Genomic DNA, 113,105 nt, shown 5'->3' on the forward strand with positions numbered 1-113,105 from the left:
TGGCCGCAGAGACCAGCGAGAAGCGACTGTTTACTAAAAACACAGGTCCGTGCGAAGCTGTAAGGCGATGTATACGGACTGACGCCTGCCCGGTGCTGGAACGTTAAGGGGACCGGTTAGTTCACTCTTCGGGGTGGGCGAGGCTGAGAACTTAAGCGCCAGTAAACGGCGGTGGTAACTATAACCATCCTAAGGTAGCGAAATTCCTTGTCGGGTAAGTTCCGACCTGCACGAATGGCGTAACGACTTCTTGACTGTCTCAACCATAGGCCCGGTGAAATTGCATTACGAGTAAAGATGCTCGTTTCGCGCAGCAGGACGGAAAGACCCCGGGACCTTTACTATAGCTTGATATTGGTGTTCGGTTCGGCTTGTGTAGGATAGGTGGGAGACTGTGAAGCCCGTACGCCAGTATGGGTGGAGTCGTTGTTGAAATACCACTCTGGTCGTGCTGGATGTCTAACCTGGGTCCGTGATCCGGATCAGGGACAGTGTCTGGTGGGTAGTTTAACTGGGGCGGTTGCCTCCTAAAGGGTAACGGAGGCGCCCAAAGGTTCCCTCAGCCTGGTTGGTAATCAGGTGTTGAGTGTAAGTGCACAAGGGAGCTTGACTGTGAGACTGACGGGTCGAGCAGGGACGAAAGTCGGGACTAGTGATCCGGCGGTGGCTTGTGGAAGCGCCGTCGCTCAACGGATAAAAGGTACCCCGGGGATAACAGGCTGATCTTCCCCAAGAGTCCATATCGACGGGATGGTTTGGCACCTCGATGTCGGCTCGTCGCATCCTGGGGCTGGAGTCGGTCCCAAGGGTTGGGCTGTTCGCCCATTAAAGCGGTACGCGAGCTGGGTTTAGAACGTCGTGAGACAGTTCGGTCCCTATCCGCTGTGCGCGTAGGAGTCTTGAGAAGGGCTGTCCCTAGTACGAGAGGACCGGGACGGACGGACCTCTGGTGTGCCAGTTGTTCTGCCAAGGGCATGGCTGGTTGGCTACGTTCGGAAAGGATAACCGCTGAAAGCATCTAAGCGGGAAGCCTGCTTCGAGATGAGGACTCCCTCCCCCTTTGAGGGGTTAAGGCTCCCAGTAGACGACTGGGTTGATAGGCCAGATATGGAAGACCGGTAACGGTTGGAGTTGACTGGTACTAATAGGCCGAGGGCTTGTCCGCAGTTGCTCGCGTCCACTGTGTAGGTTCTGAGGTAACGACCAGAACCGGTAACCAATTTTTTTGGTTGTGAACTTCATAAGTGTTTCGGTGGCCTTGGCGAAGGGGAAACGCCCGGTTACATTTCGAACCCGGAAGCTAAGCCTTTCAGCGCCGATGGTACTGCATGGGGGACCGTGTGGGAGAGTAGGACGCCGCCGAACAATCATTGATGAGAAGCCCCGTTGGGAAACCAACGGGGCTTCTCTGCGTTTCAGGGGCAGCCCCCGTGCGCTGGGCGTTGGCTTCTGCGGGTAAGGTCAGGGGGCAAAGCTGGCACATTCTCACGGGAGGCCCCGGTGGAGGTCCAGGAGACGCGCGTCCAGACAGACCGCGTCCTCACGATCCCCAACATCCTCAGCATGGCGAGGCTCGTTGGGGTGCCCGTCTTTCTCTGGCTCATCCTCTGGCCGGAGTTCGGGGGCCCCAACCGCGACCTGTGGGCCCTCGCAGTGCTCGCCCTGAGCGGTGTCAGCGACTACCTGGACGGTAAGCTCGCGCGGCGCTGGAACCAGATCAGCAGCCTCGGCCGGATCCTCGACCCAGCGGCTGACCGGTTGTACATCCTCTCGACGCTGGTGGGTCTTACCTGGCGTGACATCCTGCCTCTGTGGCTCACGGTGCTCTTGCTCGCCCGTGAGCTGCTGCTGCTGGTGATGGTCTGGCTCCTGGACCGTCACGGCTACGCGCCTCCTCAGGTGAACTTCCTGGGCAAGGCGGCCACCTTCAACTTGATGTACGCCTTTCCGTTGCTGCTTCTCAGTGATGGAAGTGGATGGCTGTCCTCGCTCGCTGCTATTTTCGGATGGGCGTTCGCTGGATGGGGTACAACGCTGTACTGGTGGGCAGGAATCCTCTACGTGGTTCAGGTCCGCCGGATTCTCAAGGCGGACGCCGCGGCCGACTGAGCTAGCCTCCTGGCAGCGTTGCAGAGGCCGGGTGCCCGTATGCGATCCGTGGCCATCTGACCAGGCTTGGTCGGCATGACCGTCGTCTCTTCGAGGAGGACGTTTCCGACATGAAAGCCGTCGTGATGGCTGGTGGCGAAGGCACTCGGCTTCGCCCTATGACCGCGAGCATGCCCAAACCGCTCCTGCCCGTGGCCAACAGGCCGATCATGGAGCATGTACTGAGGCTGCTCAAGCGGCACGGGCTCAGCGAGACCGTGGTAACCGTGCAGTTCCTCGCTTCCCTCGTCAAGAATTACTTCGGTGATGGCGAGGAGCTCGGCATGGAGCTGACCTACGCCAATGAGGAGAAGCCACTCGGCACCGCCGGCAGCGTCAAGAACGCCGAAGAAGCCCTCAAGGACGACGCCTTCCTGGTCATCTCCGGGGACGCACTCACGGACTTTGATCTCACCGAGCTGATCAACTTTCACCGTGAGCGTGGAGCGCTGGTCACGGTCTGTCTGACACGGGTGCCGAACCCGCTCGAATTCGGAATCACCATCGTCGACGAGGAAGGCCGAGTCGAGCGCTTCCTCGAGAAACCGACCTGGGGCCAAGTCTTCTCCGACACAGTCAACACCGGAATCTATGTGATGGAGCCGGAAGTCTTCGACTACGTGGAGCCCGACGTACCCGTCGACTGGTCCGGTGATGTCTTCCCGCAGCTCATGAAGGAAGGCAAACCGATCTACGGCTATATCGCCGAAGGGTACTGGGAAGACGTCGGCACCCATGAGAGCTATGTGAAGGCCCAGGCGGATGTCCTCGAGGGCAAGGTCGATGTTGATATCGACGGCTTCGAGATCTCCCCAGGCGTCTGGGTGGCCGAGGGAGCCGAGGTGCACCCGGACGCGGAGCTTCGTGGACCGCTCTACATCGGTGACTACGCCAAAGTGGAGAGCGGCGCCGAGCTGCGGGAACACACCGTCATCGGTTCGAATGTCGTCGTCAAGAGCGGCGCCTTTCTGCATAAGGCGGTTGTGCACGACAACGTCTACATCGGACAGCAGAGTAATCTGCGTGGCTGTGTGGTCGGCAAGAACACCGACATCATGCGCGCTGCCCGCATCGAGGACGGGGCGGTCATCGGTGATGAGTGTCTGGTGGGCGAGGAATCGATTATCCAGGGCAACGTGCGCGTCTATCCCTTCAAGACAATTGAGGCCGGCGCCTTCGTCAATACCTCGGTCATCTGGGAATCCCGGGGCCAGGCCCATCTCTTCGGTGCCCGTGGTGTCTCCGGCATCCTGAATGTGGAGATTACGCCCGAGCTCGCCGTACGGCTCGCGGGCGCCTATGCCACCACCCTGAAGAAGGGGTCCACGGTCACCACGGCGCGCGACCACTCCCGTGGTGCGCGAGCGCTGAAACGAGCCATGATCTCCGCCCTGCAGGCCAGCGCCATCGACGTCCGCGACCTGGAGAACGCGCCTCTGCCGGTCGCCCGCCAGCAGACCGCCAGAGGCAGTGCGGGTGGGATCATGATCCGGACCACCCCAGGGGTGCCGGACTCACTGGACATCATGTTCTTCGATGAGCGTGGCGCGGACCTGTCCCAGGCCGGCCAGCGCAAACTGGACCGGGTCTACGCCCGCCAGGAGTATCGCCGAGCCTTCCCCGGTGAGATCGGCGATCTGCGCTTCCCCGCCAGCGTCTTCGACTCGTATGCGGGCTCCCTCCTGCGCGCCGTGGACACCAGCGGCGTTGCCGAGTCCGGGCTCAAGGTCGTGGTGGACGCCGCGCACGGCAGCGCCGGTCTGGTGCTGCCGAGCCTGCTGGGACGCCTCGGTGTGGAGGCCCTCACGATCAACCCGGGGCTCGATGAGGCGCGGCCCACGGAGACAGCGGAAGCCCGCCGCTCCGGGCTGGTCCGGCTCGGTGAGATGGTCGCTTCGGCCCGTGCGGCGTTCGGCGTCCGCTTTGACCCGGTCGGTGAACGGCTGTCCCTGGTGGATGAGCGTGGCAGGATCATCGAGGACCAGCGGGCGCTCCTCGTCATGCTTGACCTCGTCGCCGCGGAGCGCCGCAGCGGGCGGGTCGCGCTGCCGGTGACGACGACCCGCATCGCGGAGCAGGTGGCCGCGTACCACGGCACGCAGGTGGAGTGGACCACCACCTCGCCGGACGATCTCACCAGGGTGGGCCGCGATGACGCCACGATCTTCGGTGGTGATGGACGGGGCGGCTTCATCATCCCGGAGTTCAGCTCTGTTTTCGATGGCAGCGCCGCGTTTGTCCGCCTCATCGGGCTCGTCGCCCGCACTCAGCTCACCCTCAGCCAGATCAGCGCACGTATCCCACGCGCTCATGTGCTGCGCCGTGACCTGGCCACGCCCTGGGCTGTCAAGGGACTGGTGATGCGGCATGTCGTGGAAGCTGCCGGGGACCGGTCTGTGGACACCACCGACGGAGTGCGGGTGGTCGAGTCCGATGGTCGTTGGGTCATGGTCCTCCCCGACCCGGCGGAGGCGGTGACACACCTGTGGGCGGAGGGGCCGGATGACGACTCCGCGCAGGCGCTGCTGGATGAGTGGTCCGCCGTGGTTGACAGCGCGGGACACTGACGGCACCGTCATGACGGTAACCGGATGGCGTAGGGGAATTGACTCGATCCGGCATACCGGTGGGCCCATTCGGCGGTGAAGCTCTGGACATGCGACGATGTGCGGCATGTCGCAGCAGCACCCCGAACGGAGTACCGCATCGCGGCCTGCGCGACCCGATGCCTCCATGTCGCTGCTGACCAACGTGATGGACCACAGCCTCGACGACGGCTACGCGGAAGCGGCCGCGCGTCGAGGCGCCGAGGGCCGCTCGGGATTGCCCCGCACACTGCGGGCCAAGCTTGGGCTCGCCCTCGGCCTGGTCCTGGCCGCTCTGGTGGTCACCCTGGGAGCGGCGCAGGCACGCTTCGCCGCGCCGACCGTCGCCAAGGAGCGCCAGGAGCTGATCGACCGTATTGAGGACGGGACCCAGGACGCCGACGCGCTGCAAAAGCGTATGGACTCTCTTCGGGAGGCCGTCGCCGCCAAACAGCGCGAGGCCCTGCAGAACCACGGCGGGGACACCGGCGAGCTGGTCGGACTGCTGGCCGGGGCCACCCCCGTCGAGGGGCCGGGTGTCAAGCTGGTCGTCGACGACGCCAAGGGCACCAGGGGGGACACCGGCGATCCCCGGGGGAGCAGTGGCTTCTCCGATACGGGCCGGCTGCTCGACCGCGATTTGCAGCGGGTCGTGAACGGGCTGTGGGAATCGGGCGCGGAGGCGATCTCGGTCAATGGCCAGCGGCTGACGGCGCTCTCCGCCATCCGCGCGGCGGGCGACGCCATACTCGTCGACAACAAGCCCCTCGTGCCGCCGTACACCGTGCTCGCGATCGGTGATGGGCAACGGCTCAGCAGCAGATTCCAGGACAGCGCCGACGGTGTGTATCTGCATGTACTCCAGGAGAGCTACGGCATCCGTACCAGCATCGCCGTACAGGGGAAGGTGCGGCTGTCTGCCGCGCCGAGCCTGATCGTACGAACGGCAGAGCCCGTGAACACAGGAAAGGGCAGCACATCGTGATCGCCGTACTGGGCCTGATCGTGGGAGTCGTGGCCGGACTTGTTCTCCGGCCCGTGGTGCCAACGGTCGTGGAGCCCTATCTGCCCATCGCCGTGGTCGCGGCGCTCGACGCGGTCTTCGGTGGACTGCGGGCGATGCTGGACGGCATCTTCGACGACAAGGTCTTCGTCGTGTCGTTCTTGTCCAATGTCGTGGTCGCCGCGCTGATCGTGTTCCTGGGCGACAAGCTGGGGGTCGGTGCCCAGCTGTCCACCGGCGTGGTGGTCGTCCTGGGCATCCGTATCTTCTCCAACGCGGCCGCGATCCGGCGGCACATCTTCCGGGCGTGAGATCCATGAGCGACGACGAGAAGAATCCGGACGAGCGCCGCGGCACCCGGCACGAGTCCGAGGACCCCGCACCGCTGGAATCGGCGGAATCGGCAGGACCGGGGAAAGCGACGGAACCGGGGAAGGCGACGGAACCGGGGGAGGGGACGGAACCGGAGAAGGGGACGGAACCCGAGGAGCCGCCGTCGGTGAGCGCCGGGCGGACCGCAGAGACCGCGGACGAGAGCGCGGTGCCGGGCAGTCAGAGTGCCCCCGGCGAAGAGGGGAAGCCAGCCGGGCCGGAGCAGCCGCAGCTGACCGGCAGGCAGCGGCTCGCAGCCGGGCTGTGGCCGCCCCGGGTGAACCGGAAGCAACTCGTCGCAGCGTTGCTGCTGTTCGTTCTGGGGCTGGGCCTGGCCATCCAGGTACGCTCGACCAGCGAGGGCAGCCCCCTGCGCGGTGCACGGCAGGAGGATCTCGTACGGATCCTGGGCGAGCTGGAGGACCGCACCAAGCGGCTGGAGGACGAGAAGCAGCGGCTCGAAGGTCAGCGTTCAGAGCTGGAGAACAGCTCGGACCAGGCCGAGGAGGCCCGCAAGCAGACCCGGGAGCGGGAGCGGCAGCTCGGAGTCCTCGCGGGCACGATCGGGGCCACCGGGCCCGGGATCCATCTCGAAATCAGCGACCCGGCGGGTGCCGTGGAGGCGAAAAGGCTGCTGGACGCCATCCAGGAGCTCCGTGCGGCAGGTGCGGAAGCCATCCAGATCAACGATGTGCGGGTGGTGGCCGATACGTACTTCTCCGATGCGGAAGGCGGGGTCCGCATCGATGGCAGCAAGGTAGCCCCGCCCTACCGCTTCGACGTCATCGGCAAACCGCAGGATCTGGAACCAGCGCTGAACATTCCAGGGGGAATCGTGCAGACCCTGCGTAAGGATCAAGCCACTGTGTCCATCAGTCGTTCGGAGAAGATCATCGTGGATGCCTTGCGGCCTGCGAAGCGGCCTGACTACGCTCAGTTGTCATCCCGGTGAGGGTGCCTGTGAGCTTTCCGGGGGGTCGGGGGGCTTGTGGGGTGCTGCGTGGTGGAAACTGTCTGATGGCCATGGACGTTGTCAGGATGTCCGAATCGGCCTGTGTGAGCATCAAGGGTCTGTCCTGCCCCACGGGCGGGTCTGTTTCGTGCGAGGGGAATCGCCCGTGAGTTTTTTTGCGAAATTGTTCGGCAAGCGCCGGGACGCCGGTGATGGCGCCGCGCGTCACGCCGCCCGGCATGGTGGGTCTGCGGGTGAGGCGTCGACGGAGAGCTCTGAGCGCCCGCTGTTCCGCGATGAGGTGACTGCCTCGGGCGGCGACAATTCGGGTGGGCACGGCGCGGCTTCTGTTGACCCGGGTACGGCAGGGCGCATAGGTTTCGAAGAACCATCAACCTCAAGTGAGGGTGGAGGGTTCGCCTTGCCGGTCTGTACGAGGTGCGGGAACCGAGCCGCTGAGGCGAGCCGGTTCTGTTCTAACTGCGGTGCGCCCCTGCGCGGTGGGGCTCCGACCGCTGAGCGGGCCTCGGAGACGACCTCCACGATCTCCATCTCCGGCCTGGAGGCCTACGACGCCGAGGCGACGGGGCAGACGCCCATGCTGTCCCCCGAGGCCCTGGCGGCCGTCGAGGCGCTGCCCATGGGGTCGGCGCTGCTGGTGGTCCGCCGAGGCCCGAACTCCGGCAGCCGATTCCTGCTGGATGGCGAGCTCACCACGGTGGGACGGCATCCGCAGAGCGACATCTTCCTTGACGACGTGACCGTCTCACGCCGTCATGTGGAGTTCCGGCGTGGCCCGGACGGCCGCTTCACCGTTTCGGACGTGGGCAGCTTGAACGGCACGTATGTCAATCGTGAGCCGATCGACTCGGTCGTGCTGAATAACGGCGACGAGGTCCAGATCGGCAAGTTCCGACTGGTCTTCTTCGCGAGCCAGCGGAGCATCTGACCCCCGCAGGGAAGGTTCATGCTTCACACACCGTCGGGCGGTGCCGGAAGCGGCACCGCCACCGCGGAGAGCGGCCCCATGAGCATCGGGGCCGTGCTCAATCTGCTGCGTGACGAATTTCCCGAGATCACCATTTCCAAGATCCGGTTCCTGGAGTCGGAAGGCCTGATCGAGCCCCAGCGCACCCCCTCCGGGTATCGCAAGTTCAGCGCGGGCGACGTCGAGCGGCTGAGCTATGTGCTGCGGATGCAGCGCGACCACTACCTTCCGCTGAAGGTCATCCGTGAGCAGCTGGACGCGCTGGACCGCGGCGAGCAGGTGCCGCTGCCAGGGCAGGCCCCGCCGTGTGACCTGCCGGACAGCGCCCCGGGGCCGGCCGAGGCCGTCAGCTCGGCACGGATGGGCCGTGCCGAGCTGCTCGCCGCCGCGGAGGTGGAGGACCGGCAGCTCGCCGAGTGGGAGTCATACGGCCTGATCGGTCCCGTGGCCGAGGACGGCTACGAGGCGGAGGCCGTGGAGGTCGCACGGCTTATCGCCGATCTGGGCCGGTTCGGTCTGGAACCGCGTCACCTGCGTGCCGTAAAGGCGGCCGCGGAACGTGAGGCGGGCCTGGTCGAGCAGATCGTGGCCCCCCTGCGTCGGCACCGGAATCCCAAGACGCGGGCCCATGCCGAGGCGACGGCCCGGGAGCTGGCAGGGCTGTCGGTGCGGCTGCACGCAGCGCTTGTGAGGACGGCGCTGCGGGTACGCGCACACTGAGAAGATGCCTGTTGGGAGGAGCCCGACTACCCAAACAGGTGGCGCACGTCCTAGGGTTGCTGTGTGAACGAGCTCGACGTCGTGGGTGTCCGGGTCGAAATGCCCTCTAACCAGCCGATCGTGCTCCTGCGTGAAGTGGGAGGCGACCGTTACCTCCCCATTTGGATCGGCCCCGGGGAGGCGACCGCCATTGCCTTCGCCCAGCAGGGCATGACCCCGGCCCGTCCGCTGACCCATGACCTCTTCAAGGACGTCCTCGAGGCGGTTGGACAGGAACTCACCGCGGTCCGCATCACGGATCTCCGTGAGGGGGTGTTCTACGCCGAGCTGGTCTTCGCCAGCGGAGTCGAGGTCAGTGCCCGCCCATCCGACGCGATAGCGCTCGCACTGCGGACTGGAACGCCCATCTACGGCAGCGACGGGGTGCTGGACGACGCGGGGATCGCGATCCCGGATGAGCAGGAGGACGAGGTGGAGAAGTTCCGCGAGTTCCTGGATCAGATCTCGCCCGAGGATTTCGGTACAAGCAGCCAGTAAGCCCGCAGGGCCCGCGACCATCCCGCGTCCATTCCCGGGCTGCGGGCACGCGAAACCACCCGTAGGGTGATTATCACCCGGCGTGCCGAGTGTGGCGATCGTTGACGCACCCCAAGTGACTGCCTACCGTCATTGAGGCAGGTCCCGGGACGTGTACTCACGGGACGTGAAGGGACGGAGGGTCGGCGTGAGAAGCACCGGCGACGGCAGGGCTGGCTTGGAGGGGAGCCGCACCTATCCGCTGTACGGGGCCCCGGCGCAGCCCGCTGCCAAGCCCGCCCCGGTGCCCGAGGCCCAACCCCGGGAACAGTTCGGCTACCGCGGTCCCACGGCCTGTGCCGCGGCGGGTATCACCTACCGGCAGCTGGACTACTGGGCGCGTACGGGCCTGGTGGAACCGAGCATCAGGTCGGCCTACGGCTCCGGCACCCAGCGGCTGTACAGCTTCCGGGACGTTGTCGTCCTCAAGATCGTCAAACGGCTGCTGGACACAGGGGTGTCCTTGCAGAACATCCGGGCCGCCGTCCGGCATCTGCGTGCCCGTGGCCTTGGCGACCTCACCCGGATGACGCTGATGAGTGACGGTGCGACGGTCTATGAGTGCTCCTCCCCGGATGAGGTGGTCGACCTTCTGCAGGGGGGCCAGGGCATCTTCGGTATCGCCGTGGGGGTGGTCTGGCGGGATGTGGAGAGCGCGCTGTCCCAGCTGCACGCCGAGCGCGTGGACACCGGCGAGACGCTGATCGGGAACAATCCGGCCGATGAACTGGCCCGACGCCGTAACCGGGCGGGCTGACCGGCGCGGCGCCGACAGAGGGCCGATGTCAGACCCATAGGGCAGCATCGACGGTGTGAGAGGCGCACCGACGATCCTGCATCTCGACATGGACGCGTTCTTCGCCGCCGTGGAACAGGCGGCGAAGCCCAGTCTGCGCGGGAAGCCAGTGATCGTCGGAGGAATCGGTCCACGTGGTGTGGTCGCGACGGCCTCGTATGAGGCACGCCGGTTCGGAGTGCACTCGGCGATGCCGACCGCACAGGCCCGAAGACGCTGCCCCAACGCTGCCTACCTCACCCCGCGCTTCGCCGTCTACCGGGAGGTCAGCGAGACCGTAATGGGGCTGCTCGCCGGGCTGTCACCGCTGGTCGAGCCGCTCAGCCTGGACGAGGCGTTCGTCGATCTGGAGGCGGGCGGCACACCGGCCACCTCGGTCGACGCACGGCGGACAGGGGAAGGACTGCGCAGCGCGATCCGGGCCGCCACGGGGCTGAGCGGCTCGGTGGGGCTGGCCGGGACCAAGATGCTCGCGAAGATCGCTTCCGAGCGTGCCAAACCGGACGGGCTCGTGGTCATCGAGCCGGGTGCGGAGCTGGAACTGCTCGCCCCCCTCCCGGTGCGTACGCTGCCTGGCGTCGGACCGGCCACCGCCGAGACCCTGCGGCGGGCCGGGATCACCACCGTGGGGGAGACCGCGGCGGCGGGGGAGGCGGAGCTGCTGCGGCTGCTCGGCAAGGCGCATGGGGCCTCGGTGTATGCCATGGCCAGGGGTATCGACGACCGGCCGGTGGTGGCGGAGCGGGAGTCGAAATCGGTCTCCGTCGAGGACACCTACGAGGTGGACGTCACCGACCGCACCCGGGTCCAGCTGGAGATCGGCCGGCTGGCGGAGCGCTGTGCGCAGCGGCTGCGGGCGTCCGGGCGCTCGGGACGCACCGTCGTGATCAAGGTCCGGCGCTACGACTTCGCCACGCTCACGCGTTCCGAGACGCTGCGCGGCCCCACCGACGACCCCTCGGTCGTCCGGGAGGCCGCCGCACGTCTGATCGAGACGGTGGACACCACGGAGGGCGTACGGCTGCTGGGAGTGGGCGTGAGCGGGCTGGCCGACTTCACCCAGGAGGACCTCTTCGCCCAGGCCACAGCCGAGCCGACCAGGGGTGATCAGGAGCTGTCCGACAGCGAGCCCCGCGCGGCGGACAGGGAGCACGGCGCCGGGCTGGTAGCCGCGCGGGGGCGGCCACAGCGGTGGCTGCCAGGGGCGGATGTGCGGCACACGGTGTACGGGCCGGGATGGGTCCAGGGCAGCGGAGTCGGCCGGGTCACCGTGCGTTTTGAGCAGCCGGGCTCAGCGCCTGGCAGAGTACGCACCTTTCCGGTAGACGACCCCGAGCTCGCCCCGGCCGAGCCGCTGCCACTGGTGCCCGGCCCTGCCACGGCGGCATCGGCGGCCGGTCAGTCATCCTCGGACCCGGCGATACGGCCGAATCCCTGGTCGGATTCCGGGCGTGCCGGATCGCCGCCGCTGGGCAAGTCCAGTCCGTAATGGTGATAAAGCTGGAGCTCCTGCTCGGGAGAGAGATGGCGGCCCACGCCGAAGTCCGGAGCGTCCTTGATAAGTGCCCGCTCGAACGGGACACGCAGCGTGTCGTCAACGACCTCGCTGGGTTCCAGGGGGACGAAGGCGTCACGGCTGAAGAATCCGGTGCGCACGGCAGCCCACTCCGGCTCTCCGGTGGCATCGTCGAGATACACCTCGTCAACTGTGCCGATCTTGGTTCCGTCCCGGTCAAAAGCCTTGTGCCCGATCAGGCTCCGTGGATCGATATCGGTCTGCACGGCCCCTCCAACTGGTAGCCATTGCTCCGTAAGAGTCCCTAAGGACAACGAAATGACACTTTTATCCTGCTGGCCAGTCGAGTACCTGGCCAGAGCCCCTGCGAACCCGTCGCTGGTAGGCTCGGAAATGGCTGTTGACCCCATGCGGGAGAGTCCTCCGGCGGCAGCGCCGGAGGCGCCGAAGGAGCAAACCCTCCCCGGAATCTCTCAGGCTCACGTACCGCACGGACGAGGTCACTCTGGAAAGCAGGGCGGGCAACGGACGGCACAGTGCCAAAGCCCCTCCTCACCGACGGTGAAAGCCGGACCGCGACCAGCGGGCCGGTGAAACTCTCAGGTTGAGATGACAGAGGGGGAGGCCGTCCGGGCACCCGCGCCAAGGTGCCCCTCGCAGGTCGCACAGACCAGGAGGCCTCCGCAGATGACCACAGACCGCATCTCCCTCGCCGAGCTTGAGCAGGGCACACCCTTTGAGCGCCGCCACATCGGCCCCGATGCCGAGGACCAGGCCAAGATGCTCGCCCAGGTCGGCTATGGCTCGCTGGATGAGCTGACCGCCGCCGCCGTGCCCGATGTGATCAAGAGCACCGAGGCCCTGGGGCTGCCGGGCGCGCGCAGCGAGGCTGCTGTCCTCGCCGAGCTACGCGGCCTCGCCGAGCGTAACCAGGTACTGGACTCCATGATCGGCTTGGGCTACTACGGCACCTTCACTCCGCCGGTCATCCTCCGCAATGTCATGGAGAACCCGGCCTGGTACACGGCGTACACCCCCTACCAGCCGGAGATCTCCCAGGGCCGCCTGGAGGCGCTGCTCAACTTCCAGACCGTCGTCGCCGATCTGACCGGCCTGCCGACGTCGGGTGCCTCGCTGCTGGACGAGGGCACCGCCGCCGCTGAGGCGATGGCGCTCTCCCGGCGCGTCGGCAAGGTCAAGAAGGGCGTCTTCCTGGTGGACGCCGACTGTCTGCCGCAGACCATCGCTGTCATTCAGACCCGCGCGGAGCCGGCCGGCGTCGAGGTCGTGGTCGCGGATCTGACCAACGGCATCCCGGCCGACGTCGCCGAGCAGGGCGTCTTCGGTGTGCTGCTGCAGTACCCGGGCGCTTCCGGGGCTGTGCGCGACCCGCGTGCCGTAATCGAGCAGGCGCACGAGATGGGCGCGATCGTCACCGTCGCCGCCGATCTGCTCTCCCTGACGCTGCTCACCTCGCCCGGTGAGCTGGGTGCCGATATCGCGGTGGGCTCCAGCCAGCGCTTCGGTGTGCCGATGGGCTTCGGCGGCCCGCATGCCGGCTTTATGGCCGTGCGTGAGCAGTTCGCCCGCAGTCTGCCCGGCCGCCTGGTGGGCGTATCCGTCGACGCCGACGGCAACAAGGCCTACCGTCTCGCGCTGCAGACCCGGGAGCAGCACATCCGCCGGGAGAAGGCCACCAGCAATATCTGTACCGCCCAGGTACTGCTCGCCGTGATGGCGGGCATGTACGCCGTCTACCACGGCCCGGACGGGCTGGCCGCCATCGCCCGTCGTACGCACCGATACGCCGCGCTGCTCGCCGAAGGGCTCAAGGCCGGTGGCGTCGAGGTCGTGCACGGCGTCTTCTTCGACACCGTCACCGCCCGGGTGCCGGGCCGCGCCGCCGAGGTGGTGGCCGCCGCCCGCGAGGCGGGTGTCAACCTGCGGCTGACCGACGCCGACCAGGTCGGAATCGCCTGCGATGAGACCACCGGACGCGACCAGCTCCTGGCCGTATGGGCCGCCTTCGGCGTGAGCTCCGATGTCCCCGGCATAGCGGAGCTGGACGCGGCGACCGGCGACGCGCTGCCCGAGTCGCTGCTGCGCGATGACGAGTACCTCGCCCACCCGGTCTTCCACCAGCACCGCTCCGAGACCGCCATGCTGCGCTATCTGCGCAAGCTCGCGGACCGGGACTACGCGCTGGACCGCGGCATGATCCCGCTGGGCTCATGCACCATGAAGCTCAACGCGACCACCGAGATGGAGCCGGTCACCTGGTCTCAGTTCGGGGCACTGCACCCCTTCGCACCGGTCGACCAGGCCGACGGCTACCTCACTCTCATCCGTGAGCTCGAGGACCGGCTCGCCGAGGTCACCGGCTACGACAAGGTGTCCATCCAGCCCAATGCCGGCTCCCAGGGCGAGCTCGCCGGTCTGCTGGCCGTGCGCGCCTACCACCGGGCCAACGGCGACCCGCAGCGCACCGTCTGCCTCATCCCGTCCTCCGCGCACGGCACCAATGCCGCAAGCGCGGTGATGGCGGGGATGAAGGTAGTCGTGATCAAGACCGGCGAGAGCGGCGATGTCGACGCGGAGGATCTGCGCGCCAAGATCGAGAAGTACGGCGAGGAGCTGGCCGTACTGATGGTCACCTACCCCTCCACCCATGGAGTCTTTGAGGAGGACATCACCGGCATCTGCGCGGCCGTGCACGACGCGGGCGGCCAGGTGTACGTGGACGGCGCCAACCTCAACGCGCTGGTGGGTCTGGCGAAGCCCGGTAAGTTCGGCGCGGATGTCTCCCACCTCAATCTGCACAAGACGTTCTGTATCCCGCACGGTGGCGGTGGCCCCGGCGTCGGCCCGGTCGGGGTGCGCGCTCACCTCGCCCCCTATCTGCCGAACCATCCGCTGCAGCCCGCGGCGGGTCCGGCGACCGGCATCGGGCCGATCTCCGCCGCACCGTGGGGATCGGCCGGGATCCTGCCGATCTCCTGGGCGTATGTGCGACTGATGGGAGCCGAGGGGCTGCGCCGTGCCACCCAGGTCGCGGTGCTCAGCGCCAACTACATCGCCAAGCGTCTTGAACCGCACTATCCGGTGCTCTACACCGGTCCGGGCGGCCTGGTCGCGCATGAGTGCATCATCGATGTCCGGCCGCTGACCAAGGTGACCGGCGTCAGCATCGACGACGTCGCCAAACGGCTGATCGACTACGGCTTCCACGCCCCGACGATGTCATTCCCGGTGGCCGGGACGCTGATGATCGAGCCGACGGAGAGCGAGGACCTCGCGGAGCTGGACCGCTTCTGTGAGGCGATGATCGCGATCCGCGCCGAGATCGAGAAGGTGGGCACGGGGGAGTGGAGCACGGAGAACAACCCGCTGCGCGGTGCCCCGCACACGGCGGCCCAGCTCGCTGGTGAGTGGGACCGTCCGTACAGCCGTGCGGAAGCGGCCTTCCCGGCTGGGGCTGCCGCCGCCTCGGACAAGTACTGGCCTCCGGTGCGGCGGATCGATGGTGCCTACGGCGACCGGAACCTCGTCTGCTCCTGCCCTCCGCTGGAGGAGTACGACGGCTGACCCGTGTCCCTGACATGTGAACTGCGAAAGGGCCCCCGGCGGTGCGCCGCTGGGGGCCCGGTTCTTTCCGGTCAAGGAGCCGCTGCGTGCTTGCGTCAGGCGGCGGTGGCGATCTGATCGGCGCCGAGCGGCCGGTGCGGGGCGATGATCTGCCCGTCCGGCAGCAGCTCACCGGTGTCCTCGAAGAGGAGAACGCCATTGCACAGCAGGCTCCACCCCTGCTCGGGGTGGTGCGCCACAAGATGGGCGGCCTCCCGGTCGGCGGAGTCGGCTGATGGGCAGGGTGGCTGATGCTGGCACATGATGGAGTTCTTTCGCTGCGTTGCGGTGTGTGTCCTGCGGCTTGAGTCGGTATTCATGGCCGCGCCCCCGTTTCGCTCTGTGTGTTGGTCCCCAGTGTCGTCCTGCGGAGGTCATTCCGCAGGCATTTCAAGACAGCGCTCCTCTTTAGAGCATGACGCGTCACCCGCGTGAGCGGTTGCCCACACAAGAACCATCTTTTCGGGTGGTAGGGGGGTCAGTTAGGACTAGTCCGCTCGGGGTGGACAGCAGAGCGCCCCGCGACCGGTGCGGTCGCGGGGCACGCTCACGCTCCTCCGAGGGGCCGTCAGGCCGGGGTGCGCAGCAGTGGGGCGGTTACCCGGTGGATCAGCAGCGGCAGCAGTCCATCCACCCGGTGCTGCCGGTCGGGAGCGATACCGGGGGGCGCCGGGGACAGCGGGACGAGGAGGTCTGCCGGAGCCAGGACGCCCGCAGCGGCATCGGCCTCGGTGTCTGCGTGCAGCCACAGCGTCAGCATGTAGAGCTCTGGTACGGACAGCAGCCGGGGCTGATATGAGGCGGTCAGCGACTCGGCGCGGCGCAGCGCGTTCTCGGTGGACGCGACATACGGGCCTTCACCGAACTGGGAGAAGACCCAGCCGTCCGCGGTGCACGTCGTCTCGGCCGTACCCACCGCGGCGCCCGAGCCGCGCAGCAGGAAGCGCCAGCCGGTCAGCCGGGTGCGGGGCGATGGCCCGGACCCGGCTATAGCGGTCAGGACATGTACGGGCAGCGGGAGTTCAGGCTTCAGGGTGCCGCGAGCGGCACGCAACGCGGGTGGAATGCGGGCACCACGGACCGCGGTGGGGGAACCGAGGGCCGCAAGAACACTGCGCAGGGCGGGCGCGGGAGCCGGGGGAGCGTGCAAGGGCATAGTGGGTCGCCTCTCACTTGGGAGACACGGTGGTGCGCGGCGGGGCGCGGACGACGCTGTCGGCGAACCGGAACCGCGCGGGGCGGGCCGGGAAGGCGTGAGGGAACCAGCACCGATGGGGCGTCACGTCACGGCCTCATGCACAGAGTTTATACGACACATGTTCAAGGAGTGTTTCCTCTAGCTGTCTTGCGTATTTCTGGCAAGGCTGTATTCAGACGGATTTTCAATCCGATATCTACGCTTCTGTGTAAGCGGCGGAGCCGTTGGCCTCGGAATGGAATACGTGCACGGTCGGCTGAATCTGGCCGGTGTTATCACGAGGAAATTGCGTGAGGCCCTGGACGCTGCCTTATGCCGCCGGAATGTGCCTGCACAGAGCCGTCCCGGACCACCTTACCCCGGGTGCCCGGGAGTTATCGATCACAACGCGGGGCATCATCCGGGCACGTCCAACCGAGGAGGGACCCATCGATGGGGGAGAAGGTCGCGGCCGACAGATTCGACCTGACGGATCGCCGGCGCTACCGGGACAAGCTCCACCAGTGCCTCCAAGGGCTGGACCGGCTGCTCGCACAGCGGCGCTTCGACCGCCCACGGAACCTCATGGGGCTGGAGATAGAGCTGAATCTCGCCGATGCCGACGGAATGCCCCGGATGATGAACGCGCAAGTGCTGGAGCGCATCGCCAGCCGGGATTTCCAGACGGAGCTGGGCCAGTTCAATCTCGAGGTGAATATCCTGCCGCACCAGCTGGCCGGGCGAGTCTTCGACCAGCTGGCCGAGGAGCTGCAGACCGGCCTGGCCTACGCCGACCGAAAGGCCCGGGAGGTCGCCGCACGGATCGTGATGATCGGTATTCTGCCCACCCTCACCAGCGATGATCTGGTCTCCGCGAACCTCTCGGCGGCGGACCGCTACACCCTCCTCAACGACCAGATCATGGCCGCACGGGGCGAGGAGGTCATGCTCGATATAGCGGGGGTGGAGCGGCTGACCTATGTCTCCGGGTCCATCGCCCCGGAGGCCGCGTGCACCTCGGTGCAACTGCATCTCCAGGTGACACCGGGGCGCTTCGCCGATGTGTGGAACGCCGCGCAGGCCGCCGCCGCAGTGCAGGTCGCCGTGGGCGCCAATTCCCCGTTCCTCTTCGGCCGCGAGCTGTGGCGGGAGTCCCGGGCACCGCTGTTCCTCCAGTCCACCGATACCCGTCCACCTGAGTTCAGCGCACAGGGCGTGCGGCCGCGGACCTGGTTCGGAGAGCGGTGGATCGAGTCGGCGTACGACCTTTTCCTTGAGAATGTGCGCTATTTCCCCGCGCTGCTGCCGATATGCGATGAGGAGGACCCGCTACGGATCATCGATGACGGTGGCATCCCGTCCCTGGCCGAACTCGTGCTGCACAACGGCACTGTCTACCGCTGGAACCGGCCTGTCTACGGCATCGCCGACGGGGTACCGCATCTGCGGGTGGAGAACAGGGTGCTGCCGGCCGGGCCGACGGTGACGGATGTGCTCGCCAACACCGCCCTCTACTACGGGCTCGTGCGCGCGTTCGCCGATGAACAGCGCCCGCTGTGGACGCGGATGCCCTTCGCCGCGGCGAAGGAGAACTTCGACGCCGCCTGCCGCCACGGCATCGACGCACGGCTCCACTGGCCGCGGGCAGGGTGGGCCGGCGGCCTGACGACCGTTCCGGTGGACCGGCTGGTACGGGAGGAGCTGCTGCCGCTGGCCGCCGCCGGGCTCGACGCCTGGGGAGTGGAGCCCGCTGACCGTGACCGCTATCTCGGAGTCATCGACGAGCGCTGCCGCCGCCGCACCAACGGGGCCGCATGGCAGGCGGCCGCCTACCACCGGGCACGGGAGGGCGGTCTGGACCGGGAGAAGGCGCTGGCCGCAGCGGTCCGCCGGTACTGTGAGCTGATACGCACCGGAGAGCCGGTGCACAGCTGGCCACCAGGGCCCTAGCCGTCGCTGAACTGGAGGCAGGCGTGCGGTCACAGCCACGCGAAACGACGCTCTCCCTGCCCGAGGACGGCCTGTCGCGACAGCACCTGCACCACGAGACCCTGCTGGTGCTGGCCCTCTCGCTGGGCGCCAGCGCGGTTTCGGCGCTGATCAGTTTTGCCGGGTCACTGACCAAGCCGGGAGGTCTGAAGGACCAGGCCGCGACCCTCAACAGATCACTGGCCCCGGACCGCCCCTGGCTCGACTTGTCCTGGCAGCTCTTCGGGATCACCACCGCGCTGGTGCCGGTTCTGCTCGTCGCCCATCTGCTGACGCGCGAGCGGCCGGGTGGCCGGACCGGGATGCGCGCGATCGGCTTCGATCTGCGGCGGCCCCGCTTCGACCTGGGCTGGGGTGTGCTGGTCGCGGCGGGGATCGGCGGCAGTGGGCTGCTTCTCTATCTGGGCGCGCGGATGGCCGGGTTCAATCTCACCGTGGTCCCCGAGTCGCTGCCGGAGGTGTGGTGGAAAATCCCGGTGCTGATCCTGTCGGCGATGCAGAACTCCGTCGTCGAGGAGGTCATCGTCGTCGGCTATCTGCTGCGCAGACTGGATCAGCTGGGCTGGAGCCCGATGGCGGCACTCGCCGCGAGTTCGGTGCTGCGCGGCTCGTACCACCTGTACCAGGGGATCGGTGGCCTGGTCGGCAATATGGCCATGGGCGTGATCTTCGTCTGGCTGTACCGGCGCTGGGGGCGGCTCGGTCCGCTGGTCGCGGCGCACGCGATGATCGACATCGTGGCCTTCACCGGCTACGCGCTGCTGGCGCGCAAGGTGGGCTGGCTGCCCACGGCCTGATCCGCCCCCGGTGCGGTACGTCAGAGCCCGGTGAGCAGTTCCCCGTCGATGACGGTGACGGCGGTGCCGGTCAGCAGTGTGCGGTCCTCGCGCAGCATGGTGCGTACCAGCCCCGTACGTGCTGACACCTGCAGGCCCGTCAGCTCGGCACGGTTCAGCCGGGCGGACCAGAAGGGCGCGAGGGCCGTGTGTGCGCTGCCGGTGACCGGATCCTCATTGACGCCGACGGCCGGGAAGAAGCCGCGGGATACGAAGTCATAGTCGCCGGCGGGGTCGTCGGCGCGTGCGGTGACGACGAAGCCGCGTCCGCCGAGCCGGGCCAGCGCGGGGAAGTCGGGGGCCAGTGAGCGGACGGTCTTCTCATCGCCCACCTCGACCAGATAATCGCCGACCTGAGGACCCGTGTAGTGGGTGGACAGAGCCTGCACGCCCAGCGCCGTGGCCGCCTCCTCGGGCAGCGGCGCCGGGGTCAGCGGAGCGGTCGGGAAGTCCAGGGTGATCGACCCGTCCGCAGCGGTATCGGCGCTGAGGACACCGCTGCGGGTGGCGAACCGGACGGTGCCGGATGCCCGGCCGGAGGTGTGCAGGACATGGGCGGTGGCGAGGGTCGCGTGACCGCACAGACTCACTTCGGCAGCCGGGGCGAACCAGCGCAGTGCCCAGTCTGCTTCGGAACCCGGGGCCAGCGGGTGGGCGTAGGCGGTCTCGGAGAGGTTGACCTCGGCGGCGAGCCGCTGGAGCTGCTCATCCTCGGGGAAGGGCCCGGAGTCCAGCAGCACCACGGCGGCCGGGTTCCCGGCGAAGGGACGGTCGGTAAAGGCGTCAACGATACAGATCTTCATGACCGCTGAGCGTAGAAGTCCACCGACGGCGCGGGCCAAGGCCAATTCGCGGGAACTGGACCGGGATTGGTTTGCCGACAGGAGGCCCGGCGCGGCGATGAATCGTCACCGGGGGTGACGGCGGAAGGCCAGGCGTCTCCGGAGCACTGCCCGTGGTGGCCGACGGTGTCGCGCCGGGCTGGTCCCCGGCGGCGGCCACGGCCATGGTGGGCGCCTGGGAACGGGCGGGGGCGCGCGGCCGCCCACGGGCCGAGGGAGTTGACTCTTCGCGGCGCTGGCCGCCGATCCTGGCTGCCGGGCGGCCGAGGTGCTGGACCGCGCGGGTGTCGGCCGGGACGCGCCGGCCGCACGGCTGCTGGACAGGGGCCCGTGTCAGGGGTGAAAGGGTCGACACTCATGATGCCGATGGGCATGATGACCGGGTGCCTGCCTCGAACACCGTCACCTCCGTGCGCTCCGGCCGGAGCGTTGGCCTCAGCCTCGCGCTCTTCTCGGCCTTCGCCTTCGGCGGCTCCGGCGTAGCCGCGAAGCCACTGATCGAGGCGGGTCTTGACCCACTGCACGTGACCTGGCTACGGGTCGCTGGAGCCGCCCTCGTGATGCTCCCGCTCGCCTGGCACCACCGCGGGCTGCTGCGGGAACGCCCCGCGCTGCTGGCCGGGTTCGGGCTCTTCGCGGTCGCTGGCGTACAGGCGTGCTACTTCGCGGCGATCTCCCGTATCCCGGTCGGTGTCGCGCTGCTTATCGAATATCTGGCACCCGCACTGGTGCTGGGCTGGGTGCGCTGTGTGCAACGGCGGCCGGTAACCCGGGCGGCGGGCGTGGGTGTGGTGCTCGCTGTGGGTGGTCTGACCTGCGTCGTCGAGATCTGGACCGGGCTGAGCTTCGATCTCCTCGGACTGCTGCTCGCCCTTGGCGCCGCCTGTTGCCAGGTCGGCTACTTCATCCTGTCCGACCACGGCAGCGGCGACCCGGACGGCCGCCCGGCGCCGGACCCGATCGGTGTCATCACCTATGGGCTGCTGTTCGGCGCCGGGGTGCTTACGATCATCGCCCGCCCCTGGGGCATGGAGTGGCCGGTGCTCGGCGGCAAGGCCGCGATGGACGGAACCCCGGTGCCTGCCGCGCTGCTGCTGGGGTGGATCGTGCTGATCGCGACGGTGACCGCCTATCTGACCGGAGTGGTGGCGGTCCGCCGTCTGTCCCCGCAAGTGGCGGGGGTTGTCGCCTGTCTTGAAGCGGTCATCGCCACGGTGCTCGCCTGGGTGCTGCTCGGCGAGTACCTTTCGGCCGCACAGGTCCTCGGTGGCGCTGTCGTTCTCGCCGGTGCCTTTGTCGCGCAGAGCTCGACGCCCAGGGCCGCCCCTCCAGAGCCGGTGGCGCTGGGCGGAGCGGCCGAGCCCGTAGCCGAGTTGCCCGCGGAGGTCCAGGCCTCGTAGGGTGCCGGTCGTGCCTTTGACTGTGCTTCCGCCGCCCGCCGCGTAAGGCGGGCAAGCCGAGGAAGACCGCGCCGGAGTCCCATGTCGGACCGCCCGCGCAGGTCGTAGCTGCCCGCATACGGGATCACGCGACCCTTCCATGTCTTCCGCGGGAGCACCTCCATGCAGTACCACCCTTCCCCGACCCCGCCTGTGGGCCGGGGGCTGATCTTCGTCATCATCGCCGCGACCACCTGGGGCACCGCCGGTGCGGCCGCCGCGCTGCTCTTCGACACCAGCGGGCTCGGCCCCATCGCACTGACCTTCTGGCGAGTGGCCGGCGGACTCGCCCTGCTGCTGGCCGTACGGGCGCTGCGCCGACGGCCTGCCGCGGCACCGGTTGGCGAGCCACGCCGTCGCCGCATCACCCGGATCGCCCTCACGGGCCTCGGCTTCACGGTCTTCCAGGTCGCCTACTTCGCCGCCGTGGAGGCCACCGGACTGGCGGTCGCCACGGTGATCACCCTCGGCGCGGCGCCGGTGCTCGTCGCGCTGGGCGCCCGGGTGTGGATGGCCGAGCGGCTCGGCCGGGGCGGAGCGCTCGCGGTCGTGTGCACCCTCATAGGGCTGTGCGTGCTGGTGCTCGGCGGCGCCGACGGCTCCGGCACGGTGCGTCCGCTGGGTGTGGCCTACGCGCTGCTCTCCGCTCTGGGCTACTGCGCCATGACCCTCTACATCCGGCACCTGGGACGTACCGGCGGTGCGGGCGATCCCTTCGCCACCAGTGTCTCCGCCTTCGCGGTCGCGGCGGTGCTCTTGCTGCCGCTCGCCGGAGTGGAGGGGATGTGGCCGCAGGCGGAGGGGCTGGGCCGCTCGCTGTGGCTGATGGCCTACATCGCGGCCGTCCCGACCGCCCTCGCCTACGGGCTGTATTTCGCCGGGCTCGCCGTGGTGCGGGCCGCCACCGCCTCGCTGATCGTGCTGATCGAGCCGGTTACGGCCGCGCTGATCGCGGTGACCCTGCTCGGCGAGCACCTCACCGTCCCCACCGTCGTCGGAACCGCGGTGCTGCTGGCGGCGGTGACGGCGCTCGTACTGGCCGAGGCCCGGTCAGCGGCGGGCGTAAGCCGTGAGGTAGCCCGGAACCGGGACCGAGACATCGAGGTCGTCGGCCGGGACCGGGGCGCCGTAGGACGTGGCGACTGGGAGGACACCGCTCCAGTGCGGGAGTGACAGGTCCTCGGGATCGTCGTTCGGGCCGCCGTCGCGGACCTTGGCGGAGACCTCGTGCAGGTCGAGCACGAGGACCGCGGTGGCGGCCAGCTCCTTGGCGTTGGCCGGGCGGACGTCCGCCGCCCGGCCCGGCACCACATGGTCGACCAGGGCGTCAAGTACACGGGCCTTCTCGCTCTGGTCGGTCAGTGGCCGGGCGGTGCCGTGGACGACCACCGAGCGGTAGTTGAGGGAGTGGTGCATCGCCGAGCGGGCCAGCACCAGCCCGTCGACATGGGTGACGGTCACACACACCGGCAGCCCCGGACCGGCCTGTCCGGCGGCGCGCAGCGGCCGGGAGCCGGTCGAGCCGTGCACATAGAGCCGCTCGCCGATACGGGCGTAGAGGGTGGGCAGGACAACGGGTGCGCCGTCGCGGACGAAGCCCAGATGGCACAGATAGCCCTCGTCAAGTATCGCGTGCACCAACTCCTTGTCGTACGCGGCACGTTCGCGCGCCCGGGTGGGGACGGTGCGCTCGGTCGGCGCGTAGGAGTCCGCGGTGACGGCCATGGTGCTCTCCTCTGGTGGTTTATTATGCACTAGTGCATAATCTGGTTTGTGCTAGGAGAGTATCGGATTGCCGGGCGGCGCGCAGCTGAGATCGCCGCAAGCGTGGAGCGAGGGGTGGGCTCCGGTGAGCTGCCGCCGGGACAAGTCCTGCCTCCCATGCGGGAGCTGGCCGCTCAGCTCGGGGTGAACCCCAACACCGTCGCCGCCGCCTACCGCACCCTGCGGGAGCGGGGCGTCATCGAGACCGCCGGGCGCCGGGGAAGCCGGGTGCGTGCCAGGCCCGCCAGTACGCCACGGGAAGCGATCCGGGTCGAGGCGCCCGAGGGGGTGCGCGACATCTCGCAGGGCAACCCCGACCTGGCCCTGCTGCCCGCCCTCGGCGCCGCCCTCGCCGCGGCCGCCGCGCGCTATGCCCAGCGGCCCTCGCTGTACGGTGACCCCGCCGTCAGCGCGGAGCTGGTCCGTATGGCGCGCGAGGCCTTCGCCGCTGACGGAGTGCCCGAGGCGCCGGTCGCTCTCGCCTCCGGCTCCCTCGACGCCATCGAGCGGACCCTTACGGCACACCTCAAGCCCGGCGACGCGGTCGCCGTCGAGGACCCCGGCTGGGGCAGCCTGCTCGACCTGGTCCCGGCGCTCGGGCTGCGTGCCGTCCCCGTCACCGTCGACGACGAGGGACCGCTGCCGGAGCGGGCCGACCATGCGCTGCGGCGAGGGGCCCGGGCTCTGGTCGTCACCGACCGGGCGCAGAATCCCACCGGCGCCGCGGTCTCCGCCGAGCGCGCCGACGCGCTGCGTGAGGTGCTCGCCGCTCACCCCCGCACCGTGCTGATCGAGGACGACCATGGGCACGGCATCGTCGATCTCCCGCTGTATCCGCTCGCGGGCAGCACCGACCACTGGATCCTGATTCGCTCCACCGCCAAGGCATACGGCCCCGATCTGCGGCTCGCCGTGGCCACCGGTGACGCGGTGACCCTCGACCGGTTGCAGGGCCGGCAGCGGCTCGGCCCGGGGTGGGTCAGCCACCTTCTGCAGGACGCTGTCACTCATCTGTGGCAGTCCCGGGCCGTGGACGCCGGGGAGACCGCCCGTTCCTACGGCCAGCGACGGGACGCCCTCATCGCGGCACTGGCCGACCGGGGCGTGCCGGCGCACGGCCGCAGCGGGATGAACGTATGGGTTCCGGTGCCGGATGAGACCGGCGCCGTCGCGCGGCTGCTGCACTCCGGCTGGGCTGTCGCCCCGGGCGCCCGGTTCCGGCTCGCATCGCCGCCCGGGATACGGCTGACCGTATCGGGGCTGTCGGGGCGCGACATCGCCCCGGTCGCCGACGCGGTGGCGGCGGCGGTCCAGCCCTTCGAGGCGCGGCGTTACGGCTGAAGCCACGCCATCACGCTCAGAGCTTGCGGAAGTCCCAGGACACCACGGTCTGCGGGGTCAGCCGCAGCCATGCGTGCCGCTCATCGTGCGGCATCCGGTCCAGCCCGAAGTACTTCGCCGCGAACAGCTTCTCCGGCGCGTCGAGCTCCGCGCACGGCTCGCCGGTGCGCGGAGCCTCCCCGACGAAGACCGCCTCGCCCGACAGCTCGGCGCCCCGCAGCTCGCCGTAGTCCGTCCCGTCATCGACCACCACCGCCAGCCGGGGATCACGGCGCAGCTGCGCCCAGCGCTTGCTGCGGATAATGGAGAACAGCCACAGCGAGGCCCCGTCCCAGCAGAACCACAGCGCCCCCACATGCGGGCTGCCGTCCGCGCCCACGGTCGCCACCCGGCAGGTGCGCTGCCTGACCAGGAACGCGTCGAGCTCCTGCGGCGTCATCATGATCCGGCGACCCCTTCGCTGCCCCGCTCCGGCCATCGTGCCCACCTCCGCATCGCTGACTGCCCGTCAGGAATCATGCGCGCTCTTCCCCGCGAACACAATGGCGGCTAGCCTCCCGGGCTTGGCCAGCTACTAGGGAGGACCGCATGCCACCGCAGCACCGGCTCGCCCAACTGCTCGACCCGGCGACCACCGCTCTGCTCACGGTCGAGTGCCAGCGTGGTGTGGTCGGCACGGACAGCGCGCTGCCCGAACTCGCCGACGCCGTCCGCGCCTCCGGCGCGCTGGCCCGTGTTGCCCAGCTGGTGGACGCCGCGCACGCCGCAGGGGTACAGGTACTGCACGCGGTCGCCGAGCGCCGCCCCGACGGGCGCGGTTCAAACCGCAACGCCCGCCTCTTCCGAGCCGCCGAACGGCTCCCCGTCCAGCAGCTGACCGGCTCCGCCGCAGTCCGTGTCGCCGATCCCATCCCGGTTTCCGAGGAGGACTTCGTCGTACGGCGGCTGCATGGGCTGTCGCCGCTGGCGGGCACGGCTGTGGACCCGCTGTTGCGGAACATCGGGGCCCGCACCCTGGTCATTACCGGTGTGTCGGCCAATGTGGCCATCCCCAACGCGGTTTTTGACGCGGTCAATCTCGGCTACACCGCCGTGGTCCCGGCTGACGCCATCGCCGGGGTGCCGCAGGACTACACCCCGGCGATGGTCCGTAACACCCTCGCTCTGGTCGCCACGGTCACCGCCACCGCCGATGTGCTGGGCGCGTGGAAGCGCTGAGCAGGTGCCGCCGGGTCAGGCCAGCCGGATGGTGTCGCCGTCCACGGCGATCCGGGCTTCGGGCAGCGGTTTCTGCGCCGGGCCGTCCGCCACGCTCCCGTCGGCGATGCTGAACTTGCTGCCATGGCAGGCGCAGTTGATGGTGCCCCCCTTCACCTCGCGCACCACACAGCCCTGGTGGGTGCAGGTCGCCGAGTACGCCTTGAAGTCACCGCTGGTGGGCTGGGTCACCACGATCTTCTCATCCCGGAAGACGGTGCCCCCGCCTTCCGGGATCTGCGAGGTCTTGGCCAGGTCCGCGCCACCGCCGTCCTGCCCACCCTCCGGGGTCTGCTCCTGTGCCGGGGAATCGCCACCGCCGTCGGCGCCGTCGCCACCGCCGTCGGCGCCATAGCCATTGCCTGAGCCGCCGGAGTCACCGCAGGCGATGAGCGTGGCGGCGAGCCCGGTGGCCCCCGCGGCGGCGAGCAGGGTACGGCGGGTGGTCAGTGGTTCGGACATGGTTGCCCTTCCTGGTCCATGGACGGTTCACGAGGAGGTACGGCGCGCGCTCCCGCTGTGTTCAATGGGTGGCAAGGATCTTCCCCACCACGTCTAACCTGGTGAAATGCTCCCCGAAGTCATCGCCACCCGCTATGTCACCCCACTGCGGGAGGGTGGCTCGCTCCCGGGCATCGTCGAGGCCGACGATCTCGGTACATACGTCATGAAGTTCACCGGAGCCGGGCAGGGTCGCAAACCCCTCGTCGCGGAGGTCATCTGCGGGCAGCTCGCCCGCCGCCTCGGGCTGCGGGTGCCCTCGCTGGTCCAGATCCAGCTCGATCCGGTGATCGGTCTGGGGGAGCCGGACCAGGAGGTGCAGGAGCTGCTGAAGGCCAGCGGTGGCCTCAACCTCGGAATGGACTTCCTGCCCGGGTCGATCGGCTTTGAACCTCTCGCTTATCAGGTGAGCGCGGCCGAGGCGGGCCGGGTGGTGTGGTTCGACGCGCTCATCAACAACGTCGACCGCTCCTGGCGGAACCCCAATCTGCTCGTCTGGCACGGCGAGCTGTGGCTCATCGACCACGGCGCCACCATGATCTGGCACCACAACTGGCCCACGGCGCCCACCGCGTCCGCCAAGTCATACGACGCCTCCGACCATGTACCGGCGTCCTTCGGTCCGGATATCGCCGCGGCCGCGGCGGAACTGGCGCCGCGCGTGACCGAGGAACTGCTCGCCGAGTGCGCGGCCGATGTGCCCGACGAGTGGCTGGTCGATGAACCCGGCTTCGGCTCCCCGCGTGAACTGCGCCGCGCCTATACCGAGGTGCTGGCCGCCCGCGCCCGGACCGTTCATGAGCGCATCGCCATCGGTGCGCCCAGCATGGACAGGCCCTCCCAGGCGCCGGGCTGGCTGACCGGCTGGACGGAGGACGGCCAGTGAGCGGGCACGGTCTCCCTGAGCGCGGTGCTCTTGATGTGTTCGAGTACGCGGTGCTGCGGGTCGTGCCCAGAGTCGAGCGCGGCGAGCAGATCAACGCCGGAGTGATCCTCTACTGCCGGGCCCGTTCCTTTGTCGCCGCGCGGGTCCACCTGGACGTGGGCCGGCTGCGGGCGCTCGACCCGGACGCGGACGTCGTCGGAGTACGGGCCGCGCTGCGCGCCATCGAGGGCGTATGCCGTGGCGGCGCGGACGCCGGCCAGGCGGCCGGGGACGATGCCGGGCGGCGCTTTCGCTGGCTGATCGCCCCGCGCAGCACCGTCGTTCAGCCGGGCCCGGTGCACACCGGCCTGACCACTGACCCCGAGGCGGAGACGGAACGGCTGCTCGACCTGCTGGTGCGTTGAACCTCACCCCTGCCGGAAGAGCGTTGACAGTGCGTTGCCGGGCTTCTAGCGTCACCTCTGCCGTAGGTACTAAGCGGTTGCTCATCACTCAAGGCGAGGAGAACCAGCATGTCCACCACCGAGCAGCGCGTCGCGATCGTGACGGGCGGAGCCCGAGGCATCGGAGCGGCCACTGCCGTCCGGCTGGCCGAGGAAGGTCGAGCGGTCGCCGTGCTCGACCTGGACGAGACGGCGTGCAAGGACACCGTCGAGAAGATCACGGCAGCGGGCGGCACCGCGCTGGCCGTCGGCTGTGATGTGTCCGACGCGGAGCAGGTGGAGGCCGCCGTCACGCGGGTCGCCGACGAGCTCGGCGCGCCGACGGTCCTGGTCAACAATGCCGGGGTGCTCCGCGACAATCTGCTGTTCAAGATGAGCGAGTCCGACTGGGACACCGTCATGAACGTCCACTTGCGCGGTGCGTTCCTGATGTCGCGCGCCTGCCAGAAGCATATGGTTGACGCTGGTTTCGGCAGGATTGTCAACCTTTCCTCCAGCTCGGCGCTGGGCAACCGCGGTCAGATCAACTACTCCGCGGCCAAGGCCGGGCTGCAGGGATTCACCAAGACCCTCGCCAAGGAGCTGGGCAAGTTCGGCATCACCGCCAACGCGGTAGCCCCGGGCTTTATCGCCACCGATATGACCGCCGAGACCGCTGCCCGTGTCGGCATGGGGTTCGAGGACCTCCAGGCGGCAGCGGCCAGCCAGATCCCCGTACAGCGCGTCGGAAAGCCCGAGGATGTCGCGGGCGCCATCGCCTTCTTCGCCGGTGAGCAGGCGGGCTTCGTCTCCGGCCAGGTCCTGTACGTGGCCGGCGGACCGCTCGACTGACCCGGAGGAAACGCAATGACAGTGCAGGACAGCGGCCGTGTCGCGCTGATCACCGGCGGCAGCCGGGGCATCGGATACGGCATCGCCGAGACGCTGATCGCCCGAGGCGACCGGGTATGCATCACCGGGCGCAATGAGGATTCGCTCAAGGAGGCCGTCGACAAGCTCGGCGCGGACCGGGCCATGGGCGTCGCGGGCAAGGCCCACGACGAGGCGCACCAGGCCACGGCGGTGGAAGGGACCATGGAGGCGTACGGGCGGGTCGACTACCTCATCAACAATGCCGGGACGAACCCCGTCTTCGGCCCGATCGCCGAGCTTGACCTGGCCGTCGCCCGCAAGGTCTTCGACACCAACGTCATCTCGGCCCTCGGCTTCGCCCAGCGCACCTGGGCCGCCTGGCAGAAGGAGCACGGCGGCGCGATCGTGAACATCGCCTCGGTCGCCGGGCTGTCCGCCTCGCCCTTTGTGGGCGCCTATGGCATCAGCAAGGCCGCGATGGTCAACCTCACCCAGCAGCTGGCGCACGAGATGTCGCCGGGTGTGCGGGTCAACGCCATCGCACCGGCCGTGGTGAAGACGAAGTTCGCCGTCGCGCTCTACGAGGGACGCGAGGAGGAGGTCGTCCGGAGCTATCCGATGGGGCGGCTCGGCACACCGGAGGACATCGGGGGAGCGGCGGCCTTCCTCACCTCCGACCAGTCGGGGTGGATCACCGGCCAGACGCTCGTCGTTGACGGCGGTCTTTTCCTCAACGCGGGCGTGGGATGAACCCCGCGTGCTAGGGGGGTGTCCGGTGGATCTCCGCGGCGTCGCGACTCCCCCAGACTCCGTCTGGGAGGTGCCCCCAGGCACGCACGCTCGCTGCGTTGTCGTCGGTCGCCAACCAACCAGGTTGGCTTCCTCCTCCGCCTTGCGATCGCACGCACCAGACTCCCCCAGCTGCCGCTGGGAGGTGCCCCCAGCTCCTTCCTCCACGGAGATCCACCGGACACCCCCTAACAGGCCGGGCAGCCCGTCATGGTGCTGCCCGGCCCTGCGGGCGGACGGGCGTTTCCTGTGAGACTGAGCAGGTAATTGAGCTGTCCATGCAGTTCGGGCGGGGGCTGCGGTAGGGTCTGCCTCGTCATAGGCCTGTGGGGTCCACTCGTGGCACCGGTGCGCTCTGCGTGGGGCCGAGGGCTGGACCGTAGCCCCGCGTCTATGGACGACCTCCCCCGTACCGCATCAGCTTGGCCCCGCCGATCGAGGAGCGTGCACGTGTTCAGCCGGAAGAGGCTTCTGAGAGGCATGGCGATGTTGTCAACGACGGCCGTGCTCGCCGGATGCGGTTCGCTGTCCGGGGGAGGCCGCGGTGAGGACGAGCCCATCGTGGTGGGGACCACCAGCGCGCCCAGCGCGCTCGACCCGGCCGGTGCCTGGGACGGCTCCTGGGAGCTGTACCGGAATATCTACCAGTCGTTGCTGCACTTCCCGAACTCCAGCGGTACGCCGGAGCCCGACGCGGCGAAGAGCTGCGGCTTCACCGACAACGCCAGTCAGGTGTACCGCTGCACGCTCAAGGAGGGCCTGAAGTTTTCCAACGGGCACCCGCTGGACGCCAAGGCGGTCAAGCACTCCATCGAGCGCACCCTGAAGATCAATGCGGCTACTGGCCCCGCTCAGCTGCTGGAGAGCCTGGACCGAATAGAGACGAGCGGCGATGGAACCGTCATTTTCCATCTCAAGGAGCCCAACGCGACCTTCCCGCTGATTCTCGCCACCCCTGCCGCCGCTCTGGTCGACCCAGAGGTCTATCCGGCCGACAAGCTTCTGAAATCGGATGACATCGCCGGTTCCGGTCCGTACAAGCTGGAGTCGTACGAAGCGGGTGAGAAGTCCGAGCTGGTCAAGAACGACCACTACCAGGGCGCAGCCAAACTCAAGAACGACGCCGTGACCATCGAGTACTTCAAAGAGTCCGGGCGCATGGTCAAGGCGCTTGAGGGGGAGGATATCGATCTCGCCTTCCGCGGACTGACCCCGGAGCAGATCATCAGCTTTGAGGACGCGCAGTCGAAGGACTCCAGCATCAAGCTCAGCGAGGCCACCGGCACCGAGATCCGCTATCTGGTGTTCAACCCGAAAGACCCGTCGGTCAAGAATCCGGCCGTCCGGGAGGCCATCGCCCAGCTGATCGACCGCAAGGCGCTGGTGCGCGAGGTCTACAAGCGGACGGCCGAGCCGCTGTACTCCATGGTCCCCGGCGGCATCACCGGACACACCAGTGCGTTCTACGACAAGTACGGCGAGCCCAGCCACCGTAAGGCCAAAGAGCTCCTCACCACGGCCGGGATCAACGAGCCGGTCAAGCTCACGCTCTGGTACACCACCGACCGCTATGGCGCCACCACCCAGGCGGAGTTCGAGGAGATCAAGCGGCAGCTCAATGGCTCCGGGCTGTTCGACGTCACCATTGAGGGCCGGGAGTGGAATGAGTTCCAGAAGGCGTACCAGAAGGGGAAGTACCCCGTGTTCGGGCGCGGCTGGTTCCCCGACTTCCCGGACGCGGACAACTACATCGGTCCGTTCGTCGGCAAGCAGAACGCTTTGGGCATTCCCTACGAGGACGCCAAGCTGACGGGCACCCTGCTGCCCAAGTCGCGTCAGCAGAGCGACCGTGGGGCGGCCGGTGCCTCGCTCAAGGAGGCACAGCGCATCCTCGCCGAGGACGCCCGTCTGCTGCCGCTGTGGCAGGGCCGGGTGTATATCGCGGCGCACGAGGAGATCGCCGGGGTCGAGTGGGCCATCGACGCCTCGACCATCATGCGGATGTGGGAGCTGCACCGTAAGTCAAGCTGGTAGTCACGTTGTCGGTGGGCACCGGTACGTTTTGGTGTGTCGTACGGAACGCACAACTCGGAGGTTGACGACGTGAACGGCATGCTGCCCGGCTCCTGGCAGGGCGTCCTCGGCGAGGAGCTGGAGAAGCCCTACTTCAAGGAACTCACCGAGTTCGTCGGGGAGGAGCGGGCACGCGGGCCGGTGTATCCGCCACGGGAGGAAGTCTTCGCCGCGCTGGACGCTACGCCGTATGAGCAGGTCAAGGTGCTGATCCTTGGCCAGGACCCCTACCACGGCGAGGGCCAGGGACACGGGCTGTGCTTCTCGGTGCGGCCCGGGGTGAAGACACCGCCGTCCCTGCGGAACATCTACAAGGAGCTGCACGACGACCTCGGCATTCCGGTGCCGGACAACGGCTATCTGATGCCCTGGGCCAGGCAGGGCGTGCTGCTGCTCAACGCGGTGCTGACGGTGCGCGCGGGCGAGGCCAACTCGCACAAGAACAAGGGCTGGGAGACCTTCACCGACGCGGTGATCCGCGCGGTGGCCGCCCGCCCCGACCCGGCCGTCTTTGTGCTCTGGGGCAACTACGCCAAGAAGAAGCTGCGGCTCATCGACACCGACCGGCACGCCGTGGTGCAGGGGGCCCACCCCTCGCCGCTGTCCGCGATGAAGTTCTTCGGCTCCCGGCCCTTCACCCAGATCAACGAAGCGGTCGCGGCCCAGGGGCACACCCCGGTCGACTGGCGTATCGCGAACCTGTCGGAGTGAGTGCGCCTGAACCGGATTGTCACTGCCGGGGGCTAGCGTCAGGGGCGCACATCAGCACGGCGCACACGCAGAAGGAGCCCCGGTGTCCCAGCAGCAGGAGGCATCCGAGCACGCCATGACGACCCGGATCGGCCAGGCGGTCATCCTGCACCGGGGCGGAGACCGGGAGGAAGCGCGCAACCGCTTGGCGGGGCTGTGGCAGGAGCTCGGTACGGACGGCGATCTGCTCCACCGCTGCACGGTCGCGCACTATATGGCAGACACCCAGGAAGACCCTGAGGCAGAGCTGGAGTGGGATCTGCGCGCCCTGGCCGCGGCCGACGCACTGGCCGGGGAGCAGGCCACCGGGGAGCAGGCCACGGGGGAGGAGCAGGCGCTCGTGGTGCGCTCCTTCTACCCCTCGCTCTACCTCAGTCTCGCCGCCGATCACCTCAAGCTCCGCGACGGCGCCGCCGCCCGGCGGGAGCTGGACCGGACACGGGGAGCGCTGGGTGAGCTGGGTGAGCTGGACGACGATGAGTACGGAGCCGGGATCCAGGCTGCCATTGAGCGGCTGGAGCGACGGCTGGGTGAAGAACTCCCGCAGGAGTGAAGCCTAGGGGCGGGGAGTCACGGCTGTCAGCCTCGGCCAGGGCGGCGATCAGGCCATCGAGGACGCCATCGTCCCGACCGGCTGCCAGGCACCATGGAGGTGGTACGCCGCTCGGCCAGGGCCGGCCGGATGACGACGCTGAGCAGCACGCCCGCCGTGCTCGCGCGTAACGCCCTGGTCGCCGCCGTCGGACGGTTCGGCCCCCGGCTGGTGCTGCGCGCGTTCGACGGCATCGCCGACTGGCGCCCGCCCACTACCCCGTATGCTGCCGGGGCACCGGATCCGGAGACGGCATCGAACTGAACCGAGGAGCCCGAAGTGAAGGTCGGCGTGATTGGCCTGGGGGACATCGCCCAGAAGGCGTATCTGCCCGTGCTCACCGCTCTCCCCGGCGTGGAACCGCATCTGCACACCCGCACGGCCGCCACGCTCCAGCGGGTCGGCGACATCCACCGGATCCCCGAGCAGCACCGTCACACCGACCTCGCGGCGCTGTTGGCCACCGAGCCGGACGCCGCTTTCGTCCATGCCCCGACAGCCGTACACCCCCAGCTCGTCACCCGGCTCCTGGAGGCCGGGGTGCCGACGTACGTGGACAAGCCGCTCGCCTACGAACTCGCCGACGCCCAGCGCCTCGTCGAGCTGGCCGAGGCACGCGGCACCGGACTCGCGGTGGGCTTCAACCGCCGTTACGCGCCCAGCTACGTCCAGTGTCTGGAGCACCCGCGTGATCTGATCCTGATGCAGAAAAACCGCGTCGGACTGCCCGAGGATCCACGGCAGATGGTCTACGACGACTTCATCCATGTTGTCGATACTCTGCGCTTCCTCATCCCCGGCCCCGCCGACCGTGTTGATGTGCGGGCCCGGATCCGGGGCGGGCTCCTTCACCATGTCGTTCTGCAGCTGTCCGGCGCCGGGTTCACCGCGATCGGGATCATGAACCGGCTCTCGGGCTCGTCCGAGGAGATCCTGGAGGTCTCCGGCCAGGACTCGAAGCGGGAGATCCGCAACCTCGCCGAGATCATTGACCACAAGGGCCAGCCCAGCGTCCGCCGCCGTGGTGACTGGGTTCCGGTGGCCCGGCAGCGCGGAACCGAGCAGGCGGTCCACACGTTTCTCGACGCCGTCCGGGTGGGCAAGCAGATCAGCGCTCAGGACGCCTTGCGCACCCATGAGCTGTGCGAGCAGATCGTCACTTCCGTGCTCGAACAAGCCGACTGAGCGCCAGTGCGCCGAAGACGGCCACCACGGCGAGCGCCACATACACCACCCAGTCGCCGATGCGGATGTACGGGCTGCTGCCCGAGGCCAGCGGCACAGGGTAGACCCGCGCCGTGCTGCGGTCCGTGCCCAGCTGTTCGCCCACCGGCTCACCGTGTGGCCCGAACACCGCGGTGATCCCCGTAAGCGTCGAATGCGCCATCGGCCGCCCGCTCTCGGCCGCCCGCAGCGCCGCGAGTGAGGCGTGCTGCTGGGGTGCCCAGCTCTCCTGGAAGGTGGACGTCGCCGACTGCGCGACCAGCAGCTGAGCGCCATCCCGGACCAGATGGCGGCTCATATCGGGGAAAGCTGTCTCAAGGCAGACCAGCGGTCCGATCCGTAGCCCGTCCGCGTCCATCACCACCTGTTCGGTGCCGCGGTGGCGGTCCTCCTCCGCCGCCGGCCCCACGGACGTCACCCAGCCGAGCACCGATCGGGCCGGCACATACTCCCCGAAGGGCACCAGCCGCATCTTGTCGTAGCGGTCACCGGTCAGACCCCGCTCCCCGACCAGCACCGAACTCTTGAAGATGCCCGGTCCGCCCACCCGCCGGGCATCCACATTCACCAGCACCGGCGCACCCACCTTCCGGGAGAGCGCCGCCAGCCGCGCGGCAAGATCCGGCCGGGCGGACAGGTCGTAGCCGACGCTGCTCTCCGCCCACACCACCAGATCCACCTCCTGGCCGGCCAGCCCGCGGGTCAGCTCCTCGCCCCGGTCGAAGCGCACGGACGCTGACGGTGTGATCCCCGGCTGCACCAGTGCCACCCGCGCGGTGCCCGTCCGCTCCGGCAGCGGCGTCCACACCCACGCGGCAGCCGCGGCCGACACACCGACGGCGAGGGCACAGCCAGCGGCGATACGGCCCCGGGGCGCCGTGATCAGCGTGGCCAGGGCCAGGTTCACCGCCACGAGCAGAAAGCTGACCAGCCAGACCCCGCCCCAGGAAGCAAGCCGCAGCGCGGGCGGCACCTGCCACTGACTCGCCCCGAGCAGCCCCCACGGGCCGCCCAAGTACTCCCAGGACCGCACCAGTTCGGCCAGCAGCCAGACCGACGGCAGCAGCGCCATGGCCACCAGCACCTGGCCCGCCGGAGGTGAGCCCGCCAGCAGCCGCCACACCAGCCAGCCCCACGGTGCCCACAGCACCCCCAGCAGCGCGGCCAGCACCAGCAGAAAAACATGGAGATTCGGCACCAGCCAGTGGTGCATCGCCAGCAGGAAGCCGGTGCCGCCCAGCCACCCGTACCAGGCCGCGTTCCGCCCGCCGGCCGCCGCCCGCAGCAGCAGTAGCCACGGCACCAGCGCCAGATACGCCAGCCACCACAGCGACGGGGCCGGGAACGCCAGCGCGGGCAGTGCCCCGCACCCGACCGCCGCCGCCCCGCGCCACCACCGGTCGACCGACAGCCGCATGCCGCGCCTCCCTCAGTTGTGGAGAGACCAGTGTGCGCGCACGGCTCGCCACTGGACAGGGCCCCTCGTCGATCGGCCCAGCCCGGAACTCCTTTGGCGCAGCTGGACCACCGCTCGGGCTGCGGGCCTGTCACGGCCGTTGCAGGCTGCGAACACAAGCACCGACACGAGGGAGTACGGGTGAAACCGCCGGTCCATACCATCGCCCTGGCCCTGGCCGGACTGCTCACCGTGGTGACGGCCACGGCCTGTACGGGACAGGGCACACCTCTCACGACAAGGCCCGCGGGTCAGGCGGCCACCGAGCAATCGTCGCCCGCGCGCGACAAGCGCGGCGCCTTCACGCTCCTGGCGACCGGCGACATCATTCCGTATCCGTCCATTATCCAGCAGGCGCGGACCGACGCGGGCGACAGCGGCTACGACTTCCGGCAGATCCTCGCGGGGGTCGAACCGCTGATCTCCGACGCCGATGTGGCGATCTGCCATATGGAAACGCCCTACGCCGCCGAGTCCGGGCCCTTCACCGGATATCCGCTCTTCCGCTCCCCACCGCAGATCGCCGCGGCCCTGCGGGACACCGGCTACGACAGCTGTTCGACAGCGTCGAACCACACCCTCGACGACGGCTTCGCCGGGGTACGCCGCACCCTGGACGCCCTCGATACGGCGGGGGTACGGCACACCGGCTCCGCCCGCACCGCGAAGGAGGCGCGGCGCCCGGCCCGGCTGAGCGCGGGCGGCGCCCAGCTCGCCCATCTCGCCTACACCTACGGCACCAACGGCATCCCGGCCCCACGGGACAAGCCCTGGGCCGTCAGCATGCTCGACCCCGACCGTGTGATCGCCGACGCCCGGGCCGCCCGGCGCGCGGGCGCCGATATCGTCATCGTCAGCCTGCACTGGGGCACCGAATGGCAACAGGCCCCCGACACGCGGCAGCTGCGGATGGCCCGTAAGCTGACCGCCGCCCGCAGCGACGGAGAACGCGATATCGACCTGATCATCGGCACCCACAACCATGTCCCGCAGCCCTACGAGAAGGTCAACGGGACCTGGGTGGTCTACGGTCTGGGCGACCAGGTCGCCAGCTTCATCCCCGCCATGTACCGCGGCAACGAGGGATCCATGGCCCGCTTCACCTTCACCCCCCGCCCGGGCAGCGACCGCTGGACCGTGACCAGGCCGGAGTATCTGGTCAGCCACTCGGACACCGGCCCGCCCTTCCGGGTGGTCCGGGCCACGCCGCAACGCCACCGGGAGGTGCACGCCCGGGTGAGCGAGGCCGTCCTGAGCCGGGGCGCGGCCAAGGACGGACTGCGCGAAGGCAGGTGACGCGCGGACGCGAAGGTAACGCTCAGAGCAGAAAGCCCGCGGGAAAAGGGTCCTCGGGGTCGAGGAAGTACTGGGCGGTGCCGGTCAGCCAGGCCCGGCCTGTGATGGTGGGCACAACGGCGGGCGCCCCGCCGACCGTGGTCTCCTCGATGAGCCGCCCGGTGAAGCGGGTGCCGAGGAAGGATTCATTGACGAAGTCCGAGTGCAGCCCCAGCTCACCCCGGGCGTGCAGCTGGGCCATCCGGGCGCTGGTCCCGGTGCCGCAGGGTGAACGGTCGAACATCCCCGGATGGATCACCATGACATGCCGGGAGCGGTGGGCGTCCGCCCCAGGGGCGAGGAACTGCACATGGCGGCACCCGGCGATGCCCGGGTCGTCCGGATGCACCGGCCGGGCCTGCTCGTTGACGGCGTCCAGCAGGGTCAGACCCGCGTCCATGATGGCCCGGTGCGCACCCCGGTCGAAGGGCAGCCCGACCGCGTCAAGCGGCAGGATCGCGTAGAAGTTGCCACCGAAGGCCAGGTCGTAGCGGAGCTCACCGAACCGCGCCGCCCGCACCGTTCGGTCCAGCCCGGCGCTGAAGGAGGGCACATTGCGGATCGTCACCCCCTTTGCCGCGCCGTCCTCAACCCGTACCGAGGCGACCACCAGCCCCGCCGGGGTATCGAGCCGGACCGTGGTGACCGGCTCGGTCACCGGCACCATGCCGGTCTCCACCAGCACCGTCGCCACCCCGATCGTGCCGTGCCCGCACATCGGCAGACAGCCGGAGGTCTCGATATAGACCACGCCCCAGTCGGCGTCCGCCCGGGTGGCCGGTTGCAGGATCGCACCGCTCATGGCGGCGTGCCCGCGCGGCTCGTACATCAGCAGCGTGCGCAGCTCATCCAGTTCCTTCATGACATGGAGCCGCCGCTCGGCCATGGTGGCCCCCGGCAGCGCGCCGACACCGCCGGTGATGACCCGGGTCGGCATGCCCTCGGTGTGCGAGTCGACCGCGTGGAACACCCGGCTGGTCCTCATCGGTGTCCCGCCGCAAGCAGCTTCCCGGTGGCGGCGCGGACCATGGCGTCCTGCTCGGCCGTGAGCGGGACCCGGGGCGGGCGGCAGGGTCCGCCGTACCGTCCCGCCACCTCCATGGATGCCTTGATCGCCTGGACGAACTCGGTTCTGGAATCCCAGCGCAGCAACGGATGCAGCGCCCGGTAGAGGGGCAGCGCCGCTGCCAGATCGCCGGACACCCCGGCATGGTAGAGGGCGGCACAGGAGGCGGGCAGCGCGTTGGGGTATCCCGCTACCCAGCCGACGGCCCCGCTGACGGCGAGCTCCAGCAGCACATCATCGGCCCCGGCCAGCACATCGAGGCCAGGCGCGAGTTCGGCGATCTCATAGCTACGACGCACATCGCCGCTGAACTCCTTGACCGCGACGATCGCCCCCTCGCCGTACAGCCGGGCGAGCAGCGACGGGGCGAGATCGACCCGGGTGTCATGCGGATTGTTGTAGGCGATGACCGGCAGCCCCGCCTCGGCCACCGCGGTGAAGTGGCCGAGCACCGCGCGCTCATCGGCCCGGTAGCCGTTCGGCGGAAGCAGCAGCACCGAGCGGCAGTCGGTCGCCACCGCCTGCTCGGCCCAGCGACGGGCGGCCCGCGCACCATAGGCCGCGACACCCGGCACCACCCGTGCACCACCGACCGCCGCGACGGCCGTCTCGACGACCCGGCTGCGCTCCTCATCGCTGAGCGTCTGATATTCGCCCAGCGAGCCGTTGGGCACCACACCGTCGCAGCCCTGCTCCACCAGCCAGCGGCAGTGCTCACCGTAGGCCTCGTAATCCACCGATAAATCGTTGCGCAGCGGCAGCGCGGTGGCGACGAGCAGGCCGTGCCATGGCTGGGTTCTGCGTGGGGTCACGCGCTCGGTCACGCGCTCGGTCAAGGGCTCGGTCCCGGGATCGGTCATGGGTTCTCTCCCTCGTAGGTGGCGAGATCGGACAGCCGGATCGGGTGCGCGATCGGGCGGGCGCCGAGCCCGGCGGCCCCGCCCGTGAGCAGCCCCGTGGCGAAGCCGCACACCCGTGCCTGGCAGGGGCCCATACCGATGCGGGTGAGCAGCTTCACCGAACGCGCATCGCAGGCCCCCAGCTCCTGGGCGGCGCGCAGCCGGGCGTACGGAACCTTCTCGCAGCGGCAGATGACGGTGTCCGCGTGCAGCCAGCTCCGCCAGCCGTCCCGCACGGGGAAGGCCGTGTGCAGTACGGCGGCGAAGCCGCGCAGCCGGGCACGGCGTCGGCGCAGCGTGGCGGGGACCGGGGCCCGGGCCGCCGCCAGACCGGCGATGGTTCCCTCCACCGCGGCCAGCCCCGCACCGCCGACGCCGGTGAGCTCGCCGGCCGTGTAGACGCCGGGCACACTGGTGCGCTGCCGGTCATCGACGGCCAGGACCTGACCGCCACCGGTATCGCGGGTGGTCGCACAGCCCAGCTGCAGCGGCAGTTCGAGCTGCGGGGTGAAGCCGTATCCGAACGCGAGGGTGTCACAGGCGATATGGCGCTCCGACCCCCGCACCGGCCGCCAGCCCGAGTCGAGCCGGGCCGTAGTGACACCCTTCAGCGACCCCTCGCCGTGCGCGGCGATCACCGTGCGGCCGGTGCGGTACGGGACCCGGTGCCGGGCGAGTACCGCGGCGTACCGGGCCGCCTCCAGCAGCCTCCCCGGCGGGACGGCACCAGCCCCGCGCACCAGCGCCGGAAGCGGTGAGTTCGCCTCGTATACGCCCACCACCCGAGCCCCCGCCGTGGCGAGCCCCGAGGCCACCGGCAGCAGAAACGGCCCGGTGCCCGCGACCAGCACGCGGTCGCCCGCCACCACCCCGCTCCCCTTCAGCAGCGCCTGGGCACCGCCCGCGGTGAGCACACCGGGCAGCTCCCAGCCGGGGAACGGCAGCACCCGGTCACAGGCCCCGGTCGCCAGCACCAGCGCCCGCGCGGCCACCGTCACCGGGCGCTCCTCGCGGTCGCCGCTCAGACAGTGCGCCGCCCCCGGCTCCACGGCCCAGACCCGGTGCCCCGGCAGCAGATGGACCGGCAGCCCGCCCACGGCCGAGGTCAGCCGGGCGAGCCCGCGTGGGAGCCGGGCGTCCGGCGGGTGCCGGAAGAACTGCCCGCCGGGCCGGGCACCCGCGTCGGTGACCGCCACCCGCAGTCCGGCACGGGCGGCGGCCACAGCGGCGCTGAGCCCCGCGGGCCCGGCGCCGATCACCAGCAGGTCATACGTCATGACCCGGTCACCACCTCATCGCCCGGCCGGGCCTCGGTGACGCAAGCCCGCAGCGTGGCGCTGCCGTTGACCGTGACCACACAGGAGAAGCAGACCCCGATCCCGCAGAACACCAGCCGGACCCCGGCCGCGTGCAGCGCCGCGCCGATGGTCTGTCCCGGCCGCAGTGGCACCGCGGTGCCGTTCACCGTGAGCTCGTTCATGTGCTGAACCTCCCCGGTCGGAAAGGCGCGAGATCGACCGGTGGCCTGGCTCCGGTCAGCAGCGCGGCGATCGCCTCGCCGGTGGCCGGGGCGAGACCGATACCGGCGCCCTCATGGCCGCAGGCGTGGAACAGGCCGGGCCGCCCCGGGTCAGGGCCGATCACCGGGAGCTGGTCCGGGCAGTAGGGCCTGAAGCCGCAGTAGGTCCGGATGGCCCGTACCTGGCCCAGCGCCGGAAACAGCCGCACCGCCTGCGCTGCCAGCCGCCCCAGCACCGGCAGCGACACCCTCCGGTCGAAGCCGACCCGTTCCCGGCTCGCCCCGATCAGCACCGTGCCCGCGGGCGTGGACTCGACCACGGGTGAAGTCTCCAACCCGGCGGCGTCGCTGGCTACATCGCGGACATAGGCCGCCGTGTAGACCTTGTGCCGGATATATCCGGTCGGCAGCGGCTCGGTCACCAGCACGAAGCCGCGCCGGGGCAGGACCGGCAGCTCGGTGCCCGCGAGCGCCGCCACCTCACCGCCCCAGGGCCCGGCGGCGTTCACCACTGCGGCGGCGGGCAGGTCGCCGTCCGTGGTGCGCACTCCGGCGACCCGGTCGCGGCCCAGCACTCCGGTGACCCGGGTGCCGGTAAGGACCATGGCACCGCTGTGCCTGAGCAGCCGCGCCGTGGCCAGCATGGGCTGGACCTGCGCGTCCTGCGGATAGAACACACCCCCCGCCAGGCCATCGGACAGCAGGGGCTCATAGTTCCGCAGCTCCCGCGCGGCCACCGCCCGCTGCTGGACGCCACTGGCACGCTGTGCGGTCGCCAGTGCGGTGAGCGCTGTGCGGCTCTGTTCGGTCGGGGCCACGACGAGTCCGCCCTTGGGTTCGTATTCAAACCCACCGGCCTGCGCAAGCTCGCGCCATAACCGGCTGGACCGCAGCGCGAGCCGTAGCTCGGGCCCCGGCTGCTTATCGGAGAGCAGCACATTGCCCTCGCCAGCGCCGCTGGTGCCGCCCGCGACCGGCCCCCGGTCCACGACCACCACGTCAAGTCCGGACCGGGCGGCGTAGTAGGCACAGGCGGCGCCGACCAGCCCGGCTCCGATGACGACCACATCGGCCGCCCTCGCTGTCCCGTTGCGCAACGGACCCCCTTGAGCGACCGACGCCGGGCGCGCCGAGCAAATCGGCGCCATGGACCGTTCCCGCTGGAATGCTGCCCCGTGCACGGATATTTCATGGGCGGGGCTGGACAAGGAAGGCATCCGAGTGCGTACCTATGGCCCGCTGTTCCGGCTGCCCGGTGCCCGCGCCTTTGTGGTCGCTGGTTTTGTGGGCCGGTTTCCCATGTCCATGCGGAGCCTCGGCTGTCTGCTGATGATCTCGCTGCTGACCGGTTCCTACGCACTGGCCGGTGGTGTGACGGCGGCGTTGACCCTCGCACAGGCCGTGGCCGCTCCGGTGCTGGGGCGGGCGGCGGACCGGCATGGTCAGCGCACGGTCATCCCGGTGACGCTGACGGCGCACGGCTGCGGGATGGCCGCCCTCATCGTCCTGGCCACGCAGGGGAGACCAGCCTGGGCACTGGTCGGCGCGGCGGTGCTCGCCGGGGGGTCGGCGCTTCCGCTGGGGTCTTTGGTGCGGACCCGGTGGACGGCGCTGGTGGGCGGAACCCCACAGCTGTCGGCCGCCTTCGCCCTGGAGTCGGTGCTGGACGAGGCCATCTTCGTACTCGGTCCGGTCCTGGTGACCGCACTGGCCGTGGGCCTGTTTCCGGCCGCGGGGCTGGCCGGTGCGCTGCTCCTGACCGCGATGGGCTCACTGGGGCTCGCGGCGGCGCGCCGTACCGAGCCACCCCGCTCAAGGACCATGGAGCGCGGCCGCCGGGAAGCCCTGCTGCGCACCCGGGGCGTGGCCACGCTGCTGACCGTGCACGCCGCGTTGGGTGTCTTTCTCGGCGCGGTGGACGTAGGCATCGTCGCCTTCGCGACGGAGCGCGGATCAGCGGGAGCGGCCGGAGTGCTGCTGGCACTGGTGGCGGTGGGCAGCCTGGCCGCGGGTCTCGTCTACGGCGGCGTGCGGTCCTGGCGGTTCGCGCTGCCGGAGCGTTTCCTCCTGCTGGCCATCGCCCTGTGCCTGCTGTCCGTGCCCCTGGTCTTCGCGCGGACCATTCCGGTGATGGCCCTGAGCGCGGTCCTCGCGGGGATGGCCGTATCGCCCATGCTGATCTCCGGCAACGCCCTGGTCGAGTCGCTGGCGCGGCGTACGAAGCTGACCGAGGGCTTCTCATGGCTGTCCAGCGCGGTGACCGTGGGAATGGCGGCAGGCACGGCGGCCGCGGGCTTCCTGGTCGACGCGGGCAGCAGCCGCAGCGCTCTGGTGTGTGCGGTCCTCAGCGCGGCGGTGGCCGCCATCGCCGCGGCCGCGGGCCGCCGCCGGCTGCGGGTGGCCGCGCAGCCTCAGCCGCCGATGTCCTGGCCCGCGTAGGGACTGAGCACCCCTTGCCAGATCAGGACCAGGAGGACGACACCCACGACGACCCGGTACCAGACGAACGGCATAAAGCTGCGGGTCTCAATAAAGCGCATAAACCACGCGATGACGGCGTATCCGATGAGTCCGCCGACCACCGTGGCGAAGATCGTCGGCCCCCAGGAGACATGGTCGGCATCATTGCCGATCTCCTTCAGCTCATAGGCTCCGGACCCCAGCACCGCCGGGATGGCGAGCAGAAAGGAGTACCGGGCCGCCGATGCGCGGTTATAGCCGAGGAACAGCCCGCCGGTCATCGTCGAGCCGGAGCGGGACATCCCGGGGATCAGCGCGAGCGCCTGCCACAGGCCGAAGAGCACGCCGTCCCGGACGTTCAGCTGAGCCAGTTCCTTGCGCGGCTTCGCGGCCCGGTGCCGGCCGCCGTTCTCCGCCCGCTCCGCGATACGGTCCGCGACGCCCAGTGCGATACCGAGCACGACAAAGCTCAGCGCGATCAGCCGGAGATCGCGGAAGGGCCCTTCGATCGAGTCCTTGAAGATGACCCCGAGCACCCCGATCGGGATGGAGCCGGCGATCACCAGCCACCCCATCCGGGCATCGAGCTCACCGCGCGCTTCCTTGTCCGTCAGCGACCGGGACCATGCGGTGATGATGCGCGCGATGTCCTTGCGGAAGAAGATGAGGATGGCGAGTTCGGTACCGATCTGAGACACGGCTGTGAAGGCCGCACCGGGATCCTCCCAGCCCGCGGCCACGGCTGTGAGCCGCAGATGTGCGCTGGAGGAGATCGGCAGGAACTCGGTCAGCCCCTGGACGATCCCAAGAATGAATGACTCAAACCAAGACATGTCGGGTTGCGCTCGTCCTTGTGATCGTCGGGCAGTTCGGATCAGATGCTATGGCCAGTCCAGGACCGGTGCGCCGCGCGGGTGGGGTTAGCGGGTGGGATCAGGGTGCGCGGCTGCCCGCAACTGTCCGCGCTTGCGCCAGGCGATGACGGCGGCGACCACACCCGTGATCGCGATAAAACCGAAGGCGGCGAGGAAGGCGGGCGAGGTCGGTGCTGTCGCGCGGCTGCCCGCGACCACATAGGCCACGGTGTTGGGTACGCTGCCCAGCGCCGTGGCCGACAGAAAGGTGAGCCAGCTCATCCGGGACACAGCGGCCGTGTAGTTCGAGGCCGCGAACGGCACTCCGGGTACCAGGCGCAGCACCAGCACCGCACGGAAGCCGTGCTGGCTGAGCTGCCGGTCACCCGCCGCCAGCCAGCGGCCGCGCAGCAGGGGACGCAGCGCGTCCTGACCCAGCAACCGCCCCAGTCCAAAGGCGATTCCCGCACCCAGGACCGTCCCGGCCAACGCGGACGTGGTTCCGGCCGGGGTCCCGAACAGCACCCCCGCCGCGAGATTCAGCACCGGCCTGGGCGCGAACGCCGCGGTGCACACCCCGTACGCCACCGCGAAGATCACCACAGCCGCGCCGCCGGACAGCCGGACCGCCCACTGCTCGGTCAGCAGCCGCTGCGGCTCGTACAGCACAAAGGCCGTCGCAGCCGCGGTGAGCAACATGATGAGCAGGCTGAGACGGGCCCAGGGGGAGAGCAGCCCCCCGGTGCAGCGAGCACAGGCAGGACGGCGTCTGAGGGGCTGCGTAGCGGCGGCGGGCACCGATGGAGAGTAACCGACGGACGTGACGTTCCGGCGGCTATCAGGTGGTGGCTCCCGCATCCGCACGAGGCCGCCGGGAAAACCGTTCGACGCGGGCCCGTTGACCGCGCGATCATCATGGCCATGTTCCGGTACGCCTTCACCACAGCACCGTCCGCAGTCGCGGACGCGCTGAAGGCTGCCGCTTTCCCGTTCTTCTTCGTGGCCGCCGACGGCGCCCGACGCTGACCCTTCCCGGACCGTCCAGGGGACCCCACAGGGGGAGGGTCGGCCAAGCCCCGGGGTCCAGCACCACACCACAGCCATGAGGAAGCAGCCATGTCCAAGCAGGCCTACGTGCGCACCAAGCCGCACCTCAACATCGGAACGATGGGCCACGTCGACCACGGCAAGACCACGCTCACCGCCGCCATCACCAAGGTGCTCAGCGACCGTGGCACCGGCACCTACGTGCCCTTCGACCGCATCGACCGGGCTCCGGAGGAGGCGGCGCGGGGCATCACCATCACCATCGCGCATGTCGAGTACGAGACCGGCACCCGGCACTACGCGCATGTCGACATGCCCGGCCACGCCGACTTCATCAAGAACATGGTGACCGGCGCGGCCCAGCTCGACGGGGCGATCCTGGTCGTATCCGCCCTCGACGGCGTCATGCCGCAGACCGCCGAGCATGTACTGCTGGCCCGGCAGGTCGGCGTTGAGCACATCGTCGTCGCCCTCAACAAAGCCGACGCGGGCGACCCCGAGCTCACCGACCTGGTCGAGCTGGAGGTCCGCGAGCTGCTGACCGCACACGGCTACGCCGGGAACACCCTGCCGGTCGTACGCGTCTCCGGGCTCCGCGCACTGGACGGTGAGCCACGCTGGACGGCCGCCGTCGAGGCGCTCCTGGACGCCGTCGACACCTATGTGCCGACGCCGGAGCGGTACGTGGACGCCCCCTTCCTGCTGCCGGTGGAAAACGTGCTCACCATCACCGGGCGCGGCACCGTCGTCACCGGTGCCGTCGAGCGCGGAACGGTCCGTACCGGCGACCGGGTGCAGGTGCTCGGTGCCGGGGTGGAGACCGTGGTCACCGGCGTGGAGACCTTCGGACGCACGATGGAGGAGGCGCAGGCCGGGGACAGTGTCGCGCTGCTGCTGCGCGGAGTGCCGCGCGACGCCGTACGCCGCGGCCATATCGTCGCCGCGCCCGGCAGCGTCACCCCACGGCGCGGTTTCACCGCCGAGGTCTATCTGCTGTCCGCCTCGGAGGGCGGCCGCCGCACCGCGGTGACCAGCGGCTACCGGCCGCAGTTCTACATCCGTACCGCGGATGTGGTCGGCCGTCTCGGGCTGGGCGCGCTGGGCGCCGCCCGGCCTGGCGACACCGTCACCGTGACGGTCGAGCTCGGCCACCCGGTGCCGCTGGAGGCGGGTCTCGGCTTCGCCATCCGGGAAGGCGGCCGCACCGTCGGGGCCGGGACCGTCACGGCCGTGGCCGACGACTGACCCGCCCGTCCCGGCCTCCGGGTACGCCCGTGGGCCGGGACACCGCGACAATAGGAGGGTGGACGAACCGATACCCGTGATCCGGGCCGTGGACCAGGGCATCGCCAGACTGCTGCCCGATGTCGACCACGCCCACGCCTGGCTGCTCACGGTCGACGGCGCGCCCCAGTCGTATGTGGACCTCGATGACCCCACCCACCTTGAGTTCGAGTACGCCCGCAGGCTCGCCCATGTCCTCGATACGGCGGCCGGTCCAGGCCCGCTCGATCTGCTGCACCTCGGCGGCGGCGCGCTCACCCTGCCCCGCTACGCCGCGGCCACCCGCCCCGGATCGCGCCAGCGGGTGGTGGACGCGGACCGCCAGCTGATCAGACTGGTCAACGAGTACCTTCCGCTCCCGGACGGCTCGGGCATCACGGTGCGGGCCGCCGACGCCCGTGCCGCGCTGGAGGCCACCGAGCCGTCCTCCGTCGATGTCCTGATCGCGGATGTCTTCGGGGGCACCCGAGTCCCCGCACATTTGACCACCGTGCAGTACGCCCGCGCCGCCGCCCGCGTGCTGCGGCCGCACGGCGTCTATGTGGCCAACCTCGCCGACCGCGCCCCCTTTGGCTTCCTGCGCTCGCAACTCGCCACCCTCGGCGCGGTCTTCGCACAGCTGTGTCTGATCGCCGAGCCCACCGTGCTGCGCGGCCGCCGCTTCGGCAATACGATCCTGGCCGGCTCCCAGGCGGAGCTGCCGGTGGCCGAGATCGCCCGGCGCGCCGCCGCCGACGCCTTCCCGGCCCGGGTCGAGCACGGCTGCGCGCTGGAGCGTCTGACCGGAGACGCCCAGCCCGTTCAGGACGGTGCGGCGGTGCCCTCCCCCGAGCCCCCGGACGGCGCCTTCACCCTCGGCTGACCGGTTCCCGCCCCGGCCCGGCCGCTTTCGGCCCTCGCACGCCACCACCGCTCCTCCCACCCTGAAGCTACTCGTTGGTAATGTTCGGGCATGTCAGAGAACCTGCCCTCAATCGGCGAGATGCTGGCGGCCACCGTGCCGATGGCCCGCACCCTTAACCTCGACTTCACCGAGACCACGGTCGAGCGCGCCGTGGTCCGTCTCCCGGACCAGAGCGAATATCACAACCACGTCGGCGGCCCGCACGCCGGAGCGATGTTCACGCTCGCCGAGTCCGCCAGTGGTGCGATCGTTCTTGCCGCCTTCGGCGACCAGCTCTCCCGCGCCGTCCCGCTCGCCGTTCGCGCTGAGATCGGCTACAAGAAGCTCGCCATGGGCCCTGTCACCGCCACCGCCGAGCTCGGCCGGCCCGCCGCCGATGTCGTCAAGGAGCTGGACGCGGGGGAGCGGCCGGAATTTCCGGTGAATGTGGCCATCACCCGTGAGGATGGCGCTGTCACCGGAGAGATGACGATCGTCTGGACGCTCCGGCCGAACAGCTGACTGGCGCTGATCGGTTAGGCTTCCCGGCGTGTGTCCCTGTACCCGGGCGCACGCCGGGACAGCACACGTACGGGGAGGAAGCGGCGTTGGACATCCAGGGCTGGCTGGAGACGATTCCGCCGCTGGCGATTTACTCGCTGGTCACCGCGGTCATTCTGATTGAGATGCTCGGGGTGCCGCTGCCCGGCGAAATCATCCTGGTCAGCTCCGCGCTGCTCGCCTCGCAGGGCTATGTCGACCCGGTGTGGATCGGTATCTGCGCCACCATCGGCGCCGTCGTCGGTGACTCGCTGGGCTATCTCATCGGCCGCAAGGGCGGCAGGCCCCTCTTCGGCTGGCTCGGGAAGAAGTTCCCCAAGCACTTCTCGCCCGAGAACATCGCGTCGGCCGAGCGCTCCTTCGAGCGCTGGGGCGCCTGGGCGGTGTTCTTCGGCCGCTTTGTCGCCCTGCTGCGGATCTTCGCCGGGCCGCTCGCGGGCGTACTGCGGATGCCGTACTGGAAGTTCCTGTGCGCCGATGTGCCCGGTGGAATCCTCTGGGCGGGCGGCACGACCGCCGTTGTCTACTACGCCGGGGTGGTCGCGGAGGAATGGCTCAAGCGCTTCTCCTGGATCGGCCTGATCATCGCGGTGCTGGCCGGTGTCTGCTCGATGTGGATCGTCAAGCGCCGCGCGAAGAAGTCCGCGGCCCGGCGTGCCGCCAAGTCCGCCGCCGGGACCGAGACGGCGCGGGACACCGTCTCGGTCGCCGACTGAGCGGCCAGGACGTCAGCGACGGCCGTCTCCGGGTGACTCCTGGTGGGTGCGGACCAGTTCCTGGTACATCGCCGCGTTCACCTTGATGCCCTCGCGCTCCTCAGCGGTCAGCTCCCGCTTGACCTTCGCGGGCACCCCCGTGACCAGCGAGCCGGGCGGGATCTCCATGCCCTGCGGCACCAGCGCCTGCGCGGCGATCAGTGAACCGGCGCCGACGCGAGCGCCGTTGAGCACGGTGGCCCCCATGCCGACCAGCACATCGTCCTCCACCGTGCAGCCGTGCAGCACCGCGTTGTGCCCCACGGAGACCCGCTCCCCGACGCTGACCGGGAAGCCCGGGTCGACGTGCACGGTGCAGTTGTCCTGGATATTGCTGTCCGCCCCGATGTCGATGGGGCCGCAGTCACCACGCAGCACGGCGCCGTACCAGACGCTGGCCCCCGCGGCCAGTGACACCTCGCCGACCACCACGGAGGCCGGGGCCACATAGGCGTCCGCGTGCACCCTCGGCTCTTTGCCGCCCACAGCCGCTATCACCGCTCGCTGCACCATCTTCGTCGCTCACTTCTCTCGGTGTGCTCATCGCGCCTCTCCCCGCACCGTAAGCGATGGTGTGGGGTAAAGATCACAGCACACCCGTGGGCCAACCGGCTGGCGTGCCGATTACGGTGATCCCGTGCGATCGAGCCGGAACGCCTTCTCCGCGCTGCTCTCCCGGGCCGTGCACCGCACCTGGCGCTGGGCGCAGCAGGCGGGCGCCGTCACCGCCGAGCGGCCGGGCCCGTACGCCTTCCGCCGCATCGGCACCGGCACCCGGCTCGCCTTCCCGCAGGGCACTGTCTTCGGCACCCCCTGGATGGAGCTCGGTGACCACTGTGTCATCGGCGCGGAGGTGACGCTCACCGCCGGGATGATGCCGGATCTCGACCTCGGCCCGGACACCATTCTGCGGCTGGGCGACGGCGTGGTCCTGGGTCGCGGCAGCCATCTCATCGCCGATACGCAGGTGACGATTGGCGATGACGTCTTCTGCGGCCCGTACTGCTATGTGACCTCGACCAATCACTCCTACGACGACCCCCACGCCCCGGTCGGCAAGCAGTGGCCGCGCACCGCGCCGGTAGAGATCGGTGCGGGCAGCTGGCTCGGGCATGGCGCGGTGGTGCTGCCCGGGGCGCGGCTGGGCCGCAATGTGGTGGTGGCGGCCGGGTCGGTGGTACGTGGCGAGGTGCCGGATCACGCGGTGGTCGCCGGTGCCCCGGCCAAGGTCGTACGGCGCTGGGACCCCGAGGAGGGCTGGCGGCCACCGCTGCGTACCCCGCCGCCGGTGCCGGTGCCGGAGGGGATCAGCCCACAGGAACTGCTGGCGCTCGCGGAACTTGATACGGAGCGGTCCGCACCGGGCACACTGGACCCAGCAGCCGATCACTGACCGGCCGGGAGCCGGAGCCCGGAGGTGCACCGCCCGTGGATCCCCGTCTGTTGCGGATTCTGCTGGTCTCCATCGTGGCGCTGCAGGCCCTGGCGCTGCTGGTCTACGCGATCAAGCGGATCTAGCCGGCTCAGCCCGTGGCCACCGGCTCAGCCCGTGGCCAGCAGTACGGTCCCGGCCAGGGCCAGTCCCGCGCCCGCCGCCTGGACCGCACGCAGCCGCTCCTGGAGCATGCCGCGCGCGGCGAGTGCGGTGACGACCGGGTAGAGCGAGGCGAGCACCGCCGCGACCGTGACCGGGCCGTTCTGGGCGGCGAGCATATAGGTCCCGTTGGCCGCCACATCGGCCAGCCCGACCAGAGCCAGGGCGGGCACCGCGGCGCGCAGCGCGGGCCAGCCGTCCCCCGGCAGGGCGGGCACCCCACGGCGCAGCTGCACCAACAGCGCCGCGCCGCCGACCATGACATTGAGCACCCGCTGGACAAACAGCGCGAGGAACAGTCCGGCCATGGTCGTCGAGGCGTGCTCGATCAGGGCCATCACCGAGCCGAAGCCGAAGGCCGCGACCAGCGTCAGCACGATCGTCTGCCGTGGCACCGGCGCTCCGCCCCGCTGTGGGCCGCAGGCCAGCACCACCCCGGTCACCGCGACAAGGATGCCCGTGATCTGCAGCCACCCGGGGCGCTCGCCCAGCGCGAGCCCGACACCGACGGGCACCGCCACACCGCCCAGCGCGCCGAGCGGGGAGACCACGCCCATCGGGCCCAGCGCCAGCGCACGGTAGAAGGCGAGCATGCCGATCGGGCCGACGACGCCCGCCGCGACGGCGAACCACAGCTGGGGGCCGAACTCGCTCCAGCCGCCCGTCGCGATCACGATCGCGCCCAGCACGGCCGCGGCCAGGATCTGCGAGACCACGACGACCGTCAGCGCTGACATACGCCGGGTCAGCAGCCCGCCGCCAAAGTCGGCCAGTCCCCACATCAGGCTGGTGGCCAGGGCTAGAACGGCGGTCATCGGGCACCTCGCAGTACAGTATGTTGAACGATTGAGTCCAGCACACCGTAGTGCAGCATATTGCACTCTCTTATGCAAAATATTTGATGCCCTTGGAGGGGGCCCGTGACAGACCTCGACCACCTCACGCAGTCGCTCGCCCGCAATCTCAAGCGGCTGCGCACGGAGCGCGGCTTCACCCTGGACGCGCTCGCCGCCCGGGCCGGAGTCAGCCGGGGCATGCTCATCCAGATCGAGCAGGCCCGTACCAACCCCAGCGTCGGCACCGTGGTGAAGGTCGGCGACGCGCTCGGCGTGAGCATCACCAGCCTGCTCGACTACGACCAGGAGCCGAAGGTACGCATCGTGCCCGCCGAACAGGCGGTACGACTGTGGTCCACGGAGGCGGGCAGCCACAGCACCCTGCTCGCCGGAGCGGAGGCCCCCGGCCCGCTGGAGCTGTGGTCCTGGCGGCTGATGCCCGGCGACAGCAGTACCTCCGACCCGCACCCGGTCGGCACAACCGAACTGCTCCATGTCAGGGCGGGCGTGCTCACCCTCTCGGTGGACGGCGAGGACCATCAGGTGCCCGCCGGGACCTCGGCCTCCTTTGAATCCCATGTCCCGCACGGCTACCGCAACGACGGCGACCAGCCCGTCGAGATGACCCTGGCGGTCTCCGTCCCGGCCCCGGGCTGACCGCCCCTCAGCCCAGCCGGGGAATCTCCATCGCGGGGCAGCGGTCCATCACCATCTCCACCCCGGCCGCACGGGTGCGCTCATACGCCGCTTCGTCGATCACTCCCAGCTGGAACCAGACCGCCTTCGCCCCGATCGCCACCGCCTCGTCCGCGATCTGCCCGGCCAGCTCGGAGTTGACGAACACATCGACAACATCCACCGGGAAGGGGATCTCCGCCAGCGTCGCGTAGCCCCGTTCCCCCCGCACCGTCTCCGCCCTGGGATGGACAGGCACCACACGCTTCCCGAAGCCCCGCAGGACCTGGGCCACGCCATAGGCCGCGCGCCCGGTGTTGTTCGACAGGCCGACCACCGCCCAGGTGTCACCCGCCGAGGTCAGAATCCTGCGTACCGTCGATGCGTCCGCGTACATATCCCGCTCAACCAGCACCCCCACCGGGTCATTCCCGGCGGCCGCGCCGGGCGGCATAGGGTGGCCGGATGCAGGAGCGATATGTGACGGTCGCCGGTGAGGGCGTGCACGAGACCGAGGTCAGCCGCTCGCGTTTCATCTGCGCGCTGGCCCCCGCCGCCACCGAGCAGGAGGCGCAGGACTTCGTCGCACGCGTCCGCGAAGAGCACCCGGCCGCCAGCCACAACTGCTACGCCTATGTCCTCGGCACCGACGGCGGCGTCCAGAAGGCCAGCGACGACGGCGAGCCCGGCGGTACCGCCGGAGTTCCCATGCTCCAGATGCTGCTGCGCCGCGAAGTCCGCTATGCGGTGGCGGTCGTCACCCGCTACTTCGGCGGCACCAAGCTCGGCGCGGGCGGACTGATCCGCGCGTACGGCGGCGCGGTCGGCGCAGCCCTCGACACCCTGGGCACTGTCACCAGGCAGCGGTTCCGGCTGGTCAGCGTCACCGTCGACCACCAGCGGGCGGGCAAGCTCGAGAACGAACTGCGGTCCACCGGGCGCTCCGTGCGCGACGTGCGCTACGGCGCCGAGGTCACCATCGAGCTCGCACTGCCCGAATCCGGCCTCGGCGCCTTCCGGGCCTGGCTCGCCGACAGCACCGCGGGAACGGCCCGTACCGAGCTCGGCGCAGAGGCGTACGGAACGCTCTGAAGCCCGATGCCCGGGAGGCGGCGCACGCTGTCAGTGGCTGGGCTTAGGGTCATGGACCATGCGTCTGCTGCACACATCCGACTGGCACCTGGGCCGGAGCTTTCACCGGGTGAGCCTGCTGGCCACCCAGGAGAGCTTTATCGACCATCTCATCGCCACCGTGCGCGAGCAGCGGGTCGACGCGGTGCTCGTCGCCGGGGACATCTACGACCGGGCCGTGCCGCCGCTGGCCGCCGTCGATCTCTTCGATGACGCCCTGCACCGCCTGTCGGCGCAGGGCGTCCCCGCCATCATGATCTCCGGCAATCACGACTCAGCCCGGCGGCTGGGCGTCGGCGCCCGGCTCATCGGGCAGGCGGGCATCCACCTGCGTACGGACCCGGCGGGCTGCGCCACCCCCGTCGTCCTCGCCGATGACCATGGCGAGGTCGCCTTCTACGGTCTGCCCTATCTTGAACCCGCCCTGGTCCGTGACCACTTCGGTGCCGAGCGGGCCGGGCATCCGGCTGTCCTCGGCGCCGCCATGGACCGGGTGCGCGCCGATCTCGCCGACCGCCCCGCCGGGACCCGTTCCGTCGTTCTCGCCCATGCCTTCGTCACCGGCGGCGAACCGTCCGACAGCGAACGCGACATCACCGTCGGAGGGGTCGCCTCCGTCCCGGCCACCGTCTTCGACGGTGTCCATTACACGGCACTGGGCCATCTGCACGGCTGCCAGACCATCACCGACCGGGTGCGGTACTCCGGTTCGCCGCTCGCCTACTCCTTCTCCGAGGCCCAGCACCGCAAGTCCATGTGGCTGGTCGACCTCGGCGCCTGTGGCCAGGTGCACGCCGAGCGCGTGGACTGCCCGGTGCCGCGCCCGCTGGCCCGGATCCGCGGACGGCTCGCTGAGCTGCTGGCCGATCCCGGGCTGGAGCGGCACGAGGAGTGCTGGGTCGAGGCCACCCTCACCGACCCGGTCCGCCCAGCGGAGCCGATGGCCCGGCTGGCCGCCCGCTTCCCGCATGTGCTCAGCCTCGCCTTCGAGCCCGAGCGGTCGCCCGACGACCCCCTGGTCTCCTACGCCCAGCGGATGCGCGGCCGCACCGACCGGCAGATCGCCGAGGACTTCGTCGCCCATGTCCGGGCCGGGCGGGGCCCCGATGCCCAGGAACGCACCGTGCTCACCGCCGCCTTCGACACCGTCCGCGCCGACAGCACCCTGGCAGAGGTGCCCCGTTGAGACTGCACCGCCTCACCCTCACCGCCTTCGGACCCTTCGGGGACACACAGCACATTGACTTCGACGCGCTGTCCACGGCGGGGCTCTTCCTGCTGCACGGAGCCACCGGCGCCGGTAAGACCTCCGTGCTGGACGCCGTGTGTTACGCGCTGTACGGGGGTGTGCCCGGCGCCCGGCAGAGCCAGGGACAGAGCAGGCTGCGCAGCGATCACGCGGCCGCCGGCACGCCCACGGAGGTCATCTTGGACCTCACCCTCGGCGAGCGGCGGCTGGAGATCACCCGCCGCCCCGAGCAGCCCCGGCCCAAACGGCGCGGCAGCGGCTTCACCACCGGCAAAGCACAGTCCTGGCTGCGCGAGTACGATCCGGCCACCGGCCAGTGGCGGGCGCTGAGCCGCTCCCACCAGGAGATCGGCGAGGAGATCGGCCAGCTCCTCGGCATGAGCCGCGACCAGTTCTGCCAAGTCGTGCTGCTCCCGCAGGGCGACTTCGCCCGCTTTCTGCGCGCCGGGGCCGAGGAGCGCGGCCAGCTGCTCGGCCGCCTCTTCGACACCCGCCGCTTCGCCGCCGTCGAACGGCACCTCACCGAGCTGCGTGGCACTGCCCAGCAGCGGGTCCGTGCCGCGGACGAGCGGCTGCTCACGCTCGCCCACCGCATGCAGCAGGCCGCCGACAGCGGGGACGGCGTGGGCAACCACCCCCTGCCCGAGCTGGTCCCCGGCGACCCCGGACTCGCCGACGCCGTGCTGGAGTGGGCCGCCATCGCCCGTACCGACGCCCGCGAACGCCGCGCCATCACCGCCCACGCCGCCCACGCCGCCGAAGCCGCGCACCGCATGGCACAGCAGCGCCTCACCGACGCCCGGGACCTGGCCCGCCTCCAGCGCCGGCACGCCGATGCCCGGCAGCGCGCCAAGGCGCTGGCCGCACGGTCCGGCGAACGCGCACAGGCCCGGGCCCACCTGGAGCGCGCCCGCGCCGCCGACACGGTCGCCCCGGCCCTCCGCATACGGGAGGCCGCCGCCACCGAGCACCGGGAGGCCGCCGCCGCCGAGCAGCACGCCCGCCACCGGCTGCCCGCTCACCTCGCGCAGGCCCCCGGCGAGCAGCTGGCCGCGCGGGAGCGCGAGACCCGCCAGGAGCTCGGCTCACTGGCCGCCGCCCGCCGGGCCGAGCAGCGCAGCGCGGCCATCACCGCTGAACTGGCGGCCCTGGAACGGGAGGCGGGCGCCGACGACGATCTGCTGCGCGAGGCCGAGGACTGGCTCGCCGGCTGGAGCACCCTGCGCGAGGCCCACCAGCAGCGCGTCAACCGCGCCCAGGAAGCCGCCACCCGGGCCGAACAACTCGCCGGTCAGCTCGCCCCCGCCCGGCACCGGCTGGACGCCGCCCGGCGGCGCGACCGGCTGCACAGCGAAGTCCGCACGGCCGAGGACACCCTCCTGCACGCCCGCGAACGTTCCGCCAGCGCCCATGAGCACTGGCTCGACCTCAAGGACCGCCGGCTGCGCGGTATCGCCGCCGAGCTCGCGGCCGCGCTGCGCGACGGCGAGCCCTGCGCCGTCTGCGGATCCACTGAGCACCCCGACCCTGACCCGGGCCGTACGGGCGAAGGGCACATCGACCGGCAGACCGAGGAAGCGGCGCTGACCGCCTATCAGCTGGCCGAAGAACGCCGCGAACGCGCCGAGAACACCCTGCGTTCCCTGCGCGAAGCCCTCACGCTCTCGGCCGCCGAAGCGGGCGAAGCGCCCATCAGCGAACTCGCCGCCACCGCCGAGGCGCTGGAGACCGAGCACACCACCGCCCGGCAGACGGCCGCCGACGCCCATGCGGCGCGCGAGACCCTGGAACGCGCCGAGCGCGAACACACCGAACGGCTCGCCGCCCAGCGTGACGCGGGACGCCGCAGCGCCGCCCGCACCTCACAGCGCGAGACACTGCTGCGCGAGCAGACCGCCTTGGACCGGGAGATCAGCCAGGCCAAGGGGGGCGCCGTGACCGTCGCCGAACAGGCCGCCACCCTGGAACGGCTGGCCGGTGCCCTCGCCGACGCGGCCGGGGCCGCAGCGCGGGTGGAGACCACCGCGCTGCGTTTGAAGGAGGCGGACGCCCAACTGGCCAACGCCGCCTACCGGGCCGGTTTCGATACCCCACGGGCGGCAGCCGACGCGGCGCTCACCGCGGACCGGCAGCGCGAGCTGCAACGCCGCCTCGATGACTGGCAGGCCGAGGAGCGGACGCTGGCCGCCGAGTTCGCCGACCCCGAGCTGCAGGCCGCCGCCGGGCAGCCGCCCGCCGACCCGGACGCCGCGCGGCAGCAAGCCGACCAGGCCACCAGGCGCCAGCGGTCGGCCGACGCCGCCGACGCCGCCGCCCGCGCCCGGTGCGCCGACCTCGACCGGCTCTCCATCCAGGCCGAGGCCGACGCCCGCGGCCTCGCACCGCTGCGCCGCGAGCACGACGGCATCGCCCGGCTCGCGGGTCTGGCCGCCGGGACCTCCGCCGAGAACGAACGCAAGATGCGCCTGGAGTCCTATGTGCTGGCCGCCCGGCTGGAACAGGTCGCCGCCGCGGCCAGCGTCCGCCTCCAGCAGATGTCCGCGGGCCGGTACACCCTCGTCCACTCCGACGAGCGGGCCAGCCGGGGCGCCCGCTCCGGACTGGGACTCCATGTCGTGGACGCCTGGACCGGCCATGAGCGCGACACCGCCACCCTCTCCGGCGGCGAGACCTTCTTCGCCTCCCTCGCCCTCGCCCTCGGCCTGGCCGATGTGGTCAGCGATGAGGCCGGCGGCATGCGACTCGACACCCTCTTCATCGACGAGGGCTTCGGCAGCCTCGACGAGCAGACCCTCGACGAGGTCCTGGAAGTCCTCGACTCACTGCGCGACCGCGACCGCAGCGTCGGCATCGTCAGCCATGTCGCCGATCTGCGGCTGCGCGTCCCCGCCCAGCTGGAGGTGGTGAAGCGCCGGTCGGGATCGGCGGTGCGGCAGCGGGGGAGCGGGTAAGGCATCCGGGGACGGGGACGGGGGCGGGGCGGGGGCGGACGGTCAGAGAGCCGACAGCTCCGCCACCAGATCGTCCAGCCCCAGTGAGCCCTGTGACAGCGCGGCCATATGCCACGTCTTCGCGTCAAAGCCGTCACCATGGGCTCTGCGGGCCGCTTCCCGCCCCTGCAGCCAGGCGCGTTCCCCCAGCTTGTAACCGATCGCCTGCCCCGGCATCCCCAGATAGCGGACCAGCTCGCTCTCCACAAAGTCCGCCGGACGCCCGCTGTGCGTCCCGAAGAACTCCTGCGCCAGCTCGGGCGTCCACCGCTCACCCGGGTGGAACGGCGAGTCAGCCGGGATCCGCAGTCCCAGATGCATACCGATATCCACGATCACCCGTGTCGAGCGCATCATCTGCGCGTCCAGATAGCCCAGCCGGCGCTCCGCGTTGGTCAGAAAGCCCATCTCATCCATCAGCCGCTCCGCGTACAGCGCCCAGCCCTCCATATTGGCGCTGACGCCGCCCACCGTCGTCTGATAGCGGGACAGATCCTCGGCGACATGGGCCCACTGGGCCAGTTGCAGATGGTGGCCCGGCACCCCTTCGTGGTACCAGGTGGTGACCAGGTCATACACCGGGAAGCGTGTCTCGCCCATGGTGGGCAGCCAGGTGCGTCCCGGACGGGAGAAGTCCAGCGACGGCGGTGTGTAGTACGGCGCCGCGGCGCTGCCCGGCGGGGCGATCATCGACTCGACGCGCTTGACCCGGGCCGCCAGCTCGAAGTGTGTGCCGTCCAGCGCCTCGATTGCCTCGTCCATGATGGTCTGGAGCCACTCCCGGACCGCATCGACGCCCTCAACCGCCTCGCCATGGGTATCGAGATGGCGCAACGCCGCCCAGGGAGTCGCGGCACCCGGCAGGACCTTCGCTGCCTCGGCCCGCATCTCCGCGTGGATACGGTGGTATTCGGCCCACCCGTAGGCGTAGGCCTCCTCCAGGTCCAGATCGGTACCGTTCCAGTAACGCGCCCAGCGCGCGTAGCGCTCCCGGCCCACGGTCTCCGGAGCGCCCACGATCCCCGGTGCGTACTCCTCGCGCAGCCAGTCCCGCAACGCGCCCACCGCGGCGGTCGCCGCACGGGCCGCCGAAGCCAGCTCGGCCCGCTGCGGCTGCGGCCCTTCAGCGGCGAAGGTGGCGAACCAGCTCTCCCCGGCGCCGTTGCCTGTCCACGCGCCCAACTGCCCGATGACCGTGGTCACCTGCCGGGGACCGGCCGGCAGCCGCTTCGCCAGCCCCGCGGTCAGCGAGGCACGGTACCCCTCCAGGGCCGCGGGCACGGCGAACAGCCGCTGTGCGATGGCCGCCCAGTCCTCATCCGTCGCCGTCGGCATCACGGTGAAGATGGAGCGCACCGCGTGCACGGGGGAGTGGAGATTGCTCACCGCCCGCAGGCTCTCGTCCGCGTCATGGATGGCCAGTTGCGCGGTCAGCCGCTCGCGCAGCAGCCGTGCGCAGCGCCGTTCGGCGTCGCTGTCACCGCCCGGCCGTGCCTCGGCCTCGGCGAGCCGCCGCAAGGTCGCGCGGGCCAGCGCGGCGATGGCCTCCTGGCCCGCCGGTGAGTAGTCGGGCAGCCGGCCGGCGCACTCGGGGATACCGAGATACGTTCCCTCGATCGGATCGAGCTCGACGAGCGCGTCGACATAGGCGTCGGCGACCTGACGCGGCAGTGGTGCGGAGTTCATGGCTTCGGACATGCGGACCATCTTCATACGAATGGCCCCGCCGCGTCACCGACATAGGATTTTACGATCCTGACGGGTTTTACGATCCTGACGGGGCGGGTGGCGGCAGCAGCGGGCCACAGGACCACTGCTGGAAGATCAGCCGGGTCTCGACCCGGGCCACCTCCTTGCGCGAGGTGAACTCATCGATCACCAGCCGCTGCAGATCAGCGGTCCCGGTCACCGCCACATGCACCAGATAGTCGTCCGGACCGGCCAGGTGGAACAGCGCCCGGGACTCCGGCAGCGCCCGGATCCGTTCCACGAACGGCCCGATCAGCTCCCGGCGGTGCGGGCGCACCTGCACCGAGAGCAGCGCCTCCAGCGAGCGCCCAAGCTTGGCCGGATCCAGTCGCAGCTCATGTCCGAGAATCACCCCACTGCGCCGGAGCCGCCCCACCCGGTCCAGACAGGTCGAAGGGGCCACTCCCACGGTGGCGGCAAGGTCGCGGTAGGTGGTCCGGGCATCGTTCTGTAGCAGCCGCAGAATCTCCAGATCGACCGGATCAAGACTTACAGAATCAGCCACTGGCCGAACGTAGCACGGCCGATCGCCGCGGCCGGGCGGCGCGTGTTCAGTATTCCGCCATGGAGACGACGCATCGTTCACCGAGGTCCCTGGCCACCGAGGCTGTGCACGCCGGACGCGACGACCTCGCCGCGCTGGGCCTGCACGCCGCCCCCCTCGATCTGTCCACCACGTACCCCTCCCATGACAGCCGGGCCGAGGCCGCCCGCCTGGACGAGTTCGCCGCCACCGGCGCCCTGCCGCAGGGGCCGCCCGTCTACGCCCGTCTGGACAACCCCACCGTGGCCCGCTTCGAGCGGGCCCTCGCCCGGCTGGAGGGCACCGAGTCCGCGGTCGCCTTCGCCAGCGGCATGGCGGCCCTGAGCGCCGTCCTGCTCGTACGCGGATCGGCCGGGCTCCGGCATGTGGTGGCGGTACGGCCGCTGTACGGCTGCAGCGACCATCTCCTCAGCGGCGGGCTGCTGGGCACCGAGGTCACCTGGGCCGACCCCGCCGACGGCCCGGCCGGGATCGCCAGGGCCATCCGCCCCGATACCGGCCTGGTCATGGTGGAGACCCCGGCCAACCCGACCCTGGCCGAGCTGGATCTGACGGCCCTCGCCCAGTCCTGCGGTTCGGTGCCGCTGCTGGCCGACAACACCTTCGCCACCCCGGTGCTGCAGCGCCCGGCCGCACACGGTGCCAGGCTGGTGCTGCACAGCGCGACCAAGTATCTGGGCGGGCACGGCGATGTCCTGGGCGGCGTCATCGCCTGCGATGAGGAGCTCGCGCGGCAACTGCGCCAGGTCCGCTTCGCCACCGGCGGTGTGCTGCACCCGCTCGCCGGCTATCTGCTGCTGCGGGGTCTGTCCACCTTGCCCATACGGGTCAGGGCGCAGTCCGCGACGGCCGCCGAACTGGTACGGCGGCTGGCGGCGGACCCGCGGATCGCCCGGGTCCACTACCCCAGTCTCGGCGGCGCCATGGTCGCCTTCGAGGTGCACGGTGATCCGCACGAGGTGATCGCCGGAGTGCGGCTGATCACTCCGGCGGTCAGTCTCGGCAGCGTCGACACCCTGATCCAGCACCCCGGCTCGATCAGCCACCGGATCGTCGCCGAGGATGACCGCCGCACCGGCGGCATCAGCGAGAAGGTGCTGCGCATGTCCGTCGGCCTGGAGGACGCCGATGACCTGTGGGCCGACCTGGATACGGCCCTCAGCGCCCTTCCGTCCCAGCGGCGGCCGGAACCGCAGCCAGCCGGGCGCTGATCACCAGGGTGCCCTCCTCGATCTGGTAGTCCAGCGGCAGCCCCAGACCGCGCATCGCGGCGACCATGGCGGTGTTGGAGGACTGGGTGACGGCGTACACGTTCTCGCACCGGGCTTCCACGGCGAGTGCGACCAGCCGCCCCAGCAGCTCCGCGCCGATCCCCCGGCGCTGCCAGCCGTCCTCGACGAGGAGGGCCACCTCGGTCTCATCCCCGTCCCACAGCAGATGGCCGAGGGCCACGAGCCGACCCGGGGCCGTCTCCACGGCGAGCGTGCGGCCGAACCGGGGGGAGAGCAGATGCCCGAGGTAGCGGTCCGCGTCACTGACCGGGCCGTGGTAGCGCATCGCCAGGGTACGGTCCGAGCAGCGTTCGTGCATCGCCCGGGCGGCGGCCAGATCCCGGGTGTCGGCCCGGCGAACCGTGATCGCGTTGCCCGCCGGAAGGCTGAGCACGTCCCGGCGCCGTGGCACCCGCTGACCGAGCCGGGCGTCCAGCTCGACCAGCGCCCGGGCGCGGGCGAACTCGGTCGGGGTGAAGGGCAGCTGGGGCCGCTCGATGACGATGGAGCCACCGGCCGGGTCCGGCAGCCGCAGCACCGTCTCCTCCAGCGCCCCTTCCGCCGGTACCGGTTCACCCAGTGGCGCTCCGCTCAGCGAGCTGGCGGGCAGCGAACGGATCGTGCAGCGGCCCAGCAACTGACGTAGTGCCAGCGGCAGTTCTGAGGTGTCCAGCGCGGTACGGGTCGCCATGCCGAGCACCCGGGTGGGCGCGTCGACCAGATCGTGCGCGTCGGCCCGCTCCAGCCAGGTGTTCTCACCGCCCCCGGCGGCCGCCAGCCGGGTCAGCTCCTGTGGCTCCAGTGACCGCGGCGTGCGCAGCAGAAACTCATCCACGGTCGCTTCGCCCAGTGGATGGGTCTGCAGCGCCAGGATGTCCACCCGCCGGTCGGCCAGCTGGGTGCAGAGCGCGGCCAGGGAGCCGGGTTCGTCACGTACGGTCGTCCGCATCCGCCACAGCACCGTCTCGCCACCCGGCTCGGGGCGTCGCTCGTCCGCTGTCGCGGTGCTGGTATCGAGGGGCGGCGGCGCATGCGTATGACGCCGTGCCCACCAGGCGTGGAACCCGGCCGTCGCCAGCAGTACGACGGCGGAGGCGATGAGCAGCACGGGGCCGTCCCGCCCGTTGAGAACCGTCTTGGCGACGCTGTCCGCTACGGTGACCGCGGTGAAAAGCGCCGCGAGTTCGACGAGGTCACGGCGCCAGTGGTGGCGCCGGAGTGCGGGTGTGCGAGCAGAGGAATCAGCCATGCTCGCCACCTTGGGCCATGGGTGTTGCCTGATCACGAACGAACTGTGACCGATGGGTTAAGGGGGATCTGGATCTCTTGTGTCCGTTTCAACCACTCTGTACGAGGTGTCGCAGGACCCGGCCGCAGCGTCGTGCGTAGGCCCGCTGGAAGAGGGTGATCAGCGGTCCCGCAGCCCGGGTCCACCACACCCCGGGCACGCTGAACGAGCTCACGGTCAGCCACACCGAACCGTCCTCCTCCGCGCTGACGACGAACGCCTCCTCCCCGACCTCGGGATGGCCCGGCAGGGTGCCGTAGCCGAAACCGGCGCGACGCTCCTCCTCGACGGCCCACACCACACGGCACGGGCCATGCACCCGCAGCCATCCGACACCCAGGCCGACCACGACGCGCACACTCTCAGCCGCCTGCTCAGCGTCCGCGTCGACGGTCACACCCATCGCCCGGTGCATCCGCCACTCCAGCACGGCACGGGCCGCGGTCCGGAAACAGCCCTCGCCGGCGCCGAGACGGGTACGGACGTGAAGGTGCCGGTATCCGGCCGGCCGTTCGCCGCGCTGTGTCGCCCCGGTCTCGGCGTAGCTGAAGTCTTCCGTCACCAGCCGAGTATCGCTCACTGCCCGACCCGGCCCGGCTGCAACACCTGGGTGAACAGCACCGCGCCGCCCTCCTCGCGCAGCCGCACCGTCAGTTCGCCGCTCTCTGCGTCGATATCGACCTGGCCGAAGAACTGCCCGCCCTTGCTGGGCGGCACGTTGGCCTCGGCTGGCGCCTTGATAAAGGACTGCTCAGGGCCGAAGGTGGCGTCCAGCTTCACCGCGGGGAAACCGCCCGCGTTGAGCGGCCCGGACACAAACTCCCAGAAGGGCGCGAAGTCTTTGAAGGCCGCCCGCGAGGGGTCGTAGTGCTGCGCCGAGGTGTAGTGGACATCGGCCGTGAACCACACCGTGCCGGTGATCCGCCAGTGTTTGATGTGCCGCAGCAGCTCGGCGATCTGCAGCTCCCGGCCCAGCGGGGCACCCGGATCACCCTGGGCGATCGCTTCGAAGTTCTCCGGCCCGTCCGCGACGACCAGTCCCAGGGGCATATCCGAGGCGATCACCTTCCACACCGCCCGCGACCGGGACAGCGCCCGCTTCAGCCAGGCCAGCTGCCGCTCACCGAGGACGCCCTGGGATTCCTGCGGCTGGCGGCCCGGCGAGTTGGCGTTGCGATAGGTGCGCATATCGAGCACAAAGACATCAAGCAGCGGCCCGTGGTGCACCACCCGGTACACCCGGCCGTCCTCGTCTTCCGGCGGCAGCGTGCTCAGCGGAAAGTACTCGCTGAACGCCCGCCGCGAACGGGCGGCCAGCACCTCCACGCTCTTCTCGGTATACCGGTCATCGTCCAGGATCTCGCCCGGATACCAGTTGTTGACCACCTCATGGTCGTCCCACTGGGTGATCGAGGGCACCTGAGCGTTGAACCGCCGCAGATTCTCATCCAGCAGGTTGTAGCGGAAATTCCCCCGGAACTCGGCGAGCGTCTCGGCGACCTTGGACTTCTCCTCGGTGGTGACATTGCGCCAGACACCGCCGTCCGGGAGCCGCACCACCGGCTCGATCGGGTTGTCCGCGTAGACCGTATCGCCGCTGTGCAGAAAGAAGTCCGGGTCCAGGCGCCGCATCTCTTCGAAGACGGGGAAGCCCCCACGGTCCGGATTGATGCCCCAGCCCTGCCCCGCCACATCACCCGACCACAGAAAACGCACCCCTGCCCGGCGCCCGGCCGGTGCGGTACGGAAGGTGCCGTACACCGGCTCACCCATGCGCCGCGGGTCCCCGGGGTCGCTGAGCAGCACCCGGTAGTGGATCTGCTCACCCGGCGGCAGCCCACGCAGCACGGTCCTCCCGGTGAAGTCCGTGCCAGGGCCGATCAGGGGACCCCGCCAGCACCGCGGATCGCGGAACGACTCGGTCGCGGATGTCTCGACGACCATCCGGGCCGGCCGGTCGGAGCGCACCCACACCAGCCCGGACGAGGAGGTGACATCGCCGGCCTGAACCCCCCAGCGTGCACCGGGCCGCCCCGTCAGCGCCTGCGCGGGCGCGTAACCGATGAGCGCGGCGGGCAGTGTGAGCGCCGCGGATGTGGCCAGCGAGCCACGCAGCACCGCGCGCCGACCAGGCTTGGCAGCGATGGACGAGCCGCCCTGTGTCATAAACGAGCCTCCTGTGCTGCGGGATTCCCATGGAACCGGGATTCCCATGGAACACGGCAGGAACACGGGCAGGCCCAACGCAGGACGGCATTCTCGTGACAAACGCGTGTGCGTCAGCCGAACCCGCCCCGGGAACAGCCGCGGCCCGGCGTCCCTACGCCGCCCGGACCAGGGCCGGTGCGCGCACCGTGTCGAGAATGACCCGGGTGACCAGTGCCGGATCATCGTTCATCGGCACATGCCCGCACCCGGGCAGCCGCACCAGCCGGGCACCCGGTATGGCCCGTTTGGCCCGTATTCCCTGACGGGGCAACAGCAGTCGGTCACGGGTACCCCAGCCGATCGTCACCGGGACATCCGGCACATTGTCGGAGAACACCACGCCCGGCCGCCGCCCGGCCGCCAGGGTGGGCTCGAATCCGGGCGCCTCCCGCAGCGCGTGGGTCTCGGCGATGACAGCCTCGGCCGAACGGCGGCCGGGCCGGGCGTATATGGCGCCGGCTATCGCGGCGCGCCCGACCGCCGTACGGGCCAGCCGCGCCACCACCGGCGGGGGCAGCGCACTCGCCCCGATACGCATCCCGCTCAGCACGCCGAAGGCGTAGCGCCGCTCCGGCTCCGTCCAGAACCCGGCGGGGGACAGCGCGGTGACCGAGCGCACCAGCCGCTCGCGGCCGAGCTCCAGCGCCAGCAGACCGCCCAGTGAATTCCCGGCGACATGCGGCCGGTCCACGCCCAGCGCCGCGCATATCTCCCGCAGCAGCGGAACCACCGTGCCCAGGTCATAGGCGTAGCCATCGGGCAGCGCCGGTGACTGGCCGAAACCCGGCAGATCCAGCGCTATCACGTCGTACGAGGCGGCGAGAGCGCTCGTCACCGGTTCCCACGCCTGCAGATGATGTCCGATCCCGTGCAGCAGGACCAAGGGCTCACCGGCACCGCGCCGTTCATAGGCCACCGTGAAGTCGGGCCGTCCGGCGGGTGAGACACAAACGAAGGACACGGGACCAGTCATCACAAGCTCCTTGTCGCGACGGGACGTCAATTTCATCGACACCCTGTCAGTAACTGCGGCCGTGCGGAAGGCGGAGAAGAGCCGCCTGGACAGAGCCGGTTTCCGTCAGGTGGGATGCTCCCGTGGCAGACGACAGCGTGACCGAGGTCTTCGAGGAACACCGTCCGACCCTGCTGGGGGTGGCCTACCGGATGCTCGGCCGGGTGGCCGACGCCGAGGACGTGGTTCAGGAGTCCTGGCTGCGCTGGTCCGCCGCGGACCGTACCGGTGTACGCGAACCTCGCGCGTATCTGGTCCGCGTCACCACCCGGCTCGCCATCGACCGGCTGCGCCAGGCCAAGGCCCGCCGGGAGTCCTATGTCGGTCCCTGGCTGCCCGAGCCGCTGGTGACCGATCTGGGCGGCACCGTCCCGGACACCGCGGAGCGCGCGGTGCTCGCCGAATCTGTCTCACTGGCCGTGCTGGTGGTGCTGGAATCGCTTTCCCCGCTGGAGCGGGCGGTGTTCGTGCTCCGCGAGGCTTTCGGCTTCCCCTACGCCGAGATCGCCACCGCCCTGAAGCGCGGTGAGGCGGCCGTACGGCAGCTCGCGGGCCGCGCCCGCCGCCATGTCGAGGAACGTAGGCCGCGCTTCGATGTCGACCCCGCCCAGCAGCGCGACCTCACGGAGCGGTTCCTTGCCGCCGCCACCGGCGGCGACTTGGCGGGGCTGCTCGCCGTTCTCGCGCCCGATGTGCGGCTGATCGGGGACGGCGGCGGCAAGGCCAAGGCCCCGCTGCGGGTCATCGAGAGCGCCGACAAGGTCGGCCGCTTCCTCGCGGCCGTCGGACCGACCCCGCTGTCCGGCCTCGGCTTCGCCTTCCTGGAGCTCAACGGCGCCCCCGCGGTGCTCGCCACCACTGAGGGGCGCCCGTACACCGCCTTTGTTCTCGATATCGCTGATGGCCGCGTTCAATCTGTCTACGTCATGACAAACCCGGATAAGATCGCCCATCTGGCGGCGCAGCCGCTCTAGCCCGCCGACGCCCCCGGCACCGCTCTCCCCGGCGGCCGCCGATGTTACGGCGGCGGCGTATGGGGGGCGTATGGGGGGCGTATGGGGCTGAGTCCGCATGCCGGATTGGTCTTGACCAAGGGATGGGGCCGTCCTATGGTCACAGGCATACGCAACAACCTTTAAAAAACAAGCGCGCGTAAACCCCGCTGGGGACACGGCTATTGCGGAGGTAAGGGTGGGGACCACGCAGTTGGAGACGGTGCCGGAGCCGAAGTACTGGCATCTGAAGACCGTGCTCGCTGAGGCGCTCGACTCCGAGTTCGCGGTCGGGCAGATCCTGCCGAACGAACGGGAGCTCGCCGCCCGTTACGGGGTCGCCAGGGCGACTTTGCGACAGGCCCTGGAACAGCTTGAGTTCGAAGGCCGGCTGCAGCGCCGCCGTGGCGTGGGCACCACCGTCGCCCCGCCGCGCGTCGGCGTGGACGTCGCCCCCGTAGAGGACAGCTGGCCCGGCGCGCCCGGCGACGCCTGGCAGACCGACGGCTGCGAGGAGGTGTCGCCGCCCGCCCGGGTCGCCCGGCTGCTCGACGCGTCCACCACGGAGCCCGTGTCCGCGGTGCGCCGCACCCGCAGGGCACACGGCCAGACCGTCGCGACCGAGCTCCTGTACGTCCCGTGCGCCGCCACCCCCGGCATATCCGGCAGCGGAGCGGCCCGCGGCCACGCCGCGCTGCGTGCGCTGCACCATCTGGAGCTCGAAGGCCAGGAGCGCTCCGTGGAGTTGGGCTCCGCCCGCGCCGATGACGCCCGGCAGCTGGACCGGCTGCCCGGCGCCCCCGTTCTCGTCGTCACCACCCGCTATCTCTCCGGCGGCGCCACCATGGCGGTCGCGGTCTCGACGTATCGGGCCGACACCTGCCGGCTCACCTTCGGCGACACCGGCGCCGTGGAGCTCCTGGCGAGCTGACGGCCACAGGGGAGCCCGGGGGCGTCAGCCGCGCATGGCGCCCTCCAGCGCGAACAGTTGCTCCTCGACATGGTCGAGCGCCAGCCGCAGCGCCCCCGTCGCGACGGCTGCTTCGCCCAGCACCGACAGTGCGACGCGCGGCGGGCGCAGACAGTAGCGCGCCAGCTCATCGCGGAGGGGATCCAGCACCCCGTCCAGCCCGGCGGCCCAGCCGCCGACCACCACCAGTTCCGGGTCCAGCGCCAGCACCAGCGCGGCCACATCGTGCACCAGCCGCTGGATAAAGCGGTCCATGGCCTGCCGGGCCTGCTCATCGCCGTCCCGCGCCAGCGTGAAGACCCGGGCCACGGCTGCTTCGTCCAGTGGGTGCAGCGGCTCGCCCGTGGTCGAGAGAAGCCGCTCGGGGAAGGCCTCCCGGCCCAGCAGATGCAGCGCCCCGATCTCCCCCGCCGCCCCGCCGTAGCCCCGGTGCAGCCGTCCGCCGATCAGTGAACCGGCCCCCGGGCTCAGCCCGGCCAGCACCATCACCGCGTCATCGCAGCCGACTGCCGAGCCCTTCCAGTGCTCGGCCAGCACGGCCGCGTTGGCGTCGTTCTCGACCAGCACCGGACAGCGGAACGAACGCCGCAGCCGTTCACCGAGCGGCAGCCCCGTCCACCCCGGCAGCGCGGTGCACAGCCGCACGGTGCCATCCGCGGTCACGATCCCGGGGCTGCCCACCCCCACGGCCCGCAGCGTGGAACGCGCCACCTCACAGCGGCGCAGCAGATCGGAGACCGCGGTACGCACCCGGTCCAGCCGCTCATCGGCATCGGCCCCCTCGGACACCGCACGATCCGTGGTGCCCAGCAGCCGCCCGCCGAGGTCGGCGAGGACCATTGACACGCGGTGCGGTCCGACCTCGATACCCAGCAGATGCCCGGCCTCCGCCCGGAAGCGGTAACGGCGGGCGGGCCTGCCCTGCCGCCGGGAGTCCGCCGGGCCGCCGGTGGCCTCGGCCACCAGCCCGGCCGTCGTCAGGCCCTCCACGACGCCCTCGACCGTGGGCCGGGACAGGCCGGTGGCCTGCACCAGGTCGGTCAGGGTCGGGGAGCCGGCGGCGGCCCGCAGCGCGCGCAGTACCACGGTGGAGTTGATTCTGCGCAGCAGGGACGGATCCCTGCCGGTGATCCTCCCCAACGTCCGCCTCCCTGGCTGTGCACGTGTGGCCGGATCGTATCCGTTGGGCCGGAGCCCGGCGAGTGCGGGCGGTGACGTTTCTCCCGAGGCCACGACCGTGCGGGCGGGGTCAGAGGATCGACCCCGGAGCGTAGGCCGCGGCTTCCGGGTGCTGCTTGGTGATCTGCTCAATCCGGGCCACCACGGCGGCCACCTGGTCACCCGCGGCACCGGTGAACGAGAGCCGGTCAGCCATCAGCGCGTCCAGCCCCGCCCGGTCCAGCGGGATCCGCTCATCGGCGGCCAGCTTGTCCAGGAGCTCATTGCGCTCCGCGCCCTCGCGCAGCGCCAGCGCCGAGGCGACCGCGTGCTCCTTGATCACCTCATGGGCGACCTCCCGGCCGACCCCGGCGCGCACCGCTCCCATCAGCACCTTCGTGGTCGCCAGGAACGGCAGATAGCGGTCCAGCTCCCGGGCCACCACCGCGGGGAAGGCGCCGAACTCGTCCAGCACCGTCAGGAAGGTCTCCAGCAGCCCGTCGAAGGCGAAGAAGGCGTCCGGCAGGGCGACCCGGCGCACCACCGAGCAGGAGACATCGCCCTCGTTCCACTGGTCGCCCGCCAGCTCCCCGGCCATCGAGGCGTAGCCGCGCAGAATCACGGCCAGGCCATTGACCCGCTCACAGGAGCGGGTGTTCATCTTGTGCGGCATCGCCGAGGAGCCGACCTGGCCCTCCTTGAAGCCCTCGGTCACCAGCTCCTGACCAGCCATCAGCCTGATCGTCTTGGCCAGCGACGACGGCGCGGCGGCCAGCTGCACCAGCGCCGAGACGACGTCGTAGTCCAGCGAACGCGGATAGACCTGCCCCACCGAGGTGAACGCCTGCCCGAAGCCCAGATGCCCGGCGATCCGCCGCTCCAGCTCGGCGAGCTTCCCGGCGTCCCCGCCGAGCAGATCCAGCATGTCCTGCGCGGTGCCCACCGGGCCCTTGATACCGCGCAGCGGATAGCGGCCGAGCAGTTCCTCCAGCCGGGCATAGGCGACCAGCAGCTCATCGGCGGCGGTCGCGAAGCGCTTCCCGAGCGTGGTCGCCTGGGCGGCCACATTGTGCGAGCGCCCGGCCATCACCAGCTCGGCGTGCTCACCAGCCAGCTTTCCGAGCCGCGCCAGCAGGGCGACCGTACGGTCCCGTACGAGCTCCAGGGACAGCCGGATCTGCAACTGCTCGACATTCTCCGTCAGATCCCGCGAGGTCATGCCCTTGTGTACCTGTTCATGCCCGGCGAGCGCGTTGAACTCCTCGATCCGGGCCTTCACATCGTGCCGGGTGACCTTCTCGCGCTCCGCGATCGACGCCAGATCGACGTCCTCCAGCACCCGCTCATAGTCGGCGAGCGCCGCGTCCGGCACCTCGATGCCCAGGTCCTTCTGCGCCCGGAGCACCGCCAGCCACAGCCGCCGCTCCAGCGTCACCTTGTACTCGGGGGACCACAGGACAGCCAGCTGAGCGGAGGCGTAGCGGTTGGCCAGGACGTTCGGGATGCGCGGCTTGTCAGTCACGCCTCCGGATTCTACGGGGTCTCCTCGCAGGCCAGCGGCGCCAGGTCGGGCCGCTTCGGCGCCCGGCCGTCCCCCGAGGACCGGCCGGTCAGCCGGCGCCCGATCCACGGGACCAGATGCTGCCGGGCGAAACGCAGATCCGCGCCGCGCCGCGCGTACCAGTGAGGTGGGACAGCGGGCGGCAGCGGAGCATCCCAGTCCGACGCGGCCGGGTACCCCAGCCGCTGCCAGACCGCCTCGGCCACCCGGCGATGTCCCTCACCGGTCAGATGCAGCCGGTCATCCGCCCACATCCGGGTATCGCCCAGGGCCTCGGAGGCGTAGAGATCGACGACGAGCGCGCCATGCCGCGCCGCCAGCTCATCGATGAAGTCGAAGAGCCGCTCCATCCGTGACCGGCCTCGCTCCTGCAAGGGGCCGCGCCGTGCCGGGCTGCGCATCAGGACCAGCCGCCGGCAGCCGGGTGCCAGCTTCTCCACCGACTGTTCCAGCAGCCCGCAGACCCGGCCCATATCGCACTTGGGGCGCAGTACGTCGTTCAGCCCGCCGACCAGCGTCACCAGGTCAGCGCCCAGTGCGGCGGCGGCGTCCACCTGGTCATCGGCGATCTGCTGGATCAGCTTGCCGCGCACCGCGAGGTTGGCGTAGCGGAAGTCGTCCGTCCGGGCGGCCAGCCGGGCCGCGAGAAGGTCCGCCCAGCCCCGGTACGTACCGTCCGGGAGGGCGTCCGACATGCCCTCGGTGAACGAGTCACCGAGGGCGGCGAAGCTGCTGATCCGGGGTGCGGTCTCCATGGCGGGGCCATCGTAACCGGTTGCCCCGGTCAATGATTTATCCGGTGGGAGCCCGCCCCACCAGTTCCCGCAGCACATCCTCCATCGTGACGAGCCCAGCGGGCCGCCCGTCCGGGCCGATCACCGCCGCCAGATGTGTCCCGCTGCGGCGCATCGCTCCGAGCACATCATCCAGCGGCGTGGCGGCGCGTACCCGGGCGATCGGCCGCAGCGCGGCCACCGGGAACGGCAGGTCGCGCGGCTCGGCGTCCAGCGCGTCCTTCACATGCAGATAGCCCACCGCCCGGCCGCCGCCGTCGACCACGGGGAAACGTGAGAAGCCGGAGCTGGCCGAGAGCCGTTCCAGCTGCTCCGGCGTCACCCCCAGGCGGGCCGCGACCACGCGCTCGCTGGGCCGCACCACCTCGGCCACCGGGCGGCGGCCCAGCTCCAGGGCGTCCCGCAGCCGCTCGGTGGACCGTTCGTCCAGCAGCCCGGCCGCACTGGAGTCCGTGACCAGCCGGGCCAGCTCATCGTCCGAGAACACCGACTCCACCTCACTCCTCGGCTCCACCCGCAGCAGCCGCAGCAGGGCGTTCGCCAGGGCGTTGATGCCGAAGATCACCGGCCGCAGTGCCCGGGTCAGCGCCACCAGCGGGGGGCCGAGCAGCAGCGCGGTGCGCTCCGGCTCTGCCAGCGCGATGTTCTTCGGGACCATCTCACCGAAGAGCATGTGCATATACGTCGCAAGCGTCAGCGCGACCACAAAGGAGATCGTGTGGCCCAGCGGCCCCGGCACCCCGGCGGCGTGGAAGGCCGGCTCCAGCAGATGCGCCATGGCGGGTTCCGCGACGATGCCCAGGACCAGAGTGGTCAGGGTGATGCCGAGCTGGGCCGTGGCCATCAGCTCCGAGAGGTGCTCAAGCCCCCACAGCGCCCGCCGGGCTTTGCGGTCGCCTTCGTCGGCGCGCGGTTCGATCTGGCTGCGGCGGACCGAGATCAGGGCGAATTCCGCCCCCACGAAGGTGGCGTTGAACCCGATCATCAGCGCACCGATGAGCAGCTGGATCAGGGTCATCGTCCCGCCTCCTCAGGCATGTCCTGCCCTGTCCCGGCCCCGTCCAGTGGAGCCCGCAGCCGGGCCCGGGCGGCCCGCCGCCCGCTCGCGTCGACCACGTCGATCCGCCATCCGGCCACCTCGATCCGGTCACCCTCGTCGGGGATCCGGCCCAGCTCGGTGGCGATCAGCCCGGCCAGCGTCTCGTACGGCCCCTCGGGGGCGCGCAGCCCAATGGCCTCCAGCTGGTCGGTACGGGTGGCGCCGTCGGCGTCGTAGACCTCGTGCCCCTCGGCGTCCGCGCCGACCGGGGCCAGATAAGGGGCCTCCTGCGGATCGTGCTCATCGCGCACCTCGCCGACGACCTCCTCGACGATGTCCTCCAGCGTCACCACACCCGCTGTGCCGCCGTACTCGTCGATCACCACACCCATGGTGCGGGACCCCGACAGCCGGTCCAGCAGCCGGTCGACGGTCAGTGACTCGGGCACCAGCAGCGGCTCGCGCAGCAGCTCGCCAAGTGGCTGCCGGGCCCGCAGCTCGGCGGGGACGGCCAGCACATCCTTGATGTGTGCCACGCCCACCACCTTGTCCAGGCTGCCGCTGTATACCGGGAAACGGGACAGGCCGGTCACCCGGGTGGCGTTGGCGACATCCTCAGCCGTCGCCTGCACATCCAGCGCGGTGACCTGCACCCGCGGCGTCATCACATTCTCGGCGGTCAGCTTGGCGAGATGGAGGGTCCGTACGAACAGCTCCGCGGAGTCCGCCTCCAGCGCCCCTTCCTTCGCCGAGTGCCGGGCCAGCGCCACCAGCTCCTGCGGGGAACGGGCGGAGGCCAGTTCCTCGGTGGGCTCCAGACCCATATGACGCACGGTGCGGTTGGCGGTGTTGTTGAGGTGCCGGATCAGCGGACGGAACGCGGCGGAAAAGGCCCGCTGGGAGGTGGCGACCCGCTTGGCGACCGGCAGCGGGCTGGAGATCGCCCAGTTCTTGGGGACCAGCTCACCGACGACCATCAGCACCACCGTCGAGATGCCGGTCCCCAGCGCCAGCGCCACGGAGGAGGCGGCAGCGGCGGGCAGCCCCACTGCCCGGATCGGCCCGGCCAGCAGCGCCGCGATGGACGACTCGGCGAGCATGCCGATGATCAGCCCGGTCACGGTGATGCCGAGCTGGGCACCGGAGAGCTGGAAGGTGAGGGAGCGTACGGCCTTCAGCGCACTGGCGGCGCCGGGCTCACGCAGCGCGGCGGCCCGCTCCAGCTCACTGCGCTCGACCGTGGTCAGCGAGAACTCCGCCGCGACGAACACACCGCAGGCGAGGATCAGCAGCAGGGCCAGAGCCAGGAGGAGAACTTCGGTCATCGGGTCACCTCCGTCCCATGATCAGGGAGGGGGCGAAGGTTTGCTCGATGTCTGCAACTAGGAGGCTCGCCCATGAGCGGACGCTGACCCCTTTCCATGGGTTCTCAGTCGAATAGGTGGACGATGCGTCCCAGAATACGGGAGACGGCACAGGGTGGTGACGCCGGGAAGAACGGCCGTCACAGTTGTTTGATCCACCGGCTCCACCCCGCCGCGCCCCACGCCCGGTGCGCCAGCTCGTTACGGTCCAGCACCATCGCGTCGCCTGACAGCGCCATCCATCGAATCCTGGCAGCTCACAAACTTGTTTCCTGCCCGTGCTCACAGCGGATTGACCCAGCGCCGCCAATGGTCCTCGCGATGGTAACCAGCCGCAGCGTGAGGAAGCCGTCGCGCTCTGTGAGGAGCAGGGCTTCGGGGTCTACGTACGGGCGCTGAAAGGGGGAAGTCAGAGGGGCCCTCGCCGGTTGGCCGGGGCCGGGCCGGGTCTTAGCGCCACCTGATCACGATGGGCACGGCACCCTGCCGGGTGTGAGGAGCTCTTGGGCACGGTGCGGCACCATCGCGGCCGGGCACGGAGCGTAGTGCGGGAGCGCGGCGGGGGCCGTTCGAGCTGGAGCCCGCGGTACGCGGTCCAGGCGCACGAGGGGCGCGGGCTCACGTCGTCTCGGGGGGAATGGCCTGTTCCGTCCAGATGATCTTGCCGGTCTTGGTGTGGCGGGTGCCCCAGCGGCGGGTGAGTTGCGCGACGATCAGCAGCCCGCGCCCGCCCTCGTCCGTGGTCCGGGCGTGGCGGAGGCGCGGCGAGGTGCTGCTGGCGTCGGAGACCTCGCAGATCAGGGCACGGTCCCGGATCAGGCGCAGACAGATCGGTCCGGTCGCGTGGCGGATGGCGTTGGTGACCAGTTCGCTGACGATCAGCTCCGTGGTGAACGACAGGTCGTCCATGTCCCACTCCGACAGCTGTCGGCAGGCGAGGGTGCGGGCATGGGCGACGGCGGCCGGGTCGCTGGGCAGGTCCCAGGAGATGACCCGGCTGGAGCCGAGGACGTGGGTCCGGGCGAGGAGCAGGGCGGCGTCGTCGGACGGGGGACCCGTCAGCAGGGCGTCGACCACGTGCTCGCCGGTCTCCTCCAGCGTGGGCCTGGGCACCGTGAGGGCATGGCTCAACCGGGAGAGCCCGACGTCGATGTCCCGTTCCCAGGCCTCGATGAGGCCGTCTGTGTAGAGGGCGATCAGGCTGCCCGGGGCCAGCTCCAGCTCGACGGACTCGAAGGGCAGGGACCCGAGGCCGAGCGGCGGTCCGGCCGGCAGGTCCAGAAGTTCGGCGCGGCCTTCAGGGCCGACGATGACCGGCGGGACGTGGCCGGCCCGGGCCAGTGTGCACTGGCTGCTGACGGGGTCGTATACGGCGTACAGACAGGTGGCCCCCATGAACGCCCCAGGACTCCCGTTGCCGGACGTCGGCGACTCCTCGGCGCCGTGCGCGCCCATGAGGTCGATGACCAGGTCGTCCAGGTGGGCCAGCAGCTCGTCCGGAGGAAGATCCAGGTTGGCGAGCGTGTGCACCGCCGTGCGCAGGCGCCCCATGGTCGCCGCGGCGTTGATCCCGTGTCCGACCACGTCCCCGACGACCAGGGCGATCCGTGCGCCGGAGAGCGGAATCACATCGAACCAGTCGCCGCCCACACCGCTTGGTGCGTCCGCCGGGAAGTACCACGAAGCCGCCTCCAGTGCAGAGCCTCCGGCCAGCTCCTGCGGCAGCAGGTAGCGCTGCATCGAACGGGCCGCGGCGCGCTCACGGGTGAAGCGGCGGGCGTTGTCAACACACACCGCCGCACGGGAGACGAGCTCTTGGACGAGACGTACGTCGTCCTCCTCGAAGGGGCCCAGTCGCCGCGTCCGGACGAACGTCGCCACCCCGAGGGTGACGCCGCGAGCCCGCACCGGTACCACCATCGTCGTGCGGAGCCCCAGGGCGCGGATGACGGCGCCCATCGACGGTTCCTCGCGCGCCCACGCACTGGTGTGGGCGTCCAGGGCCGGGTCCACCAGGGTCCTGCCTGCCAGCAGGCAGGACGTCACGGGCGACGAGGGGCCGCGCTGGACCGCCTGCCCCACGGCCAGGCTCGACTCCGGCATGCCCTCGTGCACCGACTTCTGCCCCGCGCGGCGTATGACGGGTGTGATGTCGACCGGTCCGGGTGCCGGTTCCTCACCCCTCATGACCGAGTCCAGCAGGTCGACGGCGACGAAGTCGGCGAGGGACGGCACGGCCTCGTCGGCCAGTTCCTGGGCCGTCACCGTCACGTCCAGGGTGCTGCCGATACGGGCGCCGGAATCGTTCAGCAGGGCCAGGCGTTCCTGGGCCCGCCGACGCTCGGTGACGTCGATGATCATGTACCAGATGCCCACCGGGCGGCCCTGCCGGTCCTTCATCCCGAAGAAGGAGGCCGAGTACGCGCGCTTCCGGGCGGCTCCCGCGTCACCGAAGCCCTGGAACTCGTAGTCCATCACCGGAACCCCGGTGTCCAGGACCCTCCGCATCCTCTCCGCGAAGGCCTCCGCCTCCGGACTGGGCAGCACCTCCTTCACCTGCCGTCCCAGCCGTCGCTCAAGGGGCGCCACACGCTCCAGTACGCTGTTCACCCAGACGTACCGCAGATCCGTGTCCAGGACGGCCAGGCCGAACGGTGCGTGGGCCAGAAACGGTTCGAGCATCAGCTGGCTCGCCCCGCCTCCCGGCACCCGCCAGAAGGCACGTTGCGGCGGTCGGCCGACGAACCTGCCGAAGAGCAGTGCGGCGACCGTGGCGGCCAGCACGCCCGGGATCATCTCGTAGATGCCCGACTCCAGCGGCCCGAGCAGCGGATTGATCTTCTTCCAGAAGAGCACCGTGGCCGCGCCCGACATGATGCCGGCCATGGCCCCCGCCCATGTCATGCGCGGCCAGTACAGCGAGAGGAGGACGACCGGTCCGAAGGCGGCTCCGAAGCCCGCCCAGGCGTAGGCGACGATGTTCAGCACCCCGCCGCCCCCCAGCGCGATCACACAGGCGACCAGGATCACCGCCACCACGGCACCGCGACCGGCCCACACCAGCGCCTTGTCCGTGGCCCGCCGGTTGAGGAACGCCCGGTAGAGGTCCTCCGTGAGGGCGGTGGACGACACAAGGAGCTGGCTGTCCGCGGTCGAGATGATCGCGGCCAGTACGGCGATCAGCATCACCCCGGCGACCCAGGGGTTGAACAGTGTCCGGCTCAGGACGATGTAGACGGTCTCCGGGTTGGCCAGGGGGGCGTCGAGCTGCCCGATTCCCACCAGACCGACGAGCGTGGCGCCGACGAGCACGACGAGCACCCAGCCTGTTCCGATACGCCGGGCCGCGGGGACCGAACGGGTACTGCGGATGCCCATGAAGCGGGCCAGGATATGCGGCTGACCGAAGTAACCGAGGCCCCAGGCGAGCAGCGAGATGATCGCGACGGCGCCGAGCGGCCCGCCCGCCGTCCACTGGCCATTGGCGAACGTGGCCTCGGCCCCCATGTCCAGCAGGGCCGGTGTCTTGGCGTCGAGGGCGTCGCCCAGCGCCCCGAAGCCCCCGAGCGCCCCGACCCCGAGCACGGAGAGCACCAGCAGGGCGAGGAACATCAGGGTGGCCTGCAGCACGTGCGTCAGGCTTACGGCGAGGAAGCCGCCGAGGCACGAGTAGATGACGATCACCAGGGCGGTCAGGGTCACCGCGAGCGCGAAGTCGACGTTGAAGACCTGCTCGAACAGCAGGCCGCCGGCTACCAGACCGCTGGCGACGTAGACGGTGAAGAACACGACGATGACCGCCGCCGAGACCATCCGGAGCGTCCGGGTGCGGTCCTCGAACCGCTCCTCCAGGTAGGCCGACAGGCTGACGGCGTTCCCGGCGCGCTCGGTGTAGGTGCGCAGCCTCGGCGCGACGAACAGCCAGTTGAGGTAGGTGCCGACCGCCAGGCCGACCGCGATCCAGGTGGCGCCGATGCCGGCCGCGTACACAGCTCCCGGAAGCGCCAGGAACAGCCATCCGGACATGTCGCTGGCCCCGGCGGACAGGGCGGCGACCCGCGCGCTGAGCCTGCGGCCGCCCAGGGCGAAGTCGGTGAAGGTGCGGGTGTGCTTGTACGCCCAGACGCCCACTCCGATCAGGGCCACCACGTAGACGACGAAGGTGACCAGGATCGGCGGACTCAACTCGAACATGTGCTCCTCGCCGACAAGGCCGATGACCCCGGCACCGTCGTGGGCGGGTCTGGGGCCTTGCACCCTGGCATAAATCTACAGATTCAGGCTGATACGCGGCGACCGGAGCCCTTCTCCCGGGGACCGTCGGCTTCTTCGTCCAGTCGGTCGACGACGAGCATGGCCACATCGTCCGCGAGTCGGCCTCCCGTGTGGAGGATCAGTCCCAGGTGCAGTGCCTCCAGGAACTCCGGAGGAGTACAGGCAGGCACGGCCTCCATGGCCTCCGGCACGGGGAAGAACCTGTTGTCGCTGTCACGAGCCTCGTTCACCCCGTCCGTGTGCAGCAACAGACGGTCACCGGGCTCGAACGGAAAGCTCTCGGCCTTCGCGGGCGGGCCGGCGACGAGGTCCTCCAGGCCGAGGGGCGGCATCGGGGAGGCGGGGAGCAGCTCCTGAGCCGTGCCCCGGTGCAGCCGCACCGGTGGCGGATGACCGCAGTTGACCACCTGGACCTCATGGCTGTCCCGCACCTCGGCCAGCAACGCGGTGACGAAGCTCTCCCCCGGCTCCTCCCCCTGCCCGTCCGGATCGGAGGAGCCCGGTATGTCGCCCTCCCGCCGCAGCGCGGCCGCGCAGTGGTCCATCACCTCCACCAGTTCGTCCTCGTAGTGCACGGCCTCCCGGAACGCGCCCAGCACGGCCGCGGCCGCACGCACGGCGGGCAGCCCCTTGCCCCGGACGTCCCCGACGATCATCCGGACGCCGTAGCGGGTCGGCACCGCCTCGTACAGGTCGCCGCCGATCTGTGCGCCCGTCTCCGCCGCGAGGTACATGCTGGCCGCCCGCACCGGGCCCAGCCACGTGGGCACCGGCCGCAGGATGGACTCCTGCGCGGCCACGGAGATCCGGCGGACCTGGTCGAGCTCGCTCTGCCGGCGCGATCGCATGGCGTTGCTCGTGATGACGCTCGCGACGGTCACCACGAGCAGGCCGAGGATATTGCTGGCAGCCTGCGAGTCGCCCCAGGAGTGATGCAGCGTGGCACTTATCACGGTGACGGACAGCGCCCCGGCCGCCGCCGAGAGGATGCCGGTGGGACCCATCGTGAGCGAGGCCAGGGCCGGCATCGCCGTGAGGAGTGGGCCGGTATACACAACGTGTGCGGGGGAGAGCTCGATCGCGAGTCCGAGCAGTATGATCACGAAGGGCACACACTGCGCGAATCTGAAAACGACCCGGCTGTGACCGGCCGCTCCTGGGGGATGAGCGGAGCGGAAGGGCGACCGCATGCCTACAGCCTGCCTCGCTGACGCCGGGGAAGCTACTCCAGCAGGGCGAAAACGACCGGCCGCGACCGCGTCGGCGACGGGGTGACGGTCCGGGCGGGAACTGGGGAGCTCCCCCCGGCCCCCAGCGCCCAGAGCGCTCCACCTCACTCATGCGCGATAGCGCCCAGCACATTCATCCGGGACGCCCGCAGCGCCGGCAGCAGCGCGGCCACCAGACCGACGACCACCGAGCCGATGACGACCGCGATCACGGTCGACCACGGGATCGCCAGCGTGGTCATCCCCTCCAGCGCGAGCACCCGCTGCACCGCCAGCCCCCACACCAGCCCAAGCCCCAGCCCCAGTACCGCACCGAACACGGCGATCACCACGGACTCCAGCCGGATCATCCGGCGCAGCTGGCGCCGGGAGAGCCCGATCGCCCGCAGCAGCCCCAGTTCCCGGGTGCGCTCGACCACCGACAGGGCGAGGGTGTTGACCACACCCAGCACCGCGATGATGATCGCCAGCCCGAGCAGGGCGTAGACGAGGTAGAGCAGCACCGCGATCTGCTCCCGGATCAGCTCCTTATAGTCGGCCAGATCACGCACCTGCACCTGGGGGAAGCCGGCGAGCGTCTTCTCCAGCCCTTCCCGCAACTGCTGCACATCCGTGCCGGCGGCGGCGTTGACCAGCAGTGCCGCTTCCTGCCCGCCGGGCTGGTACCGCTCAAGCGTGCCCAGACCGATGAGCACCCCGCCTTCGGCGCCCGGGCCGCCGCCCGCGTCGTCCCGGGTCAGCGCGCCCACGGTCAGGTCGGCGCGCTTGCCGGTGATGAACGCCGCCTCGACACGTGAACCGATGCGCAGGCCGTGCCGGTCGGCGAACCGTTTGTCCATACCGACCCGGCCCGGGGCGAGCGCGGCCGCCGAGTCACCCGCCGCGTACTCCACATCGATGACCTCGTCCAGCTCCGGGTCGGCTGCGGCACCGGTGGTACGGACCGTGGTGCCGTCCGGCAGCGTGAGCCGCAGTGGCGCATAACGCTGGCGCACCACTGTGCCCGCCCCCTCCACCTGCCGTACCTTCTCGGTGATCTCCTGCGGGAACGGCGCGAAGTTCTCGTTCTGCACCACGAAGTCAGCGCCCAGCGCCTTGTCGATCTCCTCATCGAAGGAGGCGGTCATCGACGCCCCCGCGATCGACATCCCGGTGACCAGCGCGAGCCCCACCATCAGCGCGGACGCCGTGGCGCCGGTACGCCGCGGATTGCGCAGCGCGTTGCGCTGGCTCATCCGGCCCACCGGGCCGAATATCCGGGGGAAGGCCGCGCCCAGCACCCGGATGACCGGGCGGACCAGGAGCGGCCCGGCCACCACCGTGGCGACCAGGGTGAGCACCACGCCGAGCAGCAGCAGTGAGCTGGCCTGCGACAGCTCCCCGCTGGCGGCGCTCCCGCCCAGCGCCAGAGCACCCAGCACCGCGACGGCAAGCCCGGCGAAGGCCCGGTTCCGCAGCGGCCTGCCGGTGCCGGTCGCCTCGGCATCGGCGAGCGCGGCCATGGGAGAGACCTTCGCGGCACGCAGCGCGGGCAGCAAGGCGGCCATCAAGGTGACCCCGATGCCCACGGCATACGCCGCCACCGGCGTCACCCAGCGCACCTGCATCTCGGCCGCGTCGAGATGCATCCCGAACACGCCCATCAGCTTGATGAGCCCGTAGGCCAGCGCGATCCCGGAGACCAGCCCGAGCGTGGCGCCCACCAGCCCCAGCAGCAGCGCCTCGGCGAGCACGGAGCGCCGCACCTGCCGTCGGTCGGCGCCCAGCGCGCGCAGCAGGCCCAGCTCCCGGGTGCGCTGGGCGATCAGCATCGAGAAGGTGTTGACGATCAGAAAGATGCCGACGAGTACCGCGACTCCGGCAAAGCCGAGCATGACGTACTTGATGATGTCGAGGAAGGTACCCAGCTCGGCCGCGGCGGACTCGGCCTGTTCGTCCGCGGTCTTATAGGTGTAGTCATCGCCCAGCTCGGCGGCGACGCGCCGCTTGAGCTCGGCGTCGCTCACCCCGGGGCTGGCTTCCACCGCGATGGCGGTCGCCGCGTCCTTGTCGTCCAGCAGCCGGGTCTGGGCGGCAGGGGTGTCCAGGAACACCAGCGTCGCACCGGGGTTGGTGGTGGTGAAGGTGGTGATGCCGACGATGTCCACCGGGAAGGTGCCGGGCGCGGCGATGATCCGCAGCCGGTCGCCGATCGCGACATTGTGGCGGTCAGCGGTGTCCTTGTCGATGAGGGCCTCGCCGTCGCCGTGTGGCGCTCGCCCATCGGACAGCTCGACGGGACTGCGGTCGGACACGTACCAGTTGACAGCGATCGACGGCGCCCCGGTGCTCGACCCCACCCGTTCGTTGTCAGCGTCAATGACGGTGACGTTCTCCGCGTCGACTTCGATATCCGCCCGTGCGACGCCGTCCACAGCGGCGACCCGGTCTCTGAGGTCCGCGGGCACGGTCGGAATACGGCCCGATGGCAGGTTGGCCCGCTCGCCGAACTCGCTCCTGGGCTCCACGGACACATCGGCTGCCGTTGAGGCGAAGAGCCGGTCAAAGGTGCGGTTGACGGTGTCGGAGAAGATCAGGCTCCCGGCGACAAAGGCCACCGAGAGCAGTACGGCCAGGGCGGACAGCAGCATCCGGCCCTTGTGGGCGAAGAAGCTGCGCAGCGTGGCTCTGAGCACGCTGACCTCAGGTCTTCCGTGCTGCGTCGGACCGTGCTGTGCGTACGGTGTCGAAACGCTTCATCCGCTCCAGCACCGCCTCCGCGGTCGGGCGTGGCATCTCGTCCACGATGCGGCCGTCACCGAGGAACAGCACCAGGTCCGCGTGTCCGGCGGCGCTGGGATCATGGGTCACCATCACCACGGTCTGGTTCAGCGAGTCAACGGCCTCCCGCAGGAAGCTCAGCACCTCAAGGCTGGAACGTGAGTCCAGGTTGCCGGTCGGCTCATCAGCGAAGATCAGCTCCGGCCGGGAAGCCAGCGCACGGGCGCAGGCGACCCGCTGCTGCTGACCGCCGGACAGCTCCGCCGGGCGGTGGCTGAGCCGGTCACCGAGCCTGAGGGTGTCGATGACCTGGTCCACCCACGCCCGGTCCGGTGTGTGTCCGGCGATGTCCATGGGCAGCGTGATGTTCTCTCCCGCGGTGAGAGTCGGCAGGAGATTGAACGACTGGAACATAAAGCCGATTCTGTCGCGGCGCAGCCGGGTCAGTTCCCGCTCATTCAATCCGGTGATCTCGGTCTCGCCCAGCCACACCTGCCCCGAGGTGGCGGTGTCGAGCCCCGCCAGACAGTGCATCAGCGTCGACTTCCCGGAGCCGGACGGCCCCATCACGGCCGTGAAACGGCCGCGGAAGATCTCCACATCCACCTCGTTGAGCGCCAGTACGGCGGTCTCCCCGGTGCCGTACGCCTTGGTCAGCGCGGCGGCGCGGGCAGCGAGCCGCTCGCCCTCCGCGAGGGAATGGGTCTGCTCCGCTGCCGGTGTGGACATCGCGCCTCCCCGTATCGGGACGGTCCAACGGGTCGGCCACGGCTGGCCGACCGTAATGGCCCTGCAAGACGCCGAGAGTAGAACGCGCGGCCGGCCCGCCGTAATCCCTCCATGGGTCCAGGTCGGCCTCATGGTCTCGTACCTGGGGATGAGAGGCTTGCGGTAGCTAGCGGGTAAGCGCTAGCTTGTGGTATGGCCAAGACTCAGCTGAACGTTCGAGTGGACGAGAGCACCGCTCAGACCGCGCGCGAACGCGCTCTGCGGCGCGGTATGAGCGTAAACCGCTACATCGAGGAGCTGGTACGGCAGGACGCGGGCGAGGTGGGACACACCTTCGTCGAGTCGGCCGCCGACTTCATGAAACAGTACGAATCCGTTTTCGCGGAGGAGTTCGGCCAGGAGCACGAGGGTCGTCAGCGTACGTGAACCTCCGTATCGACCTCGCCTGGCTGCTCATCATCGCCGAAGAGAAGACCCCCGGCGATCCCCGGATCACCGACTACGGTGCCCTGATCGCCGCGGTCAGCAGGCATGAAGCCGCCATATTCGACCGCCCCGTCTACACCGACCCGCAGAGCCGTGCCGCCGCGCTTCTCCAACTGCTGCTGCACGTCCCCGCCCTCGAACGCTCGAACGCGATGTTCGCCTCCGCCGTCGCCTATGGCTACCTCGTTGCCAGCGGCCTGAAGGTTGTCACCTCACCCGAGCAGATCCGCGACCTGGCGCGGCTGGTCAAGGACGGCACCGCGGATATCCACGCCATCGCCGACGAACTGCGCACCTGGAGCCACTAGCCTCCGGCGCCGCACCCGCGGGCCGCACGGACTCGCGCCCTAGCTCACCGGCCCCGCCCACACCCCGCCCAGCTCCGGCGCCAGCCAACCACTCGCACGCGCTCGGAAATCAGCGCAGGACAGCGCCCCCGCCCCCGTCGGCAGTACCCCCAGCAGCGGCGCCCCGGCCGCCCGCGGCAGATCGGCGAGGTTGCACCGCGCGGCCAGATCCGGCGCGGCCGGCCAGCTCCCGACGATCACCCCAGGACACGTCAGCCCCCGCGACCGCAGCGCCTCAGCCGTCAGCGCGGTGGCGTTCAGCGTGCCAAGACCTGCCGCCGCCACCACCAGCACCGGCGCGTCCAGCAGCCGCGCGGCGTCCGCGAGCGTCGACCCGCTGTCATCGAAGCGGACGAGCAGTCCGCCCGCCCCCTCCACCAGCACCAGATCATGCTCAGCGGCCAGCTTGCCCGCCGCGTCGGCGACCTCCCGGGGCCGCACATACGGCAGCCCGGCCCGCCGCGCCGCCGTCTCCGGCGCCAGCGGCTCGGGGTAGCGGGCCAGTTCGGCGGCGGTCACCGCGTCACCCGCCAGCCGCACCACCTCCGCCGCGTCCCCCGGCTCGCCTGCCGCCACTCCGGTCTGCGCGGGCTTGAGCACGGCCACCGACCGCCCCGCCGACACCGCGGCGGCGGCGATGGCCGCCGTCACAACGGTCTTCCCGACCTCCGTGCCCGTCCCCGTGATGACCAGAACCGGCATCGGCCTCACCCCTCGGCCGCCGCGGCACATACCGCCGCACCGATCCGGGCCACATCCTCGTCACCGGCCACAAACGGCGGCATCGTGTACACCATGTCGCGGAACGGCCGCAGCCATACCCCCTCGCGCACCGCCGCCCGGGTCGCCGCCGCCATATCGACCTCCCGGTCCAGCTGCACCACACCAATCGCACCGAGCACCCGCACATCCCGGACCCCCGGCAGGCCCCGTGCCGGCGCGAGCCCTTCCCGCAGCCCGGCCTCGATCCGCTTGACTTCACCCGCCCAGTCCTGCCCGAGCAGCAGCCCGAGCGAGGCGTCGGCCACCGCCGCGGCCAGCGGATTGGCCATGAACGTCGGCCCGTGCGCCAGCACCGGCACCTCACCGCGGGAGATCCCCTCCGCCACCCGCGGTGTGCACAGCGTCGCCGCCATCGTCAGATAGCCGCCGGTCAGCGCCTTGCCCACACACAGCACATCGGGGGTAACGCCCGCGTGCTCCGCCGCGAACAGCGCTCCGGTCCGGCCGAACCCGGTGGCGATCTCGTCGAGCACCAACAGCACACCGTGCTCATCGCATGCCTCACGCAGCGCCCGCACATAGGCGGGGGAGTGGAAGCGCATGCCGCCAGCGCCCTGCACCACCGGCTCCACGATCACCGCGGCCAGCTCATGGGCGTGCCGCCCGATCAGCTCCCGCAGATGACGGACATACGCCTCATCGGGATCGGCGTCGAAACCGGCCGGCGGCGCCTGGGCGAAGATCTGCCGGGGCAGCCTTCCCGACCACAGCTCATGCATGCCGCCGTCCGGATCACACACCGCCATCGGCTGCCAGGTGTCACCGTGATAGCCGCCGCGCCAGGTCAGCAGCCGCTGTTTGCCCACCTCGCCGACCGAGCGCCAGTACTGCAGGCACATTTTGACCGCGACCTCGACCGACACCGACCCGGAGTCGGCAAGAAAGACATGTTCCAGCCCTTCCGGGGTGATATCGACCAGCCGCTTGGCCAGCCGTACGGCGGGCTCATGGGTGAGCCCGCCGAACATCACATGACTCATCCGCTCCAGCTGGCCACGCGCCGCCTCATTGAGCACCGGGTGGTTGTAGCCGTGGATCGCCGACCACCACGACGACATCCCGTCGACCAGCTCACGCCGCCCCGCCATTGGTTCGGCCAGCCGGAGCCGCACCCCGGCCGCCGACTCGACGACCAGCGGCCGCTGCCGCCCCGGCATCGGGCCGTAGGGGTGCCAGACGTGCTGCTGGTCCAGTGCCAGCAGCTCGTCGGCCCGCATGGGCTCAGGCATTGGGCGGCAGCTCCGTGCCCGCGCCCCGGCGCCGCACCGCTACCAGGTCAGTGCGCGCCTGATCCGCGGAGCCGGCTACCGGCTGCGCGGGCTCCGCTTCCCGCGCACCGTCGTCCCCGCACGGCGTGCAGCCTCCGCCGCCGTGTGAGCCGCAGCCCGCACCGGCCGCCGCCAGCGCGTCGGCCCGGTGACCGGGCAGCGTCACGGTGTCCGTGCCCTCCACCTCGAAGCCCGCATCCGCGATCATGTCGAGGTCGGCCTGCCCGGCCTGCCCCTCGCTCGTCAGATAGTCACCCAGGAAGATCGAGTTGGCCAGATGCAGCGCCAGTGGCTGCATGGAGCGCAGATGCACCTCGCGCCCGCCTGCGAGCCGCACCTCCGCGTCCGGGCAGACAAACCGCACCATCGCCAGGATCCGCAGCGCCCGCTGTGGGGTGAGGTTCCACTCCTTGCCCAGCGGCGTTCCCTCGAACGGGATCAGGAAGTTCACCGGTACCGAGTCCGGGTCCAGCTCGCGCAGCGCGAAAACCACGTCGACCAGGTCCCCGTCGCTCTCGCCCATCCCCGCGATCAGCCCGGAGCACGCCGACATACCGGCCGCCTGCGCCTGCTGCACCGTGGAGACCCGGTCCGCGTAGTCATGCGTGGTGCAGATGTCCCCATACGTCGCCTCCGACGTATTGAGGTTGTGGTTGTAGGCATCGGCGCCCGCGTCCCGCAGCCGCGCCGCCTGACCGTCCGACAGCAGCCCGAGACAGGCACACACCTCGACACCCTCGTGCTGCTCCTTGATCGCGGAGATGGTCTCGGACACCCGGTCCACATCGCGGTCGGTCGGTCCCCGCCCGCTCGCCACCAGACACACCCGCTTGGCACCGCCCGACACACCGGCACGGGCGGCCTGAGCGGCCTGCTCGGGCTTCAGCCAGGTGTACTTCAGGATCTCGGCCTTCGAACCCAGCCGCTGTGAACAGTAAGAACAGTCCTCCGGGCACAGCCCTGACTTCAGATTGACCAGATAGTTGAGCTTCACCCGCCGCCCGAACCACTGGCGGCGCACCTTTCCGGCCGCGGCCACCACATCGAGCAGTTCGTCATCGGAGGTCGCCAGCACGGCGACCGCTTCCTCGCGCGTTGGCAGCTCGCGCCGCAATCCCTTGTCCACCAGCGTGTTCAGCAGGTCCATGGCGCAGATCCTCGCCTACCGGGCAGCCTTCGGCCAAGGAGAGAGCCCACAACAGCGGCGGATTCAGGTGTGTGTATTGCCACACCCTGCCCGACCTTCCACGGCACTAGGTTCTATTCGGACCCTACAGATACAAGGGACGGCTCACCCATGCCCCAGGACCCGTTCGGCTGGCTTGACGAGGCCCGCGACCGGCGCCACCGCGCCGGACTCGTACGCACCCTGCGCCCCCGCCCCGCCGACTCACCGCTGCTGGACCTGGCCAGTAACGACTATCTCGGCCTGGCCCGCCACCCCGAGATCACCGCCGCCGCGGCGGCCGCCGCCCGCCGCTGGGGAGCGGGCGCCACCGGCTCCCGGCTGGTCACCGGCTCCACCGAGCTGCACGCCGAACTTGAAACCGAGCTCGCCTCCTTCTGCGGCTTCGAAGCCGCCCTTGTTCTCTCCTCCGGCTACGCCGCCAACCTCGCCGCTGTCACCACGCTCACCTCCCGCGCCACCCTTCTGGTCTCCGACGCGGGAAACCACGCTTCCCTCATCGACGGCTGCCGCCTCTCCCGCGCCGGGACCACCGTCGTCCCGCATGCCGATCCCGAAGCGGTCCGTAAAGCCCTCGACGGACACGATGGCCCGGCCCTCGCCGTCACCGACTCCGTCTTCTCCGTCGACGGCGACGCCGCGCCACTGCCCGCGCTCGCCGCCGCCTGCCGTGACCATGGCGCTGCTCTCCTGATCGACGACGCCCATGGCCTCGGCGTCCTCGGTGACGGCGGCCGGGGCGCCGCGCACGCCGCCGACCTGGCCGGATCCGGCGACACGGTCGCCACCGTCACCCTGTCCAAGTCCCTTGGCAGCCAGGGAGGCGCGGTACTGGGCCCGGCCCGGGTGATCGAGCATCTCCTCAACACCGCACGTACCTTCATCTTCGATACCGGCCTGGCCCCCGCCGCCACCGGCGCCGCCCTGGCGGGACTGCGGCTGCTGCGCCGCGAGCCGCAGCGGGCGGCCCGCGCCCACCAGGTCGCTCTTGAACTTCACACCCGCCTCACCGCCGCGGGCCTGGTGGCGGCCCGGCCGGACGCCGCGGTTGTCTCCGTACGGGCCCCCTCTCCGGAAGCGGCCGTACGCTGGGCCGCGGACTGCCGCTCGGCCGGACTCTCGGTCGGCTGCTTCCGCCCGCCGTCCGTACCCGACGGCGTCTCCCGGCTGCGGCTGACCGCCCGCGCCGACCTCAGCGATGCCCAGCTCACCCAGGCAGCCGGGGCGATCATCAGGACCGCCCCGGCTGTCCACTGAGCGTTCGGCTCTGCCCGTCGAGTTGCCCTGATATATCCCGGACGAACCCGAAAATTTGACCAAAAACCCAAGTCCAGACCCCAAGCCCAGACCCCAAGCCCAGACCCCCGAGCTCAGAAACCAAGCACAGTCTCCCGTCGCAGAGTTCACCGCTTCGGGCGACAGATACCAGCACATCTTGGGGGATCGGCCGCATCCGCGTCGGCATGATGGCACTCTGGCGCGAAGCAGCCATCCGCGGGCGGCTCCGCCCCCCACCCCCCAAACCCCGCCGGAGTCCGCCCCGATGGGAAAGGGACAGCCTCGCAATGGCAGACCATCAGGAAGCATCCGTCACCTTGCCGAGCGCTCCGGCCTCGGTCACCGCGGCGCGCAGATACGTTACGGGAGTCCTCACCGAGTGGGGCATGCCGGACAGCGCCGATACCGCCGATACCGTCCGGCTCATCGTCTCGGAGCTGGCCACCAACGCCGTTCAGCACACCCTGGGGCAGTCACCCACCTTCACCGTCGACGTCCGCCTGGAGCGCGACGAGCAACTGCGCATCGGCGTCACCGACAGCCACCCCCGATGGCCCAGACGGCTGCCCGCCGCCGTCCAGCAGGACAACGGCCGTGGCATGGTCATCATCCGCTCTCTGACCGCCGAATCCGGCGGCAAGCTGACCGTCGTACCGACCCGCGAAGGCGGCAAGACCGTATGGATCGTCCTCCCCTGGCGTACCCCCGTCCAGTGACCCCTCAGCAACTGCCGAAGCCGCCGCGCAACGGCGCCCGCAGCGTCGCCGAGGCGGACGCACTCTCCCCCTCCTGATAGGCGACCGACACGGTACGCCGCAACTCCGGCGGATCCAGCCCCCGCACTCCCAGCGGCGTCACCACCGCTGCTCGCCTTCAGGGCAGTCGCTCCGGTACCCACCGCTCCGGCACATCGACGAAGACCACCGCGCAGCCGCTGAACGCGATCACCCCCGCCGGGCGGGTCAGTCCCTATGTTCCGGCGGGAGCGCCACCCGAGCCGCCCGGCGCTCACCGTCCAGGACCCGAAGCGCCTGCTCCAGGGTCGCCGCGTGGACCTCCGCCTCACCGCGCTCATGCATCACGGCCAACGCGTCACGCAGCGCCATCGCACTGCCCACCAGGGCCTGTGCGGCCCGCAGACAACCGTAAGTGTGCTGACCACGGGCCGGGTTGATCCGGCCCAGCAGATCCAGCACCTCCAGATAGCGGTCGATGAGCTCCCCTTCCGCCCGGGTGAGCGCGGGCAACGGCGGCAACTCCGGTGGCAGCACCGCCATCACCCCAGAATGCGCTGTGCGCCGGGGCGGCCGCGCTCGACGGTGAGCTGGTCGACCAGCCCGTACCCGACCGCACCGTGGGCGTCGAAGAAGGTGTCGCGTTCGATGTCGGCGCGGATCCGCTCCACCGGCTGCCCGGTGTGCCGTTCGAGCAGGGATTCGAGGGTGTCGCGGGTACGCATCAGCTCGTTGGCCTGGATTTCGAGGTCGGCTGTCTGTCCTTCGAGGGGCTCGGCGAAGGAGGGCTGGTGAATGATCACACGTGCGCTGGGCAGCGCCAGCCGCCTGCCCGGAGTACCGGCGGCCAGCAACACCGCGGCGGCGGAGGCGGCCTGTCCCAGGCAGACCGTCTCGACCTCGCAGGACACAAAACGCATCGTGTCGTAGATGGCGGTCATCGCGGTGAAGGAGCCGCCGGGGGAGTTGATGTAGAGGGAGAGATGCCGGTCCGGTGCGGCGTGCTCCAGATGCATCATCTGCGCCATCACATCGTTGGCCGCGGTGTCGTCGATCTGGGTGCCGAGGAAGATGATGCGTTCGTCGAGCAGCTTTGAGTACGGATCCAGCGTCCGGCTCCCGGCACTGGTGCGCTCCGTGAACTCCGGAAGGATGTAGCGGGCGGTCGGACGGACCATCAGGACACCTTTCTCCCTTGCTCCTTCTGCACTTCAGAGCTTCTGCCCTGTCACCTGTAAAAAATGTACAGGACGTACATGGCGTTATGCTGGGGAGCATGGCTTACGAGATTCCGGTGACGCAAGCCCGTGCAGAGCTCGCAGAGTTGATTAACCGCGTGGTGTACGGCGGGGAACGCGTGGTGGTGACACGCCACGGGAAGCCCCTGGTCGCCCTCGTATCCGCCGCTGACCTGGAACGACTTGAAGAGCCGGGCGCCTGTGCGCCGGATGAGGTGATCAGCACCGTGTCGGCTGTGCATCCCGCCACGTCCGCTCCGGGCGAACGGGGCCGCTTCGGTATCGCCGCTCAGCACCGTGGCCCGGCCGCCGGGGAACGGGGGCCGGGCCACGGGAGTTGAGGGGTCAGGAGCTGAGCTTCCAGATGGCGTGGGCGATGGCATCGCTGTTGAGGTCGAGTGCCCTCTCATTGATGTTCGTGATGTCGTCGCACGCTGCGTGGTAGCACTTGTCGAAGGGGACCCCCGCGGTGCCGTCCCACTTCGCCGCCTGCTCGGCGGTCATGATGTAGCCCGCGCCGGTGAACAGGCCGCCGACCGGAATCCCGGCATTCTTGAAGGAGGCGTGGTCCGAGCGGCCGTTGGCCTCCTTGGCGGGTTCGGTCTCGATGTCCTTGGCTGTGAACCACCGAGTGAAGACCGACTCCAGGGCGGCGTCGTCGTCATAGACGAAGTAACCGGCGTTGCGGGAGCCGATCATGTCGAAGTTCAGATAGGCGCCGATCTCGGCGCGCTCCCTGTCGCTGAGCTGGCTGACGTAGTAGCGGGAGCCGACGAGGCCCTGTTCTTCCGCACCCCACCAGCCAAAGCGGAGCCGTTTACTCGGCTTGTGGCCTTCCTCGGCGACGGCCAGTGCCACTGCCAGAGTCGCCGCGGAACCGGAGCCGTTGTCGTTGATGCCGGGTCCGCGGCGGACCGAGTCCAGATGGGCGCCGGCCATGATGATCTCGCCGCCGCCGCCCGGCCAGTCCGCTATGAGGTTGTAGCCGACTGAGCCACCGTGCTTGAACTCCTGCACGGTCGTCTCGAATCCGGCGGCGTCCAGGCTCTTCTGGAGGTAGTCGATGGAGGCCTGGTAACCAGGCTGGCCATGCGCCCGGTTACCGCCATGGGTCTCGGCTATGGTCTGCAGCTCCTTGAGATGCTGCTGAACGTTGCCGACGGGTATGTCCGGTGCGGCCGCGTCCGGCGCGGTGGCCCGCGCACCGGACGCGGTGCCCAGGAGGCCGAGGGTCAGGGCAGCACAGACGGCCGCGGCGAACGTCGCGCGGCGATGGGATCCATGTGTCACGGTGAGCTCCGATACTGAGTGGGGGGTCGTGCGGAGCGAATTGACGCGGACATGAGGATCGTGCCGTGGTGGTGCGTCGTCAAGAGCGCATATCGGACGAGAATGTACGGAAGTCGGATGCTGGCCGGACGGATCAGAGGGTCGGCATCACTGCGGGGCCAACGCCGCGCTTCCGTCAAAGAACGACACCGACCGCAGCAGTGCGCAGCTCGCGCCGGACGGCAGCAACGCCGCCAGGCCTGCCACGGCGGCCCTGACACCGAGTGGCCAGGCGCAGGGAAGCCGCCTTGGCCCACCAGTTACCGGTGAGAATGCCCAGCCAGCTGTGCGCCAGTGCCGCTCCGGCCAGACCCGCCAGGGCGGCGGCGCGACGACCACGCCGAATCTGAGTTAACGCCGTCGAAACGCACGCGAACTAACCTCCAGGCCCCGGCGTGACGCGCGACGGCGGTCGCGCAGGACAGTGAGGTGGGAAGCGTGCAACTGACCCCGCACGAGCAGGAACGCTTGCTCATCCATGTGGCCGCGGACGTGGCCGCCCAGCGCCGGGCCCGCGGGCTGCGGCTGAACCACCCTGAGGCCATCGCCCTCATCACCACACACATCCTCGAGGGCGCCCGCGACGGCCGCAGCGTAGCCGAACTCATGTCCACCGGCCGCAAAGTCCTCACCCGGGACGACGTCATGGACGGCGTCCCGGAGATGATCCACGACGTCCAGGTCGAAGCGACCTTCCCGGACGGCACCAAGCTCGTCACCGTCCACGAGCCGATCGCCTGACGAGAAGGAGACCGCCGATGATCCCCGGAGAAATCCTTTACGCCGACGGACCGGTGCTTCTCAACCACGGCGCACCCACCACGATGCTCACGGTCCTCAACACCGCCGACCGCCCCATCCAGGTCGGCTCCCACTACCACTTCGCCGAAGCCAACCCAGGCCTCGGCTTCGACCGTGGCGCGGCCCGCGGCAAACGCCTTGACATCCCCGCCGGCACTGCTGTCCGCTTTGAACCCGGCATACCCGTAGAGATCTCCCTCGTACCCCTCACCGGTCGGCGCGTTGTGGCGGGGCTGCGTGGCGAGACCGCGGGAGCCGTTGATGACTGAGCTGAGCCGCGCCGCCTACGCCGACCTCTTCGGACCCACCGTGGGGGACCGGATACGACTGGCTGACGCCGATCTCCTCATCGAGATCGAGCAGGATCTGTGCGGCGGTCCCGGCAGGGCCGGAGACGAGGCCGTTTTCGGTGGCGGCAAAGTCATCCGTGAATCCATGGGGCAAGCCCGCGCGACGCGCGCCGAAGGCACCCCCGATACGGTCATCACCGGCGCCGTCGTCCTTGACCACTGGGGCATCATCAAGGCCGATATCGGCATCCGCGACGGCCGTATCACCGCACTCGGCAAAGCCGGTAACCCCGACACCATGGACGGCGTCCACCCCGGTCTCGTCATTGGGCCGGAAACCGAGATCATCGCGGGCAACGGCAGAATCCTCACAGCCGGAGCGATCGACGCTCACGTCCACTTCGTCTGTCCACAGCTCGCCGATGAAGCCCTCGCCGCAGGTATCACCACTCTCATCGGCGGCGGCACCGGCCCAGCCGAGGGCAGCAAGGCCACCACCATTACCCCCGGTCCCTGGCATACCGCCCGCATGCTGGAGGCGATGGACGGATATCCGGTGAACCTCGGGCTGCTCGCCAAGGGCAACACCGTCTCCCGCGAGGCGATGTACAGCCAACTGCGTGGCGGCGCCCTCGGCTTCAAGATCCACGAAGACTGGGGCGCCACTCCCGCGGCCATCGACGCCTGCCTCGAGGTCTGCGAGGAGACCGGCGTACAGCTCGCCATCCACACCGACACCCTCAACGAGGCCGGATTCGTCGGCGACACCCTCGCCGCCATCGCCGGACGCCCCATCCACGCCTACCACACCGAAGGCGCGGGCGGCGGCCACGCGCCCGACATCATCACCGTCGTCTCCGAGCCCCACGTCCTGCCCAGCTCCACCAACCCCACCCGGCCGCACACCGTCAACACCGCTGAGGAACACCTCGACATGCTGATGGTCTGCCACCACCTCAACCCCGCCGTCCCCGAGGACCTCGCCTTCGCCGAGTCCCGCATCCGGCCCTCGACCATCGCCGCCGAGGATGTCCTGCACGATCTGGGCGCCATCTCCATCATCTCCTCCGACTCACAGGCCATGGGCCGCATCGGGGAGGTAGTGCTGCGCACCTGGCAGACCGCCCATGTCATGAAGCGGCAGCGCGGCGCCCTGCCCGGCGATGACCGGGCCGACAACCGCCGGGTCCGCCGCTACGTCGCCAAATACACCATCAACCCGGCTGTCGCGAACGGCATTGACCATGAGATCGGTTCGATAGAAGCGGGCCAGCTCGCCGACCTCAACCTGTGGGAACCGGCCTTCTTCGGCGTCAAACCCCAACTGGTCATCAAGGGCGGTCAGATCGCCTACGCCCAGATGGGTGACGCCAACGCGTCCATCCCCACCCCTCAGCCCGTGCTGCCACGCCCCATGTTCGGCGCCACCGGCCGCGCCCCCGCCAGCAACTCCATCAACTTCACCAATGAACTGGCCCTCGACGACGGCCTGGCCGGCCGACTCGGTCTGGGCAAGTCCTTCCTGCCCGCCCGTAACACCCGGGCCGTCACCAAGGCCGATATGCGCGAGAACGACACCCGTACCGACGTCCGCGTCAACCCGGACACCTTCTCGGTCACCATCGACGGCGACCCGGTAGACCCGGCCCCCGCCGTGGAACTGCCCATGGCCCAGCGCTACTTCCTGTTCTGACGGCGAGCTGACGAGCACCATGACCCGGGCAGCCCTGCTCATACTCGCCGACGGCCGCTTCCCCGCAGGCGGACACGCCCACTCCGGCGGAGCCGAAGCGGCCGTCGCGGCAGGCCGTATCACCGATGCCGCCACCCTCGCCGACTTCTGCCACGGCCGGCTCCACACCACCGGCCTCACCGCCGCGGCCTTCGCCGCAGCCGCCTGCGCCGGTCACGACCCCCTCGCGCTCGACACGGCCGCCGACGCCCGCACCGCCTCACCCGCGCTGCGCCGCACCGCCCGCAAGCTCGGCCGCCAGCTGATGCGCGCCGCCCGCGCCACCTGGCCCTCCGCTGAGCTCGACGCCCTCGCCGCCGCCCACCCACGCGGCGCCCACCAGCCCGTCGTCCTCGGCCTCACCGCCCGCGCCGCCGGACTCCAGCCCCTGGACGCCGCCCACACCGCCGCGTACGAGTCGGTCTCCGGCCCCGCCACCGCCGCCGTACGCCTCCTCAGCCTCGACCCGTTCGATGCCACCGCCGTCCTCGCCCGGCTCGCCCCCGACCTCGACACGGTCGCCCAGCGCGCCGCTGAGGCAGCACAGGCGGACACCATCGACACGCTCCCCGCCGCATCGACCCCGCTCCTCGACCTCACCGCCGAACAGCACGCCACCTGGCCCGTACGCCTCTTCGCCTCGTAGCCCGCAACCCCAGGAGCCGCCATGCACCTCGACCGCGCCGACACCTGCCCCCACCGCCACACCCACAGCGCCGCCCCCACCCGCCCCGACGGCACCCGCCGCGCCCTGCGCATCGGCCTGGGCGGTCCCGTCGGGTCCGGCAAGACCGCCACCGTCGCCGCCCTGTGCCGCCCCCCTGCGTGAGGAACTGTCCATCGCCGTCGTCACCAACGACATCTACACCCGCGAAGACGCCGCATACCTTCTGCGCAGCGCCGTGCTCCCACCCGAGCGCATCACCGCTGTCGAAACCGGCGCCTGCCCGCACACCGCCATCCGCGACGACATCTCCGCCAACCTCGAAGCCATCGAAGACCTCGAAGATGACCTTGCCGCCCTCGGCGGTCTCGATCTGATCCTCGTCGAATCCGGCGGGGACAACCTCACCGCCACCTTCTCCAAGGGCCTCGTAGACGCTCAGATCTTCATCATTGATGTAGCCGGCGGTGATGACATCCCGCGCAAGGGCGGGCCTGGGGTGACCACCGCCGACCTGCTCGTCATCAACAAAACCGATCTTGCCCCGCACGTCGGCTCCGACCTGGACACCATGGCCCGCGACGCCAAGGCCCAGCGCGGCGGCCTCCCCGTCGCCTTCACCTCCCTCACCACCGAGGACGGCGTCCGCCCCGTCACCGACTGGGTGCGCGGCCAGCTCGCCGCCTGGACCGCCGCCCCCCTCGCCGCATGACCGTCTGCCCTGGCACCGGGGTCACCGCCACCGCCCGTATCACCGCCGCCCCCGACGGCCGAGGCGGCACTACCCTGCCCGACCTGGTCAGCGACGGCCCACTCGCCCTGCGCCGCACCCGCGCCCACGGCCGCCACGCCGAGGTGACCCTCGTCGGCGCGATGAGCGCACCCCTCGGCGGCGACCGGCTCAGTCTCGTCACCACCGTCCGGCCGCACGCCGTTCTGCACATCACCACCGCCGCCGCCACCGTCGCCCTGCCCGGCCGCACCGCCGACCCAGCCCACTACGACACCACACACACCGTCGGCGACGGAGCCGAACTCCGCTGGCTCCCCGAACCACTCATCTCCGCACACGGCTGCGACCTGCGGATGACGACCCGCGTCCACCTCGCCGCCACCGCCCGTCTCGTCCTGCGCGAGGAACAGATCCTCGGCCGCACAGGAGAAACCTCCGGCCGCCTCACGACCCGCCTCACCGTCCACCGCGACGGGCGGCCCCTTCTCGACCAGGAACTCTCCTACGGGCCCGGAGTTCCCGGCTGGGACAGTGGCGCTGTCCTCGCAGGCCACCGTGCTGTCGGCCAGTTCCTCCTCGTCGACCCCGCCCTGGAGAAGAGACCCGCCGCACCACGGCTCCTGGGCGAAACCGCCGTACTCACCCCGCTGTCCGGCCCTGCCCTGCTCATCACCGCCGTCGCCCCGGACGCGCTCCAGCTGCGCCGAGCCCTCGACGACCTCAGCGCCTCAGCCCTCAGCTGATCCCCGAACGCGGCGGCCACCTGTCCAGGATCGTTCTGGGAGACACCGCACCCCACGCTCAAAGCACCAGACGCCGGTAACCGCATACGCCGCCACCTCCAGCAGCCTGCTCGCTCCGTGCCCGCAGCACCTTCTCGACCCGGCCCAGTTCCCCGGGCAGACGGCGGGGCGATGACCCCCGCGTTCGGCGCGGCAGCCGTCCTGCGCCTGCGCTCCATCTTGCCGAGGCCAGAGATGGCCGGGCACGGCGGCGACTGGCTATGTGTCTGTGCTCCGCCGTGACTGCTCGGCCTTGGCATCAGGCGCGTACATATCGACGTACTCCTGCCCGGACAGCCCCAGAATCGCGTACATGATCTCATCCGTGACCGCCCGCAGCACCGCTCGCTCCTCAGCCATCCCGGCGAAACGCGAGAAGTCGAGTGGCTTGCCGAACCGGATGGTCACCCGCCCGATCCGTGGCACCACCCGGCCAGGCGGCTGAATCTCGAAGGTGCCCACCATGGCGCAGGGAATCACCGGCACCCCGGCGCCCAGCGCCATAGCGGCTACCCCGACTCGCCCCTTGTACAGCCGTCCGTCGTGTGACCGCGTCCCCTCCGGATAAATGCCGAGCAACTCACCCCTCCGCAGTACCCCGAGCCCCTCCTCGATCGCGGCACGCGCGGCCTGCCGCCCGGAGCGGTCCACGGGGATCTGCCCAGCGCTGCGGAAGAACGCCGCGGTCATCCGCCCCTTCAGCCCCGGCCCCGTGAAGTACTCGGCCTTGGCGAGAAAGGTGATCCGGCGCCGCAGGATCGCTGGCATCAAGAAGTGGTCGGAGAACGAGAGATGGTTCCCCGCGACAATCGCCGCGCCCTCGGCCGGTATGTGCTCAAGTCCTTCGATCCGCGGCCGGTACAGCAGCCGCAGAAACGGCCCCAACAGCACGTACTTGAGCACGTAATAGAACACCGCTCGAACCTCCCCGTGTCTCCCCATGCCGCCGCACAGTACTGGCAGCCAGCACGGCGGGGGAGAGGCACGGACGCCGCTGTCTCGGGTACGGCCTGCGCCGAACGGCTGACCCGGCGATCCGGCCCCGTCAGCTCCCCTCAGCCGATACCAGGCCCAGCGTCACCAGGCCCAGCACCACCCAGGCGAACCACACCCAACCATTGCCGCCCAGCGCCACGGAATAAGCCGTCGCCACCACCAAGGCGACCACTGTGGTTACGGCCATTCCCTTCGCTGCTCCGGGCATCGCAGCCACCTCCTCCGGCAGCCGGGACGGCTTCCCGCCGCCCGGTATACAGCCAGGATTCCATGCTCCCGCGACCGTGTGCCGGAGCGCTACCGCCCGCGTGCCCGCAGCGTCGCGAGATAAGCGTTGTACTCCGCCAGTTCCCGGTCTCCGTCCCGGTCCGCCGCCCGGTCCTGGCGCCGCGCCTGCCGCTGCTCGGAGAGGTACCACTGGAAGACCAGCGCGATCAGCACGATGACCGACGGGATCTCACTGAACGCCCAGGCGATACCACCCGCCGCGTTCTGGTCCGCCAGCGCGTTCACCCCGAGCGACTCCGGTGGGTTGGCGTAAGCCTTCACCATCGGCTCGGACGCCATCATCAGCGCGATACCGAAGAAGGCGTGGAATGGCATACCGGCGAACAGCTCTAGCATCCGCATCACATACCCCGGCCGGTGCGGCCCGGGATCCACTCCCATGATCGGCCAGAAGAAGACCAGCCCCACCGCCAGGAAGTGCACCATCATCGCGATGTGCCCTGGCTTGGACCCCATCAGGAAGTCGAACACCGGCGTGAAGTACAGGGCGTACAGGCTGGCGATAAACATCGGGATCGTGAACGCCGGGTGCGTGACCACCCGCATATAGCGGCTGTGCAGCAGCGCCACCAGCAGCTCCCGCGGCCCCTTGCGGCCGCGGCCCGCCGAGGGCAGCGCCCGCAGCGTCAGTGTCACCGGAGCGCCCAGCAGCAGCAGGATCGGCGCCAGCATGCTGATCACCATGTGCTGGACCATGTGCACGCTGAACAGCACCATGCCGTAGTCGTTCAGGGCGGTGCACATCACCAGGGCGACCATCAGCACGCCCAGCACAAAGGCGACCGTACGGCCCACCGGCCAGGCATCCCCGCGCCTGCGCAGCCGGATGACCCCCCAGCCGTACAGGACCAGCGCCAGCAGGCAGCTGACCAGGAAGAACGGCTCACCGGTGAACTCCAGCCCCCGCTGCAGCGTGAACGGCGGCAGGTCCATGGTCATGCCGTGGTCGCTGTGATCCATCCGTACTCTCCTGATTCGCGCCGATCGCCCGCACCAGAGTAGAACCGCCCCCGGCCGGAACACCGGCCGGGGGCGGTCCCGGACGCCCTTGGCAAGCGGCGAACGGTCAGGCGGGCTGGGTCGCCGCCGCGATCCGCTCGGCGCGCAGCGCCTCGTACCAGCGGTCGTCCACGGGCGGCAGCGCGTTGACGTCCAGCGCCAGCTTGAGCATCAGATCGGCGATGTGCGGGTTCCGGGCCAGCACCGGACCGTGCATATAGGTACCGAAGACCGTGTCGTTCCACGCCCCCTCGGTTCCATCACCCGTGCCATTGCCCCTGCCCAGCCGCACCCGGGCCAGCGGCCGTGCGGTCGGTCCCAGATGCGTCACCCCTTGGTGGTTCTCAAAGCCCGTGAGCTGGGGCAGCCCCAGCCGCTCGTCGATATCGGCCAGTACGTCACCGACGCACCGGTCCGCCTCACCGCGGCTGCTGGTCACATCCAGCAGCCCAAGCCCAGGTTCCCGCTCGCCCAGGTCGTTGATGAACTCATGTCCCAGAATCTGGTAGCCCGCACACACCGAGAAGATGATCGCGCCGTTGTCCACCGCGCGGTTCAGCCCTCCGTCACGCCGCAGCCGCTCAGCCGCCAGCCGCTGCGGGCGGTCCTCCCCGCCGCCGATCAGATAGATGTCCCCGGATGTGGGGATCTGCTGGTCGGAGCGGATGTCGATGCGCTGGACGTCCAGCCCGCGCTGCCGCGCGCGCCGCTCCACCACCAGGGCATTGCCCTGGTCACCGTACGTGCTCAGCAGGTCGGGGTAGACCCACACCAGCCGCAGGCTCGAATTACTCATGCTCGCCAACTCCTTCAGCGCCGTCAGCGCGACGATGGGTCAGTTGCCGACAACGCGGCGCAGGTCCTGGAACGCGGTGTAGTTCGCGATCGCCTCGATCCGGCCGGGCGGACACTTCCGCACGGCCTCCTCGGCGCTCTCGCACACCTGGAAGTCGACACCGGCCACCTCAAGACGCACTGCCAGGTCGAGACGCCGGTCACCGATCACACAGATCGGATGCCCGGCCAGCCGTGAGTAGTCGACGTCCCAGAGCCAGGAGGTGTCGGTGCCATCGGCGCCGCGGGCGTTGACGGACAGGATCACCGGTGCGGGCGGGGGATCGATCAGGGAGAAGGTCTCCAGCCAGCCCGCCGGATTCTTGGCCAGCAGCAGCCGGATGTCCCGGCCCTGGTACGAGATGACGTCGTACCGCCCGGCGACCGCGGTGACCGCGTACATACGCTCCAGCGCCATCTGCGGCGGCACCCCGAAGACGGCCGCTACCGCCGCCGAGGTGGTGGCGTTCGCCTTGTTCGCCCGTCCCGGCAGCTGCAGCTGGATGGGCCAGGCCGAGCCGTGCGGGTCCAGTACATGATCACCGGAGAGCGCCCAGCTCGGCGTCGGGCGGCGGAATCCGCACTCACCGCAGAACCAGTCATCACCGGGCCGTTGCATCACACCGCCGCACGACGGGCACGACCAGGCATCGTCCTTCCACTCCTGCCCGGCGGCCACCCACACAACATTGGGCGAGGAGGACGCGGCCCATACGACCAGCGGGTCATCGGCGTTCGCGACGATGACGGCCTTCGAGTCGGACAGCCCCTCCCGCCACCGCTCCGCAAGCATCCGGGTCTCAGCCGCGCGGTCGAGCTGGTCACGGGAGAGGTTGAGCAGTGCGATGGCCTTCGGCGTCACATCACCGGCCACCCCGGCCAGGTATTTCTCATCCACCTCGATCACGCCATAGCGTGCGCTTGAGCCACCCGCCAGGGCCGAAGTGATACCGGCTGGCATGTTCGCCCCCAGCGCGTTGGAGACGACCTCCTCGCCACTGGCCCGCAGGGCCTCAGCGATCAGCCGGGTGGTCGTCGTCTTACCGTTGGTCGCCGACACCAGGATCACGTCCAGATGCCCAGCCAGCCGAGCCAGTAGATCAGGGTCGAGTCTCAGTGCCACCCGGCCGCCGATGACTGATCCGCTTCCACGGCCTGCGGCTCGCGACACCGCTGCCGCGGCCCTGCCCGCCGTCACAGCCAGTTTGGCCCGCGGCGACAGCGGCTCCGAGTTGCCTGCCATCGTCCTTGATCCTCCTTGCGCTTCGGTCAGAGTGCAGCCTACCGAGATCCCGGTCGCTAACCCGAACCGCGTCATCGTTCGGTGACCAGCCACCCGTAGGCTGTGGACATGCGACGTGGCGCCATACCCGGCAGTTCCGGAAGCATCCGGCCTCTGCGTCTTTTCGGCGATCCGGCACTGCACGCCGCCTGCGAGGACGTGACGGACTTCGGCGCACCGCTCACGCGGCTCATCGAGGATATGTTCGCCACCATGTACGCGGCCAGGGGAGTGGGGCTGGCAGCCAATCAGATCGGCCTTCCTCTGCGGGTATTCGTATACGACTGCCCGGACGACGATGACCAGCGGCATATTGGCCATCTGATCAATCCGCGCCTTGCCGGGACCGGTGACCTGGCCATCCGTGGCCCGGAGGGCTGTCTGTCCCTTCCCGGTCTGGAGGCCGCGACGGCCCGTTCCGACCACGCCGTCGTGGAAGGACTGCGCTCCGACGGCAGCGTGGCCCGGGTCGAGGGCACCGGCTTCTTCGCCCGGTGTCTGCAGCACGAGTGCGACCACCTCGACGGGACCGTGTACGCGGACCGGCTCGGCGGACTGCGGCGCCGGGCGCTGCTGCGCGCCATCCGGCGCACCTCCTGGGCGGGCCGGTCGGGCGCCTAGCCTCAGAACGCCGGTCCGCCGAGCCGGTCGCCGGCCGCGGCCAGGCGTCCCCAGAGCAGATCCGCCAGATGCTTGACCAGCTGGGCACGTGGGCAAGGGCGGTCCCTGAGCCACCAGTCCCCGGCCGCGTGCATCATCCCGACGATGCCATGACCCCACACCCGGGCCAGCTCATCGCTCCCCGGGCCGAGGTCGACCCGCTCATCGATGACCCTGCCGAGCTCCTCGCCCAGTCTGCGCAGCAGGGGGGCCGAGTGCTGCCCGACATCAAATCCCTGATCCCTGCCCGCCTCCTCCTCGGCCGGGTGCATCAGGAACCGGTAGACCTGCGGATGGGCCTCGATCGCGGCGAGGTAGGTGTCCAGCGTGGACTCGACCCGCTCGCGTCGTCCGGCGGGAGCGTCCAGCGCGGCGCGCAAGGCCTCCAGCAGGGCATCGGTGTGCCGTATCGCCAGGGCTCGGTAGAGCCCTCCCTTGTCTCCGAAGTGGCGGTAGAGGATGGGCTTGGTGATACCGGCCTCGGCGGCGATGGCGTTCATGGAGGCGCCGGGGCCCTCCCGCATCACCACCCGGTCGGCGGCCTCCAGCAACTCCGCACGTCTGCGCTCGGCGGCGCTGCGCTGGTCGCTCTGCTGACTGGTGTTCATGACGTCTCTCCCCGCCCGTGCTTTTGCCTTGCCCCTGCGCAACGTAACACCCGCAGGGGGGAGGAGATCGGGGGCACGGAGGGAGTTGACATGGCTTACTGACGGGTAACAGACTGTGTTACCGCTAGTAACAAGCCACTGTAGCAAGTCACTGTAGGGGGCCTCTATGGCAGAGTTCGCGCTGGATCTCAACGATGACCAGAAGGCCGTACAAGAGTGGATCCACGGGTTCGCTGCCGATGTGATGCGCCCGGCCGCCGCCGAGTGGGACGAGCGCGAGGAAACGCCCTGGCCCATCATCCAGGAGGCCGCGAAGATCGGCCTTTACTCCCTCGACTTCTACGCCCAGCAGTTCTTCGACCCCACGGGTCTGGGAATTCCGATGGCCATGGAGGAGCTGTTCTGGGGCGATGCCGGCATCGGTCTGTCGATCGTCGGTACCGGCCTGGCCGCTGTCGGTGTCCTGGCCAATGGCACCGAGGAGCAGGTAGGAACCTGGATTCCGCAGATGTACGGGGACGCGGACGACGTCAAGGTCGCTGCCTTCTGCTCCTCCGAGCCCGACGCGGGCTCTGACGTCTCCGCCATGCGCACCCGCGCCGTCTACGACGGGGCCAAGGATGAATGGGTGCTGAACGGCACCAAGACCTGGGCGACGAACGGCGGTATCGCCAACGTCCATGTCGTCGTCGCGGTCGTCGACCCGGAACTGGGCGCCCGGGGCCACGCCTCCTTCATCATTCCCCCCGATACCCCTGGCCTTTCCCAGGGCCAGAAATTCAAGAAGCACGGTATCCGCGCCTCACACACCGCTGAGGTCGTCCTCGAGGACGTCCGTATCCCTGGGCACTGCCTCCTGGGCGGCAAGGAGAAGCTGGACGAGCGGCTCGCCCGCGCCCGCGAACGGGCCCGTACGGGCGGTGCCCGCACCAAGAACGCAGCCATGGCCACCTTCGAGGCCTCCCGCCCCGCTGTCGGCGCCCAGGCTGTCGGTATCGCCCGCGCCGCCTATGAGGTCGCCCTGGACTACGCCAAGACGCGGGTGCAGTTCGGTCGGCCGATCATCGACAACCAGGGGATCGCTTTCCAGCTCGCTGATATGCGCACGCGAATCGACGCCGCTCGCCTTCTCGTGTGGCGCGCTTCCTGGATGGCGGCCGCGGGCAAGCCATTCGACTCCGCGGAGGGATCGATGTCCAAGCTGTTCGCGGGGGAGACGGCGAAGTCGGTGACGTCACAGGCCATGCAGATCCTGGGCGGTAACGGATTCACCCGCGAGTACCCGGTCGAGCGGATGCACCGGGACGCTGCCATCTACACCATTTTTGAGGGTACGAGCGAGATTCAGCGTCTGGTGATCGCACGGACCGTTTCCGGTGTGACGGTGCGGTGAGACGGGTGCCGGGCATCAGGGGTTGAGGTCACTCAGGAGGCTGGCAAAGGTCGCCCCACTGGCTTCGATGCCGGGGGCGATAGCGGTGTCGGCGAGGTAGAAGCCAAGAAGTGCGCAGATGACGGCATGGGAAACCTTGAGACCGCCCTTGCGGGTGAGCAGAAAGATGACGATGCCGAGGAGGAGGACGCCGGAGATCGACAGGGCCATGAGTGCGCTCCTGGTCCGAGGGTGCGGGGGTCACGCGATCGGGGGCCTGATGGGTGAACGCGGGCTCACGACGCCCGCTATGGCCTCCCCCAACTATCGCTGGGAGGAAGCACAGGCGGCGTGAGCGAAACGACGCAATTGGTCCACCATGAGGACCTTCGCCGCCTTGGGAGGGGCTGAGCGGAGTCTAGGAAGCAGTGCGGCGGCCGGCGGACTTCTTCGCCGGAGCCTTCTTCTTCGCCGTTGTCTTCTTGGCTGTGCTCTTGGCTGTCTTGGCGGTACTGGACTTTTTTGAGCCGGCCGCCTTCTTGGCCGTCTTCTTCGCTGGGGCCTGCTCGCCGCGGCTCGTCTTGGCGTCCTCGACGCTCTTCTCCAGGGCGGCCATCAAGTCGATGACCTTGCCCCCAGCCGCCGGCACCTCCTCGGCGTGCGGCGGCTCCACACCCTGCAGGCGGGCTTCGAGCACTTGCCGCAGCGCCTCCTGATACTCGTCGTGGAGCTCGGTCAGGTCGAAATCCTCGGACAGGGTTTCCATCAGAGAACGGGCCATCTTGAGTTCCTGTGGCCGCACCGCCACATCTTCTTCCGGGGCGATGTCGCTGATGGGGCGGACCTCGTCCGGCCATAGACATGTCTGCAGGACAAGTGTGTCTCCCACTACACGGAGAACGGCGAGAGACTCCCTGGTCCGCATGGCGATCTTGGTGACGGCGATCTGCCCGGACTCCGACAGCGCTTCCCGGAGCAGGGCGTAGGGCTTGCTGGCGGAGCGGTCGGCGACACCCACGTAATAGGGCTTGGAGAACATCAGAGGATCGATGGTGTCGGCGTCCACGAAGGCCAGTACGTCGATCACTTTCTTACTGGGCACCGGCAGCTCCGCCAGATCCTCATCGGTCAGCTTGACGGTGGTGCCGTCCGGGGCCTCGTAGCCCTTGGTGATCTCCTCGTAGGGGATTTCCTTGTCCTCTGCCTCGCAGAACCGTCTCATGCGCACCCGCGAGCCGTCCTTTTCGTGGACCTGGTGGAGCGGGATGTCGTGCTCCTGGGTGGCGGTGTAGAGCTGAACCGGGATGTTCACTAGCCCGAACGAAATTGACCCTTTCCAGGTAGATCGCATAATTTGTTCCTTTCTTGCGATCTTCAGGGTAGATCGGGGCGCCGCACCGCGACAGTCCAGGGCGGCAGTCAGGGTGCGTGCGATTCTCGGAGTATGGCTCCGATGACCATCGTGGAGGGGCGACGTCTGGCCCTGAGCAATCTGGAGAAGGTCCTCTACCCGAGCAGCGGTACGACGAAGGGTGAGCTGGTCCACTACTACGCCCGGACCGCTCCCGTTATGCTCCCGCATCTGTACGGGCGTCCGGTGAGCTTTCTGCGCTACCCGGACGGGCCCGAAGGCCAGAAGTTCTTCACGAAGAATGTGCCGCCCCACGCTCCGGAGTGGGTGCAGACCTATGAGATTCCAAGGAGCGACGGCACCGTCAACGAACACGTCCTCGTCCAGGATGTGCCGTCACTGCTGTGGGCGGCCAACCTCGTGGTGGAGTTCCACACCACCACCTGGCGGACCACCGCCGGTCGCGGCCTCGCGGACCTGCTGGTCTTCGATCTCGACCCGGGCAAGGGCGCAACCGTGGTGGACTGCTGCACCGTCGCCCAGTGGCTTCATGGCCGCCTCACGGCCGACGGCCTGTCCGTCTATCCGAAGACCTCCGGCTCCGTGGGGCTGCATGTGCTGGTCCCCATCACGCTCACGCCCGCGAAGCGGGCCACCGCGTACGCCAAATCCCTCGCTGAGGAGGCCGAAAGGGCCCTGCCCGACCTGGTCGTCCACCGGATGACCCGCTCTCTGCGGCCGGGGAAGGTATTCATCGACTACAGCCAGAACGCCGCAGCCAAGACCACCGCCACCGCTTACACCGTGCGCGCCCGTCAGACCCCGACCGTGTCCACTCCCGTCACATGGGCCGAGATCGAGGCCTGCACCCAGCCTGACCAGCTTGCCTTCCAGATCGACGATATCTTCGACCGCCTGGAGGACCATGGCGACCTGATGGCCCCCCTCACCGCCCCTGACCGCAGCAGCCCCCTGCCCGCGGACCCCCCGGCCACATAGCCCCCACCGGCCCGACGGCAACCATCTCGGCTGCCGTCGGGCCGGTGGACGCATAGCTCTGTGACACCCGATCCCGATGAAGCAAGCCCAGCCCTACGACGCCGAGGCGATGTCCATGTACATCACCTCCCAGTGGTGTCCATCAGGGTCCTGGAAGCTGCGTCCGTACATGAACCCCTGGTCGTTGCTGTCCATGGCGGGCTGTCCGCCAGCGGCGAGGGCCTTGTCGGCCAGCTCGTCGACCTCCTGCCTGCTGTCGACTCCCAGGCACAGGATTGCCTCGGTGCTGGTCGTGGCGTCAGCGATGTCCTTCTTGGTGAAGGTCCGGAAGTACGGTTCAACGAGCAGCATGGCGTAGATGTCATCGCTGATGACCAGGCAGGACGCGTTCTCGTCCGTGAACTGGGAGTCGAAGGAGAAGCCGAGTTCGGTGAAGAACGCGATCGACCTGTCGAGGTCCTTGACGGGGAGGTTGACGAAGATCTTCTTGGGCATGAGTTGTCTCGTTTCTCTCGTGGTGTGACCAGTGGCCTGGCTGTCGAGCTGTCGAAGAGACAGACGCCACGGCGATCCGAAACTCATCGGCGCCGGTGTGCACGGGTACCGGTCACCGCGCTGGGGCCCCGCACGTCCGATGACGTGCGGGGCCCCAGACGGGCGATGCTGAATGTGCCGGGTGGGCTTCAGCGGGTGGTGGACGGCAGAGCGAATGCCGCGGGCTTTGTGGGATTGTCGGCGTTGTCATAGCCGATGGCGCAGTATGTCCAGGGGCCTTCGGACGCCTTCAGGGTGGTGGGGACGCCCAGATAGTGCCGGTAGCCCTCGGGGTCCGCACAGTCGATGGTCGCCTCCGGCCCGTACTTGACCTTGTACGCGGTGATCTCCCATGGCGCGTACACCGGCCGTACCCAGTAGGAGGCTTCCGCTCCGCTGCCGAAACGTTCGATGTCGACCTGCGGGGGCACGCTCGGCGCGGTGTTGTCGACGCGGGCGTAGGCGTACGACGGGTGCGCGAAAGAGGTATCCCAGCCGTGTCCCCGCAGGGTGTTATCCGGTCCGCCCACCACGCAGAGGACGTATATGTTGTCTTCTTCCGCCAGGAGTTCGTCGTAGTCCACTCCCGCGGAGGTCAGCGGCTGAGGCTTGGCATACCCTTCCGGCTTCTTGCAGTCGATGACACCCAATGGGCCGCTCTTGAAGGTGACGTACGCGTGTGCCTGGTCACCGGCGGGTGTGATGTGGGCGTCCCAGCGGGCCCGCCCCTGGGAGGTCTCGCTCTGTGTGTGCTGTCCCGACGCGGTGACATTCACCTGCTGACCTCGATCGAGCCGGCACCCCTGCTTGTCCAGCCGCAGCCCTCGCTCGTCCAGGCATGAGGCGACCGCATCGACCGGGGTGGCGTAGACGGTGTTGTCCTTGGGAACCACCAGTCCCGACGGGCTTCCCTCACAGGGCCGCCCCAGTCCACAGCCGAGGTATCCGGAGGTGGAGACGGTATTGATCAGCCCGACGAGCTGGTTTCCGTCCGTGGCGGTGACGGCGCCGCCCGAGGAGCCGCCGCTGATGCCGAGGCAGTCGGTCCGGGTGGCGCCCTCCCACAGCCAGGTGTACTCATGCAGGGACACCGAGGAGGCCGTGACCGCACAGTCGGACAGCCGCAGAAACCGCTTGCCGTCCTGCACACCGTCGGTCGGCGCGTGCGCCGCCTGCAGAGCCGAACCCACAGCGGGCCGGCCGGCTGACAGAGTCCGCGGCGTTACCTCAAGTTTCTGGAGATCCCCGTAGGTGGCCGAGAGCTGGAGCACCGAGACATCGATGTCCTTCATCGTCGCGTAGGTGATGCGCTCTACGGGAAACCGCTGGTGCTCGGAGACATTGTCGTGGAAGAACGCGGGTGTGAAACTCCAGCCCGCTGGCGCGCTCTCGCTGGCGATGACCTCGTTGGTCTTCATGGAGTCGCTGACGCAGTGCCCATTACTCAGGACGAGCGCCTTATCGGCCGGGTCCGGCTTTCCGGTGGCGTGAATAAGCGTCGCTGTACAGGTTGTCCCGTTGCCGCCTATGAGACGTCCGGAGGCCCGGAACTTCTTCCCGGCAGGGGAGCCGGCATCCAGCAGTGGCGCTTCGTCGGCGGCGGATGACGGTTCGACGGCCGGGGCCGGGGAGCCTCCCCATAACAGTCCGGCGGCTAGGATCCCGGTTGTTCCCATGGCCAAGATGCCGCGTATTCGGGCGAGGACAGTACCCCTCACCACAATCCCTCCCTGTTCGTTGACGGACGAAACGCCATGACCTTGACAGAGGGTCCAGTGATTTTCGAGGTGCGGCATCTTTTTCAGGACGTTTACGGACCGTCATATCGCGACGTCAGGTCGGCGTGCCCAGGGATCGCTTCACGCTCCCGGGGGCGTCACGCGCCATCATGATCGTCTTAAAGGGATACCTGACCTGCGCTTCCCCTCTAGCCTGTGGAGAGGCTGGCTGTGAGACTCGTTAACCGGTGGGTCGAAACCAGCTGTTTGAGGGGCGGGGCAAAGCGGACTGGCGTTTCGAATGTTTGATCACCGGTCCTGTGGGCAATCGCAGGGTGATATGAGAAGGGGTGGGATATATGCGACGAATGCTGACAGCGCTGGCTGCGATAGCGCTGCTGGGATCGGGGCTCTCGGCCGGGATGACCACACCGGCGAACGCGGCGAACTGCGCCACCGACTGGGGAAGCCTGCCGAAGGCCAGCCCCGAGTCGGCGTACAAGCCGCTTGAGAACATCCGGACCGGGCGCCACGACTGCTACGACAGAATCGTCTTCGACGTGCCCGACGCGACGTCCAGCAACGCGATCGGCTACCACGTCAGCTATGTAAGCGAGCTGCACCAGGACGGAACCGGGGACCACATCCCGGTGAGCGGCGGTGCCGTCCTTGAGCTACGGGTCGCCGCGCCGAGCTACGACCCGCAAACCGGCAAGCCGACTTATGGCGGCAAGGCCGGACAGGCACTCCCCGGTGTGGACCTCACCGGCTACCAGACGTTCAGGGACGCGCGGTTCGCGAGCAGCTTCGAAGGCGATACCCAAGTGGGCTTGGGCGTACGGGCAAAGCTGCCGTTCCGGGTGTTCCAGATGGGCGACCGCGTGGTCGTGGACGTAGCCCACTCCTGGGCAGCGAGCCGCTGATGCGTGCCCGATGAGACATGCCCGGGGGACCGGGGGTGCTACGCGGTCGCCCTGTCCGAGCTGGCGTCGGTACATGACTCCATCGGCTGCGAGATGACGCTGTCGCCCCGTCACCCCCGTGCCAAGCCTATCGGCTGAACTGGAACCAGTTCAGGTTGACCAGGTCGGCGTCACCGCCTCCGCTTGCCACCACGTACAGCCGGTGCACGCCCGTGACCGTGCCGCTGGTGTTCACCGTGCGGCTCGTCCAGGACTGCCAGCCACCGGTGTTGCGCGTCGGAACGGTGGCGAGCAGCGGCCCGGTGGGGCTGTCCAACCGGTACTCCAGGGCTCCCGTGGCGCCGGAGCCGGACGCCAGCCTGGTCGTCACCCGGGTGGGGGCGGAGCTGCCGAAGTCCACATCGGCGTAGCCGGCATGGTCACCGTCCGCGATCCACCCGATGTTCTGCCCGCAGCCAACGTCGGTGCAGCGCTCCAGCCGGACGCCGCGCTGTTCGTCGTAGTAGGCCGCGCCGATGACGTCGTAGGGGTTCTGCTTCTGTGGGAACTGCTTGCCGTGGCCGTAGGCGAACAGCGCCGGTTTGCCGTCGCCGTCGTTGATCGGCAGCTGGCTCGCGCTCCGCATCCAGGTCACCGGCAGTTTCCCCGTCGGCTGGTGGTCGCCGAAGAGGACGTCCGCGACTCCGCCGCCCTCGGTACCGGGCAGCCACGCCGCCACCAGCGCGTCCCACAACGGCAGCTCGGCGGCGATGCCCAGCGGGCGCCCGGAGACAAGGACCACGACCACCGGTACGCCGGATGCCTTCAGCCGTGCGAGCGTGTCCAGGTCCTCGCGGTCCAGACCGAGTCCGCCCGTCCGGTCGCCTTGGCCCTCCGCGTAGGGCGTCTCGCCGACGACGGCGATGGCGGCCTGGTAACTGCCGTCGACGCCGTTGCCGTTACGGCCGTAGGTGACGGTCGTGGCGGGAGATACGGCCGAACGGATGCCCTGCAGGATCGTGGTTCCCGGTGTGATCGGGCCGCTCTTGCCCTGCCAGTCGATGGTCCAGCCACCGCTCTGGTTCCCGATGTCGTCGGCGTTCTTGCCGGCCACGAAGACCTTGCCGGCGGTCTTGGGTAACGGCAGCACGCCGTGCTTGTTCTTGAGCACCACCTGCGATGCGCGCACGGCCTCACGGGCCAGCTTCCGGTGCTCCGCACTGCCGACCTTGCCGGTGTACGAGCGGTCGGTGTACGGCTTCTCGAACAGCCCCAGTTCGAACTTCTTGGTCAGGATCCGCCGGTTGGCGTCGTCGATGCGGGACATCGGCACACGCCCGGCCCGCACCTCGTCCCTGAGCAGCGAGATGAACGAACGCCACTCATACGGCAGCATGATCATGTCCAGGCCCGCATTGACCGAGGTACGCACCTCTTCGGCGGTGAAGCCGGGCTGGCCGTCGATCTGGTCGATGGCGTTCCAGTCCGAGATGACCACCCCCTCGAATCCCAGCTCCTGCTTGAGGACATCGGTGATCAGGTAGCGGTGGCCGTGCAGCTTTGTGCCGTTCCAGCTGCTGTAGGAGATCATCACCGAGCCGGCGTTCCTGGCGATGGCCTTGCGGAAGGGCGGCAGATGGACGGCGCGCAGCTCAGCCTCGCTCACCTCGGTGTCGCCCTGGTCCTTGCCTCCGGTGGTGCCGCCATCACCGAGGTAGTGCTTGGCCGTGGCCATGACGGAGCCGGGGTCGGAGAGCCTGGCCCCCTGCAGCCCGGTGATGAGCGTGGTCATCGATGTGGCGATCTCGGGCTTCTCGCCGTACGACTCGTAGGTCCGGCCCCAGCGGTCGTTGCGCGCGACGCACAGGCAGGGGGAGAAGTTCCAGTCAATGCCGGTGCCCGAGACCTCCTCGGCGGTGGCCCTGCCGATGCGCCGCACCAGTGCGGGGTCGCCCGTGGCGCCGAGGCCGATGTTGTGCGGAAAGATGGTCGCCCCGTGCACATTGTTGTGACCGTGCACCGCGTCCACACCGTAGATCATCGGGATGCCGAGCGGGGTGGCCATCGCGGCCTGCTGGAAGCCGTCGTACATATCTGCCCAGGCCGTCGCGGTGTTGGGCGACGGGGCCGAGCCGCCGCCGGACAGCAGCGAGCCGAGCCGGTACGTGGTGAGATCGGCGGCGGAGACCGCGGTCCGCTCGGCCTGTGTCATCTGGCCGATCTTCTCGTCCAGCGACATTCTGCCGAGCAGGTCGTCGACCCGCTGCGGCACGGGCCGGCTCGGGTCCTTGTAGGTCGGATCGGCTGTCGCCGACGCGGGGGCGGGGGCGGTGACGACCGTGGTCGTCAGCAGCATGGCCGCGGCCAGCAGTAAACGACCGCGCCAGCGCGCGGGGCGGGACCATCGCATGGGCAAACCTCCTGGGCAAACCTCCTGGCGAACGCCTGGATGCGTGAGGACACGGGGCTTGTGGTGCGTGGCTCGTAAGGTCGCGACCGCGGGTCGGTCGCCGCGAAGCTACCCGAGGTCGACCTGGAAGACCTTGTCGGCGCCGTCCGGCTGGCGGCCGTTGTTGTCGGCGTTGGTCGTGGACAGCCACAGGGCGTTGCTCCCCGGGACCTTCTCCACCGTGCGCAGCCGGCCGTAGTCGTTGACGTAGTACGCCTTGGGGTCACCGGCGTGGCTGCCGTCGACCGGGATACGCCACAGCCGCTGGCCGCGCAGGGCCGCCATGTAGATGGCCCCGTCGGCGTAGGTGACCGCGCTCGGCGAGGCCTCGCTGACCGGCCACTGCCGCTTCGGGTTGGTCATCCCCGAGGTGGAGCACTCGCCCTCACAGACCGGCCAGCCGTAGTTCTTGCCCGGCTCGATCAGATTGAGCTCGTCGTACTTGCTGCTGCCGAACTCGGCCTCCCAGAGCCTGCCGTCCGGGTCCCAGGTGAGGCCCTGCGGGTTGCGGTGGCCGAGAGAGTAGACGAGCGTGCCGAATGGATTGCCGGGGGCGGGTTCGCCGTCGGTGGTCATCCGCAGGATCTTGCCGTTCAACGAGTTCTTGTCCTGTGCCAGGCCGGCGCTCTGTGCGTCTCCTGTGGTGGCGTAGAGGTAGCCGTCGGGGCCGAACTTGATACGGCCGCCGTTGTGGTACCGGTTCTTCTTGATCCCCGTGACCAGCGCCGTGTAGTCGCCGAGCGAGGAGCCGTCGTAGGTCATCCGGACGATCCGGTTGTCGCGGGAGGCCGAGTGCATGAGGTAGATGTGGTGGTCGCTGTCCCAGTCCGGCGAGACCGCGATGCCCAGCAGACCGCCCTCGCCGCCCGTGGTCTCGACGTTGGGTACCGTTCCGATCTCGGTCTTGTCGCCCGACCGCGTGAGCCGGAACACCTTGAACGAATCCCGCTCGGTGAGCAGGGCCGAGCCGTCAGGCAGCCAGCTCAGGCCCCACGGGATCGTCCAGCCGGAGGAGATGGTCCGGATGCCGGAGGGGACCGAGTCCACGGCGGCGTTTGTGGTCCCGGGGGCCGCGACGAGCAGCCCGGCCGCGATCGCGGTGGCAGCGGCGGCCCCCATGAGGGCGCGCCGTGCGGGCTTGCCGGGGGCGTGGAGGGTGGGGGGAGTGTGGGGGGTGGTGTAACGCTCCATCAGATTCTCCTGACTGACTCTTGCTCAGGTCAGTGGATGCCGCGAGCATGACGCTGATGGCCCGTGCTTCTGTGGTTGCCGGTGAAGGTAAGGAAACCTGTCTAACTAGTCAACACCAACGGACCTCCGTGGCGCGCTGACGCTCCGGGGCGGCTCAAGTCGGCATTGCCCCCCGCTGTCGCGGGAAGAAACGCAGTGACCCCCCACTCCGAAGGGCAGGGACCACTCATGACCGACTCCGTACAACAGGCAGTGGAGCAGGCAGCACAGCAGCCGGTGGCTGGTACCGAGGAGAGCGCGACCTGGCAGACCCCCGACTACACGGTGGTCGAGACCGGTCTCGAGGTTACCGCCTACCTCCTGAGCGACCGTTAGCCGCGCCGCCATGCTGCTGCAGGTGCTCGGCACCGCGGCGGGCGGCGGCGTCCCCCAGTGGAACTGCGCGTGCCCCGGCTGCTCCGGGGCACGCGCCCATCCGCACCGGCGCCGCCGTCACGCCTCGCTCGCCGTACGGGCCGCCGAAGGCCGCTGGTACATCGTCAACGCCACTCCCGACATCGGCGACCAGATCGAGGAATGCCCGGCACTGCACCCCGGACCGGGGGCCCGGCAGACCGCGCTGGCGGGCCTGGTGCTCACCGACGCGGAGCTCGACCACACCCTGGGCATCGCCCGGCTGCGCGAGGCCGAGGGCCTGGAGGTGCTCACCACCGGGGTTGTACGCGAGGCTTTGCTCACTCGGCTGCACCTGGGGGCGGTTCTCGGGTCCTACACCTCACTCACCTGGCGGGAACTGCCCGGCGAGCGGCCCGAACCGCTCACCCCGGACGCGGGGACCGACATCGACTGTGTCCCGCTCTGCGCCAAACGCCCCCGCTACGCAGCGGGCACCGGCCCCGACCACGCGTCCTGGGTCGTGGCGCTGCGCCTCACCGACCGTGCCACCGGTGCGAGCGCCGTCTACGCCCCGGCCGTCGCCGCCTGGCCGGACACCCTCCAAGCGGCCGTGAACGACGCCGATTGCGTGATCATCGACGGCACGTTCTGGGACGACGAGGAGCCACGGCGCACCGGTATCAGCGATCGCACCGCGACCGGCATGGGGCACCTCCCGGTCTACGGCCCGGGTGGAACGGCGGAGCGCCTGGCACCGCTGCGCGCCCGCTGCTTCTACACCCACCTCAACAACACCAATCCCCTCGTCGACCCGGGCGCGCCGCAGCACACGCTGCTGGCCGAGCGGGGCATCGGGGTAGCCGCCGACGGAATGGTGATCGAGCTGTGAGCATGCCCAGGTCTACGACGAGCACGACGAGCACTACGAGTTCTACGACGCCATTCGAGGACCGGCTGCGGAACGTCGCGCGGGAGCACTACCACGACCGTCACCCTTTCAACGTCCGTATGCACCAGGGCGAACTGACCCCCGGCGAGATGCGCCGCTGGATCCGCAACCGCTTCCACTACCAGCGCCATATCCCCGTCAAGGACGCCCTGATCACCGCCAAGCTGGACACCCCGCAGCTGCGCCGCATGTGGCTGCGCCGCATCCAGGACCACGACGGGCGGAACGAGGGCGAGGGCGGGATCGAGCGGTGGCTGCGGCTCGGCGGGGCAGCGGGCCTGGACCGGTCCCTGCTGCTGTCCGGCCAGGACGTCCTGCCCGGGGTGCGCCTCGCCGTCGACGGGTACGTCAACT

The 113,105-nt window shown here is 69.8% G+C and carries 108 protein-coding genes, 2 rRNA genes, 3 pseudogenes and 1 riboswitch (2 of these 114 only partly in view); of the genes and pseudogenes, 60 read left to right on the forward strand and 53 right to left on the reverse strand.

The annotated features are described in order from the left end of the window. The 12 genes from test1122_RS25695 to test1122_RS25750 form a co-directional block, all read left to right on the forward strand. A 23S ribosomal RNA gene (locus tag test1122_RS25695) occupies positions 1 to 1,165 on the forward strand (it extends 1,963 nt beyond the left edge of the window). Positions 1,166 to 1,248: 83 nt separating this feature from the next. Then, positions 1,249 to 1,365: ribosomal RNA gene (rrf, locus tag test1122_RS25700) — 5S ribosomal RNA — on the forward strand. 135 nt (positions 1,366 to 1,500) lie between these two features. Next, positions 1,501 to 2,109 (forward strand): cardiolipin synthase ClsA, encoded by a 609-nt coding sequence (gene clsA / locus test1122_RS25705; protein WP_232271552.1) that lies wholly within the window; start codon positions 1,501 to 1,503, stop codon positions 2,107 to 2,109. Between the two features lie 110 nt (positions 2,110 to 2,219). After that, entirely contained in the window at positions 2,220 to 4,715 is a 2,496-nt protein-coding gene (locus tag test1122_RS25710; RefSeq protein ID WP_232271553.1) for a mannose-1-phosphate guanyltransferase, read from the forward strand. 97 nt (positions 4,716 to 4,812) lie between these two features. Further along, positions 4,813 to 5,718: a DUF881 domain-containing protein gene (locus test1122_RS25715; RefSeq protein ID WP_232271554.1), complete on the forward strand. Its 906-nt coding sequence runs from the start codon at positions 4,813 to 4,815 to the stop codon at positions 5,716 to 5,718. Next, positions 5,715 to 6,047 carry a small basic family protein gene (locus test1122_RS25720; RefSeq protein ID WP_232271555.1) on the forward strand — a complete coding sequence of 111 codons (333 nt, stop codon included), beginning with the start codon at positions 5,715 to 5,717 and terminating at the stop codon, positions 6,045 to 6,047. The genes test1122_RS25715 and test1122_RS25720 overlap by 4 nt, the downstream gene beginning before the upstream one ends. Before the next feature lie 5 nt (positions 6,048 to 6,052). After that, positions 6,053 to 7,060, forward strand: a complete 1,008-nt coding sequence (locus test1122_RS25725) for a DUF881 domain-containing protein (protein WP_232271556.1) — start codon at positions 6,053 to 6,055, stop codon at positions 7,058 to 7,060. Positions 7,061 to 7,118: 58 nt separating this feature from the next. Next, entirely contained in the window at positions 7,119 to 8,009 is an 891-nt protein-coding gene (locus tag test1122_RS25730) for an FHA domain-containing protein (RefSeq protein ID WP_422397096.1), read from the forward strand. 18 nt (positions 8,010 to 8,027) lie between these two features. Continuing rightward, positions 8,028 to 8,768, forward strand: coding sequence for a transcriptional regulator FtsR (gene ftsR, locus test1122_RS25735; RefSeq protein WP_232271557.1), 741 nt, complete (start codon positions 8,028 to 8,030; stop codon positions 8,766 to 8,768). Positions 8,769 to 8,831: 63 nt separating this feature from the next. Then, positions 8,832 to 9,305 carry a bifunctional nuclease family protein gene (locus test1122_RS25740; protein ID WP_027764781.1) on the forward strand — a complete coding sequence of 158 codons (474 nt, stop codon included), beginning with the start codon at positions 8,832 to 8,834 and terminating at the stop codon, positions 9,303 to 9,305. Positions 9,306 to 9,492: 187 nt separating this feature from the next. After that, positions 9,493 to 10,101 carry a MerR family transcriptional regulator gene (locus test1122_RS25745; protein WP_232271558.1) on the forward strand — a complete coding sequence of 203 codons (609 nt, stop codon included), beginning with the start codon at positions 9,493 to 9,495 and terminating at the stop codon, positions 10,099 to 10,101. Between the two features lie 55 nt (positions 10,102 to 10,156). Further along, positions 10,157 to 11,629, forward strand: coding sequence for a DNA polymerase IV (locus tag test1122_RS25750; protein ID WP_232271559.1), 1,473 nt, complete (start codon positions 10,157 to 10,159; stop codon positions 11,627 to 11,629). Here test1122_RS25750 and test1122_RS25755 read toward each other — a convergent pair. Beyond that, positions 11,539 to 11,922 carry a PRC-barrel domain-containing protein gene (locus tag test1122_RS25755; protein WP_232271560.1) on the reverse strand — a complete coding sequence of 128 codons (384 nt, stop codon included), beginning with the start codon at positions 11,920 to 11,922 and terminating at the stop codon, positions 11,539 to 11,541. The genes test1122_RS25750 and test1122_RS25755 overlap by 91 nt on opposite strands. 135 nt (positions 11,923 to 12,057) lie before the next feature. Then, positions 12,058 to 12,155: riboswitch (glycine riboswitch) on the forward strand. A gap of 188 nt (positions 12,156 to 12,343) precedes the next feature. On the opposite strand from test1122_RS25755, the gene gcvP reads away from it, so the two are divergent. Next, entirely contained in the window at positions 12,344 to 15,241 is a 2,898-nt protein-coding gene (gcvP, locus tag test1122_RS25760) for an aminomethyl-transferring glycine dehydrogenase (RefSeq protein WP_232271561.1), read from the forward strand. A 95-nt stretch (positions 15,242 to 15,336) separates the two neighbouring features. Here gcvP and test1122_RS25765 read toward each other — a convergent pair whose 3' ends face one another. Together test1122_RS25765 and test1122_RS25770 are read right to left on the reverse strand one after the other, a co-directional pair. Beyond that, the gene (locus test1122_RS25765; protein ID WP_277879890.1) at positions 15,337 to 15,543 is read right to left on the reverse strand and encodes a DUF5999 family protein; all 207 of its coding nucleotides are present in this window, start codon (positions 15,541 to 15,543) and stop codon (positions 15,337 to 15,339) included. Between the two features lie 305 nt (positions 15,544 to 15,848). Beyond that, entirely contained in the window at positions 15,849 to 16,436 is a 588-nt protein-coding gene (locus test1122_RS25770; protein WP_232271563.1) for a hypothetical protein, read from the reverse strand. 474 nt (positions 16,437 to 16,910) lie between these two features. Here test1122_RS25770 and test1122_RS25775 point away from each other — a divergent pair, with 474 nt between their 5' ends. Both test1122_RS25775 and test1122_RS25780 read left to right on the forward strand, forming a co-directional pair. Next, positions 16,911 to 18,407, forward strand: coding sequence for a glutamate-cysteine ligase family protein (locus tag test1122_RS25775; RefSeq protein WP_232271564.1), 1,497 nt, complete (start codon positions 16,911 to 16,913; stop codon positions 18,405 to 18,407). A gap of 23 nt (positions 18,408 to 18,430) precedes the next feature. Next, positions 18,431 to 19,243: a CPBP family intramembrane glutamic endopeptidase gene (locus test1122_RS25780; RefSeq protein ID WP_232271565.1), complete on the forward strand. Its 813-nt coding sequence runs from the start codon at positions 18,431 to 18,433 to the stop codon at positions 19,241 to 19,243. Positions 19,244 to 19,263: 20 nt separating this feature from the next. On the opposite strand, the gene test1122_RS25785 is transcribed toward test1122_RS25780, so the two are convergent. Then, a complete protein-coding gene (locus tag test1122_RS25785) occupies positions 19,264 to 20,085 on the reverse strand; it encodes a PhzF family phenazine biosynthesis protein (protein ID WP_232271566.1) in 822 nt (273 codons plus the stop codon). Between the two features lie 422 nt (positions 20,086 to 20,507). Between test1122_RS25785 and test1122_RS25790 the strand changes: the two genes are divergently transcribed. Next, positions 20,508 to 21,524, forward strand: coding sequence for an EamA family transporter (locus test1122_RS25790; protein ID WP_232271567.1), 1,017 nt, complete (start codon positions 20,508 to 20,510; stop codon positions 21,522 to 21,524). 162 nt (positions 21,525 to 21,686) lie between these two features. Then, positions 21,687 to 22,637, forward strand: a pseudogene (locus test1122_RS25795) (DMT family transporter); the annotation flags it as partial. On the opposite strand, the gene test1122_RS25800 reads toward test1122_RS25795, so the two are convergent. Further along, on the reverse strand, positions 22,614 to 23,288 hold the full coding sequence (locus tag test1122_RS25800; RefSeq protein WP_232271568.1) for a pyridoxamine 5'-phosphate oxidase family protein: 675 nt from the start codon (positions 23,286 to 23,288) through the stop codon (positions 22,614 to 22,616). The pseudogene test1122_RS25795 and the gene test1122_RS25800 overlap by 24 nt on opposite strands. A gap of 48 nt (positions 23,289 to 23,336) precedes the next feature. Between test1122_RS25800 and test1122_RS25805 the strand changes: the two genes are divergently transcribed. Continuing rightward, positions 23,337 to 24,668: an aminotransferase class I/II-fold pyridoxal phosphate-dependent enzyme gene (locus test1122_RS25805; RefSeq protein ID WP_232271569.1), complete on the forward strand. Its 1,332-nt coding sequence runs from the start codon at positions 23,337 to 23,339 to the stop codon at positions 24,666 to 24,668. 16 nt (positions 24,669 to 24,684) lie between these two features. Here test1122_RS25805 and test1122_RS25810 read toward each other — a convergent pair whose 3' ends face one another. Beyond that, positions 24,685 to 25,146: a pyridoxamine 5'-phosphate oxidase family protein gene (locus test1122_RS25810; RefSeq protein WP_232271570.1), complete on the reverse strand. Its 462-nt coding sequence runs from the start codon at positions 25,144 to 25,146 to the stop codon at positions 24,685 to 24,687. A gap of 110 nt (positions 25,147 to 25,256) precedes the next feature. On the opposite strand from test1122_RS25810, the gene test1122_RS25815 reads away from it, so the two are divergent. After that, on the forward strand, positions 25,257 to 25,886 hold the full coding sequence (locus test1122_RS25815) for an isochorismatase family protein (RefSeq protein WP_232271571.1): 630 nt from the start codon (positions 25,257 to 25,259) through the stop codon (positions 25,884 to 25,886). A 15-nt stretch (positions 25,887 to 25,901) separates the two neighbouring features. Here test1122_RS25815 and test1122_RS25820 read toward each other — a convergent pair whose 3' ends face one another. After that, entirely contained in the window at positions 25,902 to 26,387 is a 486-nt protein-coding gene (locus test1122_RS25820) for a Rieske (2Fe-2S) protein (RefSeq protein WP_232271572.1), read from the reverse strand. Between the two features lie 106 nt (positions 26,388 to 26,493). Here test1122_RS25820 and test1122_RS25825 point away from each other — a divergent pair, with 106 nt between their 5' ends. The 9 genes from test1122_RS25825 (at position 26,494) to test1122_RS25865 (ending at position 33,996) form a co-directional block, all read left to right on the forward strand. Next, positions 26,494 to 27,312: a HipA family kinase gene (locus tag test1122_RS25825; RefSeq protein WP_232271573.1), complete on the forward strand. Its 819-nt coding sequence runs from the start codon at positions 26,494 to 26,496 to the stop codon at positions 27,310 to 27,312. Next, a complete protein-coding gene (locus tag test1122_RS25830; RefSeq protein ID WP_232271574.1) occupies positions 27,309 to 27,716 on the forward strand; it encodes a DUF3037 domain-containing protein in 408 nt (135 codons plus the stop codon). Before test1122_RS25825 ends, test1122_RS25830 begins: the two co-directional genes overlap by 4 nt. Positions 27,717 to 27,824: 108 nt before the next feature. After that, a complete protein-coding gene (gene fabG, locus test1122_RS25835; protein WP_232271575.1) occupies positions 27,825 to 28,586 on the forward strand; it encodes a 3-oxoacyl-ACP reductase FabG in 762 nt (253 codons plus the stop codon). A gap of 15 nt (positions 28,587 to 28,601) precedes the next feature. Then, the gene (locus test1122_RS25840; RefSeq protein WP_232271576.1) at positions 28,602 to 29,357 is read left to right on the forward strand and encodes an SDR family oxidoreductase; all 756 of its coding nucleotides are present in this window, start codon (positions 28,602 to 28,604) and stop codon (positions 29,355 to 29,357) included. Positions 29,358 to 29,846: 489 nt separating this feature from the next. Then, on the forward strand, positions 29,847 to 31,430 hold the full coding sequence (locus test1122_RS25845; RefSeq protein WP_422397052.1) for an ABC transporter substrate-binding protein: 1,584 nt from the start codon (positions 29,847 to 29,849) through the stop codon (positions 31,428 to 31,430). Positions 31,431 to 31,508: 78 nt separating this feature from the next. Continuing rightward, a complete protein-coding gene (ung, locus tag test1122_RS25850) occupies positions 31,509 to 32,180 on the forward strand; it encodes a uracil-DNA glycosylase (protein ID WP_232272076.1) in 672 nt (223 codons plus the stop codon). Between the two features lie 82 nt (positions 32,181 to 32,262). Next, positions 32,263 to 32,772 carry a hypothetical protein gene (locus test1122_RS25855; protein ID WP_232271578.1) on the forward strand — a complete coding sequence of 170 codons (510 nt, stop codon included), beginning with the start codon at positions 32,263 to 32,265 and terminating at the stop codon, positions 32,770 to 32,772. 129 nt (positions 32,773 to 32,901) lie between these two features. Further along, a complete protein-coding gene (locus tag test1122_RS26900) occupies positions 32,902 to 33,075 on the forward strand; it encodes a hypothetical protein (protein ID WP_422397053.1) in 174 nt (57 codons plus the stop codon). A 15-nt stretch (positions 33,076 to 33,090) separates the two neighbouring features. Next, positions 33,091 to 33,996 carry a Gfo/Idh/MocA family protein gene (locus test1122_RS25865; protein ID WP_232271579.1) on the forward strand — a complete coding sequence of 302 codons (906 nt, stop codon included), beginning with the start codon at positions 33,091 to 33,093 and terminating at the stop codon, positions 33,994 to 33,996. On the opposite strand, the gene lnt is transcribed toward test1122_RS25865, so the two are convergent. After that, complete coding sequence (gene lnt, locus test1122_RS25870) at positions 33,968 to 35,452, reverse strand: apolipoprotein N-acyltransferase (RefSeq protein ID WP_232271580.1); 1,485 nt, start codon at positions 35,450 to 35,452, stop codon at positions 33,968 to 33,970. The genes test1122_RS25865 and lnt overlap by 29 nt on opposite strands. Positions 35,453 to 35,632: 180 nt before the next feature. Between lnt and test1122_RS25875 the strand changes: the two genes are divergently transcribed. Continuing rightward, complete coding sequence (locus tag test1122_RS25875) at positions 35,633 to 36,787, forward strand: CapA family protein (RefSeq protein WP_232271581.1); 1,155 nt, start codon at positions 35,633 to 35,635, stop codon at positions 36,785 to 36,787. 22 nt (positions 36,788 to 36,809) lie between these two features. Here the strand turns inward: test1122_RS25875 and test1122_RS25880 are convergent, their stop codons facing one another. Genes test1122_RS25880 through test1122_RS25900 form a run of 5 tightly spaced genes read right to left on the reverse strand, consistent with a single transcriptional unit; the run spans position 36,810 to position 41,407 of the window. Continuing rightward, positions 36,810 to 37,811 (reverse strand): proline racemase family protein, encoded by a 1,002-nt coding sequence (locus tag test1122_RS25880; protein WP_232271582.1) that lies wholly within the window; start codon positions 37,809 to 37,811, stop codon positions 36,810 to 36,812. After that, on the reverse strand, positions 37,808 to 38,752 hold the full coding sequence (locus test1122_RS25885; protein WP_232271583.1) for a dihydrodipicolinate synthase family protein: 945 nt from the start codon (positions 38,750 to 38,752) through the stop codon (positions 37,808 to 37,810). The genes test1122_RS25880 and test1122_RS25885 overlap by 4 nt, the downstream gene beginning before the upstream one ends. Next, a complete protein-coding gene (locus test1122_RS25890; protein ID WP_232271584.1) occupies positions 38,749 to 40,068 on the reverse strand; it encodes an FAD-dependent oxidoreductase in 1,320 nt (439 codons plus the stop codon). Before test1122_RS25890 ends, test1122_RS25885 begins: the two co-directional genes overlap by 4 nt. Next, positions 40,065 to 40,271: a (2Fe-2S)-binding protein gene (locus test1122_RS25895; protein WP_232271585.1), complete on the reverse strand. Its 207-nt coding sequence runs from the start codon at positions 40,269 to 40,271 to the stop codon at positions 40,065 to 40,067. Before test1122_RS25895 ends, test1122_RS25890 begins: the two co-directional genes overlap by 4 nt. Then, the gene (locus tag test1122_RS25900) at positions 40,268 to 41,407 is read right to left on the reverse strand and encodes an NAD(P)/FAD-dependent oxidoreductase (protein ID WP_232271586.1); all 1,140 of its coding nucleotides are present in this window, start codon (positions 41,405 to 41,407) and stop codon (positions 40,268 to 40,270) included. The genes test1122_RS25895 and test1122_RS25900 overlap by 4 nt, the downstream gene beginning before the upstream one ends. A 124-nt stretch (positions 41,408 to 41,531) precedes the next feature. Here test1122_RS25900 and test1122_RS25905 point away from each other — a divergent pair, with 124 nt between their 5' ends. Then, positions 41,532 to 42,749: an MFS transporter gene (locus test1122_RS25905; protein ID WP_232271587.1), complete on the forward strand. Its 1,218-nt coding sequence runs from the start codon at positions 41,532 to 41,534 to the stop codon at positions 42,747 to 42,749. On the opposite strand, the gene test1122_RS25910 is transcribed toward test1122_RS25905, so the two are convergent. Both test1122_RS25910 and test1122_RS25915 read right to left on the reverse strand, forming a co-directional pair. Next, the gene (locus test1122_RS25910) at positions 42,722 to 43,603 is read right to left on the reverse strand and encodes an undecaprenyl-diphosphate phosphatase (protein ID WP_232271588.1); all 882 of its coding nucleotides are present in this window, start codon (positions 43,601 to 43,603) and stop codon (positions 42,722 to 42,724) included. The genes test1122_RS25905 and test1122_RS25910 overlap by 28 nt on opposite strands. 87 nt (positions 43,604 to 43,690) lie before the next feature. Continuing rightward, a complete protein-coding gene (locus tag test1122_RS25915; protein ID WP_232271589.1) occupies positions 43,691 to 44,482 on the reverse strand; it encodes a TVP38/TMEM64 family protein in 792 nt (263 codons plus the stop codon). A 258-nt stretch (positions 44,483 to 44,740) separates the two neighbouring features. On the opposite strand from test1122_RS25915, the gene tuf reads away from it, so the two are divergent. The 4 genes from tuf (at position 44,741) to test1122_RS25935 (ending at position 48,115) form a co-directional block, all read left to right on the forward strand. After that, positions 44,741 to 45,916, forward strand: coding sequence for an elongation factor Tu (tuf, locus tag test1122_RS25920; protein WP_232271590.1), 1,176 nt, complete (start codon positions 44,741 to 44,743; stop codon positions 45,914 to 45,916). A 58-nt stretch (positions 45,917 to 45,974) separates the two neighbouring features. Continuing rightward, on the forward strand, positions 45,975 to 46,817 hold the full coding sequence (locus test1122_RS25925) for a spermidine synthase (protein ID WP_232271591.1): 843 nt from the start codon (positions 45,975 to 45,977) through the stop codon (positions 46,815 to 46,817). A gap of 90 nt (positions 46,818 to 46,907) precedes the next feature. Next, on the forward strand, positions 46,908 to 47,360 hold the full coding sequence (locus tag test1122_RS25930; RefSeq protein ID WP_232271592.1) for a DUF4442 domain-containing protein: 453 nt from the start codon (positions 46,908 to 46,910) through the stop codon (positions 47,358 to 47,360). A gap of 86 nt (positions 47,361 to 47,446) precedes the next feature. Then, positions 47,447 to 48,115 carry a DedA family protein gene (locus tag test1122_RS25935; RefSeq protein WP_232271593.1) on the forward strand — a complete coding sequence of 223 codons (669 nt, stop codon included), beginning with the start codon at positions 47,447 to 47,449 and terminating at the stop codon, positions 48,113 to 48,115. 12 nt (positions 48,116 to 48,127) lie between these two features. On the opposite strand, the gene test1122_RS25940 is transcribed toward test1122_RS25935, so the two are convergent. Further along, positions 48,128 to 48,667: a gamma carbonic anhydrase family protein gene (locus tag test1122_RS25940; protein ID WP_232271594.1), complete on the reverse strand. Its 540-nt coding sequence runs from the start codon at positions 48,665 to 48,667 to the stop codon at positions 48,128 to 48,130. Positions 48,668 to 48,791: 124 nt separating this feature from the next. Between test1122_RS25940 and test1122_RS25945 the strand changes: the two genes are divergently transcribed. Beyond that, positions 48,792 to 49,547 (forward strand): acyltransferase, encoded by a 756-nt coding sequence (locus test1122_RS25945; RefSeq protein ID WP_232271595.1) that lies wholly within the window; start codon positions 48,792 to 48,794, stop codon positions 49,545 to 49,547. Positions 49,548 to 49,696: 149 nt separating this feature from the next. Here test1122_RS25945 and test1122_RS25950 read toward each other — a convergent pair whose 3' ends face one another. Beyond that, positions 49,697 to 50,563, reverse strand: coding sequence for an EamA family transporter (locus tag test1122_RS25950; protein WP_232271596.1), 867 nt, complete (start codon positions 50,561 to 50,563; stop codon positions 49,697 to 49,699). Between the two features lie 105 nt (positions 50,564 to 50,668). Here test1122_RS25950 and test1122_RS25955 point away from each other — a divergent pair, with 105 nt between their 5' ends. Next, positions 50,669 to 51,241 carry a helix-turn-helix domain-containing protein gene (locus test1122_RS25955; protein WP_232271597.1) on the forward strand — a complete coding sequence of 191 codons (573 nt, stop codon included), beginning with the start codon at positions 50,669 to 50,671 and terminating at the stop codon, positions 51,239 to 51,241. A gap of 7 nt (positions 51,242 to 51,248) precedes the next feature. On the opposite strand, the gene test1122_RS25960 is transcribed toward test1122_RS25955, so the two are convergent. Next, on the reverse strand, positions 51,249 to 51,656 hold the full coding sequence (locus test1122_RS25960) for a CoA-binding protein (RefSeq protein ID WP_232272077.1): 408 nt from the start codon (positions 51,654 to 51,656) through the stop codon (positions 51,249 to 51,251). 68 nt (positions 51,657 to 51,724) lie between these two features. On the opposite strand from test1122_RS25960, the gene test1122_RS25965 reads away from it, so the two are divergent. From test1122_RS25965 to test1122_RS25975, 3 genes are read left to right on the forward strand one after another with little or no spacing between them, the layout of a single operon-like run. Further along, complete coding sequence (locus tag test1122_RS25965) at positions 51,725 to 52,351, forward strand: YigZ family protein (protein ID WP_232271598.1); 627 nt, start codon at positions 51,725 to 51,727, stop codon at positions 52,349 to 52,351. Positions 52,352 to 52,409: 58 nt separating this feature from the next. Beyond that, positions 52,410 to 53,576 carry an exonuclease SbcCD subunit D gene (locus test1122_RS25970; protein WP_232271599.1) on the forward strand — a complete coding sequence of 389 codons (1,167 nt, stop codon included), beginning with the start codon at positions 52,410 to 52,412 and terminating at the stop codon, positions 53,574 to 53,576. Continuing rightward, on the forward strand, positions 53,573 to 56,590 hold the full coding sequence (locus tag test1122_RS25975) for an AAA family ATPase (RefSeq protein WP_232271600.1): 3,018 nt from the start codon (positions 53,573 to 53,575) through the stop codon (positions 56,588 to 56,590). The genes test1122_RS25970 and test1122_RS25975 overlap by 4 nt, the downstream gene beginning before the upstream one ends. 42 nt (positions 56,591 to 56,632) lie before the next feature. Here the strand turns inward: test1122_RS25975 and test1122_RS25980 are convergent, their stop codons facing one another. Together test1122_RS25980 and test1122_RS25985 are read right to left on the reverse strand one after the other, a co-directional pair. Further along, complete coding sequence (locus test1122_RS25980) at positions 56,633 to 58,327, reverse strand: DUF885 domain-containing protein (RefSeq protein WP_232271601.1); 1,695 nt, start codon at positions 58,325 to 58,327, stop codon at positions 56,633 to 56,635. A 67-nt stretch (positions 58,328 to 58,394) separates the two neighbouring features. Continuing rightward, on the reverse strand, positions 58,395 to 58,883 hold the full coding sequence (locus tag test1122_RS25985) for an Lrp/AsnC family transcriptional regulator (RefSeq protein ID WP_232271602.1): 489 nt from the start codon (positions 58,881 to 58,883) through the stop codon (positions 58,395 to 58,397). A 59-nt stretch (positions 58,884 to 58,942) separates the two neighbouring features. On the opposite strand from test1122_RS25985, the gene test1122_RS25990 reads away from it, so the two are divergent. Then, a complete protein-coding gene (locus test1122_RS25990; RefSeq protein WP_232271603.1) occupies positions 58,943 to 60,133 on the forward strand; it encodes a trans-sulfuration enzyme family protein in 1,191 nt (396 codons plus the stop codon). Here the strand turns inward: test1122_RS25990 and test1122_RS25995 are convergent. The 4 genes from test1122_RS25995 to test1122_RS26010 all read right to left on the reverse strand — a co-directional run bounded on the left by test1122_RS25995 (position 60,081) and on the right by test1122_RS26010 (position 64,662). Further along, a complete protein-coding gene (locus test1122_RS25995) occupies positions 60,081 to 61,442 on the reverse strand; it encodes a GNAT family N-acetyltransferase (RefSeq protein ID WP_232271604.1) in 1,362 nt (453 codons plus the stop codon). The two genes, test1122_RS25990 and test1122_RS25995, sit on opposite strands and share 53 nt — an antisense overlap. An 88-nt stretch (positions 61,443 to 61,530) precedes the next feature. Continuing rightward, positions 61,531 to 62,043, reverse strand: a complete 513-nt coding sequence (locus test1122_RS26000) for a DUF1990 family protein (RefSeq protein ID WP_232271605.1) — start codon at positions 62,041 to 62,043, stop codon at positions 61,531 to 61,533. 14 nt (positions 62,044 to 62,057) lie between these two features. Beyond that, positions 62,058 to 63,647: an alkaline phosphatase D family protein gene (locus test1122_RS26005; RefSeq protein WP_232271606.1), complete on the reverse strand. Its 1,590-nt coding sequence runs from the start codon at positions 63,645 to 63,647 to the stop codon at positions 62,058 to 62,060. 154 nt (positions 63,648 to 63,801) lie between these two features. Further along, positions 63,802 to 64,662 carry an alpha/beta fold hydrolase gene (locus test1122_RS26010; protein WP_232271607.1) on the reverse strand — a complete coding sequence of 287 codons (861 nt, stop codon included), beginning with the start codon at positions 64,660 to 64,662 and terminating at the stop codon, positions 63,802 to 63,804. 122 nt (positions 64,663 to 64,784) lie between these two features. On the opposite strand from test1122_RS26010, the gene test1122_RS26015 reads away from it, so the two are divergent. Next, positions 64,785 to 65,675, forward strand: coding sequence for an RNA polymerase sigma-70 factor (locus test1122_RS26015; protein WP_232271608.1), 891 nt, complete (start codon positions 64,785 to 64,787; stop codon positions 65,673 to 65,675). A gap of 217 nt (positions 65,676 to 65,892) precedes the next feature. Beyond that, positions 65,893 to 66,624 carry a GntR family transcriptional regulator gene (locus test1122_RS26020; protein WP_232271609.1) on the forward strand — a complete coding sequence of 244 codons (732 nt, stop codon included), beginning with the start codon at positions 65,893 to 65,895 and terminating at the stop codon, positions 66,622 to 66,624. Positions 66,625 to 66,648: 24 nt separating this feature from the next. On the opposite strand, the gene test1122_RS26025 is transcribed toward test1122_RS26020, so the two are convergent. The 9 genes from test1122_RS26025 to test1122_RS26065 all read right to left on the reverse strand — a co-directional run bounded on the left by test1122_RS26025 (position 66,649) and on the right by test1122_RS26065 (position 81,572). Beyond that, on the reverse strand, positions 66,649 to 67,803 hold the full coding sequence (locus tag test1122_RS26025; RefSeq protein WP_232271610.1) for an ROK family transcriptional regulator: 1,155 nt from the start codon (positions 67,801 to 67,803) through the stop codon (positions 66,649 to 66,651). A 109-nt stretch (positions 67,804 to 67,912) separates the two neighbouring features. Then, positions 67,913 to 69,343, reverse strand: a complete 1,431-nt coding sequence (purB, locus tag test1122_RS26030; RefSeq protein WP_232271611.1) for an adenylosuccinate lyase — start codon at positions 69,341 to 69,343, stop codon at positions 67,913 to 67,915. Between the two features lie 11 nt (positions 69,344 to 69,354). Next, a complete protein-coding gene (locus test1122_RS26035; RefSeq protein ID WP_232271612.1) occupies positions 69,355 to 70,137 on the reverse strand; it encodes an SGNH/GDSL hydrolase family protein in 783 nt (260 codons plus the stop codon). A 37-nt stretch (positions 70,138 to 70,174) separates the two neighbouring features. Then, a complete protein-coding gene (locus test1122_RS26040) occupies positions 70,175 to 71,194 on the reverse strand; it encodes a hemolysin family protein (protein WP_232271613.1) in 1,020 nt (339 codons plus the stop codon). Further along, positions 71,191 to 72,540, reverse strand: a complete 1,350-nt coding sequence (locus test1122_RS26045) for a hemolysin family protein (protein WP_232271614.1) — start codon at positions 72,538 to 72,540, stop codon at positions 71,191 to 71,193. Before test1122_RS26045 ends, test1122_RS26040 begins: the two co-directional genes overlap by 4 nt. Before the next feature lie 657 nt (positions 72,541 to 73,197). Beyond that, positions 73,198 to 76,773, reverse strand: coding sequence for a sodium/proline symporter PutP (gene putP / locus test1122_RS26050; RefSeq protein ID WP_232271615.1), 3,576 nt, complete (start codon positions 76,771 to 76,773; stop codon positions 73,198 to 73,200). An 83-nt stretch (positions 76,774 to 76,856) separates the two neighbouring features. Next, on the reverse strand, positions 76,857 to 77,966 hold the full coding sequence (locus test1122_RS26055) for a PP2C family protein-serine/threonine phosphatase (RefSeq protein ID WP_232271616.1): 1,110 nt from the start codon (positions 77,964 to 77,966) through the stop codon (positions 76,857 to 76,859). 221 nt (positions 77,967 to 78,187) lie between these two features. Beyond that, positions 78,188 to 80,758: an ABC transporter permease gene (locus test1122_RS26060; RefSeq protein ID WP_232271617.1), complete on the reverse strand. Its 2,571-nt coding sequence runs from the start codon at positions 80,756 to 80,758 to the stop codon at positions 78,188 to 78,190. Between the two features lie 7 nt (positions 80,759 to 80,765). Next, a complete protein-coding gene (locus test1122_RS26065) occupies positions 80,766 to 81,572 on the reverse strand; it encodes an ABC transporter ATP-binding protein (RefSeq protein WP_232271618.1) in 807 nt (268 codons plus the stop codon). A 192-nt stretch (positions 81,573 to 81,764) separates the two neighbouring features. On the opposite strand from test1122_RS26065, the gene test1122_RS26070 reads away from it, so the two are divergent. Together test1122_RS26070 and test1122_RS26075 are read left to right on the forward strand one after the other, a co-directional pair. Further along, positions 81,765 to 81,998 (forward strand): antitoxin, encoded by a 234-nt coding sequence (locus tag test1122_RS26070; RefSeq protein WP_232271619.1) that lies wholly within the window; start codon positions 81,765 to 81,767, stop codon positions 81,996 to 81,998. Then, complete coding sequence (locus test1122_RS26075) at positions 81,995 to 82,366, forward strand: fic family toxin-antitoxin system, toxin component (RefSeq protein WP_232271620.1); 372 nt, start codon at positions 81,995 to 81,997, stop codon at positions 82,364 to 82,366. The genes test1122_RS26070 and test1122_RS26075 overlap by 4 nt, the downstream gene beginning before the upstream one ends. A gap of 39 nt (positions 82,367 to 82,405) precedes the next feature. On the opposite strand, the gene bioD is transcribed toward test1122_RS26075, so the two are convergent. The 3 genes from bioD to bioB are packed head-to-tail and all read right to left on the reverse strand — an operon-like array spanning position 82,406 to position 85,603. Further along, a complete protein-coding gene (gene bioD / locus test1122_RS26080) occupies positions 82,406 to 83,107 on the reverse strand; it encodes a dethiobiotin synthase (protein ID WP_232271621.1) in 702 nt (233 codons plus the stop codon). A gap of 5 nt (positions 83,108 to 83,112) precedes the next feature. Further along, on the reverse strand, positions 83,113 to 84,417 hold the full coding sequence (locus test1122_RS26085) for an adenosylmethionine--8-amino-7-oxononanoate transaminase (protein ID WP_232271622.1): 1,305 nt from the start codon (positions 84,415 to 84,417) through the stop codon (positions 83,113 to 83,115). After that, positions 84,410 to 85,603, reverse strand: a complete 1,194-nt coding sequence (bioB, locus tag test1122_RS26090) for a biotin synthase BioB (protein WP_232271623.1) — start codon at positions 85,601 to 85,603, stop codon at positions 84,410 to 84,412. The genes test1122_RS26085 and bioB overlap by 8 nt, the downstream gene beginning before the upstream one ends. Before the next feature lie 150 nt (positions 85,604 to 85,753). Here bioB and test1122_RS26095 point away from each other — a divergent pair, with 150 nt between their 5' ends. Further along, positions 85,754 to 86,899: an 8-amino-7-oxononanoate synthase gene (locus test1122_RS26095; RefSeq protein ID WP_232271624.1), complete on the forward strand. Its 1,146-nt coding sequence runs from the start codon at positions 85,754 to 85,756 to the stop codon at positions 86,897 to 86,899. Positions 86,900 to 87,207: 308 nt separating this feature from the next. Continuing rightward, positions 87,208 to 87,636 carry an ATP-binding protein gene (locus test1122_RS26100; RefSeq protein WP_232271625.1) on the forward strand — a complete coding sequence of 143 codons (429 nt, stop codon included), beginning with the start codon at positions 87,208 to 87,210 and terminating at the stop codon, positions 87,634 to 87,636. 4 nt (positions 87,637 to 87,640) lie between these two features. Here the strand turns inward: test1122_RS26100 and test1122_RS26105 are convergent, their stop codons facing one another. The 3 genes from test1122_RS26105 to test1122_RS26115 form a co-directional block, all read right to left on the reverse strand. Then, the gene (locus test1122_RS26105; RefSeq protein ID WP_232271626.1) at positions 87,641 to 87,781 is read right to left on the reverse strand and encodes a hypothetical protein; all 141 of its coding nucleotides are present in this window, start codon (positions 87,779 to 87,781) and stop codon (positions 87,641 to 87,643) included. A gap of 101 nt (positions 87,782 to 87,882) precedes the next feature. After that, complete coding sequence (locus test1122_RS26110; protein WP_232272078.1) at positions 87,883 to 88,191, reverse strand: hypothetical protein; 309 nt, start codon at positions 88,189 to 88,191, stop codon at positions 87,883 to 87,885. 5 nt (positions 88,192 to 88,196) lie between these two features. Continuing rightward, complete coding sequence (locus test1122_RS26115; protein WP_232271627.1) at positions 88,197 to 88,832, reverse strand: ATP-dependent Clp protease proteolytic subunit; 636 nt, start codon at positions 88,830 to 88,832, stop codon at positions 88,197 to 88,199. A gap of 98 nt (positions 88,833 to 88,930) precedes the next feature. Between test1122_RS26115 and test1122_RS26120 the strand changes: the two genes are divergently transcribed. Then, positions 88,931 to 89,233: a type II toxin-antitoxin system Phd/YefM family antitoxin gene (locus tag test1122_RS26120; RefSeq protein WP_232271628.1), complete on the forward strand. Its 303-nt coding sequence runs from the start codon at positions 88,931 to 88,933 to the stop codon at positions 89,231 to 89,233. A 4-nt stretch (positions 89,234 to 89,237) separates the two neighbouring features. On the opposite strand, the gene test1122_RS26125 is transcribed toward test1122_RS26120, so the two are convergent. Both test1122_RS26125 and test1122_RS26130 read right to left on the reverse strand, forming a co-directional pair. Next, a complete protein-coding gene (locus tag test1122_RS26125; protein ID WP_232271629.1) occupies positions 89,238 to 90,182 on the reverse strand; it encodes a M28 family metallopeptidase in 945 nt (314 codons plus the stop codon). Between the two features lie 153 nt (positions 90,183 to 90,335). Beyond that, positions 90,336 to 90,549 (reverse strand): annotated as a pseudogene (locus test1122_RS26130) (ABC transporter permease); the annotation flags it as partial. A gap of 110 nt (positions 90,550 to 90,659) precedes the next feature. Between test1122_RS26130 and test1122_RS26135 the strand changes: the two are divergent. The 6 genes and pseudogenes from test1122_RS26135 (at position 90,660) to test1122_RS26160 (ending at position 95,184) form a co-directional block, all read left to right on the forward strand. Next, positions 90,660 to 90,962 carry an urease subunit gamma gene (locus tag test1122_RS26135; RefSeq protein WP_232271630.1) on the forward strand — a complete coding sequence of 101 codons (303 nt, stop codon included), beginning with the start codon at positions 90,660 to 90,662 and terminating at the stop codon, positions 90,960 to 90,962. A 17-nt stretch (positions 90,963 to 90,979) separates the two neighbouring features. Then, positions 90,980 to 91,291 carry an urease subunit beta gene (locus tag test1122_RS26140; RefSeq protein WP_232271631.1) on the forward strand — a complete coding sequence of 104 codons (312 nt, stop codon included), beginning with the start codon at positions 90,980 to 90,982 and terminating at the stop codon, positions 91,289 to 91,291. Next, on the forward strand, positions 91,284 to 93,005 hold the full coding sequence (locus tag test1122_RS26145) for an urease subunit alpha (protein ID WP_232271632.1): 1,722 nt from the start codon (positions 91,284 to 91,286) through the stop codon (positions 93,003 to 93,005). Before test1122_RS26140 ends, test1122_RS26145 begins: the two co-directional genes overlap by 8 nt. A 19-nt stretch (positions 93,006 to 93,024) precedes the next feature. After that, complete coding sequence (locus test1122_RS26150) at positions 93,025 to 93,690, forward strand: urease accessory protein UreF (protein WP_232271633.1); 666 nt, start codon at positions 93,025 to 93,027, stop codon at positions 93,688 to 93,690. A gap of 21 nt (positions 93,691 to 93,711) precedes the next feature. After that, positions 93,712 to 94,420 (forward strand): annotated as a pseudogene (gene ureG / locus test1122_RS26155) (urease accessory protein UreG). After that, positions 94,417 to 95,184 carry an urease accessory protein UreD gene (locus test1122_RS26160; protein WP_232271634.1) on the forward strand — a complete coding sequence of 256 codons (768 nt, stop codon included), beginning with the start codon at positions 94,417 to 94,419 and terminating at the stop codon, positions 95,182 to 95,184. Before ureG ends, test1122_RS26160 begins: the two are co-directional and overlap by 4 nt. Positions 95,185 to 95,442: 258 nt before the next feature. Here the strand turns inward: test1122_RS26160 and test1122_RS26165 are convergent, their stop codons facing one another. From test1122_RS26165 to test1122_RS26185, 5 genes are all read right to left on the reverse strand, one after another. Then, positions 95,443 to 96,138 (reverse strand): lysophospholipid acyltransferase family protein, encoded by a 696-nt coding sequence (locus tag test1122_RS26165; RefSeq protein WP_232271635.1) that lies wholly within the window; start codon positions 96,136 to 96,138, stop codon positions 95,443 to 95,445. 130 nt (positions 96,139 to 96,268) lie between these two features. Continuing rightward, positions 96,269 to 96,427 carry a hypothetical protein gene (locus test1122_RS26170; RefSeq protein ID WP_232271636.1) on the reverse strand — a complete coding sequence of 53 codons (159 nt, stop codon included), beginning with the start codon at positions 96,425 to 96,427 and terminating at the stop codon, positions 96,269 to 96,271. 89 nt (positions 96,428 to 96,516) lie between these two features. After that, positions 96,517 to 97,467, reverse strand: coding sequence for a cytochrome c oxidase assembly protein (locus test1122_RS26175; RefSeq protein WP_232271637.1), 951 nt, complete (start codon positions 97,465 to 97,467; stop codon positions 96,517 to 96,519). Between the two features lie 106 nt (positions 97,468 to 97,573). Continuing rightward, entirely contained in the window at positions 97,574 to 98,302 is a 729-nt protein-coding gene (locus test1122_RS26180) for a type 1 glutamine amidotransferase (protein WP_232271638.1), read from the reverse strand. 39 nt (positions 98,303 to 98,341) lie between these two features. Beyond that, complete coding sequence (locus test1122_RS26185) at positions 98,342 to 99,583, reverse strand: MurT ligase domain-containing protein (protein ID WP_232271639.1); 1,242 nt, start codon at positions 99,581 to 99,583, stop codon at positions 98,342 to 98,344. Between the two features lie 108 nt (positions 99,584 to 99,691). Between test1122_RS26185 and def the strand changes: the two genes are divergently transcribed. Further along, complete coding sequence (gene def / locus test1122_RS26190; protein WP_232271640.1) at positions 99,692 to 100,243, forward strand: peptide deformylase; 552 nt, start codon at positions 99,692 to 99,694, stop codon at positions 100,241 to 100,243. A gap of 2 nt (positions 100,244 to 100,245) precedes the next feature. On the opposite strand, the gene test1122_RS26195 is transcribed toward def, so the two are convergent. Then, a complete protein-coding gene (locus test1122_RS26195; RefSeq protein ID WP_232271641.1) occupies positions 100,246 to 100,890 on the reverse strand; it encodes a TetR/AcrR family transcriptional regulator in 645 nt (214 codons plus the stop codon). Positions 100,891 to 101,056: 166 nt separating this feature from the next. Here test1122_RS26195 and test1122_RS26200 point away from each other — a divergent pair, with 166 nt between their 5' ends. After that, positions 101,057 to 102,283, forward strand: coding sequence for an acyl-CoA dehydrogenase family protein (locus tag test1122_RS26200; protein ID WP_232271642.1), 1,227 nt, complete (start codon positions 101,057 to 101,059; stop codon positions 102,281 to 102,283). A gap of 15 nt (positions 102,284 to 102,298) precedes the next feature. On the opposite strand, the gene test1122_RS26205 is transcribed toward test1122_RS26200, so the two are convergent. Both test1122_RS26205 and ku read right to left on the reverse strand, forming a co-directional pair. After that, entirely contained in the window at positions 102,299 to 102,493 is a 195-nt protein-coding gene (locus tag test1122_RS26205; protein WP_232271643.1) for a hypothetical protein, read from the reverse strand. Positions 102,494 to 102,680: 187 nt separating this feature from the next. Further along, positions 102,681 to 103,613, reverse strand: a complete 933-nt coding sequence (gene ku, locus test1122_RS26210; protein WP_232271644.1) for a non-homologous end joining protein Ku — start codon at positions 103,611 to 103,613, stop codon at positions 102,681 to 102,683. A gap of 93 nt (positions 103,614 to 103,706) precedes the next feature. Here ku and ligD point away from each other — a divergent pair, with 93 nt between their 5' ends. Next, positions 103,707 to 104,612 carry a non-homologous end-joining DNA ligase gene (gene ligD, locus test1122_RS26215; protein ID WP_232271645.1) on the forward strand — a complete coding sequence of 302 codons (906 nt, stop codon included), beginning with the start codon at positions 103,707 to 103,709 and terminating at the stop codon, positions 104,610 to 104,612. 93 nt (positions 104,613 to 104,705) lie between these two features. Here the strand turns inward: ligD and test1122_RS26220 are convergent, their stop codons facing one another. Both test1122_RS26220 and test1122_RS26225 read right to left on the reverse strand, forming a co-directional pair. After that, a complete protein-coding gene (locus tag test1122_RS26220) occupies positions 104,706 to 105,107 on the reverse strand; it encodes a VOC family protein (protein ID WP_232271646.1) in 402 nt (133 codons plus the stop codon). Positions 105,108 to 105,295: 188 nt separating this feature from the next. Beyond that, entirely contained in the window at positions 105,296 to 106,822 is a 1,527-nt protein-coding gene (locus tag test1122_RS26225) for a trypsin-like peptidase domain-containing protein (RefSeq protein WP_232271647.1), read from the reverse strand. 401 nt (positions 106,823 to 107,223) lie between these two features. Between test1122_RS26225 and test1122_RS26230 the strand changes: the two genes are divergently transcribed. Next, on the forward strand, positions 107,224 to 107,787 hold the full coding sequence (locus tag test1122_RS26230) for an AMIN-like domain-containing (lipo)protein (RefSeq protein WP_232271648.1): 564 nt from the start codon (positions 107,224 to 107,226) through the stop codon (positions 107,785 to 107,787). 127 nt (positions 107,788 to 107,914) lie between these two features. Here the strand turns inward: test1122_RS26230 and test1122_RS26235 are convergent, their stop codons facing one another. Both test1122_RS26235 and test1122_RS26240 read right to left on the reverse strand, forming a co-directional pair. Beyond that, positions 107,915 to 110,176, reverse strand: coding sequence for a glycoside hydrolase family 3 N-terminal domain-containing protein (locus test1122_RS26235; RefSeq protein WP_232271649.1), 2,262 nt, complete (start codon positions 110,174 to 110,176; stop codon positions 107,915 to 107,917). Between the two features lie 108 nt (positions 110,177 to 110,284). After that, on the reverse strand, positions 110,285 to 111,334 hold the full coding sequence (locus tag test1122_RS26240; protein WP_232272079.1) for a PQQ-dependent sugar dehydrogenase: 1,050 nt from the start codon (positions 111,332 to 111,334) through the stop codon (positions 110,285 to 110,287). A gap of 300 nt (positions 111,335 to 111,634) precedes the next feature. On the opposite strand from test1122_RS26240, the gene pqqA reads away from it, so the two are divergent. The 3 genes in view from pqqA to pqqC are tightly spaced (at most 10 nt apart) and all read left to right on the forward strand, a layout consistent with a single transcriptional unit that may run on beyond the window. Then, a complete protein-coding gene (gene pqqA / locus test1122_RS26245; RefSeq protein ID WP_232271650.1) occupies positions 111,635 to 111,781 on the forward strand; it encodes a pyrroloquinoline quinone precursor peptide PqqA in 147 nt (48 codons plus the stop codon). A gap of 10 nt (positions 111,782 to 111,791) precedes the next feature. Then, positions 111,792 to 112,691, forward strand: coding sequence for a pyrroloquinoline quinone biosynthesis protein PqqB (pqqB, locus tag test1122_RS26250; protein WP_232271651.1), 900 nt, complete (start codon positions 111,792 to 111,794; stop codon positions 112,689 to 112,691). A 2-nt stretch (positions 112,692 to 112,693) separates the two neighbouring features. Continuing rightward, a protein-coding gene (gene pqqC, locus test1122_RS26255) for a pyrroloquinoline-quinone synthase PqqC (protein WP_232271652.1) crosses the window boundary here: on the forward strand, positions 112,694 to 113,105 show its 5' portion. 314 nt of this gene lie beyond the right edge of the window; 412 of the gene's 726 nt are visible here — the first part of the coding sequence; it begins with the start codon at positions 112,694 to 112,696; its stop codon lies off the right edge, out of view.

Origin of the sequence: Streptomyces gobiensis (assembly GCF_021216675.1) — a bacterium.
Lineage (GTDB): Bacteria > Actinomycetota > Actinomycetes > Streptomycetales > Streptomycetaceae > Streptomyces > Streptomyces gobiensis.

Coding starts and splice junctions, on each gene's coding strand:
- test1122_RS25710 (WP_232271553.1), top strand. CDS start 2,220: ATGAAAGCCGTCGTGATGGCTGGTGGCGAAGGCACTCGGCTTCGCCCT.
- test1122_RS25715 (WP_232271554.1), top strand. CDS start 4,813: ATGTGCGGCATGTCGCAGCAGCACCCCGAACGGAGTACCGCATCGCGG.
- test1122_RS25725 (WP_232271556.1), top strand. CDS start 6,053: ATGAGCGACGACGAGAAGAATCCGGACGAGCGCCGCGGCACCCGGCAC.
- ftsR (WP_232271557.1), top strand. CDS start 8,028: ATGCTTCACACACCGTCGGGCGGTGCCGGAAGCGGCACCGCCACCGCG.
- gcvP (WP_232271561.1), top strand. CDS start 12,344: ATGACCACAGACCGCATCTCCCTCGCCGAGCTTGAGCAGGGCACACCC.
- test1122_RS25765 (WP_277879890.1), bottom strand. CDS start 15,543: ATGTGCCAGCATCAGCCACCCTGCCCATCAGCCGACTCCGCCGACCGG.
- test1122_RS25770 (WP_232271563.1), bottom strand. CDS start 16,436: ATGCCCTTGCACGCTCCCCCGGCTCCCGCGCCCGCCCTGCGCAGTGTT.
- test1122_RS25775 (WP_232271564.1), top strand. CDS start 16,911: ATGGGGGAGAAGGTCGCGGCCGACAGATTCGACCTGACGGATCGCCGG.
- test1122_RS25785 (WP_232271566.1), bottom strand. CDS start 20,085: ATGAAGATCTGTATCGTTGACGCCTTTACCGACCGTCCCTTCGCCGGG.
- test1122_RS25800 (WP_232271568.1), bottom strand. CDS start 23,288: ATGGCCGTCACCGCGGACTCCTACGCGCCGACCGAGCGCACCGTCCCC.
- test1122_RS25810 (WP_232271570.1), bottom strand. CDS start 25,146: ATGGCCGGAGCGGGGCAGCGAAGGGGTCGCCGGATCATGATGACGCCG.
- test1122_RS25815 (WP_232271571.1), top strand. CDS start 25,257: ATGCCACCGCAGCACCGGCTCGCCCAACTGCTCGACCCGGCGACCACC.
- test1122_RS25820 (WP_232271572.1), bottom strand. CDS start 26,387: ATGTCCGAACCACTGACCACCCGCCGTACCCTGCTCGCCGCCGCGGGG.
- test1122_RS25825 (WP_232271573.1), top strand. CDS start 26,494: ATGCTCCCCGAAGTCATCGCCACCCGCTATGTCACCCCACTGCGGGAG.
- fabG (WP_232271575.1), top strand. CDS start 27,825: ATGTCCACCACCGAGCAGCGCGTCGCGATCGTGACGGGCGGAGCCCGA.
- test1122_RS25840 (WP_232271576.1), top strand. CDS start 28,602: ATGACAGTGCAGGACAGCGGCCGTGTCGCGCTGATCACCGGCGGCAGC.
- ung (WP_232272076.1), top strand. CDS start 31,509: ATGCTGCCCGGCTCCTGGCAGGGCGTCCTCGGCGAGGAGCTGGAGAAG.
- test1122_RS26900 (WP_422397053.1), top strand. CDS start 32,902: ATGACGACGCTGAGCAGCACGCCCGCCGTGCTCGCGCGTAACGCCCTG.
- lnt (WP_232271580.1), bottom strand. CDS start 35,452: ATGCGGCTGTCGGTCGACCGGTGGTGGCGCGGGGCGGCGGCGGTCGGG.
- test1122_RS25880 (WP_232271582.1), bottom strand. CDS start 37,811: ATGAGGACCAGCCGGGTGTTCCACGCGGTCGACTCGCACACCGAGGGC.
- test1122_RS25885 (WP_232271583.1), bottom strand. CDS start 38,752: ATGACCGATCCCGGGACCGAGCCCTTGACCGAGCGCGTGACCGAGCGC.
- test1122_RS25890 (WP_232271584.1), bottom strand. CDS start 40,068: ATGACGTATGACCTGCTGGTGATCGGCGCCGGGCCCGCGGGGCTCAGC.
- test1122_RS25895 (WP_232271585.1), bottom strand. CDS start 40,271: ATGAACGAGCTCACGGTGAACGGCACCGCGGTGCCACTGCGGCCGGGA.
- test1122_RS25910 (WP_232271588.1), bottom strand. CDS start 43,603: ATGTCTTGGTTTGAGTCATTCATTCTTGGGATCGTCCAGGGGCTGACC.
- test1122_RS25915 (WP_232271589.1), bottom strand. CDS start 44,482: ATGCGGGAGCCACCACCTGATAGCCGCCGGAACGTCACGTCCGTCGGT.
- tuf (WP_232271590.1), top strand. CDS start 44,741: ATGTCCAAGCAGGCCTACGTGCGCACCAAGCCGCACCTCAACATCGGA.
- test1122_RS25930 (WP_232271592.1), top strand. CDS start 46,908: ATGTCAGAGAACCTGCCCTCAATCGGCGAGATGCTGGCGGCCACCGTG.
- test1122_RS25940 (WP_232271594.1), bottom strand. CDS start 48,667: ATGGTGCAGCGAGCGGTGATAGCGGCTGTGGGCGGCAAAGAGCCGAGG.
- test1122_RS25950 (WP_232271596.1), bottom strand. CDS start 50,563: ATGACCGCCGTTCTAGCCCTGGCCACCAGCCTGATGTGGGGACTGGCC.
- test1122_RS25960 (WP_232272077.1), bottom strand. CDS start 51,656: ATGTACGCGGACGCATCGACGGTACGCAGGATTCTGACCTCGGCGGGT.
- test1122_RS25965 (WP_232271598.1), top strand. CDS start 51,725: ATGCAGGAGCGATATGTGACGGTCGCCGGTGAGGGCGTGCACGAGACC.
- test1122_RS25970 (WP_232271599.1), top strand. CDS start 52,410: ATGCGTCTGCTGCACACATCCGACTGGCACCTGGGCCGGAGCTTTCAC.
- test1122_RS25980 (WP_232271601.1), bottom strand. CDS start 58,327: ATGTCCGAAGCCATGAACTCCGCACCACTGCCGCGTCAGGTCGCCGAC.
- test1122_RS25990 (WP_232271603.1), top strand. CDS start 58,943: ATGGAGACGACGCATCGTTCACCGAGGTCCCTGGCCACCGAGGCTGTG.
- test1122_RS25995 (WP_232271604.1), bottom strand. CDS start 61,442: ATGGCTGATTCCTCTGCTCGCACACCCGCACTCCGGCGCCACCACTGG.
- test1122_RS26005 (WP_232271606.1), bottom strand. CDS start 63,647: ATGACACAGGGCGGCTCGTCCATCGCTGCCAAGCCTGGTCGGCGCGCG.
- test1122_RS26010 (WP_232271607.1), bottom strand. CDS start 64,662: ATGACTGGTCCCGTGTCCTTCGTTTGTGTCTCACCCGCCGGACGGCCC.
- test1122_RS26035 (WP_232271612.1), bottom strand. CDS start 70,137: ATGGAGACCGCACCCCGGATCAGCAGCTTCGCCGCCCTCGGTGACTCG.
- test1122_RS26040 (WP_232271613.1), bottom strand. CDS start 71,194: ATGACCCTGATCCAGCTGCTCATCGGTGCGCTGATGATCGGGTTCAAC.
- test1122_RS26045 (WP_232271614.1), bottom strand. CDS start 72,540: ATGACCGAAGTTCTCCTCCTGGCTCTGGCCCTGCTGCTGATCCTCGCC.
- putP (WP_232271615.1), bottom strand. CDS start 76,773: ATGTTCGAGTTGAGTCCGCCGATCCTGGTCACCTTCGTCGTCTACGTG.
- test1122_RS26065 (WP_232271618.1), bottom strand. CDS start 81,572: ATGTCCACACCGGCAGCGGAGCAGACCCATTCCCTCGCGGAGGGCGAG.
- test1122_RS26070 (WP_232271619.1), top strand. CDS start 81,765: ATGGCCAAGACTCAGCTGAACGTTCGAGTGGACGAGAGCACCGCTCAG.
- bioD (WP_232271621.1), bottom strand. CDS start 83,107: ATGCCGGTTCTGGTCATCACGGGGACGGGCACGGAGGTCGGGAAGACC.
- test1122_RS26085 (WP_232271622.1), bottom strand. CDS start 84,417: ATGCCTGAGCCCATGCGGGCCGACGAGCTGCTGGCACTGGACCAGCAG.
- bioB (WP_232271623.1), bottom strand. CDS start 85,603: ATGGACCTGCTGAACACGCTGGTGGACAAGGGATTGCGGCGCGAGCTG.
- test1122_RS26095 (WP_232271624.1), top strand. CDS start 85,754: ATGCCCCAGGACCCGTTCGGCTGGCTTGACGAGGCCCGCGACCGGCGC.
- test1122_RS26100 (WP_232271625.1), top strand. CDS start 87,208: ATGGCAGACCATCAGGAAGCATCCGTCACCTTGCCGAGCGCTCCGGCC.
- test1122_RS26115 (WP_232271627.1), bottom strand. CDS start 88,832: ATGGTCCGTCCGACCGCCCGCTACATCCTTCCGGAGTTCACGGAGCGC.
- test1122_RS26120 (WP_232271628.1), top strand. CDS start 88,931: ATGGCTTACGAGATTCCGGTGACGCAAGCCCGTGCAGAGCTCGCAGAG.
- test1122_RS26140 (WP_232271631.1), top strand. CDS start 90,980: ATGATCCCCGGAGAAATCCTTTACGCCGACGGACCGGTGCTTCTCAAC.
- test1122_RS26145 (WP_232271632.1), top strand. CDS start 91,284: ATGACTGAGCTGAGCCGCGCCGCCTACGCCGACCTCTTCGGACCCACC.
- test1122_RS26150 (WP_232271633.1), top strand. CDS start 93,025: ATGACCCGGGCAGCCCTGCTCATACTCGCCGACGGCCGCTTCCCCGCA.
- test1122_RS26160 (WP_232271634.1), top strand. CDS start 94,417: ATGACCGTCTGCCCTGGCACCGGGGTCACCGCCACCGCCCGTATCACC.
- test1122_RS26170 (WP_232271636.1), bottom strand. CDS start 96,427: ATGCCCGGAGCAGCGAAGGGAATGGCCGTAACCACAGTGGTCGCCTTG.
- test1122_RS26175 (WP_232271637.1), bottom strand. CDS start 97,467: ATGGATCACAGCGACCACGGCATGACCATGGACCTGCCGCCGTTCACG.
- test1122_RS26180 (WP_232271638.1), bottom strand. CDS start 98,302: ATGAGTAATTCGAGCCTGCGGCTGGTGTGGGTCTACCCCGACCTGCTG.
- test1122_RS26185 (WP_232271639.1), bottom strand. CDS start 99,583: ATGGCAGGCAACTCGGAGCCGCTGTCGCCGCGGGCCAAACTGGCTGTG.
- def (WP_232271640.1), top strand. CDS start 99,692: ATGCGACGTGGCGCCATACCCGGCAGTTCCGGAAGCATCCGGCCTCTG.
- test1122_RS26195 (WP_232271641.1), bottom strand. CDS start 100,890: ATGAACACCAGTCAGCAGAGCGACCAGCGCAGCGCCGCCGAGCGCAGA.
- test1122_RS26200 (WP_232271642.1), top strand. CDS start 101,057: ATGGCAGAGTTCGCGCTGGATCTCAACGATGACCAGAAGGCCGTACAA.
- test1122_RS26205 (WP_232271643.1), bottom strand. CDS start 102,493: ATGGCCCTGTCGATCTCCGGCGTCCTCCTCCTCGGCATCGTCATCTTT.
- ku (WP_232271644.1), bottom strand. CDS start 103,613: ATGCGATCTACCTGGAAAGGGTCAATTTCGTTCGGGCTAGTGAACATC.
- ligD (WP_232271645.1), top strand. CDS start 103,707: ATGGCTCCGATGACCATCGTGGAGGGGCGACGTCTGGCCCTGAGCAAT.
- test1122_RS26220 (WP_232271646.1), bottom strand. CDS start 105,107: ATGCCCAAGAAGATCTTCGTCAACCTCCCCGTCAAGGACCTCGACAGG.
- test1122_RS26225 (WP_232271647.1), bottom strand. CDS start 106,822: ATGGGAACAACCGGGATCCTAGCCGCCGGACTGTTATGGGGAGGCTCC.
- test1122_RS26230 (WP_232271648.1), top strand. CDS start 107,224: ATGCGACGAATGCTGACAGCGCTGGCTGCGATAGCGCTGCTGGGATCG.
- test1122_RS26235 (WP_232271649.1), bottom strand. CDS start 110,176: ATGCGATGGTCCCGCCCCGCGCGCTGGCGCGGTCGTTTACTGCTGGCC.
- test1122_RS26240 (WP_232272079.1), bottom strand. CDS start 111,334: ATGGGGGCCGCCGCTGCCACCGCGATCGCGGCCGGGCTGCTCGTCGCG.
- pqqA (WP_232271650.1), top strand. CDS start 111,635: ATGACCGACTCCGTACAACAGGCAGTGGAGCAGGCAGCACAGCAGCCG.
- pqqB (WP_232271651.1), top strand. CDS start 111,792: ATGCTGCTGCAGGTGCTCGGCACCGCGGCGGGCGGCGGCGTCCCCCAG.